Annotated in this window: 101 protein-coding genes, 2 tRNA genes, 1 pseudogene and 1 riboswitch (2 of these 105 running past the window's edge); of the genes and pseudogenes, 69 read left to right on the top strand and 35 right to left on the bottom strand. The window is 73.0% G+C overall.

Going from position 1 to position 115,343, the window contains the following annotated elements; genetic code table 11:
- Positions 1-785, top strand: partial view of a carbohydrate ABC transporter permease gene (locus tag ACN261_RS02075; RefSeq protein ID WP_421483721.1) — the 3' portion only. 46 nt of this gene lie to the left of the window's left edge; only the last 785 of its 831 coding nucleotides appear in the window; its start codon lies off the left edge, out of view; it ends in the stop codon at positions 783-785.
- 42 nt (positions 786-827) lie between these two features.
- The gene (locus ACN261_RS02070) at positions 828-1,469 is read left to right on the top strand and encodes an MOSC domain-containing protein (protein ID WP_421483720.1); all 642 of its coding nucleotides are present in this window, start codon (positions 828-830) and stop codon (positions 1,467-1,469) included.
- Positions 1,470-1,487: 18 nt separating this feature from the next.
- On the opposite strand, the gene ACN261_RS02065 is transcribed toward ACN261_RS02070, so the two are convergent.
- A complete protein-coding gene (locus ACN261_RS02065) occupies positions 1,488-2,351 on the bottom strand; it encodes a hypothetical protein (RefSeq protein ID WP_421486898.1) in 864 nt (287 codons plus the stop codon).
- Between the two features lie 108 nt (positions 2,352-2,459).
- Positions 2,460-3,269 carry an enoyl-CoA hydratase-related protein gene (locus ACN261_RS02060; RefSeq protein WP_425848117.1) on the bottom strand — a complete coding sequence of 270 codons (810 nt, stop codon included), beginning with the start codon at positions 3,267-3,269 and terminating at the stop codon, positions 2,460-2,462.
- Positions 3,270-3,288: 19 nt separating this feature from the next.
- Between ACN261_RS02060 and hemW the strand changes: the two genes are divergently transcribed.
- The gene (gene hemW / locus ACN261_RS02055; protein WP_421483718.1) at positions 3,289-4,512 is read left to right on the top strand and encodes a radical SAM family heme chaperone HemW; all 1,224 of its coding nucleotides are present in this window, start codon (positions 3,289-3,291) and stop codon (positions 4,510-4,512) included.
- A 91-nt stretch (positions 4,513-4,603) separates the two neighbouring features.
- Here hemW and ACN261_RS02050 read toward each other — a convergent pair whose 3' ends face one another.
- Positions 4,604-5,206, bottom strand: coding sequence for a DUF4870 domain-containing protein (locus ACN261_RS02050; protein WP_421483717.1), 603 nt, complete (start codon positions 5,204-5,206; stop codon positions 4,604-4,606).
- A 213-nt stretch (positions 5,207-5,419) separates the two neighbouring features.
- On the opposite strand from ACN261_RS02050, the gene hrcA reads away from it, so the two are divergent.
- The 11 genes from hrcA (at position 5,420) to ACN261_RS01995 (ending at position 16,423) form a co-directional block, all read left to right on the top strand.
- On the top strand, positions 5,420-6,442 hold the full coding sequence (hrcA, locus tag ACN261_RS02045; protein ID WP_204926294.1) for a heat-inducible transcriptional repressor HrcA: 1,023 nt from the start codon (positions 5,420-5,422) through the stop codon (positions 6,440-6,442).
- 74 nt (positions 6,443-6,516) lie between these two features.
- Entirely contained in the window at positions 6,517-7,662 is a 1,146-nt protein-coding gene (dnaJ, locus tag ACN261_RS02040; RefSeq protein ID WP_425853550.1) for a molecular chaperone DnaJ, read from the top strand.
- Between the two features lie 252 nt (positions 7,663-7,914).
- Positions 7,915-8,649, top strand: coding sequence for a 16S rRNA (uracil(1498)-N(3))-methyltransferase (locus ACN261_RS02035; protein ID WP_421483716.1), 735 nt, complete (start codon positions 7,915-7,917; stop codon positions 8,647-8,649).
- 361 nt (positions 8,650-9,010) lie between these two features.
- On the top strand, positions 9,011-9,370 hold the full coding sequence (locus ACN261_RS02030) for a histidine triad nucleotide-binding protein (protein ID WP_088644388.1): 360 nt from the start codon (positions 9,011-9,013) through the stop codon (positions 9,368-9,370).
- A 68-nt stretch (positions 9,371-9,438) separates the two neighbouring features.
- Positions 9,439-10,779, top strand: a complete 1,341-nt coding sequence (locus ACN261_RS02025) for a serine hydrolase domain-containing protein (RefSeq protein WP_421486896.1) — start codon at positions 9,439-9,441, stop codon at positions 10,777-10,779.
- 255 nt (positions 10,780-11,034) lie between these two features.
- Positions 11,035-12,090 carry a PhoH family protein gene (locus tag ACN261_RS02020; RefSeq protein ID WP_421483715.1) on the top strand — a complete coding sequence of 352 codons (1,056 nt, stop codon included), beginning with the start codon at positions 11,035-11,037 and terminating at the stop codon, positions 12,088-12,090.
- A gap of 18 nt (positions 12,091-12,108) precedes the next feature.
- Complete coding sequence (ybeY, locus tag ACN261_RS02015; protein WP_088644390.1) at positions 12,109-12,582, top strand: rRNA maturation RNase YbeY; 474 nt, start codon at positions 12,109-12,111, stop codon at positions 12,580-12,582.
- Positions 12,558-13,937, top strand: coding sequence for a hemolysin family protein (locus ACN261_RS02010; protein WP_204926477.1), 1,380 nt, complete (start codon positions 12,558-12,560; stop codon positions 13,935-13,937). Before ybeY ends, ACN261_RS02010 begins: the two co-directional genes overlap by 25 nt.
- Entirely contained in the window at positions 13,930-14,316 is a 387-nt protein-coding gene (locus ACN261_RS02005; RefSeq protein WP_204926297.1) for a cytidine deaminase, read from the top strand. Before ACN261_RS02010 ends, ACN261_RS02005 begins: the two co-directional genes overlap by 8 nt.
- Positions 14,313-15,209 (top strand): GTPase Era, encoded by an 897-nt coding sequence (era, locus tag ACN261_RS02000; protein ID WP_421483714.1) that lies wholly within the window; start codon positions 14,313-14,315, stop codon positions 15,207-15,209. Before ACN261_RS02005 ends, era begins: the two co-directional genes overlap by 4 nt.
- A 131-nt stretch (positions 15,210-15,340) precedes the next feature.
- Positions 15,341-16,423: an acyltransferase family protein gene (locus ACN261_RS01995; RefSeq protein ID WP_421483713.1), complete on the top strand. Its 1,083-nt coding sequence runs from the start codon at positions 15,341-15,343 to the stop codon at positions 16,421-16,423.
- 16 nt (positions 16,424-16,439) lie between these two features.
- On the opposite strand, the gene ACN261_RS01990 is transcribed toward ACN261_RS01995, so the two are convergent.
- Positions 16,440-17,216, bottom strand: a complete 777-nt coding sequence (locus ACN261_RS01990) for a DUF4097 family beta strand repeat-containing protein (RefSeq protein ID WP_421483712.1) — start codon at positions 17,214-17,216, stop codon at positions 16,440-16,442.
- A 102-nt stretch (positions 17,217-17,318) separates the two neighbouring features.
- On the opposite strand from ACN261_RS01990, the gene recO reads away from it, so the two are divergent.
- The 3 genes from recO (at position 17,319) to ACN261_RS01975 (ending at position 19,310) form a co-directional block, all read left to right on the top strand.
- Positions 17,319-18,245 carry a DNA repair protein RecO gene (gene recO, locus ACN261_RS01985; protein WP_425848108.1) on the top strand — a complete coding sequence of 309 codons (927 nt, stop codon included), beginning with the start codon at positions 17,319-17,321 and terminating at the stop codon, positions 18,243-18,245.
- A 32-nt stretch (positions 18,246-18,277) separates the two neighbouring features.
- The gene (locus ACN261_RS01980; protein WP_421486895.1) at positions 18,278-19,054 is read left to right on the top strand and encodes an isoprenyl transferase; all 777 of its coding nucleotides are present in this window, start codon (positions 18,278-18,280) and stop codon (positions 19,052-19,054) included.
- 70 nt (positions 19,055-19,124) lie between these two features.
- The gene (locus ACN261_RS01975; protein WP_357024099.1) at positions 19,125-19,310 is read left to right on the top strand and encodes a hypothetical protein; all 186 of its coding nucleotides are present in this window, start codon (positions 19,125-19,127) and stop codon (positions 19,308-19,310) included.
- A gap of 243 nt (positions 19,311-19,553) precedes the next feature.
- On the opposite strand, the gene gndA is transcribed toward ACN261_RS01975, so the two are convergent.
- On the bottom strand, positions 19,554-20,999 hold the full coding sequence (gndA, locus tag ACN261_RS01970) for an NADP-dependent phosphogluconate dehydrogenase (RefSeq protein ID WP_204926303.1): 1,446 nt from the start codon (positions 20,997-20,999) through the stop codon (positions 19,554-19,556).
- Between the two features lie 449 nt (positions 21,000-21,448).
- Between gndA and ACN261_RS01965 the strand changes: the two genes are divergently transcribed.
- Positions 21,449-21,700, top strand: a complete 252-nt coding sequence (locus ACN261_RS01965) for a hypothetical protein (RefSeq protein WP_425848106.1) — start codon at positions 21,449-21,451, stop codon at positions 21,698-21,700.
- A gap of 203 nt (positions 21,701-21,903) precedes the next feature.
- Here the strand turns inward: ACN261_RS01965 and ACN261_RS01960 are convergent, their stop codons facing one another.
- The 3 genes from ACN261_RS01960 to ACN261_RS01950 form a co-directional block, all read right to left on the bottom strand.
- Complete coding sequence (locus ACN261_RS01960) at positions 21,904-22,704, bottom strand: energy-coupling factor transporter transmembrane component T family protein (protein ID WP_421483710.1); 801 nt, start codon at positions 22,702-22,704, stop codon at positions 21,904-21,906.
- A gap of 169 nt (positions 22,705-22,873) precedes the next feature.
- The gene (locus ACN261_RS01955; RefSeq protein WP_421483709.1) at positions 22,874-24,301 is read right to left on the bottom strand and encodes an ABC transporter ATP-binding protein; all 1,428 of its coding nucleotides are present in this window, start codon (positions 24,299-24,301) and stop codon (positions 22,874-22,876) included.
- A gap of 33 nt (positions 24,302-24,334) precedes the next feature.
- The gene (locus tag ACN261_RS01950) at positions 24,335-24,925 is read right to left on the bottom strand and encodes an ECF transporter S component (RefSeq protein ID WP_421483708.1); all 591 of its coding nucleotides are present in this window, start codon (positions 24,923-24,925) and stop codon (positions 24,335-24,337) included.
- Positions 24,926-25,000: 75 nt separating this feature from the next.
- Positions 25,001-25,106: riboswitch (TPP riboswitch) on the bottom strand.
- A gap of 111 nt (positions 25,107-25,217) precedes the next feature.
- Here ACN261_RS01950 and ACN261_RS01945 point away from each other — a divergent pair.
- Together ACN261_RS01945 and ACN261_RS01940 are read left to right on the top strand one after the other, a co-directional pair.
- Positions 25,218-26,048: an alpha/beta fold hydrolase gene (locus ACN261_RS01945; RefSeq protein WP_421483707.1), complete on the top strand. Its 831-nt coding sequence runs from the start codon at positions 25,218-25,220 to the stop codon at positions 26,046-26,048.
- A 125-nt stretch (positions 26,049-26,173) separates the two neighbouring features.
- Positions 26,174-26,677, top strand: coding sequence for a DUF6328 family protein (locus ACN261_RS01940; protein ID WP_421483706.1), 504 nt, complete (start codon positions 26,174-26,176; stop codon positions 26,675-26,677).
- A gap of 98 nt (positions 26,678-26,775) precedes the next feature.
- Here the strand turns inward: ACN261_RS01940 and ACN261_RS01935 are convergent, their stop codons facing one another.
- The gene (locus tag ACN261_RS01935) at positions 26,776-26,943 is read right to left on the bottom strand and encodes a hypothetical protein (RefSeq protein WP_204926308.1); all 168 of its coding nucleotides are present in this window, start codon (positions 26,941-26,943) and stop codon (positions 26,776-26,778) included.
- A gap of 250 nt (positions 26,944-27,193) precedes the next feature.
- Here ACN261_RS01935 and ACN261_RS01930 point away from each other — a divergent pair, with 250 nt between their 5' ends.
- A complete protein-coding gene (locus ACN261_RS01930; RefSeq protein ID WP_425848101.1) occupies positions 27,194-28,456 on the top strand; it encodes a cellulose binding domain-containing protein in 1,263 nt (420 codons plus the stop codon).
- A gap of 45 nt (positions 28,457-28,501) precedes the next feature.
- On the opposite strand, the gene ACN261_RS01925 is transcribed toward ACN261_RS01930, so the two are convergent.
- From ACN261_RS01925 to ACN261_RS01895, 7 genes and pseudogenes are all read right to left on the bottom strand, one after another.
- Complete coding sequence (locus tag ACN261_RS01925) at positions 28,502-30,031, bottom strand: cellulose binding domain-containing protein (RefSeq protein ID WP_425848099.1); 1,530 nt, start codon at positions 30,029-30,031, stop codon at positions 28,502-28,504.
- Positions 30,032-30,145: 114 nt separating this feature from the next.
- Positions 30,146-30,751: a hypothetical protein gene (locus tag ACN261_RS01920; protein ID WP_421483703.1), complete on the bottom strand. Its 606-nt coding sequence runs from the start codon at positions 30,749-30,751 to the stop codon at positions 30,146-30,148.
- A 79-nt stretch (positions 30,752-30,830) separates the two neighbouring features.
- Positions 30,831-31,121: pseudogene (locus ACN261_RS01915) on the bottom strand (ArsR/SmtB family transcription factor); the annotation flags it as partial.
- A 43-nt stretch (positions 31,122-31,164) separates the two neighbouring features.
- Positions 31,165-32,031 (bottom strand): metal ABC transporter permease, encoded by an 867-nt coding sequence (locus tag ACN261_RS01910; RefSeq protein ID WP_421483702.1) that lies wholly within the window; start codon positions 32,029-32,031, stop codon positions 31,165-31,167.
- Positions 32,032-32,034: 3 nt separating this feature from the next.
- Positions 32,035-32,796: a metal ABC transporter ATP-binding protein gene (locus tag ACN261_RS01905; protein ID WP_421483701.1), complete on the bottom strand. Its 762-nt coding sequence runs from the start codon at positions 32,794-32,796 to the stop codon at positions 32,035-32,037.
- Entirely contained in the window at positions 32,793-33,734 is a 942-nt protein-coding gene (locus ACN261_RS01900) for a metal ABC transporter substrate-binding protein (protein WP_425848094.1), read from the bottom strand. The genes ACN261_RS01905 and ACN261_RS01900 overlap by 4 nt, the downstream gene beginning before the upstream one ends.
- A 54-nt stretch (positions 33,735-33,788) precedes the next feature.
- On the bottom strand, positions 33,789-34,046 hold the full coding sequence (locus tag ACN261_RS01895) for a DUF6703 family protein (protein ID WP_204926314.1): 258 nt from the start codon (positions 34,044-34,046) through the stop codon (positions 33,789-33,791).
- A 27-nt stretch (positions 34,047-34,073) separates the two neighbouring features.
- On the opposite strand from ACN261_RS01895, the gene ACN261_RS01890 reads away from it, so the two are divergent.
- The 6 genes from ACN261_RS01890 to dusB all read left to right on the top strand — a co-directional run bounded on the left by ACN261_RS01890 (position 34,074) and on the right by dusB (position 40,531).
- On the top strand, positions 34,074-34,415 hold the full coding sequence (locus tag ACN261_RS01890) for an antibiotic biosynthesis monooxygenase family protein (RefSeq protein ID WP_421483698.1): 342 nt from the start codon (positions 34,074-34,076) through the stop codon (positions 34,413-34,415).
- 234 nt (positions 34,416-34,649) lie between these two features.
- Positions 34,650-35,123, top strand: coding sequence for a hypothetical protein (locus tag ACN261_RS01885; RefSeq protein WP_421486894.1), 474 nt, complete (start codon positions 34,650-34,652; stop codon positions 35,121-35,123).
- Between the two features lie 116 nt (positions 35,124-35,239).
- A complete protein-coding gene (locus tag ACN261_RS01880; protein WP_421483697.1) occupies positions 35,240-36,619 on the top strand; it encodes a glycine--tRNA ligase in 1,380 nt (459 codons plus the stop codon).
- Positions 36,620-36,771: 152 nt separating this feature from the next.
- Complete coding sequence (locus ACN261_RS01875) at positions 36,772-38,496, top strand: hypothetical protein (protein ID WP_425848092.1); 1,725 nt, start codon at positions 36,772-36,774, stop codon at positions 38,494-38,496.
- 22 nt (positions 38,497-38,518) lie between these two features.
- On the top strand, positions 38,519-39,307 hold the full coding sequence (locus ACN261_RS01870; protein ID WP_425848089.1) for a hypothetical protein: 789 nt from the start codon (positions 38,519-38,521) through the stop codon (positions 39,305-39,307).
- A gap of 54 nt (positions 39,308-39,361) precedes the next feature.
- Positions 39,362-40,531: a tRNA dihydrouridine synthase DusB gene (gene dusB / locus ACN261_RS01865; RefSeq protein WP_421483694.1), complete on the top strand. Its 1,170-nt coding sequence runs from the start codon at positions 39,362-39,364 to the stop codon at positions 40,529-40,531.
- Positions 40,532-40,646: 115 nt separating this feature from the next.
- Here dusB and ACN261_RS01860 read toward each other — a convergent pair whose 3' ends face one another.
- Both ACN261_RS01860 and ACN261_RS01855 read right to left on the bottom strand, forming a co-directional pair.
- Positions 40,647-41,303, bottom strand: a complete 657-nt coding sequence (locus tag ACN261_RS01860; RefSeq protein WP_421483693.1) for a C39 family peptidase — start codon at positions 41,301-41,303, stop codon at positions 40,647-40,649.
- 795 nt (positions 41,304-42,098) lie between these two features.
- The gene (locus tag ACN261_RS01855) at positions 42,099-43,865 is read right to left on the bottom strand and encodes a beta-N-acetylhexosaminidase (RefSeq protein ID WP_425848086.1); all 1,767 of its coding nucleotides are present in this window, start codon (positions 43,863-43,865) and stop codon (positions 42,099-42,101) included.
- Positions 43,866-44,176: 311 nt separating this feature from the next.
- Between ACN261_RS01855 and ppdK the strand changes: the two genes are divergently transcribed.
- From ppdK to ACN261_RS01825, 6 genes are all read left to right on the top strand, one after another.
- Positions 44,177-46,882 carry a pyruvate, phosphate dikinase gene (gene ppdK, locus ACN261_RS01850; RefSeq protein WP_425853549.1) on the top strand — a complete coding sequence of 902 codons (2,706 nt, stop codon included), beginning with the start codon at positions 44,177-44,179 and terminating at the stop codon, positions 46,880-46,882.
- A gap of 154 nt (positions 46,883-47,036) precedes the next feature.
- Complete coding sequence (locus ACN261_RS01845) at positions 47,037-48,359, top strand: deoxyguanosinetriphosphate triphosphohydrolase family protein (protein ID WP_425848083.1); 1,323 nt, start codon at positions 47,037-47,039, stop codon at positions 48,357-48,359.
- 338 nt (positions 48,360-48,697) lie between these two features.
- Positions 48,698-49,531, top strand: a complete 834-nt coding sequence (locus ACN261_RS01840) for a siderophore-interacting protein (RefSeq protein WP_421483690.1) — start codon at positions 48,698-48,700, stop codon at positions 49,529-49,531.
- A 117-nt stretch (positions 49,532-49,648) separates the two neighbouring features.
- The gene (locus ACN261_RS01835; protein WP_421483689.1) at positions 49,649-51,292 is read left to right on the top strand and encodes a BCCT family transporter; all 1,644 of its coding nucleotides are present in this window, start codon (positions 49,649-49,651) and stop codon (positions 51,290-51,292) included.
- An 85-nt stretch (positions 51,293-51,377) separates the two neighbouring features.
- On the top strand, positions 51,378-53,252 hold the full coding sequence (gene dnaG, locus ACN261_RS01830) for a DNA primase (protein WP_421483688.1): 1,875 nt from the start codon (positions 51,378-51,380) through the stop codon (positions 53,250-53,252).
- A complete protein-coding gene (locus ACN261_RS01825; protein ID WP_425848080.1) occupies positions 53,252-53,866 on the top strand; it encodes a hypothetical protein in 615 nt (204 codons plus the stop codon). The genes dnaG and ACN261_RS01825 overlap by 1 nt, the downstream gene beginning before the upstream one ends.
- 255 nt (positions 53,867-54,121) lie before the next feature.
- On the opposite strand, the gene ACN261_RS01820 is transcribed toward ACN261_RS01825, so the two are convergent.
- A complete protein-coding gene (locus tag ACN261_RS01820) occupies positions 54,122-54,346 on the bottom strand; it encodes a flavin reductase (protein WP_425848077.1) in 225 nt (74 codons plus the stop codon).
- 439 nt (positions 54,347-54,785) lie between these two features.
- On the opposite strand from ACN261_RS01820, the gene ACN261_RS01815 reads away from it, so the two are divergent.
- From ACN261_RS01815 to ACN261_RS01725, 19 genes are all read left to right on the top strand, one after another.
- Positions 54,786-55,589, top strand: a complete 804-nt coding sequence (locus ACN261_RS01815) for a helix-turn-helix domain-containing protein (protein WP_421483685.1) — start codon at positions 54,786-54,788, stop codon at positions 55,587-55,589.
- On the top strand, positions 55,580-55,771 hold the full coding sequence (locus ACN261_RS01810; protein WP_421483684.1) for a DUF397 domain-containing protein: 192 nt from the start codon (positions 55,580-55,582) through the stop codon (positions 55,769-55,771). The genes ACN261_RS01815 and ACN261_RS01810 overlap by 10 nt, the downstream gene beginning before the upstream one ends.
- A gap of 160 nt (positions 55,772-55,931) precedes the next feature.
- The gene (locus tag ACN261_RS01805) at positions 55,932-57,071 is read left to right on the top strand and encodes a YihY/virulence factor BrkB family protein (protein ID WP_421483683.1); all 1,140 of its coding nucleotides are present in this window, start codon (positions 55,932-55,934) and stop codon (positions 57,069-57,071) included.
- A 349-nt stretch (positions 57,072-57,420) separates the two neighbouring features.
- A complete protein-coding gene (locus tag ACN261_RS01800) occupies positions 57,421-58,599 on the top strand; it encodes an ROK family transcriptional regulator (RefSeq protein WP_204926331.1) in 1,179 nt (392 codons plus the stop codon).
- Positions 58,596-60,185 (top strand): sugar ABC transporter ATP-binding protein, encoded by a 1,590-nt coding sequence (locus ACN261_RS01795; protein WP_421483682.1) that lies wholly within the window; start codon positions 58,596-58,598, stop codon positions 60,183-60,185. Before ACN261_RS01800 ends, ACN261_RS01795 begins: the two co-directional genes overlap by 4 nt.
- Before the next feature lie 31 nt (positions 60,186-60,216).
- On the top strand, positions 60,217-61,338 hold the full coding sequence (locus tag ACN261_RS01790) for an ABC transporter permease (RefSeq protein WP_421483681.1): 1,122 nt from the start codon (positions 60,217-60,219) through the stop codon (positions 61,336-61,338).
- 128 nt (positions 61,339-61,466) lie between these two features.
- A complete protein-coding gene (locus tag ACN261_RS01785; protein ID WP_421483680.1) occupies positions 61,467-62,522 on the top strand; it encodes a substrate-binding domain-containing protein in 1,056 nt (351 codons plus the stop codon).
- A gap of 20 nt (positions 62,523-62,542) precedes the next feature.
- A complete protein-coding gene (locus tag ACN261_RS01780; protein ID WP_421483679.1) occupies positions 62,543-63,751 on the top strand; it encodes a Gfo/Idh/MocA family protein in 1,209 nt (402 codons plus the stop codon).
- A gap of 458 nt (positions 63,752-64,209) precedes the next feature.
- Positions 64,210-65,358 carry an inositol-3-phosphate synthase gene (locus ACN261_RS01775; protein ID WP_425848071.1) on the top strand — a complete coding sequence of 383 codons (1,149 nt, stop codon included), beginning with the start codon at positions 64,210-64,212 and terminating at the stop codon, positions 65,356-65,358.
- Entirely contained in the window at positions 65,355-66,296 is a 942-nt protein-coding gene (locus ACN261_RS01770) for an SCO3242 family prenyltransferase (RefSeq protein WP_425848068.1), read from the top strand. The genes ACN261_RS01775 and ACN261_RS01770 overlap by 4 nt, the downstream gene beginning before the upstream one ends.
- Positions 66,293-67,225 (top strand): sugar phosphate isomerase/epimerase family protein, encoded by a 933-nt coding sequence (locus ACN261_RS01765; protein WP_425848065.1) that lies wholly within the window; start codon positions 66,293-66,295, stop codon positions 67,223-67,225. Before ACN261_RS01770 ends, ACN261_RS01765 begins: the two co-directional genes overlap by 4 nt.
- A 37-nt stretch (positions 67,226-67,262) precedes the next feature.
- Positions 67,263-67,865: an EboA domain-containing protein gene (locus tag ACN261_RS01760; RefSeq protein WP_421483675.1), complete on the top strand. Its 603-nt coding sequence runs from the start codon at positions 67,263-67,265 to the stop codon at positions 67,863-67,865.
- Entirely contained in the window at positions 67,866-68,720 is an 855-nt protein-coding gene (locus ACN261_RS01755; protein ID WP_204926338.1) for a TatD family hydrolase, read from the top strand.
- Positions 68,720-69,928, top strand: coding sequence for a metabolite traffic protein EboE (gene eboE, locus ACN261_RS01750; protein ID WP_425848061.1), 1,209 nt, complete (start codon positions 68,720-68,722; stop codon positions 69,926-69,928). Before ACN261_RS01755 ends, eboE begins: the two co-directional genes overlap by 1 nt.
- 64 nt (positions 69,929-69,992) lie before the next feature.
- Positions 69,993-71,435: an alkaline phosphatase family protein gene (locus ACN261_RS01745; protein ID WP_425848059.1), complete on the top strand. Its 1,443-nt coding sequence runs from the start codon at positions 69,993-69,995 to the stop codon at positions 71,433-71,435.
- Positions 71,432-72,499, top strand: a complete 1,068-nt coding sequence (locus ACN261_RS01740; RefSeq protein WP_421483672.1) for a polyprenyl synthetase family protein — start codon at positions 71,432-71,434, stop codon at positions 72,497-72,499. The genes ACN261_RS01745 and ACN261_RS01740 overlap by 4 nt, the downstream gene beginning before the upstream one ends.
- A gap of 433 nt (positions 72,500-72,932) precedes the next feature.
- Positions 72,933-75,797 (top strand): carbohydrate-binding protein, encoded by a 2,865-nt coding sequence (locus ACN261_RS01735; protein WP_421483671.1) that lies wholly within the window; start codon positions 72,933-72,935, stop codon positions 75,795-75,797.
- A 60-nt stretch (positions 75,798-75,857) separates the two neighbouring features.
- A complete protein-coding gene (locus tag ACN261_RS01730; protein WP_425848055.1) occupies positions 75,858-77,570 on the top strand; it encodes a ThuA domain-containing protein in 1,713 nt (570 codons plus the stop codon).
- A gap of 368 nt (positions 77,571-77,938) precedes the next feature.
- Positions 77,939-78,949, top strand: coding sequence for a sugar phosphate isomerase/epimerase family protein (locus ACN261_RS01725; protein WP_421483669.1), 1,011 nt, complete (start codon positions 77,939-77,941; stop codon positions 78,947-78,949).
- A 54-nt stretch (positions 78,950-79,003) separates the two neighbouring features.
- On the opposite strand, the gene ACN261_RS01720 is transcribed toward ACN261_RS01725, so the two are convergent.
- On the bottom strand, positions 79,004-79,387 hold the full coding sequence (locus ACN261_RS01720; RefSeq protein WP_204926344.1) for a hypothetical protein: 384 nt from the start codon (positions 79,385-79,387) through the stop codon (positions 79,004-79,006).
- A gap of 293 nt (positions 79,388-79,680) precedes the next feature.
- On the opposite strand from ACN261_RS01720, the gene ACN261_RS01715 reads away from it, so the two are divergent.
- From ACN261_RS01715 to ACN261_RS01700, 4 genes are all read left to right on the top strand, one after another.
- Positions 79,681-79,753: transfer RNA gene (locus ACN261_RS01715), tRNA-Asn, on the top strand.
- 219 nt (positions 79,754-79,972) lie between these two features.
- Positions 79,973-82,099, top strand: a complete 2,127-nt coding sequence (locus ACN261_RS01710) for an MMPL family transporter (protein ID WP_425848051.1) — start codon at positions 79,973-79,975, stop codon at positions 82,097-82,099.
- Positions 82,089-83,330 (top strand): NAD(P)/FAD-dependent oxidoreductase, encoded by a 1,242-nt coding sequence (locus ACN261_RS01705; protein WP_421483667.1) that lies wholly within the window; start codon positions 82,089-82,091, stop codon positions 83,328-83,330. The genes ACN261_RS01710 and ACN261_RS01705 overlap by 11 nt, the downstream gene beginning before the upstream one ends.
- A gap of 131 nt (positions 83,331-83,461) precedes the next feature.
- A tRNA-Ile gene (locus tag ACN261_RS01700) sits at positions 83,462-83,538 on the top strand.
- A gap of 78 nt (positions 83,539-83,616) precedes the next feature.
- Here the strand turns inward: ACN261_RS01700 and ACN261_RS01695 are convergent.
- Positions 83,617-84,930, bottom strand: a complete 1,314-nt coding sequence (locus ACN261_RS01695; protein ID WP_425848047.1) for an FAD-dependent oxidoreductase — start codon at positions 84,928-84,930, stop codon at positions 83,617-83,619.
- A gap of 74 nt (positions 84,931-85,004) precedes the next feature.
- On the opposite strand from ACN261_RS01695, the gene ACN261_RS01690 reads away from it, so the two are divergent.
- Together ACN261_RS01690 and rox are read left to right on the top strand one after the other, a co-directional pair.
- A complete protein-coding gene (locus ACN261_RS01690; protein ID WP_425848045.1) occupies positions 85,005-85,448 on the top strand; it encodes a MarR family winged helix-turn-helix transcriptional regulator in 444 nt (147 codons plus the stop codon).
- A gap of 344 nt (positions 85,449-85,792) precedes the next feature.
- Positions 85,793-87,262, top strand: coding sequence for a rifampin monooxygenase (rox, locus tag ACN261_RS01685; protein WP_425848042.1), 1,470 nt, complete (start codon positions 85,793-85,795; stop codon positions 87,260-87,262).
- 8 nt (positions 87,263-87,270) lie between these two features.
- Here the strand turns inward: rox and ACN261_RS01680 are convergent, their stop codons facing one another.
- Both ACN261_RS01680 and ACN261_RS01675 read right to left on the bottom strand, forming a co-directional pair.
- The gene (locus ACN261_RS01680) at positions 87,271-88,107 is read right to left on the bottom strand and encodes an ArsR/SmtB family transcription factor (protein WP_421483663.1); all 837 of its coding nucleotides are present in this window, start codon (positions 88,105-88,107) and stop codon (positions 87,271-87,273) included.
- A gap of 209 nt (positions 88,108-88,316) precedes the next feature.
- Positions 88,317-89,705 (bottom strand): extracellular catalytic domain type 1 short-chain-length polyhydroxyalkanoate depolymerase, encoded by a 1,389-nt coding sequence (locus ACN261_RS01675; RefSeq protein ID WP_421483662.1) that lies wholly within the window; start codon positions 89,703-89,705, stop codon positions 88,317-88,319.
- Positions 89,706-90,003: 298 nt separating this feature from the next.
- Between ACN261_RS01675 and ACN261_RS01670 the strand changes: the two genes are divergently transcribed.
- Entirely contained in the window at positions 90,004-91,029 is a 1,026-nt protein-coding gene (locus tag ACN261_RS01670) for a PaaX family transcriptional regulator C-terminal domain-containing protein (RefSeq protein ID WP_421483661.1), read from the top strand.
- A 28-nt stretch (positions 91,030-91,057) separates the two neighbouring features.
- Here ACN261_RS01670 and ACN261_RS01665 read toward each other — a convergent pair whose 3' ends face one another.
- From ACN261_RS01665 to ACN261_RS01630, 8 genes are all read right to left on the bottom strand, one after another.
- Positions 91,058-91,657 carry a hypothetical protein gene (locus ACN261_RS01665; protein WP_421483660.1) on the bottom strand — a complete coding sequence of 200 codons (600 nt, stop codon included), beginning with the start codon at positions 91,655-91,657 and terminating at the stop codon, positions 91,058-91,060.
- A gap of 83 nt (positions 91,658-91,740) precedes the next feature.
- Complete coding sequence (locus ACN261_RS01660) at positions 91,741-94,935, bottom strand: ATP-binding protein (RefSeq protein WP_425848037.1); 3,195 nt, start codon at positions 94,933-94,935, stop codon at positions 91,741-91,743.
- 50 nt (positions 94,936-94,985) lie between these two features.
- On the bottom strand, positions 94,986-95,636 hold the full coding sequence (locus tag ACN261_RS01655) for a hypothetical protein (RefSeq protein ID WP_425848034.1): 651 nt from the start codon (positions 95,634-95,636) through the stop codon (positions 94,986-94,988).
- Positions 95,623-96,648, bottom strand: a complete 1,026-nt coding sequence (locus tag ACN261_RS01650; RefSeq protein ID WP_425848032.1) for an endonuclease domain-containing protein — start codon at positions 96,646-96,648, stop codon at positions 95,623-95,625. Before ACN261_RS01650 ends, ACN261_RS01655 begins: the two co-directional genes overlap by 14 nt.
- Positions 96,645-98,660 (bottom strand): hypothetical protein, encoded by a 2,016-nt coding sequence (locus tag ACN261_RS01645; protein ID WP_425848030.1) that lies wholly within the window; start codon positions 98,658-98,660, stop codon positions 96,645-96,647. Before ACN261_RS01645 ends, ACN261_RS01650 begins: the two co-directional genes overlap by 4 nt.
- Before the next feature lie 546 nt (positions 98,661-99,206).
- Complete coding sequence (locus ACN261_RS01640) at positions 99,207-100,178, bottom strand: hypothetical protein (RefSeq protein ID WP_425848027.1); 972 nt, start codon at positions 100,176-100,178, stop codon at positions 99,207-99,209.
- On the bottom strand, positions 100,175-101,533 hold the full coding sequence (locus tag ACN261_RS01635) for a hypothetical protein (protein ID WP_421483655.1): 1,359 nt from the start codon (positions 101,531-101,533) through the stop codon (positions 100,175-100,177). The genes ACN261_RS01640 and ACN261_RS01635 overlap by 4 nt, the downstream gene beginning before the upstream one ends.
- Positions 101,530-101,835, bottom strand: coding sequence for a DUF6403 family protein (locus ACN261_RS01630; RefSeq protein WP_425848025.1), 306 nt, complete (start codon positions 101,833-101,835; stop codon positions 101,530-101,532). The genes ACN261_RS01635 and ACN261_RS01630 overlap by 4 nt, the downstream gene beginning before the upstream one ends.
- Positions 101,836-102,028: 193 nt before the next feature.
- Here ACN261_RS01630 and ACN261_RS01625 point away from each other — a divergent pair, with 193 nt between their 5' ends.
- Positions 102,029-102,430 (top strand): hypothetical protein, encoded by a 402-nt coding sequence (locus tag ACN261_RS01625; RefSeq protein WP_421483654.1) that lies wholly within the window; start codon positions 102,029-102,031, stop codon positions 102,428-102,430.
- 60 nt (positions 102,431-102,490) lie between these two features.
- On the opposite strand, the gene ACN261_RS01620 is transcribed toward ACN261_RS01625, so the two are convergent.
- Complete coding sequence (locus tag ACN261_RS01620) at positions 102,491-103,069, bottom strand: TetR family transcriptional regulator (protein WP_425848023.1); 579 nt, start codon at positions 103,067-103,069, stop codon at positions 102,491-102,493.
- A gap of 71 nt (positions 103,070-103,140) precedes the next feature.
- On the opposite strand from ACN261_RS01620, the gene ACN261_RS01615 reads away from it, so the two are divergent.
- Both ACN261_RS01615 and ACN261_RS01610 read left to right on the top strand, forming a co-directional pair.
- Complete coding sequence (locus ACN261_RS01615; protein ID WP_425848021.1) at positions 103,141-104,349, top strand: FAD-dependent monooxygenase; 1,209 nt, start codon at positions 103,141-103,143, stop codon at positions 104,347-104,349.
- 33 nt (positions 104,350-104,382) lie between these two features.
- The gene (locus tag ACN261_RS01610) at positions 104,383-105,312 is read left to right on the top strand and encodes an LLM class F420-dependent oxidoreductase (protein ID WP_421483651.1); all 930 of its coding nucleotides are present in this window, start codon (positions 104,383-104,385) and stop codon (positions 105,310-105,312) included.
- A 35-nt stretch (positions 105,313-105,347) separates the two neighbouring features.
- Here ACN261_RS01610 and ACN261_RS01605 read toward each other — a convergent pair whose 3' ends face one another.
- Complete coding sequence (locus ACN261_RS01605; protein WP_421483650.1) at positions 105,348-105,704, bottom strand: thrombospondin type 3 repeat-containing protein; 357 nt, start codon at positions 105,702-105,704, stop codon at positions 105,348-105,350.
- 42 nt (positions 105,705-105,746) lie between these two features.
- Here ACN261_RS01605 and ACN261_RS01600 point away from each other — a divergent pair, with 42 nt between their 5' ends.
- The 3 genes from ACN261_RS01600 (at position 105,747) to ACN261_RS01590 (ending at position 108,202) form a co-directional block, all read left to right on the top strand.
- Entirely contained in the window at positions 105,747-106,004 is a 258-nt protein-coding gene (locus ACN261_RS01600; RefSeq protein WP_425848017.1) for a DivIVA domain-containing protein, read from the top strand.
- Between the two features lie 5 nt (positions 106,005-106,009).
- Positions 106,010-107,248, top strand: coding sequence for an FAD-binding protein (locus tag ACN261_RS01595; RefSeq protein ID WP_421486892.1), 1,239 nt, complete (start codon positions 106,010-106,012; stop codon positions 107,246-107,248).
- 84 nt (positions 107,249-107,332) lie between these two features.
- Positions 107,333-108,202 (top strand): AraC family transcriptional regulator, encoded by an 870-nt coding sequence (locus ACN261_RS01590; protein ID WP_425848014.1) that lies wholly within the window; start codon positions 107,333-107,335, stop codon positions 108,200-108,202.
- 106 nt (positions 108,203-108,308) lie between these two features.
- Here ACN261_RS01590 and ACN261_RS01585 read toward each other — a convergent pair whose 3' ends face one another.
- On the bottom strand, positions 108,309-109,442 hold the full coding sequence (locus tag ACN261_RS01585) for a site-2 protease family protein (RefSeq protein ID WP_421483647.1): 1,134 nt from the start codon (positions 109,440-109,442) through the stop codon (positions 108,309-108,311).
- A 119-nt stretch (positions 109,443-109,561) separates the two neighbouring features.
- On the opposite strand from ACN261_RS01585, the gene ACN261_RS01580 reads away from it, so the two are divergent.
- Positions 109,562-111,610 (top strand): prolyl oligopeptidase family serine peptidase, encoded by a 2,049-nt coding sequence (locus tag ACN261_RS01580; RefSeq protein WP_425848012.1) that lies wholly within the window; start codon positions 109,562-109,564, stop codon positions 111,608-111,610.
- Between the two features lie 71 nt (positions 111,611-111,681).
- Here ACN261_RS01580 and ACN261_RS01575 read toward each other — a convergent pair whose 3' ends face one another.
- Positions 111,682-112,527, bottom strand: a complete 846-nt coding sequence (locus ACN261_RS01575; RefSeq protein WP_421483645.1) for an alpha/beta hydrolase — start codon at positions 112,525-112,527, stop codon at positions 111,682-111,684.
- A gap of 286 nt (positions 112,528-112,813) precedes the next feature.
- Between ACN261_RS01575 and ACN261_RS01570 the strand changes: the two genes are divergently transcribed.
- The 3 genes in view from ACN261_RS01570 to ACN261_RS01560 are tightly spaced (at most 58 nt apart) and all read left to right on the top strand, a layout consistent with a single transcriptional unit that may run on beyond the window.
- Positions 112,814-113,761: an ABC transporter ATP-binding protein gene (locus tag ACN261_RS01570; RefSeq protein WP_425848009.1), complete on the top strand. Its 948-nt coding sequence runs from the start codon at positions 112,814-112,816 to the stop codon at positions 113,759-113,761.
- 1 nt (position 113,762) lies between these two features.
- On the top strand, positions 113,763-114,554 hold the full coding sequence (locus tag ACN261_RS01565) for an ABC transporter permease (RefSeq protein ID WP_421483643.1): 792 nt from the start codon (positions 113,763-113,765) through the stop codon (positions 114,552-114,554).
- Between the two features lie 58 nt (positions 114,555-114,612).
- Positions 114,613-115,343, top strand: the 5' portion of a protein-coding gene (locus tag ACN261_RS01560) for a sensor histidine kinase (protein WP_425848006.1). Its footprint extends 424 nt past the window's final position; the window shows 731 of its 1,155 coding nt (coding positions 1-731); it begins with the start codon at positions 114,613-114,615; its stop codon lies beyond the right edge, outside the window.

Below are 115,343 nucleotides of genomic sequence, written 5' to 3'. Positions count from 1 at the left end.
TCGCCGCCTTCCCGGTCTACTGGATGATCGCCACCTCGCTGAAACCGAACCGGGAGATCTTTTCGACCACGCCCCGGCCGGTCCCGGCCCACCCCACCCTGGAGCACTACCGGGAGATCCTCACCGGCAACCTGATCCCGGGCGTGACCTTCGGCGACTTCCTGCTCAACAGCGTGCTGGTGGCCGTCAGCACGGTCGTGCTCAGCGGGCTGGTGGCGCTGCTGGCCGCGACGGCGGTCGCCCGGTTCCGGTTCCGGCTGCGGACCACCTTCCTGATCATGCTGCTGGTGGTGCAGATGATCCCGCTGGAGGCGCTGGTCATCCCGCTGTTCCTGATGATCCAGCGGCTCGGCCTCTACAACACCCTGCCCAGCCTGATCCTCACCTACCTGGGCTTCTCGCTGCCGTTCGCGGTGTGGATGTTGCGCGGCTTCGTGGCAGCCGTGCCGAAGGAACTGGAGGAGGCCGCCGCCATCGACGGCGCCAGCCGCGTCCAGACCTTCCGCAAGGTCCTCTTTCCGCTGGTCGCGCCCGGCCTGGTGGCCACCAGCATCTTCTCCTTCATCACCGCCTGGAACGAGCTGATCTTCGCGTTGACCTTCGTCAACGACCAGAGCCGCTACACCCTGCCGGTGGCGATGACCTTCTTCTTCGGCCGCGACGACACCGCCTGGGGGTCGGTGATGGCCGCGTCCACCCTGTTCACCCTCCCCGTGATCGTCTTCTTCCTGCTGGTGCAGCGTCGGATGGTCTCCGGTCTGGTGGCGGGCGCCGTCAAGGGCTGAGCCGGGACGGTGACCACCCGCGCCCGGCCGTACCCTGGGGCCATGACGGGCAGGGTGGCGGCGGTGAACCTCGGCGTGGTGACGCAGGCGCAGTGGGCGGGTGACGCGAGCGGGCGCAGCGGCATCGACAAGCGGCCGGTCGACGGCCCGGTACTGCTGCGCGCCGACGGGGTGGCCGGCGACTTCATCGGCGAACGGCCCCAACACGGCGGCCCCGAGCAGGCGGTCTACGCCTACGCGCAGGAGGACGCCGGCTGGTGGTCGGCCGAACTGGGCCGCGACATCCGCCCCGGCGGCTTCGGCGAGAACCTCACCACCTGCGCGGTGGACGTGACCGGCGCGGTGATCGGCGAACGCTGGGCGGTCGGGTCGGCGCTGCTCCAGGTCACCAAACCGCGTACCCCGTGCACGACCTTCGCCGGTTTCTGGGGGGTGCCCGACCTGATCAAACGGTTCACCGTCCGGGCCGCCCCCGGGGCCTACCTGCGGGTGCTGCGCGACGGCGAGGTGAGCGCGGGCGACCCGGTGACGGTGGTGGACCGGCCGGCGCACGGCGTCACCATCGGCGAGGTGTTCCGGGCCACCAGCCTGGAGCCGGAGCTGCTGCCCCGGCTGCTCGACGTACCCGAACTGCCCGCCTCCACCAGGGAGAAGGTCCGCCGCCGGTTGAACGTCGCCGGCTGACCGCACCGGCCCGGCCCGTCAGGCGGGGTCGGCGAAGACCTCGGCCAGCACCCGGGACCCGGTCGCCCGGCCGTCGGCGACCTTCGCCCACCGGCCGTTGTCGGCGCTCCACTCCAGCCCGTCGAAGCGCACCCGCTTCACCCCGTGGTCGGGGGCGTGCGAGACCAGCCAGTGCGCGTACCGCCAGCCGTCCCGGGCGTCCGAGGCGGGCACCGTCACGTCGGTCAGCTCGGCCACCGCACCGGCGTCGGGCAACCCCCAGTCGAGGGTCAGGCCACGGGTCAGTTCGGCCGCTGCGGCCTGCCCGCGCATCACCGGGGTACGCCCCACCGTGCAGGCCACCGCACCGGTCGCCTCGCCGAGCAGGGCCCGCGCCAGCACCTGCGACTCGTCGGCCCACTTCTGGTACGCCTCCGGGTACGCCGAACGCTGCACCGCCTGGGCCGCGTCGGTGACCTCCATCCGCTCCCAGCCGCGTACCTTCTTCAGCGCCTTGTAGAACCGGTTCGCCGCGTACCGCTGGTCGCGGATCTGCTCCGGGGTGCCCCACCCCTGGCTGGGGCGCTGCTGGAACAGGCCGAGCGAGTCGCGGTCACCGTGGGCGAGGTTGCGCAGCCCCGACTCCTGGTACGCGGTGGCCAGGGCGACCACCACGGCCTGTTCGGGCATCTGCCGCTGCATGCCGATCGCGGCGATGGTGGCCGCGTTGGCCATCTGGTCGGCGTCGAGCTTCACGGTGCCGTCGGCCTGCACGGTGCAGCTACGGCCGGCGACGGGAAGCCGGAACTCCCCGTCGAGTTGACGGACTCCCCAGCCCCCGACGATGGCGAACAACGCCACCACGACCCCGGCTGCCACGAATGTCCGCGTCCGCACCCGCACCTCCCGTTTCAACGTTCGCCAAGCGTACGTCGCCAACCGGCGGCCCCGGGTCGGTCGACCGGTTCACGTTCCCGCAGGGCCGTCCGGAAAACCCCACACCCCTCGCACTCACCCCGCACCCTCACCGTGCCCACCCTCCACCGCCACCACCCATCGGGCTGGTCGCTTCTCCCGGAACGCCGCCACGCCCTCGCGGCCCTCGTCGGAAAGGAAGTAGCCGGTGGACCGGGCGGACAGGTCGGCGATCTCCGCGCGCAGGTCGGTGGCGGCCGGGCGGCGCAGCAGCTCCTTCGTCCCGGCCAGCGCCCCGGGAGCGCCCCGGACCAGCGACGCGCAGTACCGGGCCACCGCCGCGTCCAGCTCGGCGGCCGGCACGGCGGCGGTCACCAGCCCCACCTCGGCGGCCCGCCGGCCGTCGAAGGTGTCGCCGGTCAGGTACAGCTCGGCGGCGGCCCGGGGATGCAGCCGGGGCAGCACGGTCGCCGAGATCACCGCCGGGATCACCCCGATCCGCACCTCGGTGAAGGCGAACGTCGCCTCCTGCGCGCAGACCGCCAGGTCGGCCGCCGCGATCAGGCCCAACCCGCCGGCCCGCGCCGGCCCGGCCACCCGCGCCAGCACCGGCTTCGGGCACTGGCGCACCGCCACCAGCACGTCACCGAGCATCCCGGCCGGCACCGACCCGCTGGCGTACGCCGCCGCCGTCTCCTTGAGGTCGGCCCCCGAGCAGAAGACCGGGCCGGTGTGGTCCAGCACGACCACCCGGACCGCGTCGTCGGCGACCGCCCCGGCGATCCCGGCCAGCAGCTCGGTCATCAACGGGGTGGACAGCGCGTTGCGGTTGTGCGGGCTGTCCAGGGTGAGGGTGGTCACCCCACGGGCCGTGGCGACCCGCACGAGTCGGTCGGGAGAGGTCATGCCGGGCACACTAGTGGCCATGCCCGGCGTCCTTCCAGATGGCGAGACCGTTCCCGTCGACGGCGCGCTGCCCGGCACCGCCCTGCGCGGGGTCGGCGCGCGCGGGTTCGGTGTCTACCTGCACGTGCCGTTCTGCGCCAGCCGGTGCGGCTACTGCGACTTCAACACCTACACCGCCGCCGAGCTGGGCGGAGGCGTCGGCCGGGAGTCGTACGCCGACACCGTGCTGGCCGAGTTGGCGCTCGCCGCCCGGGTGCTCGCCGACGCCCCACCGCCCCGGGTCGACACGGTCTTCGTCGGCGGCGGCACCCCCACCCTGCTGCCCGCCGACGACCTGGCCCGGCTGCTCGACGGCATCGACCGCACCTGGGGGCTGGCCGCCGACGCCGAGGTCACCACCGAGGCCAACCCCGAGTCGGTCACCCCGGAGTCGCTGAAGACCCTGCGCGCCGCCGGCTACACCCGGATCTCGCTGGGCATGCAGTCCGCCGCCGCCGGGGTGCTGGCCGTCCTCGACCGCACCCACCGCCCGGGACGGGCCGTCGAGGCCGCCCGGGAGGCCCGCGACGCCGGGTTCGACCACGTCAACCTCGACCTGATCTACGGCACACCGGGGGAGCGTCCGGAGGACTTCGCCGCCTCGCTGGAGCAGGTGGTCGCCGCCGGGGTCGACCACGTCAGCGCGTACGCCCTGATCGTGGAGGACGGCACCCGGCTGGCCGCCCGGATGCGGCGCGGCGAGCTGCCGTACCCCTCCGACGACGTGGCGGCGGACCGCTACCTGGCCGCCGAGGACGCCCTCGACGCGGCCGGTTTCTCCTGGTACGAGGTCTCCAACTGGGCCCGCGGCGGGGCGGCCCGGTGCCGGCACAACCTGCTCTACTGGACCGGCGGCGACTGGTGGGGCCTCGGCCCGGGGGCGCACAGCCACGTCGGCGGGGTGCGCTGGTGGAACGTCAAACATCCCACGACGTACGCGCAGCGACTCGCCGCCGGGCACTCACCCGGCCTGGCCCGGGAGATCCTCACCCCGGCCGAGACGCACACGGAGGACGTGATGCTGCGCCTGCGGCTCGCCTCCGGCCTGCCGCTGGAGGTGCTGGACGACGCGGGCCGGGCCGCCGCCGCCCGCGCGCTCGCCGACGGGCTGCTGGACCCGGTGGCCTATCCGCAGGGACGGGCGGTGCTCACCCTGCGGGGCCGGCTGCTGGCCGACGCGGTGGTCCGCGACCTGCTGCCCTGAGCGTGGCCGCGCCGGCCCGCCGCGCACCCTGCCGGGGCGCGCCGGGGCCGGCGGTGGTGCCCGACCGGCCGGGGGAGCGGCCGGTCGGGACTCACTTGATGAAGCTGGTGGACATCGGGTAGCGGTAGGCCTGACCCTCGTTGGCCTTCATGCCGGCGATGATCCCGAACAGGATCTGGATCACCACGACCGCGATGCTGGGCAGGAAGAGCAGGCACCAGCTCACGAAGAGCAGCACGAACGCGATGATCGACCAGAGGATCTGGAAGTTCAGCGCGGCCAGGGCCTGCGCCCGGACGGCCGGCGACTGCTGCCCGCGTACCAGGTAGGCGATCAGCGGGGCGACGAAGCCGAGCGGGCCGAAGCTGATCAGCGCGCCGGCGGCACCGCCGAAGTGCGCGACCAGCGCCCAGGTCTTGTCCTCGCTGTTGGCGTAGCCGCCGCTCGGCGCGCCGTAGGTGCCGCCGGTCGGATATCCGCCACCGGGCGGGGGGTAGCCACCCGGCGGGGGGTAACCGCCCGCGGGCGGCTGGTCGCCGGTGGGCGGCGGATACCCGCCGGGCGGGGGATACCCGCCAGCGCCCGGCGCGCCGGACAGTGGTGCGGTGGGCGGTTCGTATGGCGAGCCCTGGGGCGCGGTCGGGTCCTGCGGGAACCCGTCGCCCGCGCCGGGAGGGCGAGGTGGTTCAGTCATGCCCGCCACGGTAGGGGCTGCCGGCAAGGGTGCACCAGAGCGACACTGGTGAGGTTGGCCTCGAACGTGCGTCAGCGCCCCCGCCGTCATGGTCCGTCTTGATCATATCGGTGGCGGTACTGCCGACGTAGACTGGCACTCGCTACAGTCGAGTGCCAGAGTGCTCGCCCGGGTGTGACAGCGCCCGCAACGACGTGCGTCAGGAGGTGGGAGATGGGTCTCGACGACCGCAAACTCGCCGTGCTGCGGGCGATCGTCGAGGACTACGTCGCCACGCAGGAGCCCGTCGGCAGCAAGACGCTCGTCGAGCGGCACCAGCTCGGGGTCTCCCCGGCGACCGTCCGCAACGACATGGCGGTGCTGGAGGAGGAGGGCTACATCCGGCAGCCGCACACCAGCGCCGGCCGGGTCCCCACCGACCGGGGCTACCGCCTCTTCGTCGACCGGCTCTCCCGGGTCAAACCGCTCAGCCCGGCCGAACGCCGAGCCATCGAGCGCTTCCTGGTCGGCGCGGTCGACCTCGACGACGTGGTGCACCGCACCGTACGCCTGTTGGCGCAGCTCACCCGGCAGGTCGCCGTGGTGCAGTACCCGTCGCTGGCCCGCTCGTCGGTGCGCCACCTGGAACTGGTCCCGATCTCCACCACCCGGCTGATGCTGGTCATGATCGCCGACACCGGGCGGGTCGAACAGCGGCTGGTCGAGCTGGCCGCGCCGGTCCCCGCCGACGACGTCCTCGACCTGCGCCGGCTGGTCAACGAGAAACTGGTCGGGAGTCGGTTGTCCGACACTCCGCCGCTGGTGCAGGCGCTGGTCGACGAGAGTGCTCCACACCTGCGCGGCGCGATGACCACCCTGTCCACCGTGCTGTTGGAGACCCTGGTCGAGCGCACCGAGGAGCGGCTCGCGCTGGCCGGCACCGCCAACCTCACCCGGGGTGGCCTGCTCGACTTCCAGGGCTCGCTGCGACCCATCCTGGAGGCGCTCGAAGAGGAGGTCGTGCTGCTCAAGCTGATCGGCGAGGCGGAGCCGAGCACCACCCGGGTGCTGATCGGCGACGAGAACGAGGTCGACAATCTCCGTGCCGCCTCGGTGGTCAGCACCGGGTACGGCCCGGGCAGCACCATCGTCGGCGGGCTGGGCGTGCTCGGCCCGACCCGGATGGACTACCCCGGCACCATCGCCACGGTGCGGGCCGTGGCACGCTACGTGGGCGAGCTGCTGGCCCAGAACTGACCAGTCAGGGCCGGCGGCCGGCTCCGGCCGCCGACCGGCGCAAACGCGAGACGAACATGAGGACACGGAACGCAGTGGCCAGGGACTACTACGGCATTCTCGGCGTGAGCCGGGAAGCCTCCGACGACGAGATCAAGCGCGCCTACCGCAAGCTGGCGCGGCAGTTCCACCCGGACGTCAATCCGGACCCGGAGGCACAGGAGAAGTTCAAGGACATCAACGCCGCGTACGAGGTCCTCTCGGACGACCGGAAGCGGCAGATCGTCGACCTGGGCGGCGACCCGCTCGCCCCGGGCGGCGGGGGCGCCGGCGGCCCGGGTGGTCCCGGCGGGGCCGGCCCGTTCGTCGGCTTCCAGGACATCATGGACGCCTTCTTCGGTGGCGCGGCCGGTGGCGCCCGTGGCCCACGGCCACGGACCCGGCCCGGGGCCGACGCGATCCTGCGGCTGGAACTGGACCTGCACGAGACCGCGTTCGGCGTCGAGGCCCCGATCACGGTCGACACCGCCGTGCTCTGTACCACCTGCTCCGGGGCGGGCACCGCAGCCGGCACCCACCTGGCGACCTGCGAGGCGTGCGGTGGCCGGGGCGAGGTGCAGTCGGTGCAGCGCACCTTCCTCGGTCAGGTCGTCTCGGCCCGGCCGTGCACCGTCTGCCAGGGCTACGGCACCACCATCCCGCACCCCTGCCCGACCTGCGCCGGCGACGGCCGGGTGCGGACCCGCCGCTCGCTGACCGTCAAGATCCCGGCCGGCGTGGAGGACGGCATGCGCATCCGGCTCGCCCAGCAGGGCGAGGTCGGCCCGGGTGGCGGCACCGCCGGTGACCTCTACGTCGAGATCCACGAGCGGCCGCACGACGTCTACTCCCGCAAGGGCGACGACCTGCACTGCCGGGTCACCGTGCCGATGACCGCCGCCGCGCTGGGCACCCGGCTCACCATCAAGACGCTGGACAGCGACGAGAACCTCGACGTGAAGGCCGGCACCCAGCCGGGCAGCACGTTGCGGCTGCGTGCCCGGGGCGTACCGCACCTGCGCGGCACCGGGCGGGGCGACCTCTACGTCCACCTCGACGTGCGTACCCCCACCAAGCTCGACGCCGACCAGGAGAAGATGCTGCGGGACTTCGCCAAGACCCGGGGCGAGGAGGTCGCCGAGCTGAGCAAGCAGGGCGGCTTCTTCTCCCGGATGCGCGACGCCTTCAACGGCCACGCCTGACCGGTCGGGCCGTTCCGACCGGTCTCATCCTGGTCGGCTTGTTCCGGTCGGTCGTGTTGCGGCCGGTTTCGTGCCGGGTGATCTCGTCCCGGTCGAGCCGTGCTCGACGGTCTCGGGTCGGTCGACTCGTCCTGGTCGGGCCGTGCCGTGCCGTGTGTCGGGCCGGTCGGGGGCGTGCCGGCCTGTCTCGTGCCGGTGGGGTCGGCGTCCCGGGTGGCTTCCCGGCCGGCCCGGCCGGTTAGCCTGATCGGCGTGTCCGCACCGCTGTTCCTGGTCGAGTCGCTGCCCCCTGCCGACCAGTTCACCCTGGACGGCCCCGAGGGGCACCATGCCGCCACCGTGCAACGGCTGCGCGTCGGCGAGGAACTGCTGCTCGCCGACGGGCGGGGCGGCACCGCCACCGCCGTGGTCACCGCCGTCGGCCGGGGCGCCCTCGACCTCACCGTCACCTCCCGGGGGTACGTCGACGCGGACGTCCCCCGGCTGGTCGTGGTGCAGGGCATCGCCAAGGGCGACCGGGGTGAGCTGGCCGTACAGGCGATGACCGAGGTCGGGGTGGACGAGATCGTGCCCTGGGCGGCGTCCCGCTCGGTGGCGCAGTGGCGCGGCGACCGGGGCGTACGGGCCCGGGAGAAGTGGGTGACGACGGCCCGGGAGGCGGCCAAACAGGCCCGCCGGGCCTGGCTGCCGGTGGTGGCCGGCGCCCCGGACGAGTCCACCGCCGCGGTGGCCCGCCGGATCGCCGGGGCGGGCGCGGCGTTCGTCCTGCACGAGGAGGCCGACGACCGGCTCACCACCGTCGACCTGCCGGGCACCGGCGAGATCGTCCTGGTCGTCGGGCCCGAGGGCGGCGTCGCCCCGACCGAGTTGACCACCTTCACCGACGCGGGCGCCCGCGCGGTACGCCTGGGCCCCTCGGTCCTGCGCACCTCCACCGCCGGCCCCGCCGCCCTGGCCGTCCTCGCCACCCGCCTCTCCCGCTGGTGACCCCCTCTCCCTGCCCTCCCACCCCCCGCCTTACCCGCCCCCGCCCGCCCGTCCTCCCCACCCGCCCCACCCTCCCCACCTGCCCCGTCCGCTCCCGCCCTGCCCCCGGTGATCAAGAGCTTCGCGTCATCCCCCAGCCCGATTCCCGCCGCAAACCTCTTGATCACCGCCCCTCAACGCCGTCTCCTAGCACCGTCCCCGGCGGTGTGGCCGGTGATCAAGAGGTTTGCGTCATCGGCGGGCCGGGATTGACGCAAACCTCTTGATCACCGGGGCAGGGCAGGGCAGGGGCGGAAGGGCGAGGCGGAGACGAGGGGGAGGGAGGGGCGGGTGGGGGAGGGGTGGTCTTTAGAGTGGGGGGATGGGAGCCGACTGTCTGTTCTGCCGCATCGTCGCCGGGGAGATTCCGGCCACCATCGTCAAGGAGACCGCCACCACCCTGGCCTTCCGTGACATCGGGCCGAAGGCGCCGGTGCACGTGCTGATCATCCCCAAGGAGCACTACGCCGACGTGGCGACGCTCGGTCAGGGTGACCCGGGGCTGGCCGGCGAGGTGCTGGCCACGGCGGCGGCGGTGGCCGAGGACGAGGGGCTGACCGGTGACGGCTTCCGGCTGATGTTCAACACCGGCCCGTACGGCGGCCAGGAGGTCTTCCACGTGCACGCCCACCTGCTCGGCGGCGCGCCCCTGGGCCCGATGCTGGCCCGGGACCTGGTGTGACGTCGACGGTCGACCCGGAACCCGACCCGGACGGCCAGGGAGCATCCACCCGGCGTCGGCTGGAACGGATGGTCCGTGGCACCCAGGCCCAGGCCCGGGTGCCCGCCCTGGCGGTGGCGCTGCACCGGGCCGACAGTCCGCTCTGGAGCTTCCAGGTCGGCGGCACCGGCAACGACACCGTGCTCGGCCCGGCGAGCCGGTTCCGGATCGGATCGGTCACCAAGACCTTCACCGCCGTGCTGGTGTTGCAGTGCCGCGACGACGGGCTGCTCGACCTGGACGACCCGCTGGGCCGGCACCTCGACCTGCCCGCGCACGGCGACCTGACCGTACGCCGGCTGCTCTCGCACACCGCCGGGCTGCAACGCGAGCCGTACGGCGACGTCTGGGACACGCTGCGTGCGCCGCAGGTGGACGAGTTGGTCGCCGACCTGGTCCGGGCCGAGCGGGTGCTGCCCACCGGCCGCCGTTACCACTACTCGAACCTGGGCATGGCGCTGCTCGGCCGGCTGGTCGGCGCGTTGCGCGGCGGCACCTGGGCCGAGGTGCTCGCCGACCGGGTGCTCACCCCGCTGGCGCTCGCTGACACCTCGGTCGACCCGGGGCCGCAGGCGGTGACCGGTTTCCTGGTCGACGCGTACTCCGACGAGGCGCACCCGGAGCCGCCGACCGACTTCGGGGCGGTCGGGCCGGCCGGCCAGCTGTGGAGCACCGCGACGGACATGGCCCGGTGGGCGGCGTTCCTGGCCGATCCGGCCGCGCTGGACCCGACCGGGGCGGTGCTCGCCGCGACGACGCTGGACGAGATGCGCTGGCCGGTGACCACCACCGACGAGACGGCCTGGAGGGCCGGCTTCGGGCTCGGGCTGATCATGGTCCCGTTCCCGGACCGGGTGGTGCACGTGGGGCACGACGGCGCGATGCCTGGGTTCCTGGCCGGCGTCTACGGCCGGCGCGGCGGGGACGGCACCCCCGGCGCGATGGGCTGCGCGGTGCTCGCCTCCTCCGGCACCGCCGCCGAGGTGCTGGAACTGCCGCACCGGCTGCTCGCCGCCTCGGCGGAGCACGACCCGGCGGAGATCGTGCCGTGGCGGCCGGGCCCGGGGGCGCCCGGCCCGTTGCGCGGGGTGCTGGGTCGCTGGTGGGGCGAGGGGTTCGAGTACGTCTTCTCCTGGCACGACGGGGCGCTGCGAGCCCGGGGCGCGGACGATCCGGCGGGGCGGCCCCCGGCGGTGTTCGCGCCGACGTCGCCGTCGCCGGACGTGTTCCGGACGGTCTCCGGGCGGGAGGTCGGGGAGCTGCTGCGGCTCACCCGCGACGCCGACGGGACGGTGGTCGCGATGCACTGGGCCACCTACCGCTTCACCCGCCGCCAGGAGACCTTCGACCGGTACGACTTCCGGGCCTGACCGGGCTGACTGCGGCCCGACGCCGGCCGCCGGCCCGATCCGGCTCCCGTGCCCGACCCGCCGGCTCCCGGCCCGACGCCGGCCGCCGACACGGGGCCGGGAGACGGGTACGACCGCCCTGTCCCGCCAGGCGGGAAAAACTGACGCGGTGCCGCCGGGGCCGAGCGGATACGATGGGAGTATCGTCCGCACGCCGCGCCAGCAGGGCACGGCGCGAGATGGAAGCAGGTGGCGCAGGGCCCCACGGCCCGACCTATGACCGGCACCCCACCTCCCGGCCCGCCCCGGGTGCAGACCAGGATCACGGTTCCCGACGCCAAGATCATGGTCAACCTGCTCGGCGCGGGCGACGAGATCCTGCGACTCGTCGAACGTTCGGTCACCAGCGACGTGCACGTTCGCGGCAACGAGATCACCATCACCGGCGCGCCCGCGGACAATGCTCTCGCCGAGCGCCTCTTCAGCGAGCTGCTCGAATTGATCGAGAAAGGCGAGACCCTGACCACTGACGCTGTCCGGCGTACCGTCGGCATGCTCGAACAGGGCGGCACCGAGCGGCCCGCCGAGGTGCTCACCCTCAACATCCTCTCCCGGCGCGGGCGCACCATCCGCCCCAAGACGCTGGGGCAGAAGACGTACGTCGACTCGATCGACGCCAACACGATCGTGTTCGGCATCGGCCCGGCCGGCACCGGCAAGACCTACCTGGCGATGGCGAAGGCCGTCCAGGCGCTCCAGGCCAAGCAGGTCAGCCGGATCATCCTGACCCGTCCGGCGGTCGAGGCGGGCGAGCGGCTGGGCTTCCTGCCGGGCACCCTGAACGAGAAGATCGACCCGTACCTGCGCCCGCTCTACGACGCGCTGCACGACATGCTCGACCCGGAGTCCATCCCGAAGCTGATGGCCGCCGGCACCATCGAGGTGGCACCGCTGGCGTACATGCGGGGTAGGACGTTGAATGACGCGTTCATCATCCTGGACGAGGCGCAGAACACCACGCCCGAGCAGATGAAGATGTTCCTCACCCGGTTGGGCTTCGGTTCCAAGATCGTGGTGACCGGTGACGTCACCCAGGTGGACCTTCCCGGCGGGACGGCCAGCGGGCTGCGGGTCGTCCGGGAGATCCTGGGCCATGTCGAGGACGTGCACTTCGCGCAGCTCTCCAGCGCGGATGTGGTCCGGCACCGGCTGGTCGGTGAGATCGTCGACGCGTACGCCCGCTGGGACGAGCGGGAGAACCAGCAGGCGCAGGCCGTGCACGCCGTGCCGGGGCGGACCGCCCAGGGCGGCCGGGCCGGCCGACGCCGCTAACCAATCAGAGGAAGACAGTTGTCCATCGAGATCGCCAACGAGTCCGGTGCCGAGGTCGACACCGACGCGGTGCTCGCCGTGGCCCGGCACGCCCTCGACGAGATGGGGGTCAACCCGCTCGCCGAGCTGTCCGTGCTGCTTGTCGACATCGGCTACATGACCGAGCTGAACCATCGCTGGATGGGCGGCGACGGCCCCACCGACGTGCTCGCCTTCCCCATGGACGAGGGCAGCGTCGACCACGGCCCGGGGGAGAGCGCCCCGGCCGGCGGTGAACCGGCGCTGCTCGGCGACATCGTGCTCTGCCCGGAGGTGGCGGCCAAGCAGGCGGCCACCGCCGGGCACAGCGCCGCCGACGAGCTGCACCTGCTCACCGTGCACGGGGTGCTGCACCTGCTCGGCTACGACCACGCCGAGCCGGAGGAGGAGCGGGAGATGTTCGCCCTCCAGGCCCGGCTGCTGGCCAGCTGGCGGTCGACCCGGTCCCGGTGATGGACATAGTCGCGGCCGGTCCGACCGCCGGCCTTCCCGATCTTCAGCTGATCTTCTTCGCGGCCGGCCTGGTGGTGCTCGCCGGCCTGATCGCGATGACCGAGGCCGCGCTGGCCGCGGTCTCCCCGGCCCGCGCCGCGGAGCTGGCCCGCGACGGGGCGCGCGGCGCGCGTACCCTCCAGGCCGTCGCCGGTGACGTGGTCCGCCACCTCAACCTGTTGCTGCTGTTGCGGCTGCTCGCCGAGCTGACCGCCACCACCCTGGTCGCCCTGGTCGCGGTGGACAGCTTCGGCGCGGGCTGGCGGGCGGCGCTGGTGACCGCCGGGGCGATGACCGTGGTCAGCTTCGTGGTGGTGGGGGTTGCCCCGCGCACCCTGGGCCGGCAGCACGCGTACGCGGTGGGCCGGGCGGTGGCGCCGCTGGTGCGCTGGCTGGGTCGGGCGCTGAACCCGCTGGCCTCGCTGCTGATCCTGATCGGCAACGCGGTCACCCCGGGGCGCGGCTTCCGGGAGGGGCCGTTCGCCACCCAGGTCGAGCTGCGGGAGCTGGTCGACCTGGCCGAGCAGCGGGGGGTGGTGGAGCACGGCGAACGCCAGATGATCCACTCGGTCTTCGCGCTCGGCGACACCATCGCCCGGGAGGTGATGGTGCCGCGTACCGAGATGGTGTGGATCGAGGAGGGCAAGACCCTCTCCCAGGCGCTGGCGCTGTTCCTGCGCTCCGGCTTCTCCCGCATCCCGGTGATCGGCGAGAGCGTCGACGACGTGCTCGGTGTGCTCTACCTCAAGGACCTCATCCGGCGTACCCGGGGCGGCGACCTGCGGGCCCACCAGACGCCGGTGGCCGAGCTGATGCGGCCGGCGACGTTCGTGCCGGAGTCCAAGCCGGTCGACGACCTGCTGTCGGAGATGCAGGCCGCCCGCAACCACCTGGTCATCGTCGTCGACGAGTACGGCGGCACCGGCGGCCTGGTCACCATCGAGGACATCCTGGAGGAGATCGTCGGCGAGATCACCGACGAGTACGATGTCGAGCGCCCGCCGGTGGAACACCTGGCCGACGGCGCGGTGCGGGTCACCGCCCGGCTGCCGGTGGAGAACCTGGGCGAGTTGTTCGACACCGAGCTGCCCACCGACGAGGTGGAGACGGTCGGTGGCCTGTTGGCGCAGGCCCTGGGGCGGGTGCCGATCCCGGGTGCCGACGCCGAGGTGGCCGGCCTCAAACTGGTCGCCGAGGGCACCACCGGCCGACGTAACCGGATAGACAGCGTGCTGGTCAGCCGGGTGCCGTCGGACGGACCCGATTCCCCTGACAGTCAGCACAGCACCGAGGAGAGGCAACCCGCCGATGCCTGAGACACCCGTCGAGCCGGCCGCCCGGCCCACCCCGTCCGATCCGGCCGAGTTGAGCGCCGAGGACGGCAAGCTGGTCGTGCTGGCCCGTGGTGCCCGTGCCCGGGTGGCCGCGGTGGAGGGCGCGGCGGTCCGCGACCAGGACGGCCGGACGTACGCGGCGGCGAGCGTCGCGCTGCCCTCGTTGACGGTCACGGCGTTGCAGCTCGCGGTGGCGTCGGCGGTGGCGGCCGGGGCGAGCCGGCTGGAGGCGGCGGTGGTGGTGACCGAGGCGTCGACGTTGGACGGGGCGGGGCACGCCGCGGTACGGGACCTGTCCGCCGACGCGCCGATCCACGTGGCCGCGCCGGACGGCACGGTGCTCGGCACGGTGATCGAGTGACAGGCGTGGAGCAGCGCCCGTACCGTGCGGGTTTCGGGTGTTTCGTCGGGCGGCCGAACGCCGGCAAGTCGACCCTGACCAACGCGATCGTCGGCACCAAGATCGCGATCACCTCCAACAAGCCGCAGACCACCCGGCACGTCATCCGGGCCGTGTTGCACCGGCCGGATTCGCAGCTGGTCCTGGTGGACACCCCGGGCCTGCACCGGCCGCGCACCCTGCTCGGCGAGCGCCTCAACGACCTGGTGCGCACCACCTGGACGGAGGTCGACGTGATCGGCCTCTGCATTCCGGCCGACGAGCCGGTGGGCCGGGGTGACCGGTTCATCAGCGGCGAGCTGAGCGCGTTGAAGGCCACCGTCCTCGCCGTGGTCACCAAGACCGACCTGGTGGACAAGCGGCGGCTGGCCGAGCAGTTGCTCGCGGTCAGCGAGTTGGCTGACTTCGCCGCCGTGGTGCCGGTCAGCGCGGTCTCCGGACACCAGGTGGACACCCTGGTCGACGTGATGACGGGCCACCTGCCGCCGTCGCCGCAGCTCTACCCGGACGACATGCTCACCGACGAGCCGGAGCAGGTGCTGGTCGCCGAGCTGATCCGGGAGGCGGCGTTGGAGGGGGTCCGCGACGAGCTGCCGCACTCGATCGCCGTGGTGGTGGAGGAGATGATCCCCGAGGGTCAGCTCATGAAGATCTACGCCGACGTCTACGTCGAGCGGCCCAGCCAGAAGGCGATCGTGCTCGGCCACCGGGCCAGTCGGCTCAAGGAGGTCGGCACCACCGCCCGTAAGCAGATCGAGGAGCTGCTCGGCACCCGGGTCTACCTGGACCTGCACGTCCGGGTCGCCAAGGAGTGGCAGCGCGATCCGAAGCAGTTGCGCAAGCTGGGTTTCTGATCCCGTGCGCCTGGTGGAATTCCGACCCTGATATGGGAAGTTTCACGTCAGGCACCGATTAGCAGCTGTTTCACAGGTCGGGTGCGCAGGGTAGGGGACGTTCATCCCGCCCCCCACATAGATGCAGCCTGATGCGTAACCGATATCTGGATCTGCTCCGGTTCCTGGCCATCGTCCGGGTCGTGGTCTACCACGTCACCGGGCTGGCCTCGCTGACGCTGGTCTTCCCGGCCATGTCGGTCATGTTCGCCCTGGCCGGGTCGCTGATGGCGGCGTCGCTGGACCGCTCCGGCGTGCCCGCCGTCGGGCGTCGGCTGCGCCGGCTGCTGCCCTCGCTGTGGGTGGTGGCGGCGGTCTTCGTCCCGGCGATGCTGCTGACCGGGCTGGTGTTCACCCCCCGGGTGGTGCTGTGGCTGTTTCCCATCACCGACCCGCCGGCCAACTACTGGGGTGGGCTCGCGCTCAGCCCGATCTGGTACCTGCGGGACTACCTGTGGTTCGTGCTCGCCTCCCCGGTGGCACTGTGGTTGTTCCGCCGGGCCCCGCTGCCCACCCTGGCCGCCCCCTACCTGCTGTTGATCGCGATCGAGGCGGGCCTGCTGACCACCACCTCGGCGGTGCCGCACCACTTCGGCCTGTACTTCGGTGCCTGGCTGCTCGGCTTCGCCCACCACGACGGGTTGCTGCGCCGGCTGGCCGGCCGGGTGCTGGTGCCGGCGGCGCTGCTGCTGGCCGGGGCCGGCGCCGGCTGGATCCTCACCCACCCCGGGCCACGCGGCTACGACCTCAACGACATCCCGCTGGGCAACGCCCTGTGGTCGGCGGCGTTCATCCTGGTCGTCATCGGCCGGGCCCCGACCGCTGCCGCCTGGGTGGACCGTAACCGGATCGTCGGCCGGCTGGTGACGATCGCGAACCGACGCGCGTTGACCATCTACCTGTGGCACATGCCCTTCGTGGTGGCGCTCACCCCGCTGGTCGGGCTGGTCGGCTGGTCCCCCCGCGACCCGTGGGGGCTGGCGATCCGGGTGGTGCTGGTCTTCCTCCTGGTCGGTGTGGTGACCCTGCTGGTCGGCTGGGTCGAGGACGTGGCGGCCCGCCGCCGTCCCGAGCTGGTCCCCGGCCGGCGGCCGCCCCGACAGGTGCCGGCGACGCCCGTCGTCCCGGCCCCCCGGGCGGCCGGGGCCGACGCCGCCGGGGCCAGGGCCCGGTGAGGTACGCCGGGACGCCTCAGCGTTGTACGACCGTCACGTTCCCGCTGCCGGTCTCGAGGTCGAGCACCAGCGACGCCGCCGGATCGTTGGTGACCCCGATCTCGGCTTCCCCCGAGCCGACGTTCGACTTCACCCGGTAGCGGCCCGCCGGCACCGTCAGCTCGACGTCCCCGCTGCCGGCGTGGGCCCGTGCCGAGGCCGCGGCGCTCAGCAGGAGCGTGATGTTGCCGGAGTCGGTCTCGGCGAAGACGTCGCCACCGAGCCGGGTGCCGGTGACGTCGCCGGAGGACGCCCGCAGGTCGACCGGGCCGGTGACGTTGAGCACCTCGATGTTGCCCGAGCCGGTCTCGGCCCGCACCGGGCCGCTGGCGTCGGCGATCCGCAGGTTGCCCGAGCCCAGGGAGAAGTCGACCGACCCGATCCTGGCCAGCTCGACGTCACCGGAGCCGGTCTCGCCCTGCACCCGCACCCCGGGCGGGGCGGTCACCTCGTACGACACCGAGCAGCGGGGGCCGCAGCCGGTGTCCAGCACCAGTTCGTCGCCGGTGACCTGGTACGTGGTGTCGGGCTGGTCACCCTGGTAGCGGAGCACCCGCTTGACGCGTACCCCGGTGGCGGGGCCGGTGGCCCGCACCACGACGTCCCCGGAACCGGGCCGGACGGTGATCCGGGCGATCGTCGCCGCCTCGGTGGTGTCGAAGTCCAGCCGCCGGAACGCCAGTGTGTCGCACCCGGTGACGAGGATGAGGGCGGCGGTCGCGCCCAGGGCGACCACGCTGCGGGGAAGTGCCATGACCAGCAACCTACGACCGCCGCACCCCGGCGCACATCCGGGGCGCAGCGCCCACCCACCCCGATCCGACCCTGATTTCCCACCCCGAGAGAGAATGACCCGATGGCCGGGTACCGCCGACAGCTCTACCGCGACGACGCGGTGGTGCTGCGTGTGCAGAAGCTGGGCGAGTCCGACCGGATCATCACGCTGCTGACCCGCCGGCACGGCCGGCTACGCGCGGTGGCCCGGGGGGTACGCCGTACCACCAGCAAGTTCGGTGCCCGGCTGGAACCGTTCGGGCACGTCGACCTCCAGCTCGCCGGTGACCCGAAGGGCAACACCGGCAGTTCGCTGCACAGCGTCAGCCAGGTCGAGGGCATCGACCTGTACGGCAGGCGCTTCCTCGGGGACTACCCCCGGTACACGGCGGCGAGCGCGATCGCGGAGACGGCCGAACGCCTCACCCCCGTGGAGCGGGAACCGTCGCTGCGGCTGTTCCAGCTCACCCTCGGCGCGCTCAAGGCGCTGTCCCTGGGGGAGCACGCCACCACGCTGGTGCTCGACGCCTACCTGCTGCGCGGGATGAGCCTCGCCGGGTGGGCGCCGGCACTGACCGCCTGTGCGGTCTGCGGCACCCCGGGACGGCACCGGGCGTTCTCCGTACCGGCGGGCGGCGCGGTCTGCCCGGACTGCCGGCCGCCCGGCGCGGCCCACCCCGCGCCGGCCACCATCGACCTGATGTCCGCCCTCACCAGCGGCGACTGGCAGGTCGCCGACGCCACCGCCACCGGGGTACGCCGGGAGTGCAGCGGCCTGGTCGCGGCGCACCTGCAGTGGCACCTGGAGCGCGCGCTACGCTCGCTGCCGCTGGTCGACCGGGGTGGCCCGCCGACCGGTGCGCCGGACACCGGCCCGGTGGCCGGTGTAGCGGTGGGCGGTGCAGCGGTGGGCGGTGGTCCGACCGATGACGACGGCGGTGCGCCGGGTGGCCGGGTGCTGCCGCCCCGGGTCGGTGTGGAGGGTGTGGACAGGGAGATGACCGAGTGATCCGATCGTTGAGGTCCGGCCGGCGGGAGCCGGTGCCGCCGACCCCGCACCCGTCGGGGGCACGTCCACCGGCGTTGCCCGCCGAGGCGCTGCCGAAGCACGTCGCGGTGGTGATGGACGGCAACGGCCGCTGGGCCAAGGAGCGCGGCCTGCCCCGCACCAAGGGCCACGAGCAGGGCGAGTTCAGCCTCTTCGACACCGTGGAGGGGGCGATCGAGCTGGGCGTGCCCTACCTGTCGGCGTACGCCTTCTCCACCGAGAACTGGCGGCGTTCGCCGGACGAGGTCCGGTTCCTGATGGGCTTCAACCGGGACGTCATCCGCCGCCGCCGCGACCAGCTCGTCGACCTGGGCGTCCGGGTGGTCTGGTCGGGGCGGGCGGGCCGGCTGTGGAAGAGCGTCATCGCCGAGTTGCAGACCGCCGAGGAGATGTCCCGGGGCAACTCGACGCTGACCCTGCAGTTCTGCGTCAACTACGGCGGCCAGGCCGAGATCGCCGACGCCGCCGCCGCGATCGCCCGGGAGGTGGCCGCCGGTCGGCTCGACCCGGACAGGATCACCGAGAAGACCGTGGCGAAGTACCTCTACCACCCGGAGGTCCCCGAGGTCGACCTCTTCCTGCGCCCCTCCGGCGAGGAACGGATCTCCAACTTCATGCTCTGGCAGTCGGCGTACGCGGAGCTGGTGTTCCTGGACACCCTCTGGCCGGACTTCGACCGCCGCCACCTGTGGTACGCGTGCGAGCTGTACGCCCAGCGGGACCGCCGGTTCGGCGGTGCGCTGCCCAACCCGGTCGCCCCGCCGCGCTGACCGGCCACGGTTGGTGATCTCCCCGTCGGGGTATCCCCTGGTGAGCAGCCAATCGCGGAGGTGAGCACTCATGATTCAGAAGCGGATCGCACAGTGGGCGGTCATGGCGGTCGCCGTGCCGCTGGCCGCGGCGGGCGCCCGCCGGCTGAGCCACACCCTGGAGGCCCGTCGCGGCCCCAGCGGGGTGAGCCGGATGCTGAGCCGGGGCGCCGACGTGCTGCGCCCGCAGAAGGCCCGCCGTCGCCGGTTCTGGTGACGGTCGGCCGGTCGCGCGCCCGCCGCTGAGCCCCGGCGACGGGCCCGGCGGAAACGCCGAACCCGCCGCTCACCGGTCGGCCCGGAGCATCGTGGACCCGCGCCGGCCCCGGTCGTGAGAAGCGCCCCGCCGTTCCGGTCTGCACCGGAACGGCGGGGCGCTCGTCATGCCTTTACGGCCCCGGGCGGACCGGCCGCCCGGGTGCGGTGCGGTGTGGACACCGCACCGGCATCGACAGGCCGGTCAGCCGGCCACTTCGGAGCGGTCGGCGGTAGCCCACAGGGTGTGGAACGCGCCCTCCCGGTCGATCCGGTGGTAGGTGTGCGCGCCGAAGTTGTCCCGCAGGCCCTGGATCAGGGCCGCCGGCAGCCGCTCCGCGCGCAGCGCGTCGAAGTAGGCGAGCGACGAGGAGAAGGCCGGGGTGGGCACGCCGGCCCGTGCCGAGTCCGCCACCACCCGACGCCAGCTCGGCACGCCGTCGCTCACCGCGTCGGCGAAGTACGGCGCGACCAGCAGCGTCGGCAGCTCCGGCTGCGAGTCGTACGCCTCCCGGATGCGGTCCAGGAAGCGCGCCCGGATGATGCAGCCGCCCCGCCAGATGGTGGCGGTGCCGCCCAGGTCGATGTCCCAGTGGTACTCGCGGCTGCCGGCCCGGATCTGGTCGAAGCCCTGCGCGTACGCGACGATCTTGCTGGCCAGCAGTGCCCGGCGGACGTCCTCGACGAACGCGTCCCGGTCCTCGACCTGCCACTTCTCGCCCGCGTCGCCGAAGGTGCGGCGGGCCGCCTCGCGCTGGCCGGCGTGCCCGGACAGCGACCGGGCGAAGGTCGCCTCGGCGATGCCGGTGATCGGGATGCCCAGGTCGAGGGCGATCTGCACCGTCCAGCGGCCGGTGCCCTTCTGCTCGGCCTGGTCGAGCACCACGTCGACGAACGCCTTGCCGGTGGCGGCGTCGGTGTGCGCCAGCACGTCGGCGGTGATCTCGATGAGGAACGACTCCAGCTCGCCGGTGTTCCACTCCCGGAAGATCTCCGCGATCTCCGCCGGGGTCGCCCCCAGCCCGGCCCGCAGCAGGTCGTACGCCTCGGCGATGAGCTGCATGTCGGCGTACTCGATGCCGTTGTGGACCATCTTGACGAAGTGGCCGGCACCGTCGGGGCCGACGTGCTGGCAGCAGGGGACACCGTCCACCTGCGCGGCGATCTTCTCGAACATCGGCCCGAGCTTCTGGTAGGACTCCGCCGAGCCGCCGGGCATGATGCTCGGCCCGAGCAGCGCGCCCTCCTCGCCACCGGAGACGCCGGTGCCGACGAAGTGCAGCCCGTGCTCGCGCAGCGTCTCCTCCCGGCGGCGGGTGTCGGCGAAGTGGGCGTTGCCGGCGTCGACGACGATGTCGCCCTCCTCCAGCAGCGGCACCAGTTCGTCGATGACGGCGTCGGTGGGGGCGCCCGCCTTGACCATGACGATCACCGCGCGGGGCCGCTCCAGCGAACCGACGAAGTCGGCCAGGGACTCCGACGGCACGAAGGTGCCCTCGTCGCCGTGCTCGGCGACCAGGCTGCGGGTGCGCTCCGGGGAGCGGTTGTGCACCGCCACGGTGAACCCGTTCCGGGCCAGGTTGCGGGCCAGGTTGCGACCCATCACCGCCAGCCCGGTCACGCCGATCTGCGCCGTCGCCTGTTGCGTCATCTCGTACCCGCCACCTCTCACGTCACCTGTGTGCTGCGACCGTATCGCGCGCCCGCGAGGGCCGGCAGGCCGCCGTCCACCCAGTGTCACAGGGTGGTCGCGGCCGTCCGACGGGGGCCGCCGTAGTCGGGCGCGACAGGGACTGCCGCGACGGTTTCGGCCGCGATGGGGCCCGGCCGCGATGGGTTCGGCCGCGATGGGGTCGGAAAAACCGGGTGCGCCGGGTGTGGGGGTGGGTTAGCGTGACGGCATGCGCATCTGACGCCTTCTCTCCAGAGCCGACCCGCCGCCGTGGCCGCGGGTCCGCGTGCTCGGGCGTCCGCGTATCCCACTCCTCCCCGCAGCGGGATGACCCGTGGCCGGCCGTCCGGAGCCGATCCCGTCCGTCGACCGCCCGCCCGCCGTCCGCGCGGCAGGGCGGCCCTCCGCACCTCGTCAGGAGGCAGCGTATGCCCGCCAAGCGCAGTCCGAAGAAGTCCCGTCGTCCCGTACCGTCCCCGGTGGAGGTGGACCCGACGGCGCTCGCGGCACTCACCGTGACGCCCGCGCACCCGGTTCCCCTCGCCGTCGCGTCGTCCCACCCGGCCGACGCCGCCCGGCCGACGCCGCCCCCACCGCCGTCGCGGTCGGGCCGGTCGGTCCGGGCCGGCTCCACCACCGCCCAGGGCCAGAACCGGCGGTACGCCTTCCGCCGCAGCTGATCCGCCTCGGCCGGGGTCCCGCCTCGGCCGGGGTCCCGCCTCGGCCGGGGTCCCGCCTCGGCCGGGGTCCCGTTACGCCAGATTGCCGAAACAGCGGTATCCGAGCCCTCGGATACCGCTGTTTCGGCTCAATTGCACCGGCGGCCTGCCGCTCCGGCGGGCCGGGTGGGCGGTCGGGTGGGGCGGGAATCCGGGTGGGTGGGTCAGCCGATCAGGGGGCGGAAGGTGCCGAGGGCGACGCTGACCGCGAGGGCGCTGCCGGCCAGGGCGGCCGCTCCGGCGACGAGCAGCCAGTCGGCCGGGCGGAACACCTGGCGGCGGGCCACCGTACGCGGGGTGCCGGCGTCGAAGCCCCGGGCGTCCATCGCCACCGCCAGCCGGCTGCCGCGCCGGATAGCCCCCACCAGCAGGGCGAACGCCGTGGCGGCGAAGAGCCGCAGCCGGGCCAGCGGGTTACGGCCGGCGTCCACCCCCCGGGCCCGGCGCGCCATGGTCAACATCTGCCACTCCTGACCGAGCAGCGGCACCAGCCGGAACGCGGCCAGCGCGCCGATGGCGAAGCGGGCCGGGGCCTTCGCGTTCTGCACCAGCGCGTCGGCCAGGTCGGTCGGGTCGGTGGTGGCGAAGACGATCACCCCGGGCAGGGCGACCGCGAGCATCCGCAACACCAGTCCCAACGCGGTGACCAGCACCCCCGAGGTGACCAGCAGCGGTCCGGCCTCCCAGAGCACCCGGCCGGAACGGTCGGCGGCGAACAGCACCAGGGTGACCAGGATGCCGACGGCACCGGTCAGCAGCGGCCACGCCCGCCGGGCCAGCACCCGGTAGCGGATGCCGAACAGCGGCAGCAGCGCCAGTTCCATGGCGATCGCCACTGCGGGCGCGACCGGGTCGAGGCTGGCCACCAGCAGGAACGAGAAGACCAGCCCGGCCGCGAGCTTCGCCACCGGGTTGCGCCGGGCCAGTGGCGCACCGGGCGTCGCGACGGGTTCCAGCCCGATCATGCCCGCCTCCGCCGCCCGGCGTGCGGCACCGGCCCACCCACGGTCGCTCCGCGTGGGATGGCCGCAGTGGGATGGCCCACCGTCGTCCCGAGCGGGATTCGGCCGACCCCGTCGGGTGCGGCCGGGTGGCCCACGGCCGCCGCCGGCGCGGTGCGGGGGAGCGGGGCGGTCACGGCTGCTCCCGGGCGGGGCGCAGGGTGACCGTCCGGTCGGCGAGCGCGGCGACGAAGTCCCCGTCGTGGGTGACGGTGACCACGCCGTGTCCGGCGTCGCGCAGGTCGGCGAAGAGGTCGACCAGCTCACCCCAGGTGCGGCGGTCCTGGCCGAAGGTGGGTTCGTCGCAGATCAGCAGCCGGGGCGCGGTGGCCAGGGCGGTCGCCACGCTGAGCCGCCGGGCCTCCCCACCCGAGAGGGTGTACGGGTTGGCCCCGGCGAGCCGGGTCAGCCGCAGCCGCTCCAGCAGCTCGTCCACGGTGGCCCGGACGGCCGGTTCGGGGCGACCCGTCCGGCGCGGGCCGAGGGCCAGTTCGTCGTGGACGGTACGGGTGACGAACTGGTGCTCCGGGTCCTGGAAGACCGAACCGATCCGGCCGGCCAGGGCGGGGGCCCGCCACCGGTGCGGGGGCGTACGGGTGTCCCCGTCGGCCAGGGCGGCGGTGGCGGTCAGCCGGCCGGCCCCGGGGCGGAGCAGGCCGCCGAGCAGCAGCGCGAGGGTGGACTTGCCGGCCCCGTTCGGGCCGAGGACGGCGAGCGCCTCGCCGGCGCGTACGGCCAGGTCGGTGGGGGCCAGTCGGGGCGGCAGGCCGAGCCGGTCGGCGGTGAGCAACTCCGCGTCGGGCGGCCCGGCGGCCCGCCGGGTCACCGTGGGGTGGCCGGGCACCCACACCCCTTCGGCGGCGAGCGTGGCCCCGTGCGCGGCGAATACCGCCTCCGGGGTCCCGTCGGCCCGGACCCCACCACCGGGGGTGAGCACCACCACCCGGTCGACCAGGGGGAGGGCGTCGGCGACCCGGTGTTCGACCAGGACCAGGGTGGTGTCGGGGTCCAACGCGCCGGCCACCGCCGTGCGGACCAGGTCCGCGCCGGCCGGGTCGAGGTTGGCGGTGGGCTCGTCGAGCAGCAGCAGCCCCGGCCGCAGCGCCAGCACGCCGGCCAGGGCGAGCCGCTGCTGCTCGCCGCCGGACAGCGCCGCGGTGGGCCGGTCCCGGTGGTACGGGAAACCGACCCGACGCAGCGCCTCGTCCACCCGGGGCCAGATCTCGTCGCCGGGTACCCCCCGGTTCTCCAGGCCGAACGCGACGTCGTCGCCGCAGCGGGCCATCACGAGCTGGGACTGCGGGTCCTGGAAGACGGTGCCGACCCGCTCACGGGCCTTGGTCGGGTCGAGGCCGTCGATCTCGACGGTGCCCTCCTGCTCGCCGGAGTCCGCCGGCAGCAGCCCGGCCAGCGCGGCGAGCAGGGTGCTCTTGCCGGCCCCGGACGGCCCCAGCAGCAGCACCCGTTCCCCGTGGTCGATGCGCAGGTCGACCCCGCGTACCGCCCAGGCCCGCCGCCCGGCGTGCCGCCAGCCGAAGCCGACCAGCCTCACCCCGGCCACGCCACCGACCCCTCCCCGCTCGCCACCGCGGGGTCAGACGAGCTTGCGGTCGCGGGCGGCGGGGAACCGGTCGAGCACCCCGGTCTCGGCGAGCGCCCGGGTCAGGTACCAGCCGCCGACCCCGGCGACGACGGCGGCGCTGAGCACGGTCAGTGCCGCGTACGGCAGGCGGTAGCTGACCAGGGCGTACTCGGCGTTCCAGACGAAGAAGTCGAACAGGGCGGCGCTCAGCCCGGTCATCGCCCCGGCGAGCACCGCCACCGGCAGCCGGTACGTCCGGTAGCGGAACGCGGCGAAGGCCAGTTCCGCGCCGAGGCCCTGGATCAGGCCCTGGACGATGGTGACGCCACCCCACTCCGCACCGAGCAGCGCGGAGACGGTGGCGGCGACGGCCTCGCAGAACAGGGCCGCCCCCGGCTTGCGGATCACCAGGCCGCCGAGCACGGCCGGGACGAGCCACACCCCGTACATCACGGCCTGGCTGGCCGGTGCGGCGGCGAATACCGGGTCGACGGCCTTCCAGACCAGGCCCCAGGCCCAGAAGATGACCCCGAAGGCCACGGCGATCACGGCGGCGACCACGATGTCGATCGTGCGCCACCGGTTGGTGGTGGTGTGCTGCATGTCGGTGCTCCCAGTCCAGCGATCGAACCAGGAGAAGACGCACGCCGCGCCCGGCGGCAGCCGGACGGCGGCGCGGCTGGAGGTCGACCGAACTCCCTGCGCTGGCATTACCCAGATCAGGTTCGAGGGTCTGCGGGCGGTGCCCGCACTCTCAGCGCTGTGCGCTCCCCTGTCGGATGTGAAGTTGTCTCGGCAGACGCTAGCACCGACCTGCGGCAACGGCCCAGCAGGTCATGGTTCCCGGCATTCGACGCCCGGGCGGGGGTCCGGGTCGCTGGGTAGGCTGACGATCATGCGGGTGGCGGCGCGGGGACTGACGTTCGACGTACGGGCCGGTGGCCCGGAGGGCGGCAACGTGGTGCTGCTGCTGCACGGCTTCCCCCAGCACGGTGGGGAGTGGGACGCGGTGGTGCCCGCCCTGCACGCCGCCGGGCTGCGCACGTACGCACCCGACCAGCGGGGTTACTCGCCCGGTGCCCGCCCGACGGAGGTGGCCGACTACCGGCTGCCGGAACTGGTCGCCGACGCGGTGGCGGTGCTGGACGCGCTGGACGTCGAGGCCGCGCACGTGGTGGGGCACGACTGGGGCGCGGTCGTCGCCTGGGCGTTGGCCGCAGGGCACCCGGAGCGGGTGCGTACCCTCACCGCGGTCTCGGTGCCGCATCCGGCCGCCTTCGGGTACGCGCTGGCCACCGACCGCCGGCAGCGGGCGCGCTCGGCGTACATGGCGTTGTTCCGCCGGGCGGGCCTGGCGGAGAAGGTGCTGCTGGCCGGGCGGGGGGTGGTGCTGCGCCGGCTGCTGTCCGGCGTCGGCGACCCGGCCCGGGTGGCCGGGTACGCCGGGCCGCTGCGGACCCCCGGCGCGTTGACCGGGGCCCTGAACTGGTACCGGGCGATGTCGGGGCGGGACATGAAGGCGGTCGGTCCGGTGGGCGTGCCGACCAGCTACGTGTGGAGTGACCGGGACGTGGCGATCGGGCGGGCCGCCGCGCAGGCGTGCGTCCGGCACGTGTCGGGGGAGTACCGGTTCGTGGTGCTTCCCGGGGTGACCCACTGGATTCCCGACGAGGCGCCGGGCCCGTTGGCCGAGGCGATTCTGGCCCGGGTGCGCGGGTCGGCCTGACGCTGTCGGCGGAGCGGCCCGATCGGGGTTCGTGAATCGGTTTCGGGCGGTTGCGGATCGGGCACAGGCGTTGCTGCCGACGGGGGTGCCCCCGTCGGTCGTACCGTCTGAACCGGAGGTAACGCGTGTCGAAGGAATCCGAGAAGCAGCGATGGCAACGCAACTTCGCCGATCTGCTCCAGGAACTGCGGGTCGCCCAGACCGGCGTGCAGATCCTCTTCGCCTTCCTGCTGACCCTGCCGTTCAGTAACGGGTTCACCCGGACCAGCGAGTTCCAGCGGGACGTCTACATCCTGGCCCTGCTGTCCGCCGCCGCGGCCACCGCGATGATCATCTCGCCGGTCGCCTTCCACCGGGCGCTGTTCCGCCAGGGCCGCAAGCCGGAACTGGTCCGCTTCGCCCACCGGATGGCCTCCGGTGGGTTGGCCTTCATGCTGGTCGCGATGGTGAGCGCGGTCCTGCTGATCGCCGACTTCGTGCTCGACACCGGCATCGCCGTGGTGCTCACCGTGATCACCGGCCTGTGGTTCCTGACCTTCTGGGTGATCCTGCCGTTCGCCCGGCGCAACTGGGGCGAGGACGACATCGACGACGACGATGACGACCCGGTGGTGCTGAGCGGCGACTGATCCCGTTCGTCGGGTGGTGCGACGAGTGCGGTGGGCCGGGGGTCCACCCGGGCCGACGGCGGCCGGGGTGGACCCCCGGCCCCGCTGCCGCCGGCGGGTCAGCGGGCGATGGCCCAGGCCAGCACGGCCGCCAGGATGAGCCCGTTGAGCAGCGCCAGCACCAGGTACGCCTGCGGCGGGATCTTGCGGCCGCGCCGGACGAAGCTGACCAGCACGGCGGCGTACGCCAGCAGCAGCACGGCGATCACGATCAGGAAGTAGAGCACCGCACCACCCTAGACGAGCCGGTCGTGGTGCCCGACGACCGAGCACGGCCGGCTACGGCCGGGTGCGGCTGGGCGCGGCCCCACCCGGTGTGCCGGTCCGGCCGGGCGGAGGTGGGAGAGCAGTTTGATATCGAGTAACATCGATTTTTGCCTCCTCTCGTCCCGGGTGCGGCCATCGTCGCGGGGCTCGGGCGGCCGTCCAGATGGGGGCGGGCGACGCCGGCCCGGCACCGGCGACTAGGAGCAGATCATGAGAGCAGCGCGGCGACGGATCGCCGGACTCGGCGCGATCACACTGGCGGTCCTCGCGGGCGGCGTGGCGGTCGCGGCGGGCAACGCCACCGCGGCGGCCACCGGCTGCCGGGTCGACTACAAGGTCACCAGCGAGTGGCAGGGCGGCTTCGGCGCGGACGTCACCATCACCAACCTCGGTGACCCGCTCACCGGCTGGACGCTCACCTGGGCATTCGCCAGCGGGCAGCGGGTCAGCCAGGCGTGGAACGCCACCGTCACCCAGAGTGGGACGGCGGTCAGCGCCACGGACGTCGGCTACAACGCCACCATCGGGAACGGTGCCGGCGTCAGCTTCGGCTTCAACGGCGCGTGGACCACCGCCAACCCGGTGCCCACCGCGTTCGCGCTCAACGGGGTCTCCTGCACCGGCGCGACCCCGACCGTCACCCCCTGCCCGCCGCCGTCCACCCCGCCCACCCCGACGCCCACCCCCACCCCCACCCTCACCCCGTCCCCGACCCGGACGCCGACCCCCACCCCGACGCCCACGACGCAGCCGCGGGTCACCGTGTGGCTGGCGGGGGACTCCACGGTCGCCAACCCGTCGTCCAGCGGGGCCTGCCCGGTGGGCTGGGGCAACCAGTTCGGCCAGTACCTCAACGGCAACGCCACCGTGGTCAACAGTGCGGTCGGCGGGCGCAGCATCCAGACCTGGCTGTACGACCCCAACGTCACCACCACGATGAACGCGGCCGGCGAGTGCGTGGTCAACCCGCAGACTTACTCGACCCGCTGGCAGGCGATGCTCAACGCCAACGGTGGGATGAAGGCCGGCGACTACCTGTTCATCCAGTTCGGCATCAACGACGGCAGCACCACCTGCAACCGGCACGTCGGCTCGGCCCGCTACAAGGAACTGCTCGGCGTGATGGCCCGCGCGGCCCAGCAGCGCGGCGCGTACCCGATCTTCCTCACCCCGGCCGCCGCGATCACCTGCTCGGGTAGCACCGCCGTGGGCAACCGGGGCTTCCTCACCGAGACCTTCGACGCGGGTCGGGCCAACAACGTCCCCGTCATCGACCTGCACAAGCTGAGCTACACGCTCTACAACACGCTGAAGCTGTGCCCGAACAACGGTGACTACAACTCGGGCGCGGTGGGCGCGTTCTTCTGCGCCGACCACACCCACTTCGAGACGGCCGGGGCCCGGCAGATCGCCGGCGTGGTCGCCACCGCCCTGCGTAACCAGCAGCTCGGCCTCGCGGCCTACCTGCGCTGACGGCGTACGGTCGGGCGACCCCGGGCCGGGGCCGCCCGACCGGGGTCAGGACGGCGTGCAGGCGGTGCCGTTGAGGGTGAAGCCGGCGGGCCGGTTGTTCGCACCGGTGGCGTCGGCGAGGAAACCGAAGCTCGTCGTCGCGCCGGCCGCGATCGTGCCGTTCCAGCTGACGTTGGTCGCGCGGACGGTGCCGCCGCTCTGCGTGTAGCCCGCGTTCCAGGCCTGGCTGATCCGCTGGCCGTCGGCGAAGCTCCACTGCAGCGTCCAGCCGTCGACCGGGGCCGTGCCGGTGTTGCGGATCGTCACCTCACCCTGGAACCCGCCCTGCCACTGCCCGGTGACCGCGTACCCGACGGCGCATCCGGTCCCGCCGGCCGGCGGCGTGGTCACCGGCGGCGCGGTGGTGGGCGGCGGCGTGGTGGTCGGGGGTGCGGTGGTGGCCGGCGGCGTGGTCGTCGGGGGTGCGGTGGTCGGGGGTGCGGTGGTGGCCGGCGGCGTGGTCGTCGGGGGTGCGGTGGTGGGGGTGGGCGTCGGCGTGGTGGACAGCTTCGCCGCGACGACCGGGGCGAGCCGGGCCGCGATCGCCCGGTGCCCGGCGTCGTTCGGGTGCACCGAGTCGCTCAGCCCGTCGGCCGGCAGCCAACCGGTGGTGTCCACGTAGAACACGTTGCGGTCGCCGCCGCCGGTGACCGTGCTGACGGCGGCGGCGGTCTCCGCGGCGTACCGGCCGCTGAAGGTGCGCAGCGCGAAGATCGCCGCGCGCGGGTACTTGCCCCGCACGGTACGGATGAACGTGGCGTACTGGTTCTGGAAGTCCGCACCGCCCACCCCGTGACTGCGGTCGTTGGTGCCCAGGTTGATCACCACGGCGTCGGCCTGGTAGCGGCTGAAGTCCCAGGCGGGGCTGCTTGCCGCATACCCGGTGCGGAGGAACTGGCTGGCGACGCTGACGCAGCCGTCGGCGGTGGCGACCAGGCAGCCCCCGCCGTAGCCGAGCTGGGTGTGCTCGGTGCCGAGCTGCTCCCCGGTCAGCCAGCCGTACGCGGTGAGCGCGGTGCGGGACGAGGTGGTGCCGAGGGTGATGGAGTCGCCGACGAACTCGATCAGCCGGGGCCGGACCGCCGCCGGCAGGGTACGCGCGCCCGAGTCGAGGGTGAGCCCCTGGAACACCGCGTCCCCGGTGTACGAGCCGGCGACCACCCGGTACGACACCACCAGCGTGTGGTTGCCGGCGCGCAGCGGGGTCGGGGTCAGGTTGACCGTGCCGCTGACGTTGGTCAGGTAGCGGAAGTCGGCCCCGTCGATGCTGTAGTAGAGGTCGATGGTGCGGCGTTGCCGCAGCTTGACAGTGGTGCCGGTGAACCCGGTCTTCAGGTAGGCGCCGGCCCAGTTCGGCACGTACGCGCTGCTGTTGCTGCGGTCCCAGCGGCCGACGAAGGCGATGTTCGCGTCGGTGGGGGAGCCGTCACCGGTGGCGGCGCTGGCCGGGGGCAGGCCGATGAGGGTGGCGGCCAGCACCGCCACCACCCCGGCGGCTCCCGCCGCGAGGATCGACCGACTGCGGGACACGGGCATGGGGACGCTCCCTCTCCGGGCCGTCCGTGCCGACGCACGCCGACGGCCTGCAGGCGTAAGACATTCACCATCATCTAAGCCTGCGGGCCGGCGGGACACAACAGGCGACGGTGCCTACCGGCCGCCGCGCAGGCCGAGTCGGCGCAGCTCCAGGGCGGCGAGCGCGTCGACGGTGGCGTCGTCGCCCCGCCGCCACGCCTGTGCCACGTCGGGGTCGATCCGGGTCAGCCGGCGCAGCGGCTGACTGGTCAGCGCGCGCAGCGCCAGCAGGTCCCGGCCGGCCGGCCCGGCGGCGAGGGCCTTCGCCGACGCGGCCCGGCGCATCCACCGCAGCCGCAGGGGCAACCAGCCGAACAGCACCAGCCCGAGCGGGAAGACCAGCACCGCGATGGCCAACGCCCACGCGAGCTGACCGACCAGGTCCTGCTGGTCGCGGCCGGCCTCGGCCACCGCGCGGGCGGCGTCGGCGGCCTTGCTGAACGGGCCGGTCAGCTCGTCGCCGACCAGCGGCACCCGGCCCACCTTGCCGCCGGCCTCGGCCAGGTTGTCGGCGAGGCCGCCGCCGGCCCCCTCCAGCTTGCGCCCCGGTACGGCCAGCTTCTCCACCAGGTCGTACAGCCACATCGCGAAGCGGATCGCCGCGTAGACCCAGGCGACGACGAGGAGATCGGTGAGGAGCTGACGGAGGGCGACCGGAAAACGGTCAGCGTAGATCTTCACGGCCGACAGCGTGCCACGACGCGGGCCGCCCGGCACCCCCCGCGCGCCCGGTGGCCGGTGCCCCGGCGGGCGACGGCCCCTCCCCGGCGTGGCTGACCGCGTCGGCGACGATGTGCGCGACGTGCTCGTCGACCAGGGCGTAGGCGATCTCCCGGCCGCGCCGGGAACCCCGCACCACCCCCGCGCCGCGCAGCACCCGCAGGTGCTGGGAGACCAGCGGCTGCGGTGCGCCGAGCTGCTCGACCAGCTCGTGCACGCACCGCTCGCCCTGGGCCAGCTCGCTCACGATCGCCAGCCGGATCGGCGCGGACAGCGCCCGGAGCAGCTCGCCCGCGCCCTCGAAGGCGTCGTAGCCGTGGGTGCCGGTCACCCCGTAACGGTAACCAATACCAGTGACGGTACGCCGGCCGGCGTCACCGCAGCACCACCTCGTGCGGCTCCGGCACGCTGACCACGGCCGGGGTGCCCCGGCGGCGCAGCACCCGCCGGGCGGCGGCGGCCAGCGCCACCACGAGGAACGACGCGATCGCCAGCAGCACCACCGAGGCGCCGGGGGCGGTGTCGGCGGTGGCCGCCACCCACACCCCCGCCCCGGCGGCGAACAGGCCGAGCGCCATGGCCGCCGTCATGGTGCTGCGGAAACCCCGGGTGACCTGCTGCGCGGTGGCCACCGGTACCACCATCAGCGCGCTGATCAGCAGGACCCCGACGGCCCGCATGGCGATGGTGACGGTGACCGCGGTGGCGACCGCCAGCAGCATGTTCAACGCCCGCACGGGCAGCCCGGCGACCCGGGCGTACTCCTCGTCGTGGCAGACCGCGAACAGCGCCGGGCGCAACGCCAGCATGAGCACCGCGATGCTCGCGCCGAGCACCGCGATGGTGGTCAGGTCGGCGGGGGAGGTGGTGGTGAGCGAACCGAACAGGTAGGCGTTGAGGTTGGCGCTGCTGGCGTCGGAGAGGCCGACCAGCATCACCCCACCGGCGATGCCGCCGTAGAACAGCAGGGCCAGCGCCAGGTCGCCGGAGGTGCGGCCCCGGGCCCGGACCAGCTCGATGGTGACCGCCCCGAGGATCGCGGCGACCACCGCCACCAGCACCGGGGACCGGTTGAGCAGCAGGCCCGCCCCGACGCCGGTGAGCGCGACGTGGCCGATGCCGTCACCGATCAGGGCCAGCCGCCGCTGCACCAGGTAGATGCCGAGGGCGGGGGCGGCCAGCCCGATCACCAGGGCGCCGACCAGCGCCCGCTGCATGAAGTCGTACTGGAAGAGGTCCATCGTTCAGCTGCTCCACAGCCCGGCGGGCTCCTCGGGACCGTGCGGGTGCACGTGGTCGTGGTCGGGCTCGGCGTGGTGGCCGGCCGGTTCGGGCACCGGGCCGTCGTGGCAGACGCCGCCCTGGTGCACCACCACCGCCCGGCTGATCAGCGGGCGCAGCGGCCCCAGCTCGTGGGCGACCAGCAGCACGGTGCCCCCGGTGCCGAGGAAGTCGTGCAGCGCCCCGGCGAACGCCTCCTGGCTGGCCGCGTCGACCCCGGCGGTCGGCTCGTCGAGCACCAGCAGCTCCGGCCCGCCGGCCAGGGCGCGGGCGATCAGGGTGCGCTGCTGCTGGCCGCCGGAGAGGGTGGCCACCGGGTCCCGGGCCCGGTCGGCGAGCCCCACCGCGCGCAGCGCCGCGTCCACCGCGGCCCGGTCGGCCCGGCCCGGCGGGCGCAGCACACCCCGGCGGGCCAGCCGTCCCGAGGCCACCACCTCACCGACGGTCGCCGGCACGCCGCTGCCGGCCCCGAGGCGCTGCGGGACGTACCCGATCCGGTGCCACTGCCGGAACCGGCGCTGCGGGACGCCGAACAGCTCGACGGTGCCGGTGCCCAGCGGGACCAGCCCGAGCACCGCCCGGATCAGGGTGGACTTGCCGGAGCCGTTGGCGCCGAGCACCGCCACCACCTCGCCGGCGGTGACGGTCAGCGAGACGTCCCGCAGCACCGGCCGGCCGTCGTAACCGGCGGTGGCGTGCGCGACCTGGATGACGGGAGCGGTCACGAGCACCCCAGGGCGGTACGGAGCGTGGTCAGGTTGGTGCGCATCACCGAAAGGTAGTCCCCACCCCCGTCAGCGGAGAGCCCTTCGATCGGGTCGAGCACCGCGGTCTTCGCGCCGACCTCGGCGGCGATCGTCTCGGCGACCTTCGGGCTGACCAGCGTCTCGAAGAAGATCGTGGTGGCGCGGTGCTCGCGGGCCTCGCGGGCGACCTCGGCCAGCCGCTGCGGGGCGGGCTCGGTGTCCGGGGTGAGCCCGGTGAGGCCGATCTGCTCCAGTTGGTAACGCTCGGCGAGGTAGCCGAAGGCGGCGTGGCTGACCACGATCTCCCGGCGCTGGCAGGTCTTCAGGCCGGCGGCGTACTCGGTGTCGAGTTTCTCCAGCTCGCCGCGCAGCGTCCGGGCCCGGGTCGTGTAGTCGGCGGCCCGGTCCGGGTCGACGCTGGCGAGCCGTTCGGCGAGCCTGTCGGCGACGGTGGCCAGCCGGGTCGGATCGAGCCAGAGGTGCGGGTCCTTGCCGCCGCTCTCCTCGGCGTGACCGTCCTCACCCTCGTGCTCGTGCCCGTCGGCTGTCGCGTCGCGCAGCGGCGCGACGGTCGTCACGTCGAAGGCCCGGTCGGCGGCGTTCTGCGCGACGGCCTCGTCCACCGCCGGTTGGAAGCCCTTGAGGTAGAAGACCAGCTCGGCCTCGCTGACCTGGCCGACCTGGCGCGGGTTGAGTTCCAGGTCGTGCGGCTCGGCACCCGGCTTGGCCAGGTTGGTGACGGTGACCGCGTCCCCGCCGACCCGTTCGGCGACGAACTGGAGGGGGTAGAAGGCGGCGACCACGTCCACCCGGTCCGGGTCGGCCCCGGCCCCCTCGGTCGAGCAGGCGGTGAGCCCGCTCAGGGCGAGCAGGGCGGTGGCGGCGGTCAGGGCGCGCAAGCGGGTGCGGGTGGTCATGTCGGCAACTGTCCGTGAAAACGAGAATGATTGTCAAAAACGCATGGGTGCATGTCAGAAGAGCTTGACCAGGGCCACCGCCACCAGCAGCGTCAGCATCACCAGCCGGATCAGCCGGGTCTGCGGCGCCTGCACCGGCCAGGTGACCGTCAGCAGGTAGGCCAGCCCGGCGGCCAGCGCCAGCAGCAGCAGCCCACCCACCGGGCCGGGCGCGAAGAGGGCCACCAGCACCAGCGCCAGGGTGGCGAGGAACACCGACGTCGGGTTCGCCCGGGCCAACCGGGCCAGCAGAGGGCGCTGCGTAGGCTGCATCCCACAGACTCTACGAGGAGGAACCCGGTGCTGGTCACCAACCGGTTCGTGGTCGCCGTCGAGGCGGCGGACGACTTCACCGCCCGGGCGCACGCCGCGCTGGCCGCGCTCGCCGCCCGTCCCGGTTACCTGCGCGGTGAACTGCTGCGGGCCCTCGACGACCCCCGGCACTGGTGCCTGCTCACCGAGTGGGAGTCGGTCGGGACGTACCGGCGGGCGCTGGGCGGGTTCGACGTCAAGATCACCGCCGTGCCGCTGCTCGCCGAGTCGGTCGACGAACCCTCGGCGTACGAGACGCTGGCCGGCGCGGCCCCCGACGGCGAGGTGGTGGCGGTCGACAGCGACCGGGCCGCGCGCCCGCACCGCTGACCCGCATCCGGCCGCGTGTCCGGTAGCAGCGGGCCCGATCGGGCCGCGCGTCCGCACTGCTGAGCCGGGGGGCACTACCCTGCTCCTATGACCGCTCCCGGCCCGGCAGCCCCACCGCCGTACCCCGCGACATCCGGCCCGGACGGCGCACCGCCGCCCGCCGCCCCGGGTGGCCCGGGAACCCCCACCCCGCCGGGTGCCCCGGGCGTGCCCACCCCGCCGCCGGACCCGGGGGTGCCCCCGCCGCCCCCGGGGCCCGGGGTCGCCCCGCCGTTCGCCGCCCCGCCCACCGAGGGCAGCCGCAAGCGACTCTGGCTGGGCCTCGGCGTCGGCGCACTGGCCCTGCTGATCTGCTGCGGCGGCGGAGGCGCGGCAGCCGTCGGGCTGGTGGTCAGCAACGTGCAGGCCATCGAGGAGCAGGGCCAGGCGGTCACCGAGGACTACTACCGCGCCCTGGTCGCCAAGGAGTACGGCAAGGCCTACGACACACTCTGCGAGGATGCACGGCGGCGGGAGTCGCGGGGCGAGTTCACCCGCCGGGTCGCCGAGGAGCCGGCGGTCGCCAGCTACCGGGTGGGCGACGTCGACCCGCAGACCCTGACCGTGCCGGTCGACGTCACCTTCAGCGGCGGCGGGCAGGACACCCAGCAGGTCACCCTCGCCGCCGACCAGCAGAGCGGCGGCATGGAGGTCTGCGGGGTCAACTGAGCCGACCCCGGTATTCTGCAGGGCCCGGGGCGCTGCTGGTCGTACCGTTGTCCCGGACCGTCCGGTCCCACCCGTCTTCATGGCCACGCCGACCGCCAGCCGGCGTAGGAGGAAACATGCCAGCCGACCGTATCGACGCCGTCGTCAGCCTCGCCAAGCGCCGAGGCTTCGTCTTCCCCTCCAGCGAGATCTACGGAGGCACCCGCTCGGCGTGGGACTACGGTCCGCTCGGCGTGGAGCTGAAGGAGAACGTCCGCCGGCAGTGGTGGAAGGCGATGGTCCAGCAGCGCGACGACGTCGTCGGCCTCGACTCGGCGGTCATCCTCGCCCGCAAGGTCTGGGAGGCCAGCGGCCACCTCGCCGAGTTCGTCGACCCGCTCACCGAGTGCCAGTCCTGCCACAAGCGGTTCCGCGCCGACCACCTGGAGGAGGCGTACGCCGAGAAGCACGGCAAGCCGCTGACCTCGTTGCAGGAGCTGAACTGCCCCAACTGCGGCAACAAGGGCACCTTCACCGAGCCCAAGATGTTCAACGGCCTGATGAAGACCTACCTCGGCCCGGTGGAGAGCGACGAGGGCCTGCACTACCTGCGCCCGGAGACCGCCCAGGGCATCTTCGTCAACTACAACAACGTGGCGACCGCCGCCCGCAAGAAGCCGCCGTTCGGCATCGCGCAGACCGGCAAGTCGTTCCGCAACGAGATCACCCCGGGCAACTTCATCTTCCGCACCCGCGAGTTCGAGCAGATGGAGATGGAGTTCTTCGTCGAGCCCGGCTCCGACGAGCAGTGGCACGAGTACTGGTTGCAGGAGCGCTGGAACTGGTACCTCGACCTCGGACTGTCCGAGGAGAACCTGCGCTTCTACGAGCACCCCAAGGAGAAGCTCTCCCACTACTCCAAGCGCACCGTCGACATCGAGTACCGGTTCCGGTTCGGCGGCACCGAGTTCGCGGAGCTGGAGGGGGTCGCCAACCGCACCGACTTCGACCTGGCCACGCACAGCAGGCACTCCGGCGTGGACCTGTCGTACTTCGACCAGACCCGCAACGAGCGCTGGGTGCCGTACGTCATCGAGCCGGCCGCCGGCCTCACCCGCGCGGTGCTGGCGTTCCTGCTGGAGGCGTACGACGAGGACGAGGCCCCGAACACCAAGGGCGGCGTCGACAAGCGCACCGTGATGCGCTTCGACCCCCGGCTGGCCCCGGTGAAGGTGGCGGTGCTGCCGCTGTCGCGCAACGAGGCGCTGTCGCCGAAGGCCAAGGGGCTCGCCGCCCAGCTCCGCAAGCGCTGGGTGGTCGAGTTCGACGACTCGCAGGCGATCGGCCGCCGCTACCGCCGGCAGGACGAGATCGGCACCCCGTTCTGCGTCACCGTCGACTTCGACACCCTCGACGACGACGCGGTGACCGTGCGGAACCGGGACACCATGGCCCAGGAGCGGGTCGCCCTGGACCAGGTCGAGCGCTACCTGATCGAGCGCCTGCCCGGCTGCTGACCACGACCGCCGTCGTACCGGCCCCGCCCCCGACCGGGGGCGGGGCCGGTCCGTTCTCCGGCATCGGTGCGGAGCCCTGTCCGTCCGCTCCTTGAGCCGGTGGGTGGGACGTGCCAGCATTCCCCGTGCTGAATGTCGACACGGGGGTGGGAATGACGCACGAGCCGCAACCCGACCATGATCATGTTCCGGAGCGTCGCCGCCTGCTGCGCCGGGCCGCCGCGGTCGCCGCGACCACGGCCGGCGCGGGTGTCGCCGCCGCCGTCGGCCTGCCCGGCACCGCCCGCGCCGCCCCGGGCGACCACCTCACCATGGGTACGACCAACGACGCCGGGCCGGCGACCACCACGCTCAGCCTCGGCTACGCCGGGCTCACCCTGAGGAACACCGCGGGTGCGCCGCTGCGGCTGGTGCCCGGCGAGCAGGTCTACCCGCAGGTGCTGGACTCCCCGGTCGGCACCGTCGCGGTGGACCCGCTCGGCGACCTGTTCGTCCAGGCGGGTCGGCCCGGCGACGAGGTCAACAGTTGGCTGTGGACGAGCGAGTGGGCGACCACCTCGGTCCCGGTGCGGCCGACCCGGGTGCTGGACAGCCGGGACCCGGACCTGCGCCGCACCATCGTCGCGGGCGCCTCGACGCTCGACCCGACGGGACGGCTCACCCCCGGTAACCCCATCGTGCTGAGCCTGGACCACCTGGTCCGCGACGGCTACGCCCTCAAGGGCAACGTGACAGTGGTCGGCATGACCGGTCCGGGCTTCCTGACGGCCTGGGGCAGTGGCACCAGGCCGACCGTGTCGACGGTGAACTGGTCGGCCGCCGGTCAGATCCTGTCGAACTTCCTCTTCGCCGAGCTGGGCACCCTCGGCGGGTACCGCAGCGTGCTGACGGTGCAGGTCTCCGCGCCGACCCACGTGATCGTCGACCTGACCAGCCTGCTGGTCGGCCACCCGAGCCAGGTCGTCGCGGTCGGCGGTGGTGCCGCCCCGGCGAGCGCCGTCGATCCGGCCGCGCCCCCGGCGAGCGCCGCCGAGGCCGCGCCCCCGGTGGAGCCCGCCCCGGCGGCAGCCGCCCCCGGTGAGCCGGTCGTCCTCGGCCAGCGGAACAGCCCCGGCGTCACCACCGTGACCAGCGCCGCCCCGGACGGTGCCGCCACCCTGGCGCTGCGGAACCCGAACGGGGCGACGCTGGAGCTGACTCACAGCGACCTGCACGTGGCAAGTGATCTCGCCGTGGGCACCCTCGGAGTCGGCGTGTACGGGCTGGAGATCGGCAACGGCACTTCCGTGGGGCGAATCTCGGACGCGGCGTTCAGCACGTCGAACGCGACCATGCTGGTGCCGGTCCCGCCGACCCGGCTCCTCGACACCCGCAGCGCCGCCGGCCGGGCCCGGCTGCTGGAGGGCGTCGGCCGGATCGACGCCCGGGGGCGGGTGCTGGCCGAGACACTGCTGATCGTGCACCTGCGCGACATCGTCGAGTACGGCGACGGGATGTTGGGCAACATCACCGTGGCCGACACCACCCAGGGCGGCTTCGCCACGGTGTGGGGGACCGGCAGCCTGCCCACCGCCTCCACCATCAACTGGTGGACCGCCGGCCAACTGCTCTCCAACGGGGTGATCACGCAGCTCGGCGGTTACGAGACGGTCGGCGGCGACTACTACCCGGACGTGGTCGCCATCTACCTGCGCAAGAGCGCGGCGGCGGTGATCCTCGACGCGACCGGCCTGCTGGTGCGCCACCCGGATTCCGCGGTCGTCAATGCCTCGACGTCGACCCGTACCGCCGCCGGCTCCGCCGGCCGTCGGGCCCGGGCGCGGGCGATCAGGCGGGCCGCCGAGCGCGGCGACCGGGCGGTGCGGGCCGATGCGTGACCACGGAACCGGGAAGCGGGACATGAGCGCCGACGAGACCCCGTCCCCCACCCGCCGTACGGTCATCCGGGCCGGGGTGGCCGTCGGCGTCGGTGTCGGCGCGACGGCGCTGGTCGGCACGCCGGCCGACGCCGCGCCCGGTGCACCGGTGATCGGCGGGCAGCTCAACGACGCGGGTGAGGCCGGGACGGTGCTGGTCGGTGGATCGTCGGTGAACCCGACGCTGGCGCTGGCCGGCACCGACCCGATGCTGCGGCTGTTCCCGACGCCGGACGACGCCATCCCGGCGGAGCTGCCGACCGGTTCGCTCGCCGTCACCCCCACCGCCGAGCTGGTGGTCGGCGGTCGGGACGGTCGTCGGGCGTACGTCAACACGTCGCGCTGGGCCAACCGCATCGTCGCCGTCCCGCCGGTGCGGCTGCTGGACACCCGGGCGCTGGCCAGCTATTCCGCCAACGTCCTCGCCGGTGCCGACGGGGTGGTGTCGGGCCGGTTGCAGGCGGGCCGGACGCTGTACCTCACCGTGGGCCAGGTCGTGCCGGCGTCCCGCTACGGGCCGGTCGGTGCCTACCTCAACATCACGGTGGCGGACACGGTCTCCGGTGGAGTGCTCACCGCTTTTGCGGCCGGGGCCGCCAGGCCGGACACCTCCTCGGTGAACTGGTGGGGGCCGAACCAGATCCTCTCCAACCTGGTGGAGGTGCCGCTGGGTGCCCACGAGCGTGGTGGGGCCGCGTTCGCCCTGCACGTCCGCGCGGCGGCCACGGTGGTGGTGGACGTCTCGGCCCTGATCCTGAGCCTGCCGGGTTAGGGCTGCCGCCCACCGCGGTGGGCGGGCCGCCGCCGGCATGGGATTCTGGGGTACGTGACCAGTCCCGCTCCGGTTCTGCGCCCGCTCACCATCGGCCCCCACCAGGTGTGGCCGCCGGTGGTGCTCGCCCCGATGGCCGGCATCACCAACGTCGGCTTCCGGCAGCTCTGCCGGGAGCAGGGCGGTGGCATCTACGTCTGCGAGATGATCACCACGGTCGCGCTGGTGCAGCGGAACCCGAAGACCCTGCGCATGATCGCCTTCGGTGCCGACGAACGGCCACGCAGCCTCCAGCTCTACGGCACCGACCCGGAGACCACCGCCCAGGCGGTGCGGATCGTGGTGGAACGCGACCTGGCCGACCACATCGACCTGAACTTCGGCTGCCCGGTGCCCAAGGTGACCCGCCGGGGCGGCGGGTCGGCCCTGCCGTGGCGGCGGCGGCTGTTCGCCAGGCTGGTGCGGGCCGCGGTGGACGCCGCGTCACCCGCGGGTGTGCCGGTCACCGTCAAGATGCGCAAGGGCATCGACGACGACCACCTGACGTACGTCGAGGCGGGGCTGGCCGCCCAGGACGCCGGGGTGGCGGCGGTGGCCCTGCACGGGCGGACGGCCGCGCAGCGGTACTCCGGCACCGCCGACTGGGACGCCATCGCCACCCTCAAGCAGGCGCTCGACGTGCCGGTGCTCGGCAACGGCGACATCTGGGAGGCCGACGACGCGCTGCGGATGGTGGCCCACACCGGGGTGGACGGGGTGGTCGTCGGCCGGGGCTGCCTGGGGCGGCCGTGGCTCTTCGCCGACCTGCAGGCCGCGTTCGAGGGCCAGCCGGAGCGTCGGCTGCCGACCCTCGGCGAGGTGGCGGTGACCATGCGGCGGCACGCCGAACTGCTGGTCGACCAGTTCACCGCCGGCTCGCGTACCCCGGCCCGGGGCGAGCGGGACGGCTGCACCGACTTCCGCAAGCACGTCGCCTGGTATCTGAAGGGCTTCCCGGTCGGCAGCGAGCTGCGCCGGGACCTCGCCATGATCGAGAGCCTGGCCCAGCTCGACGACCTGCTCGGCAAGCTCGACGCGGCCGAACCGTTCCCGGTGGCCGCCCTCGGTCAGCCGCGCGGCCGGACGAACTCTCCCGGCAAGGTCTTCCTGCCGGAGGGCTGGCTGGACAGCCGGGACGACGACACCGTCCCCGAGGGCGCCGAGCTGGACGACTCCGGCGGCTGAGGCACCGACCGCGCCCGTCGCCGTCTGCCGGTCGGGGCGTCCGCCGCCCGGCGGTGCCGACGGCGCAGGGCCGACCCCCGAGGGGGCCAGCCCTGCGCGTGACCGACGGGACGGGTCAGGAGGCGTAGCCGCGGCTGGCGATCCAGTGGGCCAGCTCACCGACGTCGATCCGGTAGGAGGCGGTGTCCGGGTTGGCGGAGTCCGCGATCGTCACGACCCGCCCGCCGTCGCGGTAGCCGACGACGCTGATGTAGTGCCCGCCCTCGAAGGAGTGGGTGTTGCCGTCGGTGTCGGTGGCGGTACCGGCGATGTTGGCGACCACGGCGCGGCCGTCGTCCACCGCCCGGACGATGTCCGCGCGCAGCTTGTCGATCCGCCTGCCGTCGACCTTGCCGGCCGGGATCTCGGTGCTGCGGTACGCGTCCTTGCGGCCGATCTCCTTGTTCAGGATCGGGGTGATGTCGTTGATGCTGTCGGTGCCGTTCTCGGTGGTGCCCATCTCCTTGGCCATCGCGTCCACGTCGATGTTCTTGCCCTGCACGCTCAGCGCGTTGCGGGCGGCGGCCGGGCCGCAGTAGTAGAAGTTGGGCTGCGCGGCGTAGTCGACCTTCAGCTCACGCTCACCGGCGGGCTTGCGGTCGGTCTGCACGACGGCGGCGGGCCGGGTGGTCTCGGCGGCCTGAGCGGCCAGCGCGGGGCCGGCGATGCCACCGGCGGTGACGGCCAGGCCGGCGGCGGTCAGCACGGTCCTACGCAGGATGTCGGTACGCATGATGGGGTGCTCCTCTGCATCTCGGGGGTGCCACGGCGCGTCCCGCAGGGGGTGCGGCGACGTGGTAGTGCCACTTCGGCAGGTGAAGAGGAAGATCGGACCGGCGATCGCGGGACGCCGGTCGGGGAGGCACAACCGGTTCGCCGGTTCAGGCATTCCACGGTCGTCGACCGGGTGGTGGGGGTGACGTGCGTCGCGGGTCACGTCCGGGAGCCGCGCGGGCCTGGGCGGGCCGTGCCGGACCGGGTGGCTCGGCTCTGCCGGCCGGGTGCCGGATGGCGCAACGCCGCCCCGCTGGTCCGGACCGGACCGGGCCGGCGACCGGCCGGGGCGATCGCGGATACCAGGTGTAACGACCCCGGCCGGCCCACGATTCCGCCCCACGGGTGGCCCCCGTCACCCGCCGGTGGGCCGATCCGTCATCGCAACTCCGCTACCGACGACACCCGTCGGCAACCCACCGCCCGGTCACTCAAAGTCACAATCCACCCTCCATGCCATGTACCCCTCCACACGCTTTGCTCTGCTGCCCTCTCCGCGACAGTCACTCCGTGTGCCCGGTGCGTATGGAGCAGCAGAGCAAAGCGTGCGAGGGAGGTATGTGGTGGTTGCCGGGGGGTGGCGAGAATGGGCAGCTCAGGGCTGGTTGGGGTGGGTGGGGTGCAGGTGGTCTCTGATCATGGTCCGAAGATGGTTACTCTGTGTGATGTCTGTGGCTGTTCGGGTCGGGAGTTACTGACGGTGATCGGAGGTGGGGCGGCGGAGGGTCGGCCGGCGCTCCTCCGGCAGGTCGGGTCAACGCGTGGCGGGTGTGGTGGTGTCCCGGCCCGGTGCGGGCTGGTCGGGGGCGGGATTCCGGTGCGTACCTGCGGCGTCGGGGAGATGCGGCCCGGCCGGCGCGGTGGGCCAGGGGATCTCCGGGGACGGGTGGAAGGTGATGCCGGCGGCGTGCCAGCGCGGGCCGTGCCCGGCCAGCCGCTCCCGGAAGCCGGTCCAGCTCCGGGTGGACGGCGCGGACCAGGCCACCTCGGCGAGGGCGGGCAGGCGCGGGAAGACCATGAACTCGATCTCGGCCAGCGAGGTCACCGACTCGGTCCAGAGCGGGGCTTCCACGCCCAGCACCGCCTCGGCGGGGACACCGGTCAGATGGGTCGCCGGGTCCCAGTGGTACGCCCGGTGCACGTCGATCAGGCCGGCCCAGTCGTGCCCGATGGGGGTGTCCGGGGCGTACTTCATGTCCAGGTAGGCGTGGTTGCCGGGGGAGAGGATCACCCGGGCGCCCCGGCGTACCGCCTCGGCCACCGTGGGGTCGTCGCCGTCGGTGCCCCACCACTGCAACACCCGGCCGTCGACCTGCCCGGCGGGGGCGATCTGGTGCCAGCCGATCACGGTCCGGCCGAGCCCGGCGACGATCCGCTGCGCCCGCTCCACGAAACCGGTGTACGCCGTCCCCTTGACCTTGTACGCCTCGTCCCCGCCGATGTGCAGCCACGGCCCCGGGGTCAGCGCGGCCACCTCGCCGAGCACGTCGGCGACGAAGTCGTACGTGCGCTCGTCGGTGGGGTCGACGTAGCTGAAGCCCACCTCGGTGCCGGTGTACGGCGGTGGCGCGACCCTGTCCGGGGCCAGCTCGGGGTAGGCGACCAGGGCCGCGTTGGTGTGGCCGGGCAGGTCCACCTCGGGAACCACGGTGACGTGCCGCCGGGCGGCGTGGCCGACGATGCGCCGGTAGTCGGCGGCGGTGTACCAGCCGCCGGGGCCGCCGCCCACCGCGGTGCTCCCGCCGACCGTGGCCAGCCGGGGCCAGGAGTCGACGGCGATCCGCCAGCCCTGGTCGTCGGTGAGGTGCAGATGCAGGTGGTTGAGCTTGTACCGGGCCAGGTGGTCGATCACCCGGCAGACGTCCTCGACGCTGAAGAAGTGCCGGGCCACGTCGAGCATCACCCCCCGGTATGCCAAGCGGGGCCGGTCGACGATCGTGCCGCCCGGCACCACCCAGTGCTGCGCCACCGGGGTCCGGCTCTCCACCGCCGCCGGCAGCAGTTGTCGCAGCGTCTGCACGCCGTGGAACAGGCCGGTGGCGGTGCCGGCGGTGATCCGTACCGCGTCGGGGTCGACGTCGAGCCGGTAGCCCTCGGCGTCGTCGGACACCGTCGCCGCCGGGCCGCGCGGCGCGGCAGCGGCGAGGGTGAGCTGGAGCGGGCCCGGGGTGGGCGGCAGGTCGGCGACCGGGAGCGGGTAGCCGGTGGCGGGGCGGAGCAGTTCGGCGAGGTGCCCGGCGACCTCCCGGGCGGCCGGATCGGCGCTGACCCGTACCGCCGCGTCGGCGGGGAGGACGAAGTCGGCGGCCGGCCGCGGCCGGACCGACGCGGGCGCCGGCACCACGTCACCCAGGCCGACGGTGGGGCGGGTGAGCAGTCGCCCGGCGGCCTGCGCGGCGCTGCGCGCCAGCGTGCCCGCGGTAGGCGCGACCGTGGGCGGGGCGGCCGGGGTGGGACCGGCGTCGGGGCGCGACGGCTGCTCGGGGACGGGGGCGACGCCGGTACGTGGGGTGCGTGACACGGGGCGGCTCCGGAGGGTGTATTCGCGAGGGATATGGCAAAGGTCAGGTTTGGCGCAACGGGTGACGTCAAGAGTACGAGGAGGAACCGGAATTGCGTGATCGTGCTCGTGGAAGCGTTCCCAGAAACCGGCGTGAACGCGGATAGTCGTGACGGCTGTGCCTATTGTCACCGAACGGTCCCAGCCCGCCCGATGTTCGCTTAACCTTCGCCCACCGAACGCTGACCTGGCCGGATGGCCGGTGGTCGGCCCCGGGGTAAGTCAGAACTGAACCTTCGTTAAGTGTCAATTCCGGCGCGCGTGGGAGGCTTCTGGTGACAACGCACGAGACGGACAAGTACGTCTACGACTTCGCCGAGGGCAACAAGGATCTCAAGGACCTGCTCGGTGGAAAGGGTGCCAATCTCGCCGAGATGACCAATCTCGGCCTGCCGGTGCCACCGGGCTTCACCATCACCACCGGGGCGTGCCAGGCGTACCTGGCGACCGGGCGGGAGCCGGACGGGCTGGCCGGGCAGATCGAGGCCCACCTGGCGGCGCTGGAACGCGCGATGGGCCGCCGCCTCGGCGATCCGCAGGACCCGCTGCTGGTCTCGGTACGCTCCGGCGCCCGGTTCTCGATGCCCGGCATGATGGAGACCGTCCTCAACGTCGGGCTCAACGACCGCAGCGTCGTAGGACTGAGCGACCAGGCAGGGCAGAACGACCGGTTCGCCTGGGACTCCTACCGCCGGCTGATCCAGATGTTCGGCAAGACCGTCTGCGAGGTGCCGGGCGAGGAGTTCGAACACGCCCTCGACGAGGCCAAGCGCGCCAAGGGCACCCACGACGACCTCGACCTCGACGCCGACGACCTGCGCGGGCTGGTGGAGACGTACAAGAAGATCTTCGCCAAGCACACCGGGCGGGAGTTCCCGCAGGAGCCGCGCGAACAGCTCGACCTGGCCATCTGGGCGGTCTTCGCGTCGTGGAACGCCGAGCGGGCGATCCTCTACCGCCGTCAGGAGCGCATCCCCGCCGACCTGGGCACCGCCGTCAACGTGGTGGCGATGGTCTTCGGCAACCTCGGCCCCGACTCGGGCACCGGCGTCGCCTTCACCCGCGACCCGGGCAGCGGCGCGCAGGGCATCTACGGCGACTACCTGGCCAACGCCCAGGGCGAGGACGTCGTCGCCGGCATCCGCAACACCGTGCCGTTGCAGGAGTTGGAACGGCTCGACAAGACCTCCTACGACCAGCTGCTCGACATCATGGCCCGACTGGAGGGGCACTACCAGGACCTCTGCGACATCGAGTTCACCATCGAGCGCGGCAAACTCTGGATGCTCCAGACCCGGGTGGGCAAGCGCACCGCCGCCGCCGCGTTCGTGATCGCCGGCCAGCTCGTCGACGAGGGCCTGATCGACCTCGACGAGGCGCTGCACCGGGTCAACGGCGCGCAGCTCGCCCAGCTCATGTTCCCCCGCTTCCAGCTCGACCACGAGTTCGAGGCGGTCGCCCAGGGCATCGGGGCCTCCCCGGGGGCCGCCTCCGGCGCGGTGGTCTTCACCTCCGCCCGCGCGGTCGAGCTGGCCGCCGAGGGGAAGTCGGTGATCCTGGTCCGCCGGGAGACCAACCCCGACGACCTCAACGGCATGATCGCCGCCCAGGGCATCCTCACCTCGCGCGGCGGCAAGACCAGCCACGCCGCCGTGGTGGCCCGGGGCATGGGCAAGACCTGCGTCTCCGGGGCCGACGGGATCGAGGTCAACGTGCCGGCCAAGCGGTTCACCGTCGGCGGGCGCACCGTCTGCGAGGGCGACGTCGTCTCCATCGACGGCACCACCGGCAAGGTCTACCTGGGCGAGGTGCCGGTCACGCCGTCGGAGGTGGTGCAGTACTTCGAGGGCACCCTCGACCCGGAGCGGACCGACGACGCGCTCGTCCGGGCCGTACACCGGATCATGACGCACGCCGACGCGCGGCGGCGGCTGGCCGTGCGGACGAACGCCGACACCGGGGCGGACGCGGCCCGCGCCCGGCGCTTCGGCGCCGAGGGCATCGGCCTGTGCCGCACCGAGCACATGTTCCTCGGTGACCGGCGGGAACTGGTCGAACGCCTGATCCTCGCCGCCACCGACGCCGAGCGCACCGACGCGCTCGCCGCTCTGCTGCCCCTGCAACGCCAGGACTTCGTGGAGATCTTCCGCGAGATGGCCGGGCTGCCCGTCACCGTCCGGTTGATCGACCCGCCGCTGCACGAGTTCCTGCCCCCGCTGGAGCAGCTCGCGGTCAACGTCGCCGTCGCCCAGGAACGCGGCGAGGACGTCGCCAAGGAGGAGGCGCTGCTCGCCGCCGTCCGGCGGATGCACGAGGAGAACCCGATGCTCGGCCTGCGCGGCGTGCGCCTCGGCCTGGTCATCCCCGGCCTGTTCGCGATGCAGGTCCGCGCCATCGCCGAGGCCGCGGTCGCGGTCACCCGCGACGGGGGCACGGCCTGCCCGGAGATCATGGTGCCGCTGGTCGGCGCGGTCCAGGAGTTGGAGACGGTACGTGCCGAAGCCGAGAAGATCATCGCCGAGGTGGTCGGGGACAGCGGGGTCGAGGTGCTGATCGGCACCATGATCGAGGTACCCCGGGCGGCGCTGACCGCCGGGCAGATCGCCGAGGCGGCGCAGTTCTTCTCCTTCGGCACCAACGACCTCACCCAGATGGGCTGGGGCTTCTCCCGCGACGACGTCGAGGGCGCGTTCTTCTGGCGCTACCTGGAACTGGGCATCTTCGGCATCTCCCCGTTCGAGTCGATCGACCGCGACGGCGTCGGCCGGCTGATCCGGATCGCCGCCGAGGAGGGTCGGGCCGCCCGCCCCGGGCTGAAGCTCGGCGTCTGCGGCGAACACGGCGGCGACCCCGACTCGGTGCACTTCTTCCACGAGGTGGGGCTGGACTACGTCTCCTGCTCGCCGTTCCGGGTGCCGGTCGCCCGGCTGGAGGCCGGCCGGGCCGCCATCGAGACGGCCGGCTCCGACAGCCGCTGACCGCCCGCGACGCCCACCGGCCCGCCGCCGGTGGGCGTCGCGCGGCGTCGGTGCCCGGCCGGGTCGCGGGGTTCCCGGTGCGCGCGCCCTCCGGCGCGGCGCGGCGTAACCTGGGCTCCCCGACCCTGGGGGACGACCGTGAAGGGGAGGCCGGATGGTGGCATCGCCCGCCCGACCACCCGGCGTCGACGGGGACCCGGCCGACGCGCGACGGTGGGTCGAGGAGACGCCCAAGGACACCGGCCACGGCCGGTCCCCGTACGAGCGGGACCGGGCCCGGGTGCTGCACTCGGCGGCGTTCCGCCGGCTCGCCGCGAAGACCCAGGTGCACGTCGCCGGGACCGACGACTTCCTGCGTACCCGGCTCACCCACTCGCTGGAGGTGGCGCAGATCGCCCGGGAGATGGGTGCCCGGCTCGGCTGCGACCCCGACCTGGTGGACACCGCCGGGCTGGCCCACGACCTCGGGCATCCGCCGTTCGGGCACAACGGCGAGGACACCCTCGACGGGCTCGCCGCGTCCTGCGGCGGCTTCGAGGGCAACGCGCAGACGCTGCGGGTGCTCACCCGGCTGGAGGCGAAGGTGCTCGCCCCGGACGGCAGTCCGGCCGGGCTCAACCTCACCCGGGCCGCGCTCGACGCGGTCAGCAAGTACCCGTGGCCCCGCCGCCCCGGGCTGCGCAAGTTCGGCGTGTACGGCGACGACCGCCCGGTCTTCGACTGGCTGCGCGCCGGCAGCCCCGCCCCGACCGCCGTCCCCGTCGACCCCGATCCGTCCGGTGGGGCCGTCGACCCCGATCCGTCCGGTGGGGCCCGCCGCTGCCTGGAGGCGCAGGTGATGGACTGGGCCGACGACGTGGCGTACTCGGTGCACGACGTCGAGGACGGCATCCACGGCGGGTACGTCTCGTTGCGCCCGCTCCTGAACGACCCCGACGAACGCGCCGCGCTCTGCGTCGACGTGGCCGCCGTCTACTCCGGGGAGTCCCCGGACGACCTCGGCGGGGTGCTCGTCGAGCTGCTCGCCGACCCGGTGCTCACCCCGCTGGCCGGGTACGACGGCAGCCACCGGGCGCAGGTCGCCCTCAAGGCCACCACCAGCGTGCTCACCGGCCGGTTCGTGGCGACCGTGGTCGGGGCGACCCGGGACCGCTTCGGTCCCGGCCCGCACCGCCGCTACGCCGCCGACCTGGTCGTGCCGCGCCGGATCAGGGCGCAGTGTGCCCTGCTGAAGGGCATCGCCTGGCGGTACGTGATGTGCCGTCCGGACGCCCGCACCCGCTACGACCGTCAGCGGGAGGTGCTCACCGAACTGGTCACCGTGCTCGCCGACCGCGCCCCGGACGCCCTCGACCCGGTCTTCGCCCCGCTGTGGCGGCAGGCCGGAGACGACCCCGCCCGGCTGCGCGTCGTCATCGACCAGGTCGCCTCCCTCACCGACCCCGCCGCCCTGACCTGGCACACCCACCTCACCTGAAAACCGGCCCTGCCGCTCTCCGCTACCTCCCGGCCGTCCTTGTCCGACCGCCCCGTCCCGCCGGGCTGCTCGCCCCTGCCACGCCGCTCGCCCCGCTCCCGCCCCTCTGCTCCGCTGCGCTCCGCTCCGGGTGACGCTCCGGGTGATCAAGAGGTTTGCGTCAGTTGATCAAGAGGTTTGCGTCAAAGTTGATCGCTGAATTGACGCAAGCCTCTTGATCGCCGGGGAGGTTGACGCGAACCTCTTGATCACCGGAGCCGAGCGGAGCCGAGGGGCGGGGCGGGAGCGGGGGCGAGGGGGAGGGGGAGGGGTTGGGGAGTTAGGGTAGCCTTAGTTCTATGGCGGAGCGCTCCAAGATGGTTACTGCGGCGCGGGTGGTACGTACCGAACGGCCCACCCCGCACCTGGTCCGACTCGTTCTCGGTGGAGAGGAGCTGACCGGGCTGCCGGTGGGGGAGTTCACCGACCACTACGTCAAGCTGGTCTTCCCGCCCGACGGGGTGGAGCTGCCGAGGCCGCTGGACCTGACGGCGGTCAAGCGGGAGCTGCCCCGGGAGCAGTGGCCCCGGCTGCGCGCGTACACGGTGCGGGCCTGGGACGCGGCGGCCGGGGAGATGACCATCGACGTGGTGCACCACGGCGACGAGGGGTTGGCCGGTCCGTGGGCGGCCCGGCTGCGCCCCGGCGACGAGGTGCTGTTCGTCGGCCCCGGCGGGGCGTACGCGCCGGACCCGACGGCCGACTGGCACCTGCTGGTGGGCGACGAGAGCGCCCTGCCGGCGATCGGCGCGGCGCTGGAGCGGCTGCCCGAGGGCGCCCCGGCGGTCGTCCTCGTCGAGATCGCCGACCCGGCCGACGAGCAGTCGTTGCCCAGCCCCGGCGCGGTGGCGTTGACCTGGCTGCACCGGGGCGGCCGACCGGTCGGCGAGGCGCTGGTCGTGGCCGTACGGGAGCTGGAGTTCCCGCCCGGCCGGGTGCACGCCTTCGTGCACGGGGAGGCCACCTTCGTCAAGGAGCTGCGCCGGCTGCTGCGGGTCGAGCGGTCGGTGCCCCGGGAGGCGCTGTCGATCTCCGGCTACTGGCGGCAGGGCATGGACGACGAGGGCTGGCGCTCCACCAAGCCCGACTGGAACCGCCAGGTGGAGGCCGAGGAGGCAGCCGCCGTCGGCTGAGCGGGGTGACCCGGATCGGTCGTCGCCGCGTGCGGCCCACGACCTCGGCCGTCCACGGGGCGTGGAAATGGGCGGAAAGCGCCCGCTGCCGCGCCCGCCGGCCGGGACGATGTGGCCATGGCTGAGCGGGCGCGGGACGTGGACACGCGAACGGGTGGCAGGCCCGACCCGGTGGTGCTCGCCCTGGGCGTCGGCGGGGTGCTGGCGGTCGTGCTCTGGGGGGTGTCCGCGCGCGGTTCGCTTGCCGACTTCGGCGAGTCCGGGCTGGCCTGGGTGACCGGCACCTTCGGCTGGTTCTTCGTCGTCGCGGCGGACGCCTTCCTGGTGCTCGCGGTGGTCGTCGCGACGTCCCGCTACGGCCGGATCCGGCTGGGCGCCGACGACGACCAGCCGGAGTTCAGCACGCTGGCCTGGGTCGCCATGATGTTCAGCGCGGGCATGGGCATCGGTCTGGTCTTCTTCGCGGTGGCCGAGCCGATCCAGCACTACGCCACCCCGCCGCCGGCCACCGGCGTCGCGGCACAGACCCCGGCCGCCGGGGCGGCGGCCATGCAGTACACGCTCTTCCACTGGACGCTGCACCCGTGGGCGATCTACGCCGTCACCGCGCTGGCGCTGGCGTACTCGACGTTCCGACGGGGGCGGGACAACCGGATCTCGGCCGCGTTCCGCCCGCTGCTCGGCGCGCGGGCCGACGGCCTGGCCGGTCGGGCCGTCGACCTGCTCGCCGTCTTCGCCACGGTCTTCGGTTCGGCCACCAGCCTCGGCCTCGGCGCGCTCCAGGTGGCCGCCGGTCTGGACCTGGTGGCCGGGGTGCCGGACACCCGGTCGGTGGAACTGACCGTGATCGGCGCGCTCACCCTGGCCTTCGTCGTCTCGGCCTTCTCCGGCCTGCACCGGGGGGTCAAGTGGCTGTCCACCGCCAACGTCCTGCTGGCCGTGCTGCTGATGGTCTTCGTGTTCGTGGTGGGGCCGACGATCTACACGCTGGAGGTGCTGCCCGCGTCGGTCGGTGACTACCTCAGCCGCCTGGTGTTCATGTCCACCCGTACCGGCGCGTTCTCCGACCCGGCGTGGCTCGGGTCCTGGACGATCTTCTACTGGGCCTGGTGGATCTCCTGGGCACCGTTCGTCGGCACCTTCATCGCGCGGATCTCGCGCGGGCGGACCGTGCGTCAGTTCCTGGTCGGGGTACTGCTGGTGCCCAGCGGGGCCAGCGCGATCTGGTTCGCGATCATGGGTGGCAGCGCCCTGCGTACCCAGGCCAGCGGCACCCGCGATCTGGTGGCGGACGTCGGGGCGGGCAGCGAGCAGGCGCTGTTCGGGCTGCTGGACGCGCTCCCGCTGGGGACCGTCACCACCGTGCTGGCTATGGTGCTCGTCGCGCTCTACTTCGTGACCAGCGCCGACTCGGCGTCGCTGGTGCTGGGGGCGCTCACCTCGGGCGGCGCACTGCGCCCGCACCGCGTACTCGTGGTGCTCTGGGGTGTGCTGATCGGGGCGGTCGCCGCCGCGCTGCTGCTCGCCGGGGGCCTGGCCGCCCTGCAACAGGCGACCATCATGGTGGCGCTGCCGTTCGTGGTGGTGATGCTCGGACTCGCCGTGGCGCTGCTGCGCGACATGGCCCGGGACCCGGCGGTCGCCCCGCACCCGGGCCGGGGACGCCGGTCCGGCCTGTCCGCCGCCGTGCGGGCCGCCCGGTCGTACGACGAGGAGGACCCGCCCCCGGTCACCCGCTGGCTGCACCGTCCTCCCCGCTGAGCCGGGCGTTGCCCACCCGCCATCCCCCGCCCGACGGATCGTCGGTCCGGCAGGGCAGGATGGAGGGCCGAGGGGGTGGCACCGCATGGCTGGGCGGATCAGGGACGAGGACATCGCGTTGGTCCGCGAGCGCACCTCCATCGCCGAGGTGATCTCGGACACGGTGACCCTCAAGTCGGCCGGCGGCGGCAACCTCAAGGGCCTGTGCCCGTTCCACGACGAGAAGAGCCCGTCGTTCAACGTCTCACCGGCCCGCAACGTCTTCTACTGCTTCGGCTGCGGCGTCGGCGGCGACGCGATCAAGTTCCTGATGGACGCCGAGCATCTGACCTTCGTCGAGTCCGTCGAGCGGCTCGCCGACCGCGCCGGCATCCAGCTGCGGTACGTCGAGGGCGACCAGTCGGCCCCCCGGGCCCGTCCGCAGCAGGGGCAGAAGCAGCGGCTGGTCGCCGCGCACGCCGCCGCCGTGGAGTTCTACCAGGCGCAGCTCACCACGGCCGGCGCGCGTCCGGCGCGGGAGTTCCTGGCCCGGCGCGGTTTCGACCGGGCCGCCGCGCAGCGGTACGGCTGCGGCTTCGCCCCGGACGCCTGGGACCTGCTCACCAAGCACCTGCGCCAGCAGGGGTTCAGCCACGACGAGCTGGTCACCGGTGGGCTGTCCCGGCCGTCGCGCTCGGGCACCCTGATCGACCGGTTCCGCCGCCGGCTGATGTGGCCGATCCGGGACATCGCCGGTGACGTGATCGGCTTCGGCGCACGAAAGCTCTTCGACGACGACGACGGCCCGAAGTACCTGAACACCCCCGAGACGCCGATCTACAAGAAGTCGCACGTCCTCTACGGCATCGACCAGGCCAAACGGGAGATCGCCAAGCAGGGCCGGGTGGTCGTGGTCGAGGGCTACACCGACGTGATGGCCTGCCACCTGGCCGGGGTGCCGACCGCCGTGGCGACCTGCGGCACCGCCTTCGGTGCCGACCACATCGGCGTGCTGCGCCGGCTGCTGCTCGACACCGACGCGGTGGCCGGTGAGGTGATCTTCACGTTCGACGGGGACGCCGCCGGGCAGAAGGCCGCGCTGCGCGCCTTCGAGGACGACCAGCGTTTCGTCGGGCGTACCTTCATCGCGGTCAGCCCGGACAACATGGACCCGTGCGACCTGCGGTTGGCAAAGGGCGACCTGGCGATCCGTGATCTGGTGGCCCGCCGGGAGCCGCTCGTCGACTTCGCCCTGCGGCACGTGATCAACCGGTACGACCTGGACACGGTCGACGGTCGGGTGGAGGCGATGCGCCGGGCCGCCCCGCTGGTCGCCAAGATCAAGGACTTGGAGAAGCGTCCCGAGTACGTCCGCAAGCTCGCCGGTGACCTCGGCATGGAGATCGAGCCGGTGCAGCGGGCGGTGCTGGCCGCCGCCAACTCCCCAGGCGAGCGGGAGGCCGCCGCCCCGCCCCGGGGTCGCACCCGTACCGCCGTGCCCGCCGTGGACAGTCCGGAGTCGATGGTCGAGCGGGAGGCGTTGAAGCTCGCCCTCCAGGAACCGGTCCTCGCCGGCCCGATGTTCGACGCCGTCGAGGCCGCCGAGTACCGGCACCCGGTGCACGTCGCGGTGCGTACCGCGATCGCGGCGGTGGGCGGGGTCGCCGTCGCGGCCGGCGGCGCGGTATGGATCGAGGCGGTCCGGGACGCCTGCGCCGACCTGGCCGCCCAGGCGCTGGTCGGCGAGCTGGCCGTGGAGCCGCTGCGGCTCGACGGCGAGCCCGACCCGAGGTACGTCTCGATCACCATGGCCCGGTTGCAGTGGGGCTCGGTGACCGCCCGGATCAGGGACCTCAAGTCCAAGATCCAGCGGATCAACCCGGTCACCCAGAAGGACGAGTACTTCGCCCTGTTCGGGGAACTGCTCTCGCTGGAACAGCACGCGCGGGCCCTGCGCGAGCAGGCCGCAGGAGGACTCTGATGGGACTGTTCGGCCGCAAGCGCAAGGTGCCGTCCGCCGTCCGCCCGCCCCTGGCCGCCGGTGAACGCGTCCTGGCCTGGGCCGCCACGGGTAACGGCGCGCCGCCCGCTGACCGGATGGCCGCCGTCGACGAGGCGTCGCCCGCCGAGGGCGCGTCGGCCGGTGCCGGTGCGGCAGTCGATGGCGGGGTGCTGGTGGCCACGAATCTCGGGCTCTGGCTGCCGGGCCGCAGGGAGCGGTTGGGCTGGCACGACATCCTCAAGGCCGTCTGGTCCGGGCGGGAACTGACGGTCACCCCGGCGGCGACGGCCGCCGAGCGGGACGGCTACCTGGTGGTCGCCGACGGTGCAGTGGAGACGTACCTGCTGCTCGATCCGGGTGACCTGCCGCACCAGGTGCGGGCCCGGGTGACCCGCTCGGTGGCGTACACCCAGCAGCACCCGGTGCCCGGTGGCTCGGGGCGGATCGCGGCCCGGCGGGTGGCCGGGGCGGACGGTCTGACCTGGACGGTCCGCTACGACCCCGGTACCCCGGTCGACGCCGACGAGGTGCGCGCCGAAACCGACCAGATCGTCGCCGCCGCCCGCGCCGCCACCGCCCCCGCCGACCTCTGACCTCTCGGCGTGGTCGTGGGGCGGCCGATCGCCCGTACCGCCCTCGGCCTGGTCGCGGGGTGGAGATCGCGCTCAGTCGGCGACATAGCGGTATCGCCGCGACCTGATGCCGCTGTATCGGCCCCACTGAGTCGATCATGACCCGACGCGACGGGATCTTGGAAAATTCCGGCCCCCGGGAGGGTCGGAATTTTCCAAGATTCCCGCGAACCGTGCGTCACCGGTCGGCCGGCGAGGTGTGCCGGGGTGGTCGGGTCACCGGGACCGTGCCCAGGTGACGATGCGGTCGGTGAGGTCGGGTGGTGCGACGCCGTCGTGCAGGGCGGCGAGGTCGTCCATGGCTTCGCCCAGCAGGAGGCCCAGGTAGACGAGCAGGGCGGTGCGATCCTCGCGGTACTCGCCGAGCAGCGCCAGCCGGGCCGGCGAGCACGGCCAGGCCGCCCCGCACACCCGGCAACGCCAGGAGGGGCGGGCGGCCACGTGGGGGCGGTACCGGGGCATCAGCGCCGACCCGGTCGCACGTTCGCACCCGGCCCGGCCCCGACCCGGTCGCAGTGGCCGCCGCCCGACCTGCCCCGGCCGGGATCACCGCAGGTCGGGCGACTGCGCCCCGGCCCGTCGTGGCCCGGCTCGGGCCGATCCGGTCGACCCGCACGGGGGTCGGGGTGCCCCGGAGATCCGCAGCGCGATCCGAGAGCCTGTCGCATGGTCGAGCCTCCGTCGATGCTGGAGGGGAGCGCCCGCCGACGACACCGACGGACGCTCCCGGCCTGGTTCCGCCCACCGTCCGATCCCGGGAGCGGTCCCGCTGGGTGACAGTCTGTTGATGATCCGACTACGGTGGGAGGTCCGCCGTGCCGACGACGCAGGCGTGGACCGGTCGACCCCGAGCGGTCCGACAATGTACGGAGGCTGTCTGGTGGAGCGCTCGTCCATGCTGGACCACTTCGCGGAGGAACTGCGGCTCACCCGGGCCGCCCACGGCATGTCCCAGGCGGCGCTGGCCGAGGCGCTGAGCTATTCGGGCGCACTCGTCGCCAAGGTGGAAACCTGCGAACGCCGGCCGAGCCTCGACTTCGCCCGCCGCTGCGACACGGTGTTCACCACCGACGGCCGCTTCGAACGAATCCAACGCCGAATCAGCCGGGAAACCGTGGTGCCCTGGGCGCGGGACTGGACGGCAGTGGAAGCTGAGGCGCGGGCGTTCCGTTGGTTCGAGCCGCTCTATGTTCCCGGCCTGCTTCAGACCGAAGAATATGCCCGAGCCATCCTGGTCGGTGCCGGGCTGTTCGGCGTCGACGAAATCGAACAACAGGTGGCCACGCGAATCGAGCGCCAGGTAGTGCTCACCCGGGAGCGGCCGCCGCTGCTCACTGCTGTCATCGACGAGTACGTGTTGCGCCGCAATGTCGGTCAGCCGGAGGTCATGTGTCAGCAGTTGCAGCACCTGGTGAAGCTCGGCACGACGTTGCCGCGAGTCCGTATCCAGGTGGTGCCACTGTCCGCCGGTGCCTATCCCGGCCTTGACGGCCCTTTCGTCATTGCCACCTCGCCCACTGGTGAGGACGTCGTCTACCTGGAAGGACAGCGCCACGGGCAGGTGGTCGACCGCACCGATTACCTGCGCGAGGTGGTTGAGGTATGGGAGTCGATCCGTGGTGAGACACTTTCCCAGCAGCAGTCCATCGAGTTGATAGGGGAGGTGGCGGAAACATGGACCTGAACGGTGTCCGGTGGCGCAAGAGCACCCGTAGCAATGGCGGTGGCGGGGCCTGCGTCGAGGTGGCGGACGAGCTTTCCGGCGTGGTGCTGGTGCGTGATTCCAAGGACCCGGGTGGGCCGGTGCTGGCCTTCGACCCGTACGCCTGGCGGGCCTTCGTCGCCGCGACGATCAGGAAGGCTTAGCGGACCCGCAGGGAACGGCGGCCCGGATCGCGAGGCGATGCCGGCACGCCCCGGCGGCGGGGGAGTGCCCGTCGTCACCTCTGCCGCTGCTCGGTGGTTAGGCGGCGGCTGTGTCGGGGCATGTCGGAGGGTGACATCCGCAGATCCCCGAGGAGGGGCGATGGCCTCCGACGAGACCCACGCCGACCGCGACGACGCGGCCACCGTCACCGCAGCCCGGCACGACCGGGACCGGTCGGGTGACCGGCGGTCCGGTGACGGCCCGTCGGGTGAGCCCGGGTCCCGTGACCGGCGGCGGGGCGACCGGCGGGAGGCCGACGCGCGTACCCGGCCGGTGGGTCCCGACGACGGCCCGGACAGCCCCACGGACCTGCACCGGGCGGACTGGAAGGCGGCGCTCAAGCGCACCGGGCGGGAGTTCCAGGAGGACAGCCTGACCGACTGGGCCGCCGCGCTGACCTACTACGGGGTGCTGTCGATCTTCCCCGGGATGCTGGTGCTGATCTCGATCCTCGGCCTGCTCGGCGAGCGGGCCACCAGCGGGGTCCGGGACACGGTCGGGCAGGTGGTGCCGGAGGAGAACATCCGCACCATCATCGAGACCGCGATCGACCAGGCCGGCCAGTCGGGTGGGTTGGCCAGCATCGCCGCGATCATCGGTCTGGTCGCCGCGTTCTGGTCGGCCTCCGGCTACGTGGGCGCGTTCATGCGGGCCTCGAACAGCATCTACGACGTGCCGGAGGGGCGGCCGGTGTGGAAGACCCTGCCCATCCGGCTCGGGGTGACCGCCCTGGTGGGGGTGCTGCTGCTCGCCGCCGCGGTGATCGTGGTCTTCACCGGCGGTCTCGCCGAGCAGGCCGGCAACGCGATCGGGCTCGGTTCCACGGCGCTGACGGTGTGGAACATCGCCAAGTGGCCGGTGCTGCTGGTGCTGGTCAGCCTGATGTTCGCGATCCTCTACTGGGCGTCGCCGAACGCCCGGCACGGCGGGTTCCGCTGGGTCAGCCCGGGTGGCGTGCTGGCGGTGCTGCTGTGGCTGCTGGTCTCGGGCCTCTTCGCCCTGTACGTCAGCAACTTCGGGTCCTACAACAAGACCTACGGTGCGCTGGCCGGCGTGATCATCTTCCTGGTCTGGCTCTGGCTGAGCAACATCGCGATCCTGCTCGGTGCCGAGTTCGACGCCGAGTTGGAGCGGGGCCGGGCCATCTCCGCCGGCCACGACCCGGACGAGGAGCCGTACGTCGAGCTGCGCGACGACCGCAAGCTGCGCAAGAAGCGCAACGCCGCCCCCGGCCGCTGACCCGGTCTCCGGGAGGCCCACCGGACCCACCGACCCCGCCCCGCCCCGCCCCGCCGCGTCGATCGTGGCGGGGCGGGGTCTTGTCATGTCCGGGGGCGATCAGGTAATGCTTCCTCCGCCCGATCCGGGCCCGCCGGGCGGTGTTCACCCGGCCTCGGTAGCAGGTCGTTGTGGAGATTTCTCGGTCTGTCAACCTTTTCTTGATCCACTAGTAGCTTTTGTTCGTTCGGACAAAAGTTGTCGGAGGAACGACCGAAGCTATGGACACGTGCCACGGAAGTCTCCTACTGTGTCGACCACAACACAACGGCGTGACGTCAATGTGAACCCTGAGGCGGAGGTGAGTCCCGTGCGGACGGCAGATCCCCTGCACGTGCAGCTGTTACGGCTGCTCCGTGACGAGGGGCCAGCGTCCCGGGCCGAGCTGGGTGACCGGTTGCAGATGCCCCGGCCCCGGCTCCTCGCCGAGTTGGAACGACTGGTCGGCCTGGGCCTGGTGGCCGAGGCCGGACTGGCCGCCTCCCGGGGTGGCCGCCGGTCGACCCTGGTCGAGCTGAACCCCCACCTGCGGTTCGCCGGCATCGACATGGGCGCCAGTTCGATCGACGTCGAGGTGGTCAACGGGCGACTCGAACCGGTCGCCGCGTACGCCGAGCCGGCCGACATCCGCTCCGGCCCGAAGGCCATCCTGCACCGGGTCAACGACCTGCTGCACAAGGCCCGGGTGGACGGGGCGTACGAGCGGCTCAACGGCGTCGGCATCGGCCTGCCCGGCCCGGTCAGCTTCCGCGACGGGGTGCCGGTCTCGCCGCCGATCATGCCCGGCTGGGACCGCTACCCGGTACGCGAGCTGATCAGCCGCGAGCACGGATGCCCGGCGGTGGTCGACAACGACGTGAACATCATGGCGATCGGCGAGCGGCACGGCGGGGTGGCCCACTCGGTCGACGACTTCCTCTTCGTCAAGATCGGCACCGGAATAGGGTGCGGGATCTACCTCAGCGGCGAGGTCTACCGGGGCACCGACGGCTGCGCCGGCGACATCGGGCACATCCAGGCCGAAGCCGGCGGACCGGCCTGCACCTGCGGAAACGCCGGTTGCCTGGAGGCCGTTTTCAGCGGGGCGGCGCTGGCCCGGGAAGCCTCCATCGCGGCGCGCACCGGCACCTCGCCGGCGCTGGCCGAGCGGCTCGCCGCCCGGGGTGCGGTCTCCGCCCGCGACGTCGCCGAGGCGGCGGTCGAGGGCGACGTCACCTGCATCCAGCTCATCCGCGACGGGGGCCGCCGGGTCGGGCAGGTGCTCGCCGGCCTGGTCAGCTTCACCAACCCGTCGATGATCGTCATCGGTGGCGGGCTGGCACACCTCGGGCACATCCTGCTCGCCGAGATCCGCAGCGTGGTCTACCGCCGTTCGCTGCCGCTGGCCACCGGCAACCTGCCGGTCGTCCTGTCCGAGCTGGGACCGCGCGCCGGAGTGGCCGGCGCGGCCGTCCTCGCCAGCGACGTCGCCTTCGGGGAGGCATCATGAGCACCGAGTCGCATTCCGCCGCCGGGGACAAGGCCCCGCTGGTCGAGGCGCCCGCCGACACCGTCGCCGGTGAGGTGGTGCTCCGGCTGACCGACGTGGTCAAGACCTTCCCCGGCGTCCGCGCCCTCGACGGCGTGCAGCTCGAGGTGCGGGCCGGCGAGGTGCACTGCCTGCTCGGCCAGAACGGCGCCGGCAAGTCCACCCTGATCAAGGTGCTCGCCGGGGTGCACCGCCCCGACTCCGGCCAGGTGGAATGGCGCGGCCAACCGGCGCACTTCGCCAACCCGCAGGCCGCCATGCGTGCCGGCATCGCCACCATCTACCAGGAACTCGACCTGGTCGAGGACCTGTCGGTCGCCGAGAACGCCTTCCTCGGGCACGAGCCGAAGGTCGCCGGTTTCGTCAGGCGCGGGCTGATGGCCCGGCGTACCCGGGAGATCCTGAGCCGGCTCGGCCACGGCGAGATCCCGCCCGGCCGGATGGTGCGGGCGCTGCCGGCGGCCGGCAAGCAGGTGGTCAGCATGGCCCGCGCACTGTCCCACGAGGCCCGACTGATCATCATGGACGAGCCGAGCGCGGTGCTGGCGCACGACGAGGTGGACAACCTCTTCCGGATCATCCGGGAACTCACCGCCCAGGGCATCGCGGTCATCTACATCTCGCACCGGATGGAAGAGATCCGCGAGATCGGCGACCGGGTCACCGTACTCAAGGACGGCCGGACCACCGCGGCGAACCTGCCGGCCCGCGACACCCCGACCCGCGACCTGGTCGCCCGGATGACCGGGCGGACCATCGAGTACGTCTTCCCGGACCGCCCGACCGCGCCCGCCACCGGCGACGACCTGCTGCGGGTCGAGCGGCTGAGCCGGACCGGCGAGTTCGCCGACGTCTCGCTCAGCGTCCGTCCCGGCGAGATCGTCGGCATCGCCGGGCTGGTCGGCTCCGGCCGCTCGGAACTGCTGGAGACGATCTACGGTGCCCGCCGCGCCGAGTCCGGCACCATCCGAATGGGCGGGCGGACCCTGCGGCCGGGCAGCGTCGGCGCGGCCGTGCGGGCCGGCATGGGCATGGCACCCGAGGAACGCAAGAGTCAGGCGTTGCTGCTCGGCGAGCCGATCCACCGCAACGTCACCCTGGCGACCTTCACCCGGTACGCCCGCCTCGGCTTCACCAACGCCGGGCGGGAGCGGGCCGAGGCGGAACGGATCGCCGACGACCTCCAGCTCCGGCCCAACGACGTGCGCCGGGCGGTACGCACCCTCTCCGGCGGCAACCAGCAGAAGGTGGTGGTCGGGCGCTGGCTGCTCGGCGACACCCGGTTGCTGCTGCTCGACGAGCCGACCCGGGGGGTGGACGTGGGGGCCCGTGCCGAGCTGTACCGGGTGATCCGCGGCCTGGCCGCCCAGGGGGTCGGCGTGCTGCTGGTCTCCAGCGAGGTGCCCGAGGTGCTCGGCCTGGCCGATCGGGTGCTGGTGATGCGGGAGGGCCGGATGGTGCGCGAGGCGCCCGCCGGCGAACTGGACGAGAACACCGTGCTCGACCTCGTCATGGCGGGGTCTCTGATGGAAGGCGCGCCGGCATGAGCGAGCGCAGTGGACATAACGAGGTGACGGCATGAGTGAGTCGACCGGGACCGCGACGCCGGACCGGCCGGCGGACCTGCCGGCGCAGTCCCCGCCGGTAGATCCGGCCGTGACGGCGTCGCTCAAGGAGAAGCCGAGGACTGGCGGGTTGTCCTTCTGGAGCGGCGACGGCGGCGAGGGCGCGAAGCGTAACCTCGGCCTGATCGGCGTGCTGGTGGTGCTGGTCGTGATCGGTGCCGCGACCCGCTGGGACCTCTACTCCAACCCGGACTGGGTGTGGGGCAACACGCTGACCATCCTCAAGCTCGCCTCGGTGGTCGGGGTGGTCACCGTCGGGATGACCTTCGTGATTATCGGCGGCGGCATCGACCTGTCGGTCGGCGCGATCGTCGCCCTCGCCGGGGTGTGGGCGACCACGGTCGCCACCCAGAGCTACGGCGCGGGCGGCATGATCTTCACGGCGATCGTGGTCGGTGTCGCGGTCGGCCTGGTCAACGGGATTCTCATCTCCTACGGCCGGCTGGTGGCGTTCATCGCCACGCTGGCCATGATGGTCGCCGCCCGGGGTCTGGCCGCCCAGATCTCCGGCAAGCAGACCCAGGTGTCGAACAACTCCTTCATCAACGGCATCGCCAGCACCGACCTGCTCGGCATCCCGCTGCTGGTCTACATCCTCGCCGCCGTGGTCGCCGCCGGTTGGGTGCTGCTCAACCGCACCACCTTCGGCCGGCGTACGGTCGCCGTCGGCGGCAACCCGGAGGCGGCCCGGCTCGCCGGGATCAACGTCCGGCGGCACACCCTGCTGCTCTACGCGCTCTCCGGGCTCTGCTGCGGCATCGCCGCGATCATGCTGACCGCGCAGGCCAACTCCGCCCAGGCGGCCATGGCCAACCTGTACGAGCTGGACGCGATCGCCGCGGCCATCATCGGCGGCACGTTGCTCAGCGGCGGCCGGGGCACCATCGTCGGCTCCCTGCTCGGGGTGCTGATCTTCTCCACCATCACGAACCTCTTCGCCATCAACGGCCTGTCCACCGAGGCCCAGAACATGGTCAAGGGCGGCATCATCGTCGGCGCCGTCCTGATCCAGCAGGTGCAGTTCCGCAGCGTCACCCAGTTCCTCAGCCGCAACAAGCTGACCACCCCCGCCTGACCTGGTCGCGTCGCCCCACCGGGCGCGTCCCGCCCCTCCGCATCACCGCATTCCGGCGGCCACCGACGGTGGCCGGGATCAGCACAGCCTTTTTCACCCCCACCATCCGTCATTTCCTGGAGGTCGTCATGACCCAGCCCCGTGACCTGTCCCGTCGCCGGTTGCTCTTCGGCGGCGCGGCGGTCGGCGCCGGTGTGCTCCTCGCCGGTTGCACCAGCAACGAATCCGCACCGACCGCGGCGCAGACCAAGGCGGCCGACAACGCCGACGGCGGCAACGCCGCCCCCGGCAAGAAGGTCACCGTCGGCTTCTCCGCCCCCGCCGCCGACCACGGCTGGATCGCCGCCATCACCAACAACGCCAAGGCGCAGGCCGGCGCGTACTCGGACGTGGACTTCAAGACCGTCGAGGCCGGCGCGGACGCGGCGGCCCAGCGGGCGGCGCTGTCCACCCTGGTCGCCCAGAAGCCGGACGTCATCGTGGTGCTGCCGCACGACGGCAAGGAGCTCAACGCGTTCGGTCTGGAGGCGATGAAGGCCGGCATCCCGGTGGTCAACCTGGACCGGGCGTTCCCCGACGCGCTTGCCTACCGGCTGCAGATCATGGGCGACAACTACGGCATGGGCGTGGCCGCCGCGAACTTCATCGTGGCGCAGCTCAAGGCCAAGGGCGTCAGCAACCCGATCATCGGTGAGATCCCCGGCATCGACTCGCTGGAGCTGACCCAGCAGCGGTCCAAGGGCTTCGCCGACACCCTGGCCACGGCCGGGTTCAAGGTGGCCAACCGGCGGCCGGCGGAGTTCACCGCCGACTCCGGCCAGCAGGCGGCCACCGGCCTGTTCCAGGCCCTGCCGAAGATCGACGCGGTCTGGAACCACGACGACGACCAGGGCATCGGTGTCCTGGCCGCGGTCAACCAGGCCAACCGCAAGGAGTTCTTCATGGTCGGCGGCGCCGGCTCGAAGAAGGCCATGGAGGACATCCAGGCCGACAACACGGTGCTCAAGGCGACCGTGACCTACAGCCCATCGATGGCCTCCTCGGCCATCTCCCTGGCCCGCCTCATCGCCCAGGGCAAGGGCATGTCCGACCTGGTGGAACTCCAGGTGCCCAAGGAGATCGTGCTCGCCTCGGAGACGATCACCAAGGAGAACGCGAGCAACTACCTCAAGCTCGGGTTCTGATACACGGGGGGAGACCCACCTTGTCCACTCACGACAGCGAACTCCGGATCGGCATGATCGGGTACTCGTTCATGGGCGCCGCGCACTCACAGGCGTGGCGCACCGTGAACCGGGTGTACGACCTGCCCGCCCGGGTTCGGATGGCGAAGATCTGCGGCCGGGACGCCGCGAAGGTCGCCGAGGCAGCCGACCGGCTGGGCTGGGACGCGCACACCACCGACTGGCGTGCCCTGGTCACCTCGGACGACATCGACGTGGTCGACATCTGCACACCAGGTGACAGCCACGCCGAGATCGCCCTCGCCGCGCTCGCCGCCGGCAAGCACGTGATCTGCGAGAAACCGCTGGCCAACACGGTGGACGAGGCGCGGGCGATGACCGCCGCCGCGGCCACCGCGGCAGCCGCCGGGGTCCGGTCCATGTGCGGGTTCAACTACCGCCGGGTGCCCGCCGTCGCCCTGATGCGACAGCTCGTCGCCGAAGGACGGCTGGGGACGATCCGGCACGTCCGGGCGACGTACCTGCAGGACTGGATCGTCGATCCGCAGTTCCCCCTGGTCTGGAGGCTGGAGAAGGACAAGGCGGGCTCCGGTGCCCTCGGTGACATCGGCGCGCACATCATCGACCTGACCCAGTACGTGACCGGGCAGCGGATCACCGGGGTCAGCGCCGTGACCGAGACGTTCGTCAAGGAGCGTCCGCTGCCGGGCGCGTCCAGCGGCCTGGCCGCCGAGGTCGACGGTACCGCGACGGCGACCGGCACGGTCACCGTCGACGACGCCGCGATCTTCGTGGCCCGGCTGGACGACGGGGCACTGGCCACGTACGAGGCGACCCGGTTCGCCACCGGCCGCAAGAACGCCCTCCGGGTGGAGATCAACGGTTCGCTCGGTTCGGTGGTGTTCGACCTGGAACGCCTCAACGAACTGGAGTTCTACGACGCCACCCGGCCGACGGCCGAGCAGGGGTTCGCCCGCATCCTGGTCACCGAGGCCGAGCACCCGTACATGGCGGCCTGGTGGCCGCCGGGCCACATCATCGGCTACGAGCACTCCTTCACGCACGAGATGCGCGACTTCGTCGAGGCGGTCGCCAACGGCGTCGACCCGACCCCGTCGTTCGCCGACGCGTTGCAGGTCCAGCTCGTGCTGGATGCGGTGACCCGCTCGGCGGAACTCGGTTCCCAGTGGACCGACGTCGAGCCGGCCCTGGCCGCGCTCGCCGTCTGACCAGCCACCTCCGCCGCCGACCGGCGAGGGACCGGCCGCGGTTGCGCCCCGCGGCCGGGCCGGGGTCGGTGTCGGAGGGCGTGCGCCGGGCCGTCGGCCCGGGGCACGCGCACGTCGGCCGTCCGGTGCGGCCGGACCGGGATTCCCCGGTCGCACCGGAGGGCCGCCTGTTAGAACATAGATGAACGTGATTCGATAAATCGGATCACCGACCACAGTCGTCCGGCCGGAGGCGCGCCGCCGCCATCGGCCGGATGCGGGGAGGCAGGGCCGAGACGCCGAACCGGCCCTGCCTGCCAGCCCCGTCCGCACGCCGTACGGGAACCGGATGCGGTGACGATGCCGCCGACGTCGTCGCCGTGCCCGGTGCCATCCCGAACGACGGGCGGGCGGGGCCACCCCGCGCCCCACCCTACGACTCGACCGACGCGACGTTTCCACCCGACGGAAGGAGCACCATGAGAACGGGTGTCTGGCTGGTGGGAGCGCGCGGTTCCGTCGCGACCACCGCCATCGTCGGGGGCCTCGCCCTGCGGGCCGGTCTCACCGGCCCCACCGGCTGCGTCACCGAACTTCCCGACCTGCGCGGGCCCGCCCTACCCCCCTTCGCCGACCTGGTCTTCGGCGGTCACGACGTGGCCACCACGCCGCTGACCAAGCGGGCCGAGGCGCTCGCCGCCGCCGGGGTGCTGCCCGGCCGGCTGGCCACCGCGCTCGCCGCCGACCTGGCCGCCGTCGAGGAGGACCTGCGGCCCGCGCCCACCGGCGGCAGCCAGGCCGACCGGGCCGCCGCCATCGCCGCCGAGCTGACCGCGTTCCGCGACCGGCACCGGCTGGACCGGGTCGTGGTGGTCAACGTCTCCGCCACCGAACCCGCCCCCGGCACCCACCCCGGCCACGCCGACCCGGACGGCCTGCGGGCCGCCCTCGCCGGCACCGACGAGGTGCTGCCACCCAGTTCGCTCTACGCGTACGCGGCCGTCGAGGCGGGCTGCCCGTACGTCGACTTCACCCCCTCCACCGGGCTGCGCCTGCCGGCGCTCGCGGCGCTGGCCGCCCAGCGCGGCCTGCCGTACGCCGGGCACGACGGCAAGACCGGGGAGACCCTGGTCAAGTCGGTGCTCGCCCCGATGTTCGCGATGCGTCACCTCGCGGTGCGCTCCTGGTCCGGGGTCAACCTGCTCGGCGGCGGCGACGGGGCGACCCTGGCCGAGCCGGGCGCCAACGCCGCCAAGGTGGACAGCAAGCAGCGGGTCCTCGGCGAGACCCTCGGCTACGTGCCGCAGGGCGGCACCCGGATCGACTACGTCGAGGACCTCGGCGACTTCAAGACCGCCTGGGATCTGATCACCTTCGCCGGGTTCCTCGGTACCGGGATGCGGATGGAGTTCACCTGGCACGGCTGCGACTCCGCGCTGGCCGCCCCGCTGGTGCTCGACCTGGCCCGGCTCACCGCCGCCGCGCACGCCGCCGGCCGGGTCGGCCCCCTGCCCGAGCTGGCGTTCTTCTTCAAGGACCCGATCGACTCGCCCACCCACTCGCTCAGCGCGCAGTGGCAGCGGCTCGTCGACTTCGCCCGGGAGCTGCACGCCGGCGGTGCCGGGTGACCAGCCTGGCCGACCTGGCCGAGCTGGTCCGGGCGCCGGCCGCGCTGTCCGTGCCGGGGGACCTGGTGGCCGGGGCGGCGGCGGCCGGGGTGCTCGGCCCGCGTACCGCCGGGCTGGCCGGCGCGTCGGTGCTGCTCTACTGGGCCGGGATGGCCGCCAACGACTGGGCCGACCGGGGGCTGGACGCCGAGGAACGCCCGGAACGGCCCATCCCGAGCGGTCGGATCACCCCGGCCGCCGCCGCCGGGGTCGCCGCCGGGCTCACCGCCGCCGGCCTGGGCCTGGCCGCCGCCGTGGGCGGTCGCCGCGCCGCCGCCGTCGCGCTCCCGCTCGCCGCCACCATCTGGGGGTACGACCTCGCGGCGAAGAACACCGCCGCCGGTCCCGCCGTGATGGCCGCCTGCCGGGGGCTGGACGTGCTGCTCGGCGCGTCACCCGGGCGGCCGGTCCGGGCGTTGCCGGCGGCGCTCACCGTCGCCGCGCACACCTGGACGGTCACCGCCCTGTCCCGGCGTGAGGTCAGCGGCGCCGACGCGGCGCTGCCCCGGCGCACCCTCGCCGGCACCGCCCTGGTCGCGCTGGCCGCCACCACCCTGCCCCGCCGCACCGCCGCGTCCCCGCGCCCCGGGGCCGCCACCGCGTCCCCGCGTCCGCTGGCCGCTGAACCGGCCCCGCGCCCCCGGGCCGGGATGGTCGCCGCCGCGCTGCCGGTCGGCCTGGCCGGCTGGTACGTCGCCCGGTACGGCGGCGCGCAGGCCCGGGTCGCCGCCGAGCCCACCGCCGGCCGGGTCCGGGCCGCCGTCGGGGCCGGCATCACCGGGCTGCCCTCGTTGCAGGGTGCGCTCACCGCGCGGGCCGGCGCCGGGCTGGTCGGCGCGCTGGTCGCGCTCGCCGCGCCGCTGGGCGGCCGGTTGGCCCGGAAGCTCTCCCCGACATGACCACCCCACCGCCCACCACCCCCGCCGACCGGCCGGCCCCGCAGCGGCTGCGGTTCGGCTACGGCACCAACGGGTTCGCCAACCACCGGCTCGACGACGCCCTGACGGTGCTGGCGGACCTCGGCTACGAGGGGGTCGCGCTCACCCTCGACCACGACCACCTCGACCCGTACGCGCCGGGACTGGCCCGTCGGGTCGACGCGGTGGCGCACCGGCTGGCCGCGCTGGGCCTCGGCGTGGTGATCGAGACCGGTGCCCGCTACCTGCTCGACCCGTGGCGCAAGCACGCCCCGACGCTGCTGCACGACGACCCGGCCGGCCGGATCGACTTCCTGCAACGGGCGGTGCGGGTCGGTGCGGACCTCGGCGCGGAGGCGGTCTCGTTCTGGGCCGGGGTGCGACCCGGCCACGTCCCGGTGGAGGTGGCCCGGGACCGGCTGGTCGCCGGCTGCGCCACGGTGGCCGCCGCCGCCGACCGGGCCGGGGTGACCCTGGGCTTCGAGCCGGAGCCGGGGATGCTGGTCGAGGACATCGCCGGCTGGCGGTGGCTGCACCGGGCCCTCGGCGAACCGGCGTGCTTCGGCATCACCCTCGACATCGGACACTGCCGCTGCCTGGAGTCGGCGACGGTGCCGGACTGCGTCCGCCAGGTGGCCGACCACCTGGTCAACGTGCAGATCGACGACATGCGCCGGGGCGTGCACGAACACCTGGAGTTCGGCACCGGCGAGATCGACTTCCCGCCGGTGCTGCGGGCCCTGGCCGACGGCGGCTACCGGGGACTCGTCGCCGTGGAGCTGCCCCGACACTCGCACGCCGCACCCACCGTGGCGGCCCGGTCGCTGGACTTCCTGCGTACCGCCGCCCGGGACGCCGGTCTCGCGGCGGGCGCACCACCCGTGCCCGCCGGCACCACCGGGGCGGACTGACCACCGCCGACCGTACTCACCTGGGGAGGGAAGACGGATGACTCCGGATCGACTGCGGGCCGCGCTGGAGGGCGCACCCGGTCCCGACTGGCTGGACACCGCGCTGCGGCACGTCGCGGCCGAGCCCGACGCGGTCGCGCGGTACTTCCCGGCCGCCGCCCGCCGGTGCGGCCGGCACGAGCTGCCCGGCGCACCCGGCTGGAGCGCCGACGAGGCGGCCCGCGCGCTGCTGCTGGCCGCCCTGCCCGCCGACCGGGCCGCCGGGCAGGTCGAGCAGGTCTACCGGTACGGCGACGCCGCCGAGAAGCGGGCCGTGCTCAAGGCCCTGCCGCTGCTGCCGATCGGCGACGCCGGGGTGCCACTGCTGCACGACGCGATCCGCACCAACGACACCCGGCTGGTCGCCGCCGCCCTCGGCCCGTACGCCAGGCACCTGACCGCCGACGCCTGGCGGCAGGCGGTGCTCAAGTGCGTCTTCATCGGGGTGCCGCTGGCCGTCGTCGACGATCTGGACGGCCGGGCCGACGGGGAACTGGCCACCATGCTCGCCGCGCTCGCCGCGGAACGGCACGCCGCCGGTCGGCAGCTCCCCACCGACGCCACCGCACTGCTCGACCGGCTCACCATCAGGGAGGCGTGAATGCGCATCTTCGACCCCCACATCCATATGACGTCGCGGACCACCGACGACTACGAGCGGATGGCCGCCGCCGGGGTCCGCGCCGTGGTCGAGCCGGCCTTCTGGCTGGGGCAGCCGCGCACCAGCGCCGCCTCCTTCGCCGACTACTTCGACTCGCTGATCGGCTGGGAACCGTTCCGGGCCGGCCAGTTCGGCGTCCGGCACCACGCCACCGTGGCGCTGAACCCGAAGGAGGCCAACGACCCCCGCTGCCGGCCGGTGCTCGACCTGCTGCCCCGCTACCTGGAGAAGGACGCCGTGGTCGCGGTCGGCGAGATCGGCTACGACGACATGACCCCGGCCGAGGACGAGGCGTTCGCCACCCAGCTCGCGCTGGCCGTCGACCACGACCTGCCGGCCCTGGTGCACACCCCGCACCGGGACAAGGCGCGCGGCGTCGAACGCAGCCTCGCGGTGGTCGCCGAGAGCGGCATCGCACCGGGCCGGGTGGCGCTGGACCACCTCAACGAGGTGACCGTGAAGCTGGCCCGGGACAGCGGGTGCTGGCTGGGCTTCTCCATCTACCCGGACACCAAGATGTCGCCGCCGCGGATGGTGGAGCTGCTGCGCACGTACGGCACCGAGCGGATGCTGGTCAACTCGGCCGCCGACTGGGGCCGGTCCGACCCGCTGCTCACCCGGGCCACCGGCGAGGCGATGCTGGCCGCCGGGTTCACCGACGACGACGTCGACCTGGTGCTCTGGCGCAACCCGGTGGAGTTCTACGGGCAGTCCGGCCGGCTCGACCTGACCGACCTGGACACCCCGACCAGCGGCACCTTCGAGGGCAACTCGATCCTGCGCGGCGGCGACTGATGCGGCTGCGGCACGCCGACGGCAGCACCGTCCACCTCGGCTACTGCACCAACGTGCACCCCGCCGAGGACACCGCCGGCATCCTCGCCCAACTCGACACGTACGCCCTGCCGGTGCGGGAGGCGCTCGGCGCGGACCTGCTCGGCCTGGGGCTGTGGCTGGCCGCCCCGGTCGCCGCCGAGCTGGCCGCCGACCCGGCCGCCCGTCGCCGGTTGCGCGCCGAGCTGACCCACCGGGGGCTGGAGGTGGTCACCCTCAACGGTTTCCCGTACGCGGCCTTCCAGGCCCCGGTGGTCAAGGGCGCGGTGTACCACCCGGACTGGACCACCGGGCAACGGCTGCGCTACACCCTCGACCTGGCCCGGGTGCTCGCCGACCTGCTCCCCGACGACGCCGCCCGGGGCTCGGTCTCCACCCTGCCGCTGGCCTGGCGGCACCCCTGGGACAGCGCGCACGCCGAAGCGTCCCGACGCCGGCTCGACGCGCTCGCCGCCGGCCTGGCCGAGGTGGAACGCGACACCGGCCGCCCGGTGCGGGTCGGCTTCGAACCCGAACCGGGGTGCGTGGTGGAGAGCAGCGGGCAGGCCGCCACGCTGCTGGCCGGCCTCGACCCGGACCGGCTCGGGATCTGTCTCGACCTGGCCCACCTCGCCTGCGCCTGGGAGGAGCCCGTCGCGGCGCTGGCCCGGCTGCGCGCCGTCGGGCTACCGGTGGTCAAGGTGCAGGTGTCCGCCGCGCTGGAGTCGGCCGACCCGGTCGCCGACGCCGAGGCGCTGGGCCGCTGGGTGGAGCCGAGGTTCCTGCACCAGACCCGGACCGCCGGCTGCGCCCATGCCGCCGACCCGGCCGATCCGGCGTACGCGGCCGACGACCTGGACGCGGCGCTGACCGCGCGGCTGCCCGGGGCGTGGCGGGTGCACTACCACGTGCCGCTGCACGCCCCGCCCGAGCCGCCGCTGACCTCCACCGTGCCGGTGCTGCGCGCCGCGTTGGCCGCGCTGCTCGCCGGCCCCACCGCCGGCTGCGACCACCTGGACGTCGAGACGTACACGTGGGGGGTGCTGCCGGCGGCGCGGCGGCCGCGCACCGACGCGGAGCTGGCCGTGGGCATCGCCGCCGAGCTGGCCTTCGCCCGCGACGAACTGGTCACCCTCGGCCTCACCCCGGCCGAGCGAGCCGTCCCGACGACCCTGGGAGTACGACGATGAGCGAGCGTCACCGACCCGGTACGACGAGGTGCCACCGCCGCGCCGGACGCAGCGGGGTGTCGGCATGAGCCGCCGGCTGGTGGTGCTGGACGTGGTCGGCCTGACCCCCCGGCTGCTGGCCCACATGCCCCGGCTGCGCGCCGTCGCCGAGCAGGGGTTCTCCGCCGGACTGGGCACCGTGCTGCCGGCGGTGACCTGCTCGGCGCAGGCCACCCTGCTCACCGGTGAAAAGCCGTCCGGGCACGGCATCGTCGGCAACGGCTGGTACTTCCGCGACCTCGGCGAGGTGCTGCTGTGGCGGCAGCACCACGCGCTGGTCGGCGGGGAGAAGGTGTGGCAGGCGGCCCGCCGGGTCGAGCCCGGCTACACGGTGGCCAACGTCTGCTGGTGGTACGCGATGGGCGCGGACGTCGACTGGACCGTCACGCCCCGTCCCATCTACTACGCCGACGGGCGCAAGGAACCGGACTGCTGGACCGACCCGCCGGAGCTGCACGACACTCTCACCGACGCGCTGGGCACCTTCCCGCTGTTCACCTACTGGGGGCCGGGCGCCGGGCTGCCGTCGTCCCGGTGGATCTGCCGGGCGGCCGAGCGCATCCTCGCCGACCACGCCCCCGACCTGACCCTGGTCTACGTCCCGCACCTCGACTACGACCTGCAGCGCTTCGGGCCGTCCTCGCCCCGGGCCGCCGCCGCGGCGGCGGAGCTGGACGCGGTGCTCGCCCCGCTGCTGGACGCCGCCCGGGCCGCCGACGCCACGGTGGTGGCGCTGTCCGAGTACGGCATCACCGACGTCTCCCGTCCGGTGGACGTCAACCGGCTGCTGCGCGCCGAGGGACTGCTGCGGGTCTACACCCAGGACGGCATGGAGTACCTGGACCCGTGGACGTCGCGGGCGTTCGCCGTCGCCGACCACCAGGTCGCCCACGTCTACGTGAAGGACCCGGCGGACGTGGCGGCGGTGGCGAAGCTGTGCGCCGGGCCGCCCGGGGTGGCCGAGGTGCTCGACGCCGAGGGCAAGGCGGCGGCCGGGCTGGACCACGAGCGGGCCGGTGAACTGGTGCTGGTGGCCGAGTCGGACTCCTGGTTCACCTACTACTACTGGCTCGACGACGCCCGCGCGCCTGACTTCGCCCGGAACGTGGAGATCCACCGCAAGCCCGGGTACGACCCGGCGGAGCTGTTCTTCGACCCGGCCGCGCCGGGTGCGGCGAAGCGGCGGGCGGGGGTGGCGCTGGCCCGTAAGAAGCTCGGCATGCGCTACCTGATGAGCGTGGTGGGTCTGGACGCGGGGGCGCGGGCGGTGCGCGGTTCGCACGGCCGGTTGCCGGCCGACCCGGCGGACGGTCCGGTGCTGCTCTGCTCCGACCCGTCGCCGGCCCGGGACACCTTCGCCGCGACCGAGGTCAAGGCGCTGCTGCTGGAGCTGGCCGGGCTGGGAGCCGGTGCCGACGGGGCGTCGGCGGCCCCGACCGGCCCGCCGGGCGCGGGGGAGCGGCGGTGACGCTCACCGCCGCCCCGACCGACGCCAGTGAGCTGCGCACCCGTTTCGACGCCGAGTTGGTGGCGTTCCTCGACCGGCAGGGCCCGGACTGGCCGGACGGTGCCCCGCGCGGCATCTTCTCGGCCCTGCACCGGTTCGTGCTGGCCGGCGGGAAGCGGCTGCGGCCGCTGTTCTGCTACTGGGGTTGGCGGGGGGCCGGGGGCGTGGACGACCGCCCGATCGTGGTGGCGGCGGCGGCGTTGGAGCTGTTCCACGCGTTCGCGCTGATCCACGACGACATCCTGGACGGCAGCGACCACCGCCGGGGCGCGCCGTCGGTGCACCGGGTCTTCGCCGAGCTGCACACCCGTTCGGCGTGGCGGGGCGACCCGGAGACGTACGGCCGCAACACCGCGTTGCTCTGCGGGGATCTCTGCGCGGCCTGGTCGGACCAGATGTTCCACGAGTGCGGGATGACCTCCGCGCAGATCTGGCAGGGGTACCGGGTCTTCGCCCGGATGCGGACCGAGGTGATCGCGGGGGAGTACCTGGACCTGGTGTCCGGGGTCGGGGACGGCTCGGTGGCCAGCGCGCTGACCGTGATCCGGATGAAGGCGGCCCGGTACACGGTGACCAGGCCGTTGCAGATCGGTGCGGCGCTGGCCGGGGCTCCGGCCGAGCTGATCGCCGCGCTCGTCGACTTCGGTGACCCGCTGGGTGACGCGTTCCAGCTCCGCGACGACGTGCTGGGGGTCTTCGGTGATCCGGCGGTGACCGGCAAGTCGATCCTGGACGACCTGCGGGAGGGCAAGCCGACGGTGATGATGGCGATGGCCCGCGACGCCGCCGACCGGGCCCAGGCCGCCCGGCTGCGGGACCTGTTCGGCAATCCCGAGCTGGATGCGGCGGGCGCCGCCGAGCTGCGGACGATCATCGAGGCGACCGGGGCGCGGGAGAAGATCGAGCGGTTGATCCGGGTCCGGGCCGACGCCGCCCGGGTGGCGCTCGCCCAGGTGCCGCTGGCGGAGCCGGCCCGCACCGCGCTGGCCGCGCTGGCCGACCAGGCCGTGCACCGGCGGCACTGAGCCGTCGTCGCCCCGGCCCGGGCAGCGGTGCGGGGTGTGCATCCGGCGCGGCGGGACCGGCGCGGCGGCCGGTCTTTCATCAGATGTATGTGGGTTCCCGCGCGGGTTTCGGGTGGCCGGGGTGGGGGCTTCATCTGATGAAAACCCACAACGGTGGGCAGAGGGTATGGACATTGATATAGGTCACCATTAATGTTTGTGGCATCACGGGCATGTTTCGTCAAGGTGAACCGGCGGCGCGGTAACCCCTCGGCGAGAGACCTTCCGCCGGGCGTTCCGCGCCCCGGCCGAGGTGCTGACCGGCCGACCGGGACACCCCGGCCGTCCGGCCTGCCCTGCCACACCCCACCACTCCACCCCACCACCCCGGCATCCGGCGCGGCGGCACGCGTCCCGCCCTGGCCGTGATCCGTCAGGAAGGGACAGCCCTCCAATGTCCATAAAGGACTCCACCGGTCACCGTTCCCGACGGTGGCTACCCTCCGCCGCCGCGTTGCTGCTGGCCGTCACCGCCGGCACGGTCGCCGCCACCACCGGCCCGACCGCCCCGGCCGCGGCCCACACCATCAACGCCAGCGACTTCCAGCAGGTCGAGCTGGCCCGGGGCGTCAACGAGATGGGCGAGCCCATGTCGCTGGCCGTGCTGCCGGACCGGTCCGTGCTGCACACCGCCCGCAACGGCACGGTGCGACGCACCGACGCCGCCGGCACCACCCGGACCATCGGCACGATCCCCGTCTACACCCACGACGAGGACGGGATGCAGAGCCTCGGGGTCGACCCGAACTTCGCCACCAACCGGTTCATCTACCTCTACTACGCGCCGCCGCTGTCCACCCCCGGTGGCGACGCGCCCGCCACCGGCAGCAACTGGTCGGCCTGGCAGGGCGTGAACCGGCTGTCCCGGTTCACCCTGAACGCCGACTTCACCATCAACATGTCCAGCAAGGTCGACATCCTCGACATCGGCACCGACCGGGGCATCTGCTGCCACGTCGGCAGCGACATGGACTTCGACGCCGCCGGCAACCTCTACCTGTCCACCGGCGACGACAGCAACCCGTTCGACTCCGCCGGCTACTCGCCGCTGGACGAGCGCACCAACCGCAACCCGGCGTACGACTCCCAGCGCAGCGCCGGCAACACCAACGACCTGCGGGGCAAGCTCCTGCGGATCAAGGTGAACGCCGACGGGACGTACTCGATCCCGAGCGGGAACCTGTTCCCCCCGGGCACCGCGAAGACCCGCCCCGAGATCTACGCGATGGGCTTCCGCAACCCGTTCCGGATCAGCGTCGACAAGGCCACCGGCGTCGTCTACGTCGGCGACTACGGGCCGGACGCCGGCAGCACCAACGCCAACCGGGGCCCCTCCGGCCAGGTCGAGTTCAACCGGGTCACCGGCCCCGGCAACTACGGCTGGCCGTACTGCACCGGCACCAACACCACGTCCGAGACGTACAACGAGTGGAACTTCGCCACCAACTCGACAGGCCCGAAGTTCAACTGCACCGGCGGGCCGACCAACAACTCGTTCCGCAACACCGGTCTGACCACCCTCCCGCCGGCCAAGCCCTCCTGGATCAAGTACGGCGGCGACTCCGGCAGCCCGGCCGCGTTCGGCAGCGGCTCCGAGTCGCCGGCCGCCGGCCCGGTCTACCGGTACGACCCGAACAACCCCTCGGCGACGAAGTTCCCGCAGAGCTTCGACGGGCTGTTCTTCGCCACCGAGTTCGGCCGGGGCTGGGTCAAGCCGATCCACGTCAACGCCGACGGGTCGCCCGGCACCATCGACAGCTTCCCCTGGGTGGGCAAGCAGGTGATGGACTCCGCGTTCGGTCCCGACGGGGCGTACTACCTGCTCGACTACGGCACCGGCTACTACAACGGTGACGCCAACTCGGCCCTGTACCGCTTCGACTACGTCGGCGTCGGCAACCGGGCGCCGGCCGCCCGGGCGAGCGCCGACCGGACCTCAGGACCCGCGCCGCTGACCGTGAACTTCTCCTCGGCCGGCTCCGCCGACCCCGAGGGCGGGGCGCTGACCTACTCGTGGGCGTTCGGCGACGGCACCACCTCCACGGCGGCCAACCCGACGAAGACCTACACCACGGACGGCTCGTACACCGCGACGCTCACCGTGCGGGACCCGCAGGGGGCGACCGGCACGAACAGCGTGACGGTCAACGTCGGCAACACCGCCCCGACGGTCACCATTACCGGCCCGGTCGACGGCTCGCTGTTCTCCTTCGGGGACACGGTGCCGTTCAGCATCACCGTCACCGACCCCGAGGACGGCACGGTCGACTGCACCAAGGTCAGGATGACCTACGTGCTCGGCCACGACCAGCACGGTCACCAGATCTCCTCGGTCAACGGCTGCTCCGGCACGATCACCATCCCGGTCGACGGCGAGCACGACGACGCGGCGAACATCTTCGCCATCTTCGACGCCGAGTACACCGACGCCGGTGGGCTCACCACGCACACCCAGCACACCCTCCAGCCCCGGCACCGGCAGGCCGAGCACTTCAAGACCTCGTCCGGCGTGACCCTCTACGACAAGACCCCCGCCGAGGGCGGCAAGACCGTCGGCAACATCGAGAACGGGGAGTGGATCGGGTTCTCCCCGTACCAGATCGGCAACGTCACCTCGTTCACCGCCCGGGTTTCCTCGGCCGGTGCCGGCGGCACCCTCCAGATCCGCGCCGGCTCGCCCACCGGCACCGTGCTCGGGCAGGCCAGCGTGCCGGTCACCGGCGGCTGGGAGACCTTCACCACCGTCACCGGCACGGTGTCCGGCGCACCCACCGGCACCACCACGCTCTATCTGACCTTCGCCGGTGGCAGCGGGCTGCTCTACGACCTGGACGCGTTCACCCTGAACACCGGCACCGTCCCGCCGCCGACCAACGGCACCGGGCCGATCAAGGGGCTGGGCGGCAAGTGCCTGGACGTGCGTAACGCGGCCACCGCCGACGGCACCCAGGTGCAGATCCTCACCTGCAACGGTGGGGCCGGGCAGACCTGGACGGTCACCCCGAACGGCCCGATCAAGGCGCTGGGCAAGTGCCTGGACGTCAACGGCGGCGGCACCGCCAACGGCACCAAGATCCAGCTCTGGAGCTGCACCGGTGGCAGCCCGCAGGTCTGGTCGGCGCAGTCCGACGGGACGCTGCGCAACCCCGCCTCGGGCAAGTGCCTGGACGTCTCCGGCAACAACTCGGCCGACGGAACCGTGGTCCTCCTGTGGACCTGCAGCTCGTCCGCGGCCAACCAGAAGTGGACCCTGCCCTGACCTGACGGGCGCGGGACCGGCGGTGTCCGGTCCCGCGCCCCCGGCGTACTGGAGCACGACATGAAACTCCTCCGACCGATTCTCGGCGCGGCCACCGCCGTCCTCGCCGCCCTCGCCTGCACCGCCCCGGCCACCTCGGCGTCCGCCGCCGACGCCGCCTACGACGTGCTCGTCTTCTCCAAGACCGCCGGTTTCCGGCACGACTCCATCGCGGTCGGCACCCAGGCCATCCGCGACCTCGGGGCGGCGAACAACTTCACCGTCACCGCCACCGAGGACGGCGGCCAGTTCACCACCGCCAACCTCTCCCGGTTCGAGGCGGTGATCTTCCTCAACACCACGGGTGACGTGCTCAACGCCAGCCAGCAGAGCGCCTTCGAGTCGTACATCGCCGCCGGTGGCGGGTACGTCGGGGTGCACTCCGCCGCCGACACCGAGTACGACTGGCCGTTCTACGGCAACCTGGTCGGGGCGTGGTTCGCCTCGCACCCGGCGATCCAGCAGGCCACCGTACGGGTGGAGGACCGCGCGCACGCGGCCACCGCCCACCTCGGCCCGACCTGGCAGCGCACCGACGAGTGGTACAACTTCCGCACCAACGCCCGCTCCACCGCGCACGTGCTGGCCAACCTCGACGAGTCGTCGTACTCGGGGGGTGGGATGGGGGCCGACCACCCGCACGTGTGGTGCAAGACGTACAACGGTGGCCGGTCGTTCTACACCGGCGCCGGGCACAACCAGTCGGCGTACTCCGAGCCGGCCTTCCGCGCCCACCTGCTCGGCGGCATCCGGTACGCGGCCGGCCGGACGAAGGCCGACTGCCGGCCCGAGACCGGCTACACCGCGCTCTACAACGGTTCCACCAACGGCTGGTCGCAGGCCGGGCCGGGCAGCTTCACCAACTCCAACGCCACCCTCAGCTCCGTCGGCGGGCTGGGCATGCTCTGGTACAGCGCGAAGCAGTTCACCAACTACTCGCTCAAGCTGGACTGGAAGGTCGACGGGGACGACAACTCCGGCGTCCTGATCGGCTTCCCGCCGTCGAGCGACCCGAACTCGGCGATGGACAACGGCTACGAGGTGCAGATCGACGCCACCGACACCGCCGACCGGACCACCGGCTCGGTCTACTCGTTCCAGGCCGCCGACCAGGCCGCCCGGGACGCGGCGCTGAACCCGCCGGGGGAGTGGAACACCTACGAGCTGCTGGTCGAGGGGGAACGGCTCCAGGTCTTCCTCAACGGGACGAGGATCAACGACTTCACCAACACCAACCCGGTGCGCTCGCTCGCCGGCCACATCGGCATCCAGAACCACGGCACCGGCGACGACGCCTCGTTCCGCAACATCCGGATCAAGGAGCTGGGCGGCACCACGCCGACCAACGGCACCGGCCCGATCAAGGGTCTGGCCGGCAAGTGCCTGGACGTCCGCAACGGTGCCACCGCCGACGGCACCCAGATCCAGATCTTCACCTGCAACGGCAGCGCCCGCCAGACCTGGACGGTCACCCCGAACGGCCCGATCAAGGCGCTGGGCAAGTGCCTGGACGTCTCGGGCGGCGGCACCGCCAACGGCACAAAGATCCAGCTCTGGACCTGCACCGGTGGCAGCCCGCAGGTCTGGTCGTCGCAGTCCGACGGCACCCTGCGCAACCCGGCGTCGGGCAAGTGCCTGGACGTCTCCGGCAACAACTCGGCCGACAACACCGTGGTCCTGCTCTGGACGTGCAGCTCCTCCGCCCCCAACCAGAAGTGGACCCTCCCCCAGTAACCCCACCCGGCCCCGTCCCACCCGACCGCCGGCCCGCCTGCCGCCGACAGGCGGGCCGGCGGCCGGACTGAGCATCGGTGATCAAGAGGTTTGCGTCACACGGATCGCCCCGTCGTGACGCAAACCTCTTGATCGTCGTGGGCGGGTGGGTGGGTGGGGGAGAGGGGTTTCGTGGGGGGTGGGGTGGGCTTAGAGTGGTGGGCGGCGACCTGTGGGTGGCCGGTGACCCGACGGGAGGCGCAACCCGTTGGGCCCAGGTGCGTGTGCACCCACCGGTGACCCGGCACGGCCGTCGACGCACCGGCCCGGCCCGGTCACCCTCGCCCCGGTCAGCTCAGGAATCCCCACCACAACAGGGGAGACAGACGATGGCGCGACCGATCACGCTCTTCACCGGCCAGTGGGCCGACCTGCCGTTCGACGAGGTCTGTCGACTCGCCTCCGAATGGGGCTACGACGGGCTGGAGATCGCCTGCTGGGGCGACCACTTCGAGGTCGACAAGGCGCTCGCCGACGACTCGTACGTCGAGCGCAAGCGGGAGACGCTGGCCAAGCACAACCTGAAGGTCTTCACGATCTCCAACCACCTGGTGGGCCAGGCCGTCTGCGACCACCCGATCGACGAGCGGCACCAGGACATCCTGCCCGCCCGGATCTGGGGCGACGGCGAACCCGAGGGGGTACGCCGGCGGGCCGCCGAGGAGATCAAGGACACCGCCCGTGCGGCGGCGAAGCTCGGCGTGGACACGGTGGTCGGCTTCACCGGGTCGTCGATCTGGCACACGCTGGCGATGTTCCCGCCGGTGCCGCCGGCGATGATCGAGCGCGGCTACCAGGACTTCGCCGACCGGTGGAACCCGATCCTCGACGTCTTCGACGAGGTGGGGGTGCGGTTCGCCCACGAGGTGCACCCCAGCGAGATCGCGTACGACTACTACACCACCAAGCGGACGCTGGAGGCGATCGACCACCGGCCCGCGTTCGGGCTCAACTGGGACCCGTCGCACTTCGTGTGGCAGGAGCTGGACCCGGTGAACTTCATCTTCGACTTCGCCGACCGGATCTACCACGTCGACTGCAAGGACGCGAAGGTGCGCACCGGGGACGGTCGGCGTGGCCGGCTCGCCTCCCACCTGCCCTGGGCCGACCTGCGGCGCGGCTGGGACTTCGTCTCCACCGGCCACGGTGACGTGCCCTGGGAGGACTGCTTCCGGGCGTTGAACGCCATCGGGTACACCGGGCCGATCTCGGTGGAGTGGGAGGACGCCGGGATGGACCGGCTGGTCGGCGCGCCGGAGGCGCTGGAGTTCGTCCGCCGGCTGGCGTTCGACGCCCCGACGGCGGCGTTCGACGCGGCGTTCAGCAGCGGCAAGGACTGAGACACCCGTCGGGCCGGTCGCCACGCGGCGACCGGCCCGACGACGTACGGACGATCAGAGGGTGCTGCCGTTGGTGCCGGTGCCCGGCGCCTTCGGCTTCGGGGTGGTGGTGGTCGAGCTGGTCGGGCTGACGCCCGACTTGGCGCCGACGGTGGCCGGGGTGCCGGCGAAGGCGTCGTCGGCCGGGGTCAGCTCCGGCTTGCCGCCGTTGCCGGTGTGCAGCTTCTCGCCGAGCTTCGACTGGCCGAGCTTGTCCTTGCCCTCGCTGTACAGGCGGGTGGCCTGGGCCTGGGCGACCCCGGCTGCCTCCTGGACGGTCGGGTGGTCGAGCACCTTGCGGCCCCGCACGACCAGCTCCTCGTACTTCTCCCGGCCGGCACGGGCGCCCAGGACGAAGCCCGCAGCCAGCCCGCCAAGAAACATGATCTTTCCGCGCATGGCGGCTCCTTCCGTACCTGACGCTCCCGTCGCTCCCGCCGGTGGTGCCCGGTCGGGACCGACCATCGTCGCGCCCCACGTTTTCCTCGGTCGACAGCTAACTACCCATCCTGCTCCGCAGTCATACCTGGTTGTGCCGGGATGACGAATTGTCCGCATTGTGAGCGTAGATCGTTCCGGGCGGTAGCGCGGTGGTCGAATGCGGTAACCCCCTGGACCGAACCCCCCCGAAGTCCTGTACTCTTGTGCCGTCGCCGAGCGCCGGAGAGATCCGGAACGACGCGGCGCAGCAGTCCCCCGTAGCTCAATTGGCAGAGCAGCCGGCTGTTAACCGGCAGGTTTTTGGTTCGAGTCCAAACGGGGGAGCCCAGCCTTCCACTCCCGCCCGTCGGCCCCGCCGACGGGCGTTTCCGCGTATCCCGGCCCCCGCCACCGACGGCCCCAGCTGCTGACGAACCGTGCCGCCGCGACCGGGCCGGATGGGCGGTTTCCGCCCCGGAGAGCGTATCCGGACGGCAGGATGACGGATGTCGACCCGGGCTCCCGCCGCGTCGACCGCCGCGTCGACTAAAGGGGTGGACCGGGATGGCCGGTGGACGGGGCCGGGGCGCGGCCACGCTGACCGCCGTGGCGGTCGTCCTGGCCTGGCTGGTCGTCGGCGGCATCGCCGGACCGTACGCCGGCAGGCTGAGCGACGTCGCCACCAACGACAACGCCGCCTTCCTGCCCGCCGACGCCGAGGCGACCCGGGCCCAGGACCTCGCCGCCGGCTTCGTCGCCCGACCCACCACCCCGGCCCTGGTGGTGTACGCGCGCAGCACCGGCATCACCGGTGCCGACAAGGAACGGGCGGTCGCCGACAGCACCCGGTTCGCCCAGGTCAACGGGGTGGCAGGGCCGCTGCCCCCACCGATCCCCAGCCAGGACGGGCAGGCCCTGCAGGTGGTGGTGCCGATCGACGACGCCGAGGGCGAACAGATCGGCCGGGTGGTCGACGAGTTACGGGGCATCGCCGGCGGCGACCGGGACGGGCTCACCGTGGACGTCGCCGGCCCGGCCGGCCTGCTCGCCGACCTGATCGAGGTCTTCTCGGCCATCGACGGGCCACTGCTGCTGGTCACCCTGGTCGTGGTCCTGATCATCCTGCTGGTCGTCTACCGCAGCCCGGTGCTGTGGGTCTTCCCGCTGCTGGCGGCGGGGATGTCGTACGCGCTGGCGGCGGTCTTCGTCTACCAGTTGGCCGAGCACGACGTGATCAAGCTGAACGGGCAGGCGCAGGGCATCCTCACCGTGCTCGTCTTCGGCGCCGGCACCGACTACGCGCTGCTGCTGATCGCCCGCTACCGGGAGGAACTGCACCGGCACGAGCGGCCCTGGGACGCGATGCGTACCGCCTGGCGGGGTGCCGCCCCGGCCATCGCCGCCTCCGGGGCCACCGTCATCGTGAGCCTGCTCTGCCTGCTGCTGTCCAGCCTCAACTCCAACCGGGCGCTCGGCCCGGTGGCCGCCATCGGCATCGCCGCCACCCTGCTGGTGATGCTGACGTTCCTGCCCGCGCTGCTGGTGCTCGGCGGCAGGTGGGCGTTCTGGCCGCGTACCCCCGGGGTGGACCGGGCGGACCCGCAGGCCGAACACGGGGTGTGGGCCCGCATCGCCAGGTTCGTCGCCCGCCGGGCCCGGGTGGTGTGGCTGACCACCGCCGTGGTGCTGGCGTTGCTCACCCTCGGCCTCACCCAGCTCGGGGCCACCACCCTCGGCCAGTCCGAACTGTTCGCCGACCGCACCGACTCCGTAGCCGGGCAGGAGGTGATCGCCAGGCACTACCCGGGCGGCACCGGCAGCCCGGCGACCGTCTTCACCCGGCAGCAGACCGCCGGACAGGTCGCCCAGGTCGCGCAGGGCGTGCCCGGGGTGGCCGCCGTACGCCCGGTGACCCGGCGGGACCAAACCGGCCCGCCCGACCCGGACGCCCCGCCGCTGGTGGTCGACGGACGGGTGCAACTGGAGGCGACCCTGACCGACCCACCGGACAGCGACGCCGCCGCCCGGACCATCCGCAACCTGCGCGAGGCGGTGCACCGGGTGCCGGACGCCGACGCCGTGGTCGGCGGGTTCACCGCCATCGACGTGGACACCTCCGACGCCTCCACCCGGGACCGCAACGTCATCATCCCGGTCGTCCTCGTGGTGATCACCGTGATCCTGGCGCTGCTGCTGCGGGCGCTGGTCGCGCCGGTGCTGCTGATCGCGACGGTGGTGCTGTCCTTCCTGGCCACCCTCGGGCTCTGCGCGCTGGTCTTCACCCACCTGCTGGACTTCCCCGGGGTCGACGCGTCGTTCCCGCTGTTCGCCTTCGTCTTCCTGGTCGCGCTGGGCATCGACTACAACATCTTCCTGATGAGCCGGGTCCGTGAGGAGTCCGCCCGGCGGGGCACCCGGGCCGGGGTGCTGGCCGGGCTCACCGTCACCGGCGGGGTGATCACCTCGGCCGGTATCGTGCTCGCCGCCACCTTCTCGGCGCTCGCCGTGCTCCCGCTGGTGGTGCTCGTCGAGTTGGGTGTGGCGGTCGCCGTCGGGGTACTGCTGGACACCATCGTGGTCCGCTCGCTGCTGGTGCCCGCCCTGTCGTACGACATCGGGCCCATGGTGTGGTGGCCGAGCCGACTGTCCCGGTCGGCGCGCGACGACACGGAGGTGGCACATGGTCGCTGAGACGGACGTGGTGATCGTCGGCGGTGGTCTCGCCGGGCTGGCGGTCGCCCGCCGGCTGCACCGGGCCGGGGTGCCCTGGCGGCTGCTGGAGGCCGGCGACCGGATCGGCGGCCGGGTCGCCACCGACGCGGTCGACGGCTACCTGCTCGACCGGGGCTTCCAGGTGCTCAACACCGCCTACCCGAGACTCGGCACCCTGCTCGACCCGGGCACCCTCGATTTGGGCTGGTTCACCTCCGGGGTGCTGGTCCGCCGCGGCGACCGGCTCGACCGGCTGGTCCACCCGGTACGCGAACCCGGCGGCACACCCGCCACCGTGCTCGCCGGCGTCGGCTCACTGGCCGACCGGCTGCGCTTCGCGGCCCTCGCCACCGGCTGCGCCACCCTGCCGGCACACCGGCTGCTCGGCGCGCCGGAGACCACCAGCGAGACCGCCCTGCGCCGGGCCGGGCTGTCCGACACCATCATCGAGGAGCTGATCCGGCCGTTCCTGTCCGGCGTGCTGATCGACCGGGAACTGGAGACCTCCAGCCACGTGCTGGCGATGATCCTGCGGTCCTTCGTCCGGGGCCGGATCGGCCTGCCCGCCCGGGGGATGGCCGCGCTGCCGCAGGCCGTGGCCGCGCCGCTGCCCGCCGACCTGGTCACCTGCGACACCCCGGTCACCTCGGTCGCCCCCGGCCGGGTCCGCACCCCGGCCGGTGAGATCACCTGCCGCGCCGTCGTGGTCGCCGCCGACCCGACGGCGGCGACCACGCTGCTGCCCACCCTGCCCCGGGTACGCACCCACAGCTACACCACCTACTACCACAGCGCCCCCGAGTCGCCACTCGACGAACCGATCCTGCTCGTCGACGGCGACCGGCGGGAACTCGTCGCCAACACGGTGGTGGTCAGCCGGGCCGCGCCGTCGTACGCCCCGCCCGGCCGGCACCTCGTGGCGACCTCCGTGGTCGGTCCCACCGCCCCGCCCGAGCCGACGATCCGGGCCGAACTCGACCGGCTCTACGGACGCTCCACAGCGGACTGGGAACACCTGACGACGGTGTCGGTCCCCGAGGCGCTGCCCGCCGCGCCACCCCCACAGGGACGGCTGCGCAAGCCGGTGGCGCTCGGCGGAGGGATCTTCGTGGCCGGTGACCACCGGGACAGCCCGTCCATCCAGGGGGCTCTGGCCAGCGGCTGGCGTACGGCCGGTTCGGTGCTCGCGGAACTGCGCGCGGCGGGCTGATTCGGGTGCCACCGCAGCCGCTGCTGACTGTTATCCTCGCGTAGCCCATCGTGCCGAACGGTGCCGACGGGTGGCACCGCTTCGGCGGTGGCCGGTGGTCCGTCGGGCGGGTTACGATCCGGCGCGGTACGGGGGCGGTAGCTCAGCCGGTTAGAGCAGGGGACTCATAATCCCTCGGTCGCGGGTTCGAACCCCGCCCGCCCCACCAGCGAACGGATGTCCGGGCCGGCGGGGCGTAGGGGTGCGGAAGCGCAGGCCGCGACCGGTGTGTCCGTGCCCGGTACTGTCAGTCCTGGCCGCCGCGGTACTCGTACAGGCCGTCGATCATCCTGCGTTTGAGCGCCGGCACCCGGTCGACCACGCGCAGGTAGCCGCGCATGCCGGCCAGCGCGACGCGACCCAGCACCGGCTTGTGGACCAGGGCGTCGGCGGTCATCTGCTCCCGCGAGTCGCGGACGGCCTGGAAGCCGTACTCGATCATCCGGGTCTCGTAGTCGTGGACGGCCTCGACCAGCCCCTTGCGCCCGTCGCGGACGAGCGTCAGCTCGTCGGTCAGGCGCTGCGCGTCGCGCAGCGCGGTGTTGGCGCCGACCCCCCGACCCGGTGTCATGGTGTGGATGGCGTCGCCGAGCAGGGTGACGTTCGTGCTGGGCCAGGCCGGGATCGGCACCGAGGTGCGGATGGTGATGGCGAACGCGGTGCTCGGGTCGCCGAGGGTGAACAGCTGGCGCAGCCGGGGGCTCCACGTCGGGGTCATCCGCAGGGCGGCACGGATGAGGTCGTCGCCGCCGTAGGTCGTGATGTCGGCCGGGAACTTGTCGGCCGCCGCCGCGATGCCCCAGTTGAGGTAGTCACGGGTGTTGTCGAACAGCAGGCCGGGCCAGCGCGCCAGCAGTTCGTCGTCGTTCCTCGGCCGGCCCTGCTGGTCCCAGGGGAATTCCATCCAGTGCAGGATGCAGGACTTGCCGCCGGGCGCGAGGACCATGCCGATGCCGGGGAAGAACCGCGTCGGCAGCAGCGCCGTGGTCCGGGGCGTCATCGGCACCTTGGCGGCGATCGCGATGATGCCGGTGTCCTCGGTGCGGGCGTGGGGGAGGTACTGGCGGCGTACCGCCGAGTTGACGCCGTCCGCCGCCACCAGCAGGTCGCCGGTCGCGGTGGTCCCGTCGGCGAAGTGCGCGATGACGCGACCGTCGGCCTGGTGCTGGTAGCGGACGAAGGTCTTGTCGAAGTGGATGACGTCCTGCATGCCGGTGAAGAGCACCTGGCGCAGGGTCATCCGGCTCACCGACCTCTCGACGTCGACGTCGTCGGTGGCCGGGCGCAGGGGCAGCGCGAGCGTCGGCCGGAGCCGCTCGTCGAAGAACACGAAGTGTTCCGGCGCGCGGGCGCAGGTCGCCACGAACGTGCGGTAGAGCTGGTCGGGCAGGCACGCCTTGAGGGCCCGGCTGCCGTGCGGGTCGATGCCGACCCGGTAGCCGTGCAGGCCGTCGCCGCGGGTGCGGTCCCGCTCGTAGACGGCGACGTTGATGCCGGCTTGCCGCAGGCCGTGTGCCAGGCACATGCCGCCGGTCCCGGCGCCGATCACGAGTACGTCCATGTCCCCGCTCCTCTAGAAACTCTGATTACTAGATAATCTAGATACTGTACGACGGTTGGCTAGAATTTCCCACCATGGGTCTGGCGGAGCAGCTCGGCGAGGCGATGCAGGCGTACCAGCGCGCGGTCGACGTGCTCGATCAGCGCGCCGCCGACCTGCTCGGCCTGAACCGCACGGACATGCGCTGCCTCGAGCTGCTGTTCGCGCCGGAGCCGCCGAGCCCCGGCGAGCTGGCCGCCGCGGCCGGGATGACGACCGGGGGCGTCACGACCGCGATCGACCGGCTGGAACGCGCCGGGTACGCGACCCGGGAACGCGACAGCGCCGACCGTCGTCGGGTGACCGTCCGGCCCACCGAGGCGGCCAACCGGAAGGTCGGCGCGATCTACGGGCCGATCGTGACCGACGGGCAGAGGTTCCTGCGGCGGTACGACGACGAGACGCTGGCGCACATCCTCGAATTCATCACGCACGCCACGCAGAGCTGTCACGAGCACGCCGAGCGGCTGGGCCGGTAGCGGGTCCTCGTGGGTGGTTCACGGCATCGCTGAAGGGCCTTCAGGGGCCGCCTGGCGGCCCCGGCGGCGTGGCGCGGGGCGAGGCGGCGGAGCCTGGTCGGAAGGCTGCCCGGGTGGACGGGCGCGGCGTTCCCGGCGGGCGACGGCGGCGGGGAAACAGCAAAGGCAGGGAGTCAGACTCTCCCTGCCACTTCTAACATATATCGCACCCCGGGCCTTGTGGCAAGACCCCGGTGGCGGTGCAGAATCTCCAGTCGACGCCAGAACCTGGCGAAATCCGAGATTCGCGAAGCATGCGTTGGTTTCGACGTATCAGGCGACGCGAGCAGTCGAACGGGGAATCCATGATCGACGTGACCATCGTGGGCGGTGGGCCGACCGGCCTGATGCTGGCCACCGAGCTGCGGCTGCACGACGTACGGGTGGTGGTGCTGGAGCGCGACGCCGAGCCGACCAGCGTGGTGCGCTCGCTCGGCATGCACGTGCGCAGCATCGAGCTGCTGGACCAGCGGGGCCTGCTGGAGCGGTTCCTCGCGCACGGCAAGCAGTTCCGGATCGGCGGCTACTTCGCCGGGATCGCCAAGGACTGGCCGTCGGGAATGGACACCGCGCACGACTACATCCTCGGCATCCCGCAGCCGGTCACCGAGCGGCTGCTCGCCGAGCACGCCACCGCGGTCGGCGTCGAGATCCGGCGGGGCACGGAACTGGTCGGGCTGAGCCAGGACGAGGACGCGGTGACCGCCGAGCTGGCCGACGGCACCCGGCTGCGTACCCGCTATCTCGTCGGCTGCGACGGCGGCCGCAGCACGGTGCGCAAGCTGCTGGGTGTCGGATTTCCCGGTGAGCCCACCAGGAACGAGACGCTGCTGGGCGTGATGGAGCTGACCGCGCCACCCGACGAGGTCGTCGCGGTGATGACCCGGGTGCGCAGGACGCAGCTACGGTTCGGGGTCGGCCCGGTCGGGGACGGCGAGGGGTTGTACCGCGTCGTCGTACCGGCGGCCGGGGTGAGTGAGGACCGGGCGGTCCCACCGACCATCGAGGACTTCCGGCAGCAGTTGCGGGCGACCGCCGGCACGGACTTCGGGGTGCACTCGCCCCGCTGGCTGTCCCGCTTCGGCGACGCCACCCGGCTGGCCGAGCAGTACCGGGTCGACCGGGTGCTGCTGGCCGGCGACGCGGCACACGTGCACCCGCCGTTGGGCGGGCAGGGGCTCAACCTCGGTCTCCAGGACGCGTTCAACCTGGGCTGGAAGCTGGCCGCGCAGGTCGCCGGGTGGGCACCGGCGGACCTGCTGGACACCTACCAGGCGGAGCGCCGGCCGGTGGCGGCGGACGTGCTCGACAACACCCGCGCGCAGACGGAGCTGATGTCGCTGGCGGCGGGTCCGCAGGCGGTGCGTCGGCTGCTGACCGAGCTGATGGACTTCGAGCAGGTGAACCGGTACCTGATCGAGAAGATCACCGCGATCTCGGTCCGCTACGACCTCGGTGCGGACCACGACCTGGTCGGCCGGCGGCTGCGGGACGTGGAACTGAAGCGGGGACGCCTCTACGGGCTGATGCACCGGGGCCGGGGGCTGTTGCTGGACCAGACCGGGGAACTCTCGGTGGAGGGCTGGACCGACCGGGTCGACCGCGTCGTCGACGTCAGCGGCGAACTGGAGGTGCCCGCGCTGCTGCTGCGGCCCGACGGGCACGTGGCGTGGGCGGGTGACGACCGGCGGGAGCTGCGCGACCGGCTGTGCCGGTGGTTCGGCGTCGCCACCGCGGCCCAGGACCTGTCCGGGCCCGGCCGTTCCGGCCGGTAGGGCCGGCGTCAGGGTGCGTCGGGCCGGGTCGTGCCGTCGCCGCCGTTGCGCTGGGCGGCCCGCAGTGCGGCGTGCATCTCCCAGGGTGCCTGGGGCAGCGCGCGGCCGGTTTCGAGCAGGGACTTCAGGTTGGCCATGACCGCGGGCCAGCCGGCGGAGACCGCGTCGAAGTCCTCGTCGGACGGCAGGTTCACGTGCGTGACGGTCAGCCGGACGATGTCCCGGTGCGGTTCGATGAGGAAGGTGACCGTGGAGGCGTCCGGCCCGGCCTCGGCGTCGACGTCGCCGAAGGTCATGACCAGCCGGGTCGGCGGGGTCGCGTCGAGGACCGTGCCGCCGCCGTCGGCGATGCCCGAGCCGTCGGTGCGTCGGTGTTCCCACCGGGAGCCGGGTCGCCAGTCGGAGACGTTGTGGTGACCCCAGTACGTGCCGGTCAGGTCGGCGTCGGTCAACGCCTCCCAGACCCGCTCCGGGGTGGCGTGGATGTAGGTCACGTACACGAAGGTGGGCTTGGTGACGGTCATCTGCGGCTCCTCGGCCTGTCGGCGGATCGCGTCGAGCACCCGTAGCCGGGGTTCCTCGAACGCGGCGATCCATCGCTGCGGCAACTCGTGGATGGGGACCGGGTTGAGGTAGTGCCACCTCTCCCGGCCGCGTCGGACGGCGTTGACCAGGTTGGCCTCCTGCAACACGCCGAGGTGTTGCGTCACCGACTGCCGGGTGATGGCGAGTTGGGCACAGAGTTGGCCGAGGGTCTGACCGTCCTGGCGGCGGAGGCTGTCGAGCAACCGGCGACGTGTCGGGTCGGCGAGCGCCTTGAACACCTTGTCCATGTCGCCGGCCATGACCAGCATTATGCAGGCATCTGCCTGCCTAATGTCAAGCGAGGTGCCGTCGGCGGCGGGCAGGGTGGGCGGCCCGCGCACCGGATCCGGGAGCCGGGCGCGGAAAGCTCCCCCGCCCGGTGACCGGGCGGGGGAGCGGATCATCCGGTACGGGCCACGTGGCCCGTACCGGATGACAGGGTCGCACCTGGAGAGGTGGACCGGGTCGGTCAGGCGACCGTGCAGGCCGCGCCGTTGAGGGTGAACGAGGAGGGCTTGGCGGTGTTGCCGGTGTGGTTGGCCTGGAAGCCGATGTCGATCGAGCCGCCGGCCGGGATGGTGCCGTTGTAGCTGGCGTTACGGGCCGTCACCTGCCCCGACGAGGGGGAGTAGGTGGCGTTCCAGCCGGAGGTGATGCTCTGCCCGCCGGGCAGCGTGAACACCAGGGACCAGCCGGTCACGGCGCTGGAGCCGGTGTTGGTGATGGTCAGGTTCTCGGTCAGGCCGCTGTTCCAGGCGTTGACGCTGGCGGTGACCCGGCAGGCCCCGGAGCTGGGCGGCGGGGTGGTGGTTGGCGGGGGCGTGGTGGGCGGCGGGGTGGTGGGCGGCGGGGTGGTCGGCGGGGGCGTGGTCGGCGGCGGGGTGGTGGGCGGCGGCGTGGTCGGGGTCGGGTTGGTCAGGCCGAAGAACTGGAGGGCGACGGCGGCCATCCCACCGGAGGGCAGGCTGTGCCCCGCCCCCTGGACGCTGTACGCCTCGACGAGCACGTTGCCGCTGGCGTCGGCGTAGCGGCGGCGGTTCCAGTTGGCCTGGGGGGTGTCGGTGGAGGTGGGCGTCTGGCTGAGCCCGAACACGTTCGTCCACTGCTCGATGGTCTCCTGGAGCAGCGAGTACGGCACCAGGGTGTCGGCGGTGCCGTGCCACAGCTGCACCTTCGGCCGGGGGCCGGTGTAGCCGGGGTACGCCTGCTGACGGACCGCGTCGCCCCACTGCTGCGGGGTACGGTTCATGTTCCCGCCGGTGCACTGGCTGGCGCCGGGCGGGTAGTCGGCCGCGTTGGCGAAGCAGTTGTAGGGCACCCCCATGAAGGCGGCCCCGGCGGCGAACACGTCCGGGTAGACCGCCAGCATGTGGTTGGTCATCATGCCGCCGGACGAGCTGCCGGTGGCGAACACCCGGCGGGGGTCGCCGCCGTACTGCCGCTCGGTGTAGTTGATCATCGAAACGATCGACACGGGGTCGCTGCCGCCGCCCCGGCGCTTCGCGGCGTCCGACCAGGTGTCGAAGCAGTTGCCGAAACCGGCCTGCTGGGTCGCCGACGGGTAGATCACGATGTAGCCGTACCGGTCGGCGAGCGAGGCGAACTCGCTGCTGGAGTAGAAGCCGGGACCGGTGCCGCCGCAGCCGTGCATGGCCACCACGATCGCCGGGTTGGTCGGGCGGGTGTTCGGCACGTAGATGTGCATCCGCATCCGACCGGGGTTGTCGCCGAAGTTTGTCACCTCGACCAGCGACGCGGCGTACGCCGGCTGGAGCGTCGGTACCACCAGGGCGGCTGCCGCCACGGTGGCGACCAGCGGCGCCGCCAGGGCGAGCAGCAGTCTCCGTCTGATTCTCATGGGCGTGACTCCCTCACAGGTTGAGATCGGCCGCGCGACCGTGCGGCACGGGTACGCCCGGATGCCCGTGTCGTCCGCGCCGGCCCACTACGTCCGGCATGCCCTGCCCCGGCCCTAGGGCATTGCATGGCACTTAGTGTTCTCCTCGGTCCCACAAGTGTCAATCGAATGGCCTCGATACACTTGACGGTCACCGGTTCCGCGCCCGGGTCCACCCCGGACCGCGTTTGGTAGGCGGGCACCGGTGCGCCGTCTACAGTCGGTGCCACCGTCGCCCAGCCGAGCCCGGAGCGTCCCAGTGCCACACCCGTTCGACATCGAGGAGATCTTCCCCGACGACGGGGACCACCCGGTGCGGCTGCCCCGCCGGCAGGCCGGCAACTCGCCCCAGGGCGTCGCGGTGACCCTGCTGGCCGACTACACGCTGCGGACCCGGGCGTGGCTGCCGTCCGCCGCCATCGTCGCGCTGCTCGCCGAGTCCGACGTCAGCCTCGCCGGCGCGCGGACCGTGATCAGCCGGCTGGCCCGCCGGGGCGTACTGGAGGGCAGCCGGCAGGGGCGGCGCAGCTCGTACCGGCTCAGCCGGTCCGCCGCGGTCAGCCTCTCCGTCGGCGGCAGCTGGGTGATGGCCGCGACCACCACCACCCAACCGTGGGACGAGTGCTGGACCCTCGTCGCGTTCTCCCTGCCCCAGGAGCGCAGCGCGCAACGACGTGCCCTGCGCGGCCAGCTCCGGTGGCTGGGCTACGCGCCGCTGTACGACGGACTGTGGATCTCGCCGCACGAGCTGACCCCGAAGGCACGGGCCCAGCTCACCCAGCTCCACCTCGGCGCGGTCACCGTGTTCCGGGGCCGCCGGGTCGACCTCGACGCGGTCGCCGGCCGCGATCCGCTCGACGCCTGGGACGTCGCGGCGGTCGCCGAACAGTACGAGAGCTTCCTGCGACGCTGGCGGCCCCTGCTGCCACGGATCGCCGCCGGCCGGGTCGACGGCGCCGAGGCGGTCCGGGCCCGCACCGAGGTGATGGACACCTTCCGGCGGTTCCCCACCCTCGATCCGCAGCTACCGCTGCGGCTGCTGCCCGCCGGCTGGCTGCGCGGCCCCGCCCGGGAGACCTTCGCCGCCGTCTACGACGGGCTCGCCGACACCGCCGAGCGGCACGTCCGGGCCGTCGTCGCCCGGTTCGCCGACGGCACGTACGCCGCCGACGTGCGGGCGCACAGCACCGCCGACCTCCTCGCCGGGGTGTGCGCCACCGAAGCCCGCACTCCCGCCCCACCCGCAGTCGCCACCGACCTGGCGGAGTCGTCCCCGGCGCACTGACCCGGCCACTGCCGGCCCCACGGCCCGCTCAGAGTTTCAGCCCCTCGACGGTGCCCAGGTCGTACCAGGTGAGGGAGAAGGGGCTGTCGCCGGACGGCACGACCGGGAACACGCCCCAGCTCTCCAGGACCGCGCCGGGCCGCAGGGTGAAATCCGTGCCGGGCCGCTGCGACGCGCAGTACGTGTCGACCGGGAAGACCTGCCGCCCGTCGTCCATGGTCAGATGCGACGACCGGAGATCCGCCGTCCGGGCCGGGCAGCTGAGCACCCAGCCGCCGGGGGACCGGGTCGTATAGCGCAGCTGCACCCGCAGCGTACCCGCCGTCACCTCCAGACCCGTGACGGTCGCCGTGTTCTGCCCGTCGTCGTAGAGGAGGCGACTCATCTGCCGTGGGCTGGCCTCCGGCGACGCCGAAGCGACCGCGCCGGGCGCGGCGGTCGACGGGGCGGGGCTGCCGGACGCCGGCTGCGTGGGCCCGGAGGCGGTTGCCCCGGCCGGTGCCGCCGCGTCCCGACCCGGCCCGGTCGGCTCCGGCTTGTTGAGCGTGATCCAGACCACGGCGGCGGCCCCCAGCACCACGATGACGACGATGCCGACGATCAACCCGACCAGATGCTTGCGCAACATCGATGATCCTTACTGCCGGTGAACAGGCTCCTTCCACGCTAGATCCCGGTGGCAAGATCCGCAGGTCGGCGGGGTCGTCGAGCTCACCGGCGGCGGGCCCGTTCCAGCACCTCCTCGACGGTGAGCGGGCTGCGCGGATGGTGACTGAGCGACAGCGGGGTGCGGATCTTCACCGGTGCGGCGCCCTCGGCGGCGAGATAGAACTCGCCGGTGCCGAGCCGGGCGACGTCGAGGATGTCGCCTCCCTTCGCCTTGGCCATCTCCCGGGCGGCCTCGATCTGGATCGGGCTGTTCAGCCGGCCGTAGAGCTGGGTCGCCGCGTTGCCCGGGATGCGGTTGTGCAGCCCCTTGGGCGCCTGGGTGGCGAAGACCAGGCCCAGGCCGTACTTGCGGGCCTGGGCCGCCAGCGCCAGCGTGCTCTGGGTGCACGGTGTCATCGCGCCGGACGGGGCGAACGTCTGCGCCTCGTCCATCACCAGCAGCCCGAGCAGCGGGCGGTCGTTCGCCGGGTGTTTCCTGATCCAGGCGAACAGCGCCATCTGCAACTGGTTGACGAAGCCCTGCCGGGCCTCGTCGGACTGCAGCCCGACGAGGCTGACGACGGAGATCCGGGCCCGCGCGCCGGGGGCGGGGGTGAGCAGCAGGCCCGGGTCCATCGGGCTGCCCTCGCCACCGAACAGCGGATCGTTGACCATCGCCGCCGCCAGCGACTGCGCGATCCCCACGCCGATCTTGTCGGCCCCGTCGATGTCCAGCAGCCCGTCCGGCAGGTCGGCGAGGGTGTCGATCAGGCCCTGCACCCGGCTGCCGCCGCGCCGGCCGTAGTGCTCGACGGCCTTACGCAGCACGGCGAGCCCCAGGTGGACCTTGTTGGTGCGACCGGTCAGCTGGGCGCGGGGCGCGAGCGACGCGACAGCCGCCTCCACGGCCTCGTGGAACTCGTCGGGGTCGTCGCGCACGCCACGGAAGTCCGGCAGCGGCTGGAAGCTCAGCGGGCGACCCGACGACCGGCGTGGCGTCCACACCAGCACGTCGGTCCCGGCGAGGTAGTCCCGGGCCTTCCCGGCGTCCCCGGCGCGCCACTGCGGCGGCGGCTCCGGCCACCCGTCGCCGAGGCGGGCCAGGTCGTTGTTGGGATCGAGGACGATGGCGGAGACCCCGGCGAGGGCACACTCCTCCAGGACGCGCCGGATCAGCACGGTCTTGCCGGACCCGGAGCCGGCGAAGATGGTGGTGTGCTTGCGCAGGGCCTCGAGCGGGAGGGACACGGGCCGGTCGGTGCGGTGGTCGTACCCCACGGTCAGCCGCGGACCGGACTCATCGCTGCCGGCCGGTGGAGGATCAACCTCGCCCGAGTCGGACCTCCCGCCGGCCGTCCCCGCGTCGACCGATTCCACCTCGGTCGGTGTCGTCTCGGTCGCTCCTGCGGTGACCGGTCCGGTGTGGTTCGGTCGTACCGCTGAACCGGCTTTGTGGTCACCGGGAGCATCGGGGAGCCAGTCGTCGGCGGAGGCGAGGGCCTGCTGCAATACGGAGAGGTCCCGTGTCGGTTGACGGGTGGTCAACCAACCCTGGATGTCGACGGGGGACTCCGCGAGCATGACCCGGAGGGCTCCAAGGATGCGGAGATCCTCGTGGTCCAGCGGCAGGATCGTCCCGCCGGCCTGAGTGAACGCAGTGATAGCCTGCCGGGTCTTGGCCCCGCTCGACCAGGCCCCGTTGCGGAGCAGGAAGAGCTTACGGCGGGCCACCCGCGCGTCGAGCCCCGCCACTGTGCACGCCTTGCGGAGCCGGGCCAGCGCGGCGATGGCGTGGTGCTCCTCGCTGATCGCCCGGAAACACCAATGGACCTGGTCCTCGGTGGTTTCGTCGAGGGTGAGCCGGAGCCGGGCGTGCAGCGGTGGCTGGGCGCTCGGGGCTGGATCTACGCTGAACGATCCGCTCTGTTCGCCGCGCGTCATCACCCAGGCGGTCAGCCCCGCCGCGAGCAGCGCGGGGACCGTGCTGTCCTCGCTGTCGCGTGCCAGCGGGCCGGAAACGTCTACCTCGCTCTTGAGCTGGGCGAATCTCGCGTCGAAGCGGTCGAGATCCTCGACGGCGGGCAGGCTCGGGCCATGAGGTTGCGGCGCTGCCGCAGCACCGAGCCGGGTCAGCTCCCGCACCTCACCGGCGGCGACGCAGGCCCGGATGTGCCGGTCGATGTCGATCAGCAACTGCCGGGGCGTCATTTGCTCGGCCTGCGCGAAGGCTTCCGGCCGCACCGGCCACGACGGATACGGCGGTACGAAGCCGCGTTCGGTGAACCGGGCGGCGAACCGTCGCTCGACGATCTTGCAGGCAAGTGTGGCGTCGTGGATGGTGGTGAGCCGGGGTGCCATCCGGAACCGGTCGCTCACCGTCCCAACCGTTCTGCTCCTGATGATCGTCCACGAGGTCGGCAGGCAGGCCACCAGGGTGAGCGTTCGGCGGGTGAGCTGGCGCAGCGACATCAGGCCGTCGGCGATCCGGGCGTGCACGGCGGCCTGCTCCGGGTCGTCCCGCACGTCGGGCCGGGCGTGCAGGGCATCACCGGCAGCCACGGACTGCGCGATCAGGGTGTCGATCTGGTCGACGGCGATCACGGACGGGCCGGTGAGGGCCAGCAGCCAGGAGAGTTCCTGGACGATCTGCTGCGCGCTGCGGGGTGCCCGCCGCATGCCCCAGGCACTGCGTTCGCCTGGCTCCCCCTCTTCCCCGGAGGTGAAGTAGTTCTCCGCGATGTCCCGATGGCTCACGTCTTCCGAGGCGCTCAACGCAAGGGCGCGGGCCGTTTCCCGGCAGGCGCGGGCCACGTGAGGCGCGTACCCGACGAGCCCTTCGACGAACGCGTCAAGGGCCGTCCGGGTCAGCTCGGTGTCACCCATCACGGCCCGGCGGACCGACCGGGGTGCCCCGACCATCGAGGAGAGCCGGCGCAGCAGCAACCGGAGCTGGCTCTCGCTGCCGGGCACCGGCCGGGACAGCCCGTCGAGCATGGCGGCGAGCACGCTGTCCCAAAAGCCGTGCGCATCCAGCAGCCCGACCAGGAAGAAGTAGCCACCCTGCTGCTGGACCTGCTGGCGGATCCAGCCCAGCAGGTGGGTTTTGCCAGAGCCGCGCTGCCCCTGCAGCACCAACCCGATCGGGCTGCTGTCGGCGCTGTCCCGGGCGTCGGCCACCCCGTCGAGGACGTCACGGACCACGGCGGCGTGCAGGCCGTCCACGTGGAACGGTGAGGGCCGCCAGACGTCGTCGGGCACCGGCGCCCAATCGAACCTGAGCGCCGCCAGTGCCGCATGCTCCGCCCTGGTCATCCCACCCCGATCGCCAGCAGGTGCTTGTCCTGGCCGCCCAGCCGCAGGGCCGCCGCGACGTCCGCCGAGGTCAGCAGCTTCTGGTTCTCTTCCGGGACGATGTCCACGTCCGGCTCGCGCTCCAGATCCCGCAGCGCCTCGTCAAGGTCGGCGGCGCTCACGTCACCAAAGAAGGGCCGCAGCCGAGTCAGGCTGACCCAGGCCCCAGGCTCGGCGGCCAGCGCCGCGTACGCGTGCCGGACGCGAAGACCGAGGGCGAGCCGCTGATCCGGCTGCGGCGTGCCGGCCCGCACGTCGGTCAGCGCGAACATCTCACCGAACGTGCGGTAGTCGCTGCGAGCCATCACCCTGTCCCGCAGGTTCACCTGCAAGGCCGTCAGCGCCCCACCGAGAATCCGGCCAACCGACGACTGGAAGTTCAGGTCTTCCTGTACCCGTACCCAGCCTTCGTCAGCGAGCTGGTGTTGAAAGGTGCGGCCCTTGGGGCGACTGTCGATGTAGCCGAGTCGATTGAGCTTGTCCCGATACTCCTTGCGAACGTCGACGCCGTAGCGCTCCTTCAACTCGGTGTTGAGTACCTCCCGTGCCTCCGCCATCAGGACGAACAGGATCGCGGCCTCGGAGGGGGTGAGGTCATCGCCGGGCATGGGGTCTTCCTTCCGTTATGTCACGTCGTCGGGCCCGGACCAGGGTGCCGATCTGGTGCACCACCGCGCCGACATCGTGGTTGATTCGGGCATTGGTGAAGCGCAGGACGGCGTAACCGTCCAACTGCAACTGCACATCGCGCTGCCGGTCCGCCTCGAACCGGTCCGGCCGGCAGTGCTCCGGGCCGTCGATCTCGACGACACACCGTTCGTCGGGCCAGAGCAGATCCAGGCAGACCGGAGATGAGAGCGGATGTGGCTGGTGGTATCGGTTCCAGCACCGCCCCACCGCCCAGCTCTCGGCGGCCAACGCGGCCTCCAGAGCAGCTTCGACCGTGCTGCCTGGGTGAGGTCGTCCCCGCACGTCAGCCGGCAGTGGTAGGGGTGGCCGAGGTCGATCGTTCTCCGCTCGGTCGAGCATGGCGCAGACCACTCGGTCCTCGTGCCGGAGCACTGCGCCGACCAACCACACGCTTACCCGGCCGTGGTGACACAGCCATTCCGCACCCGCCACGAGGGCCCGTTCGCCCATCGCGTCGAGGTCGTCGGGTACCTCGATCAGCAGACTCACCCGGGTGCGCCCGAAGCCCTCCGCCACCACACGGGTCAGGCCCAGACACCGGATCTCCAGGGGAAACGGGTCGACCGGCGGTCGCCGGCCGGAGAGCGCCACGGTGGCCAGGTGCGCCAGGAACGGCGCGAAGTGCGCGGAGTCCCGTGCCCGGCGGACTGCGGCGGCCCGGACGGCGGTCAGGCCGTACGGGTCGGCGCGGGGGACATCCGCAGCCTCGGGAAGCCACCCGGGCAGTAGCGCCACCGCGACGCCTTCCAACTCCTCCAGGGCGGCACGGACGAAGGAATTGGGAGTAGTGGTCGCGCCCGGACGCAGCACGATCGTGGCCAGGTCGAGCAGTTCCCCGGTGGCGGTCGCCGCGACGGTGTCGGTCCGCGCTCCCCGGAGTTCGATGACGCGGTCCATCGGCAGCTCGGCGAGCTGGCGGACGAGGCTCATGGGAGGTCACCGGTGTAGGTCGGGGAGCCGTCCGGGCGGAGTCCGAACGCGCGTAGCCGGTGCAGGTCGGCCTTACGGACGTGCTCGGTGTTGAGCAGGGCCAGCAGCCGGTCAGCGGCGTGCGGAGTGCCGGCATCGACTTCGGTGCGCAGTTCGTGTTCCCGACGGAATTCGAACAGCAACCCGGTCAGTTGGTCGGCGGCCTCAGACTCGCCTGCATCCACTGCTGCGCGTAACGTGGCGAGCCGGGCGTGGAAGATACTCTCATCCTCCCGGCCGGCCACGCCGTCGGAGATCCCGGCGAGCCGGCGAGCCGCCGCCTCGTCGCCCGCCTCGGCGCGCCGACCCAGCTCGTCGACCCGCGCCTGGGCGGCGAGTAACTCGACGAACAGGTCGGCTGCCAGCCGGTGCCCAGCGTCGGCACGCTCCCGCAACTGCTGGAGGCAACCCTGCTCCGCCAGCAGCTCGGCGAGGTCGTCGGCGGCGACCGAGTCACCGGCCTCGGCCCGCACCCGCAGGTCGGCGGTCCGCCCGCCGTCGTGCAACAGCTCCCAGAGCTGGTCTTGGGCGCTTGGATCGCTCCGGAGCTCGGCGGCCCGGTCTCGCAACACGACGGTCGTGGCAAGCTCGGTGGCGGCGGTCTCGTCACCGGGAGCTGTCCGGACCCGTTCCGCCAGCAGCGCGACGGCTTCGGTCAGCCGATCCTGTCGGGTCAGCAGCCGGGCCAGTTCCAGGAAAGCCGCGCCGTCCTGGAGTGCGCAGAGCCGGCGCAGCGCACGTTCCGCGTACTGGTGACGCATCCGAACCGAGGCGCTGCCCCATAGCCGGCGGAGGTCGTCGAGGCTGTCCACACCGTCTATCAGGGCCTCCCAGAGGCTGTCCGGCGGGCACCTGTCCCGCTGGACGCGCTTTACATGCTGCGCGAGATAGTCGGCGGCGACATAGCCGGCGAGGATGCCGGGATGCCGTCCGGCCATTGGCGAGAGGGCGGCGATCGTGCCGTGCAAGGGAGCCTCCGCGTACGGGATGGCGGCGGCCAACCAAGAATCCGGCGGGCTGACCCGCTCCACCGGCCGCAGATACCCGGACATCGCCCGACGGAGCAACTCCGGCGGCAGTGGGGCGTGTACGCCGAGGCGACGGGCGTCGGCCGCGACGGTGATGACCGCCTTCGCGTACGACGGTGCCTGCTCCCACCGGTGTACCAGGTCCGGCCCGGCGGCGAGAACCTGGGTCAATCCCGCGTCGCTGCTGTCCAGGGCGATCCGGATCCGTTCGTCGTCCTCGGCGATCTCCCGGGCCCGGGTCCGTTCCGCACTCACCAGCCCGGCTGGCACGCTGATGACCTGAGCGAACTCGAGAAGCGCCCGATCGTCCGCATGCTTGTCGGAGGAGCCGGTACGCCGAAGCCCCTTCCGGATGGTGTATTCCTCGGACCAGAGCGTGCCCACCACGATCATCCGGCTTCTGACCAGGATCCTGACCATGTCCCGGGTCAGCGGGGGAGTTGCGCCCAGGAAACGGTGCATCTCGTCGAGCCACAGGATCGTGCCGTCGGTCGGCTCGTCCAACAGGCTAAGGATCTCGTCGGTGCCACTGGGCTGGACCAGCCACCAGTTCGGTACGACGTTGTGGATGGCCTCGTACAGCGAGCGGGTCTTACCCGTGGACGAACCACCCACCAGGGTGACGAAGCAACCCCGGTCGGCACCCATCGCAAGCGCCTCCTCCAGCGCGTCGTCGAACTCGCGACGTACATAGCTGGGGAGTTCGTCGTGCGCTCCGGAGGACCCGATCGCCGCGTGAATGCCCAACTCGCGGGGGGACGCCTCGTCGAATCGGCCCGCGCGTAGCGGCCCTTGCCGGGACTGCTGGGCCAGACGGTGCCAGGTTTCCCAGATCTGCTCCCGGCCGGAGTCAGGCAGTGGCCACACGGCCAGCAGGCTCTCCAGCATCGGCTTCTGCACCCTGCGCTTGCCGTTCAGGACGTCGCTGACGGTGCTGCGCTTCAACTCCCTGCCCCCGTGGGCGGACCGGCCGCGGGCCGCCTGCTCAAGATCGCTGTAGGACAGGCCGGAATCGGTGTGGATCCGATTGAGGCACTTCGCGAACTCGGGCCAGGTCCGGGCGCGTGGGAGATCGGATAAGGCGGCGGACTTCAGCGTTCTCCACCCTCCCGTGCAGCCGTCGGACGAACCCGAACACCCTACGAAGCGGGTCGCCGCCAGCGCCATAGCAAGGCGTCTCGCACTAAGCGACCGTCCGGCTGGCTCCCACTTCCTCCGGCCTTCTCCGGAATGCTCGACCATCGTCGTTCGTGCTGCTGACATGGCATTCGTTCGCCGGGAACCGGTGGAACCGAGGGGAGCTGGGGAGGGTTCGTGCAGCATTGGACAGTCGTGCTTCAGACACTTGGTGAGTTGTTCTCGACCGCTGGGGCATTCGTGACACTGATCATTCTGGTGAGGCGAGCGAGGAATACCGACGACGATGATCGGGAATGAGCGTGGCGTTCGGTCGTCGAGTCACCCGCCGGTGGCCCGACGGATTCGGACAGGCTATGCGCTCCTGCCGGGTCTTCCGTCGGCGAGCGACTGCGCCCGGCGGCTCAGCGACTCGACGTGGGTGGTCAGCTCCCGTACCGCCTGCTCGTCGGCGTCGTCCAGGGTCGACAGCCGGTCGAGCAGGGCGGCGTGGTCGGCGGTCAACTGCCGGTAGCGTCGGACGAAGCCGCTGTCCTCGCCGTCGGGGCGGCCGCTCAGCAGGGCGTACGTCGGGTCGAGGTCGATGATCTGCTGGGCCAGGCCGGCGGTGGCGGCGCTGAGCGCGCTGCGGCTGTCGGTGCGTTCGTCGCGACGGACCCGCCGGGCCGCCGCCAGCCGCCCGGCCCGCCGGCCGCCGAGGTAGAGCACCGACGCTCCGGCGACGACCCCGGTAACCGCCGCGGCGGCGAGCAGGAACCGGGGCAGCGACGGGCTGATCGTCCGCGCGCCGTCGGGCACGGTGCCGGCCTTGACCAGCCGGTCGTAGTTGACGGCGATGACCTTCACGGCCTCCAGTGGACGGTCGACGAACGTGTCGATGCCCCGACCGATGATCATTTCTGCGGCGGCGGCCTTGCCCAGGTTCTTCTTCTCGTATCCGGGCACCAGGGCGCAGCCGTAGGTGTCGTAGTCGTCGCCGTCGCGGCTGAGCACCAGCACGACGGTCCCGTCGGCGGCCCGGTGCACCTGCTTGCAGGTGTCCCGCAGGTCGGCCCCGGGGGAGCGCAGGATCACCACCAGCCGGCGGTTGCCGATGACCCGTTCCGCCGCCGCCCGGTCCACGTCGAGCCCGGGGTCGGCGTAGAACGACGTGGTACGGACGTGCCTGGCGATCGGGCCGTCCAGGGCCCCGCCGCTCCACACCGCCCAGCCGGCCAGCACCAGGCAGGCCAGCACGGCCAGGCCGAACGGGGTGCCGAGCAGGCCGGCGACGCGTGCCCGCCCCGGGCGGGCGGTGGCGGTCCGCGGGGATGGGGAACGTGTCATGACAGCCTGCCCCGCAGGTAGTTGTCCGGTCGGTAACTGGCGATGCCGACCTGACGCGCGGTGTCGTCCAGCTCGGCCGCCGCCTCGTCGAGCAGGGTGCGGACGTGCCGGGCGGGCAGTTTCTCCTCCCACGCCGACCGGGCGGCCTGGAGTGTGACGATGCCCCGGGTCAGCGCCGGGTTGCTGCGGGCGTCGGTCAGCAGGGACACCTCGACGGCCAACGCGGTCAACCCGGCAAGCCGGGTCGGCGCGGTATCCCGCCGGCTGCCCGGCCCGCGGTCGGGCCGGCGCAGCGACCGGGCCGACAGCACCATGAACGCCGCCACGCAGCCCGCGAAGAGCCACGGCAACGCCGGTAACGCCACCCGCAGCGGGTCGGCCGGCCGGTACGGCAGGGGCCGCTCGAACAGGCCCGCGTAGCGGATGTCGGTGACCCGGTTGAGATAGACGCCCAGCACGTTGCGCTGCGGGTAGTCGGTGCGGCTGAGCAGGTTGGCGAACTGGCCGTAGAAGCTCGCCCCGGCCAACTCCGCGAAGTCCGCCGCGCCGGGCCCGTGGTATTCGATCCAGAGCCCGTACATCACCACGATCGGCCGGTCGGGGAACCGGGCGTTCAGGGCGGGACCGTACCGGGGCAGGGGTTCGCCGTAGCGCTGCACGGGCAGCGCGACGTACCAGGCCCCGTCGGGGAAGGCGTTGCGGGCGGCGGTCTCGGGCACGTCGGTGAGGGTCGCGCCGGGCGCGATGTGCCGCCCGGTCGCCCGCAGGTCGGTCAGGACGGTGGTCAGCTCCGGCCCGCTCGGCTCGCGCCAGCGCAACTCGTCTCGGTCGGCCGGGGTGGACTCCTTGCGCAGCGTGGTGATCAGGGCGATCAGCAGATCGGTCACGTCCCCGGTGGCGAACTGCGCCCGCCAGGCGGGCAGCCGGTCGGAGCTGGCCTGGTAGAAGCCGCCGCTGACCTCGGTGCCGATCACCCGGATCGTGGCGTTCTCCACGTCCCGGACCCGCTCCCGTTCATCTTTGTCCAGGCCGGGCGGGGCGACCAGGATCCGGGTGTCGCCGGCCACCTCCCGCACCCGCTGCTCGTTCCAGTACGCCACCGAGCCCGGCAGGCGGACCACCGGCGCGGCGGCCACCAGCGCGGTCATCTCGTCCACCGACGGCACGGTGGCCCGGTCGGAGGTGCCGGCGCCGTCCGTGTCGACCCCGGCCGTCGACGTCGGCGACCTGCCGTAGCTGACGTCGATGCCCTGCTGCCGCTGGGCGAGCAGGAAGACCACCAGGACGAGCACGGCGATCCCGAGCAGCGTCCAGCGCAGCGGCTCGGCCAGCCGGCGGTATCCGCGGGCGGTCACCGGTGCTCCCGCCACAGCCGGTCGGCCTGCCGGGCGTGCTCGGCCGCCGCCCGCGCCGCGTCGACCCCGCCGCCTCGACCCGCGAGCGACTCGGCGCGGGTCAACAGCCGTTCCGCCTCGGGCACCCGGCCCGGGGTCGCGTCCCGGCTGACGGCCGCGCTGTCGATCGCCGCGCGCGCGGCCGACCAGGCGGTCCGCCGCTGCTCCGCGTGGGCCCGCCGGTGGGGCAGCAGGGTGGTCGCCACGCCCGCGGCCACCAGCAGCACCGCACCGGCCAGCCAGAACAGGGAGGGGTCTGCCATGGGCTCCAACCGTTCGCCGGGTCCGGGGGACGGCCCCCGGGGGTGGTCCGACCGAGTCTCGCCGATCGGGTCAACCCGCGCCACACGGCCCCCGACCAGGGCGGTTGTCGCTGCGAAGGGTGGCGTGCCGGTGATCGTGAGTACGGGTGCTCATCCGGTGGCCGGCCCCGCCGACGATGATCGGGGCGTGCAGATGACGCGTACCCGAACCCTCCTCGGCGGTGTGCTGCTCGCGGCCGCGACGATCGGCACCTGGGCGGCCTGGCTGGGGTGGGAGAGCGGCTACTCGACCGACCCCCGCACCGGCGCGACCTCCGGCCCGTACGCGGTCTGGCAGGTGGTCGGCGCGGTGCTCACCCTGGTCGTGGTCGCCGCCGTCGCCGGCTGGCTGCTCGGCCCGGTGCTGGTGGCGCCGGTGATGACGGTGGCGTTCACGGCCGCCTGGTCGGGGCACGCGGCGGCCACCGACGACTCCGGGCTGTGGGTGGTGGGGGCGGTGCTGGTGCTGTTCGGCACCGGCGTCGGCAGCACCCTGGTCAGCCTCGGCAGCCGGCTCGTCCGCCGCCGCGTCGCCGACCGTCGCCCGCGTACCTGAGCCCGGCTCCCGCCTGCGGGTTCGTGCCGCAGTGGCGGGCATCCGCCGTTCGGCAGGCGGTCAGGCGGTGAATTCGTCGGTGATCCGGACGAGGATGCAGGTCAGGTCGGCTGCGGTCGGGGTGCTCTGCGGGTCGACCAGCGACTGGGCGGCCAGGCCGCCGAGCAGGGTCTGGTAGAACGCGCCGAGGGCCAGCGCCTCGGCCTCGTCGGCCTCGGGGTCGAGCTGGTGGAAGATCGCGGCCAGCCCGAGCCGGGCGCGGTGGTTGGCGGCGCGGAGTGCCTCCCGCAGCTCGGGGGCACGGTCGAGCTGGGAGATCAGCTCGAACTGGACGGCCCAGAGGGGGCGTAGCCGGTCGAAGGACTCGATCACCCGGGTCCAGGCCGCCTCGAACCGTTGCCGTGGGGTGGCGTCCGGGCCGGCGTCGACCGTGAATGCCCGTTCCAGTTCCTGGCCCCACTCCTCCATCGCCTCGAAGAGCGCCTGGTCCAGCAGGGCCCGGGTGGTGCGGAAGTGGTAGCCGATAGCGGCCAGGCTGGTGCCGGCCGCGGCGGCCACGTCCCGCGCGGTGGTGGCGGTGTAGCCCTTCTCCACCAGGCAGCGTTTCGCGCCGGCGAGCAGGTCGTCCCGATTGCCCATGGGCACAGCGTAGCGGGTCCCTCGCACAAGGGTCTTGCACAACCGTCTGACACGTTCGTACTATTGCCTGCATGACGAACGTCCTGATCTCCGGTGGTGGCGTCGCCGGCCTCACCCTCGCCTGGTGGCTGCGCCGGCACGGGTTCCGGCCGACCGTCGTCGAGCGGGCCCCCGCGCTGCGCGCAGGCGGCTACAAGGTCGACATCCGCGGTGTGGCCCTGGAGGTGGTCGACCGGATGGGGCTGGGCGGCCAGGTCCGACGGCGCGACACCGGCATGCTCCGGACCCGGTTCGTCGACTCCCGGGGCGACACCCTCGCCGCCATGGACGCCAGCCTCTTCGGCGGGCGGGAGGGCGACGACGTCGAGATCATGCGCGGCGACCTGGTCGACATCCTGGCCGGAGCCACCACCGACGTCCCCCTCCTGCTCGGCGACTCGATCACCACCCTCACCCCGACCGCCGACGCGGTGCGGGTGGTCTTCGCCAGCGGCCACCGGCAGACGTTCGACCTGGTGATCGGGGCGGACGGGCTGCACTCGCAGGTGCGCCGGCTGGCCTTCGGCAACGACCCGGACCCGGTACGCCCGCTCGGCCACCACATCGCCGTGTGCACCGTGCCGGCCGGGTTCGGCCTCGACCGCACCGAACTGATGCACGTCGCCCCGGGCCGCAGCGTCGGCGTCTACCGCACCGCGGGCGCCCCCGACGCCCGCGCCCTGTTCCTCTTCCGGTCCCCGGCCGAGGTCCCCGCCCCCGGCGACGCCGCCGGGCGTCACGCGCTGCTGGCCCGGGAGTTCGCCGGTCTCGGCTGGCAGGTGCCCCGGCTGCTCGCCGCAGCCGCCGACGCCGACGACCTCTATCTCGACGCCATCAGCCAGGTGCGGATGGACCACTGGTCCACCGGCCGGATCGCGCTGGTCGGGGACGCCGCGTACGGACCGTCACCCGCCTCCGGCCAGGGCACCAGCCTCGGCCTGGTCGGGGCGTACACGCTGGCGGCGGCGTTGGCCCGGGCCGGCGGGGACCCGGGCGCCGGATTCGCCGACCACGAACGGCAACTGCGTCCCTTCGTCCGGGCCAATCAGGAGTTGGCCGAGCGCAACCTGCGTGGGATGGTGCTCGGTTCGACCGCCCAGATCCGCGTCCAGCTGACGATGCTGCGGCTGCTGCCCCGGCTGCCCGGCCGGGAACGGATGATCCGCCGGGTGACCGAGCCGATCCGCCGGGCGGCGACCGCGATCACCCTGTCCGACCCGGGCGTGCCCGGCGGAGCCTGAGCGGCCGACCGCCCGGCTCCCTATGCTCGGGGCATGGAACTGCGGATCTTCACCGAGCCCCAGCAGGGCGCCACCTACGACCAACTGCTCACGGTGGCCCGCGCCGCCGAGGACGCCGGCTACGGTGCGTTCTTCCGCTCCGACCACTACGTGGCGATGGGGTCGTCCACCGGCGAACCCGGCCCCACCGACGCCTGGACCACCCTGGCCGGGCTGGCCCGGGACACCACCCGGATCCGGCTCGGCACACTGGTCACGGCGGCCACCTTCCGGCTGCCCGGTCCGCTGGCGATCACCGTCGCCCAGGTCGACCAGATGAGCGGCGGCCGGGTCGAGCTGGGCATCGGCGCCGGCTGGTTCGCCGAGGAGCACACCGCCTACGGCATCCCGTTCCCGCCGGTGGGGGAGCGCTTCGACCGGCTGGAGGAGCAACTCGCCGTCATCACCGGGCTGTGGGCGACCCCGGCCGGTGAGCGGTTCGACCACGCCGGGAAGCACTACCCGGTCAGCAACTCCCCGGCACTGCCCAAGCCGGTGCAGCAGCCCCGCCCGCCGATCCTGCTCGGCGGCAAGGGACCCAGGCGCACCCCGCGCCTGGCCGCCCGCTACGCCGACGAGTTCAACCTGCCCTTCGTCTCGGTCGAGGAGACGGTGGCCCAGTTCGGCCGGGTCCGCGCGGCCTGCGCCGAGGCGGGCCGCGACCCGGGCAGCCTGCGCTGGTCCAACGCGCTGGTGCTCTGCTGCGGCCGGGACGACGCCGAGGTGGCCCGCCGGGCCGCCGTGATCGGTCGGGAACCGGCCGAGCTGCGGCAGAACGGCGTCGCCGGCACCCCCGCCGAGGTGGTCGACACGATCGGCCGGTACGCCGAGGCGGGCAGCGAGCGGATCTACCTGCAGGTGCTCGACCTGGCCGACCTGGACCAGCTGGAACTGGTCGCCGCCGAGGTGATGCCCCAGCTGTGACCCGGCCGGCCACCCATGGCGGCCGGCCGGGACGGTCAGTGGCGGCGGGCGCCCGGCTCGCGCAGCACCGTGTCCAACCGGCCGTCCCGGTCGCTGTCCAGGTAGGTGATGTCCGGTACGCCGTCGCCGTCCAGGTCGAACTGGACCACGTCGGCGATCCCGTCCCCGTCCAGGTCGGTCACCACCTGCGTCGAGCCGTCCAGGTGGTGGGTGACGATCGAGTGCGCCCCGCCCGGTGCCACCCGGGGTGCCGGTGCCGTCGTTGGTCCCGTCCGGTCCGGGTACGCCGACGGCGGGGCGCTCGCCGGCTCCAGGCCGACCCCGGTCGGGTCGATCTCCTCCTCGGACGGGTAGACGTCGCCGTGCAGGATCGGGTCGCGGTAGCTGCTCATCGCGCCATGGTTCCCCGTGGACGCCGTCGACAACCGTGCCGGATGGTGCACCGGACCGCGCTCACCGAGTTCGGCGTCGGACTGCGCGGGTACAGTTCCGACGTGGTCGACACACTGGTGGGACACGCCCGCGCGGCACTGGACTCGGACGACCCGGCGCGAGGCCGGCCGACCCGCGACGAGCTGGCCGCCGCCAGGGCGCAGGGCCTGCCGGTCAGCCCGCGCGGCTACGACGTCGGGCAGGTCGACGCGGCGCTGGACGACCTGCACGCGGCGCTGACCGAGGGCGACGACGCGTGAGCGGGGTGCCCCGGCACAACTGGGCCGGCAACGTGCACTACGCCGCCCGTGCCTTCCACCGGCCGACCACCCTCGACGAGCTGCGCCGGCTGGTCGCCGGCAGTGACCGGGTGCGGGCGGTCGGCAGCGGCCACTCGTTCAACCGGATCGGCGACACCACCGGCGACCTGGTCTCGCTGGCCGGGTTGCCGCCCACCGTCGAGGTCGACCGGGAACGCGGCACCGTCACCGTCGCCGCCGGGCTGCGCTACGGGGACGTGGCGACCCGGCTGCACGAGCAGGGGCTGGCCCTGGCCAACCTCGCCTCGCTGCCGCACATCTCGGTGGCCGGGGCGGTCGCCACCGGCACCCACGGCTCCGGCGACGGCAACCGCAACCTGGCCGCCGCCGTGGCCGGTCTCGAACTGGTCACCGCCGACGGGGACGTGCTCACCGTCGACCGGTCCGCCGGTGACCGGTTCGCCGGCATGGTCGTGTCGCTGGGCGCACTGGGCGTGGTCACCCGGGTCACCCTGGACGTGCTGCCCACCTTCACCGTCCGCCAGTACGTCCGCGAGGACCTGCCCGTCGGCGCGCTGGACACTGCGCTCGCCTCGGCGTACAGCGTCAGCGGGTTCACCACCTGGCGCTCGACGGACATCGACCAGGTCTGGCGCAAGCAGCTCGCCGACGCCCCGCCGCCGGAGCCGGACTGGCTCGGCACCACCCCGGCCGACCGGCCGGCGCACCCGGTGCCCGGAATGGACCCGGTGAGCTGCACCCCGCAGTTCGGCGAGCCCGGCCCGTGGCACGAGCGGTTGCCGCACTTCCGGCTCGGCTTCCTGCCCAGCAGCGGCGACGAACTCCAGTCCGAGTACCACCTGCCCCGCTCGGCCGGGGTCGGGGCGCTCGCCGCGCTGGCCGGGATGCGGGAGCGGATCGCGCCGGTGTTGCAGATCTGCGAGCTGCGCACCGTCGCCGCCGACGAGCTGTGGCTCAGCCCCAACCAGGGGCGCGACACGCTTGCCGTGCACTTCACCTGGGTCGACGACGCGGCGGCGGTGCAGCCGGTGCTGGCCGAGATCGAGTCCCGGCTCGCCCCGTTCGACCCCCGGCCGCACTGGGGCAAGGTCTTCACCCTCGACCCGGCCGTCGTCGCCGCCACCTTCCCCCGGTACGCCGACTTCGCCGCCCTGCTCACCGAGCTGGACCCGGCCGGGGTGTTCCGCACCGACCTGCTCGACCACTACTTCCCCCGCGCCTGACCACCCGACCGCAGCGGGCACCGGAAGTCGGGTCCGGCAGTTCCCGGTTGCCTAGCGTGGGTCAGGCACGCGGAAGGAGATCAGGTGCTGGAGCGGCTGAACGAGGCCCTGGCGTACGTGGAACGGCACCTCGACGCACCGGTCGAGGTGGCCGATCTGGCGCGGATCACCCTCACCTCGGAGTACCACTTCCGGCGGATGTTCTCGGCGTTGGCCGGGATGCCCCTGTCGGAGTACGTCCGCAGGCGGCGGCTCACCGTCGCGGCGGCCGAGGTGCTTGCGGGTGAGCGGACGTTGCTCGACGTAGCGGTCCGCCACGGGTACGGCTCGACCGAGGCGTTCACCCGCGCGTTCCGGGCGATGCACGGCATCGGGCCGGGTGAGGCGCGGCGTACGGGGGCCGTGTTGCACTCCCAGCAGCGGTTGTCCTTCCGGCTCGTCGTCGAGGGGAGTGGCAGCATGCGGTACCGGGTGGTGGAGAAGCCGGCGTTCCGACTGGTGGGTCGGCGGGCCCGGGTGCCCCTGGTGCACGAGGGGATGAACCCGGCGATCGTGGCGTTCGTCAGGGGCATCCCGGCGGAGACGACGGCCCGCATCGAGGCCCTGTCCGACCAGGAGCCGGCGGGCATCGTCAACGTCAGCGACCTGCTCGGTGAGGACCGGTCCGAGGGTGTCGAGCTGGACTACTGGTACGGCGCGGTGACCGGTGCGGACGTGCCGGACGACCTGGAGGCGCTCGACGTGCCGGCGGGGACCTGGGCGGTCTTCGCGGCCTCCGGGGAGTTCCCGGCGGCCGTGCAGCACCTGTGGCGGGACGTGTTCACCCAGTGGTTCCCGTCGAACCCGTACCGGAGCCGGCCGGGCCCGGAGATCTCCAGTGTCCGCATCGCGGCCGGTGGCACTCACGCCGACGCCGAGCTGTGGATCCCGGTGGAGCGGGCCGGCACTCCCTGATCGACACCATTGTCGGCGATGTTGCGTGGTCTGCATGCTGCGGATGCCGCAACATCGGCCCAGTTGCGGACCGCCCGGCGGGCGGCCGGGCGCGGCGGCCCGGCGGTCACCCGGTGGGGTGGGGGTGCAGGGTGCTGCGTTGGACGGCGCGGCTGATGTCGCTGGGGGAGACGATGCCGACGAGTTGGTCGCCGGTCACCACCAGGGCGCGGCCGTCGGAGCACTCGCTGAGGCGGGGGAGCAGGTCGTTGAGCTGCTCCTCCGGCCGGGCCAACACCAGGTCGTCGGCCCGGCAGGCGACCTCGGCCAGCGTGGTGGCGGCCCGCCGGTCGGGCGGCACGCCGCGTACCCGGTCCAGGGTGACCAGGCCGACCGGTCGGCCGTCCTCGGTCAACGGCAGCGCCGTGTGCCGGTAGGCGAACAGGTAGTGGTCGACGAAGTCGGCGACGGTCATCTCCGCCGACGCGGTCTGCGGCTGCGGGGTCATCACCTCACCGACCCGCACGCCGGTCAGCGCGCTGCCCAGCCGGGCCTGGCGCTCCTCCATCCCGGCCGCGCCGATCAGGAACCAGCCGATCAGCGCCAGCCACAGCCCGCCCACCCCGTAGCCGGCCAGGAACTGCCAGATGCCCAGGCCGATCAGCAGCACGCCGAGCACCCAGCCGGCGCGGGCGGCCACCACCGACGCCCTGACCCGGTCGCCGGTGGCCTTCCACACGGCGGCGCGTAGCAACCGGCCCCCGTCGAGCGGGGCGGCCGGCAGGATGTTGAACACCGCCAGCAGCACGTTGATCCCGGCCAGCCAGGACACCGAGCCGAGCAGCAGCCCCTCCTGCCCGGCCAGCGCCAGCAGCACCGCGATCGCCCCGAAGAACACCCCGAGAAGCAGGCTGACCAGCGGGCCGACCCCGGAGATACGCAGCTCCGCGCCCGGGTCGGCGGGCTCGCCGCGCAGTTCCGCGACGCCGCCGAACAGCCACAGCGTGATCCCCTCCACCTGGAGGCCGTTGCGTTTCGCCACCACCGCGTGCGACACCTCGTGGGCCAGCAGGCCGACGAAGAAGACCACCGCCGCCGCGAGCCCGGCCAGCAGGTACGCCCAGCCGGGCCGGTCGGGGTACGAGCGGGGGAACTGGTTGGCCGACAGCACCCACGCGATCAGCACGAAGATGACCAGGACGCTCCAGTTGACCCCGACGGGTACCCCCGCGATCCGGCCAAGCCGGAAGCTCGCCCTCATGCCCCGCTCATACCCGGCGCTGCCGCGCCCATGCCAGGCCGGCGCGACGGGTCCCCGCGTCCGGGCCCGGTCAGGGCCAGGGTCGAGGGCGGGTTGACCGGTCGGGAATACTGGACGGGGTGACGCTGATCGATGAGGGCGACGACCCGTACCGCTGGTTGGAGGAGCTGGACGCGGAGCCGGCCGCCGCCTGGGTCCGTGAGCGAAACGCGGCGACAGTCGCGGCGCTGACCGGCGACGACGCGTTCGTCGCGATGCAGGCCGAGATCCGGCAGGTGCTCGACGCCGACGACCGCATCCCGTACCCGGGCTGGCGTGGTGACGGGTTCTACTACGACTACTGGCGGGACGCGGCGCACCCCCGGGGGCTGTGGCGGCGTACCACGCTCGCGGAGTACCGGCGGCCCGAGCCGGCCTGGGACGTGCTGCTCGACCTGGACGCGCTGGCCGCCGCCGAGGACGAGAACTGGGTCTGGGACGGGGTGACGGTGCTGCGGCCCGGCCACCGCCGCTGCCTGGTCAGCCTGTCCCGGGGCGGCAAGGACGCGGTGGTGGTCCGCGAGTACGACCTCGACACCCGCGCCTTCGTGCCCGACGGGTTCACCCTCGCCGAGGCCAAGAGCGACGTCACCTGGATCGACGCCGACCAGATCTACGTCGGCACCGACCTCGGCCCCGGCTCGCTGACCGTCTCCGGCTACCCGAGGGTGATCCGCCGGTGGCGGCGGGGCACCCCGGTGAGCGAGGCCGAGATCGTCTACGAGGGGCAGGCCGACGACGTCTCCGCGTACGCCTCGCACGACCCGACACCCGGGTACGAACGGGACTTCGTCGGCCGCAGCCTGGACTTCTACCGGACCCGCAGCTTCCTGCTGACCCCCGACGGCGGGCAGGTCCCGGTGCCGGTGCCCGAGGACGCCCAGTGGGACGTGCACCGGGAGTGGCTGCTGGTCCGGCTGCGTACCCCGTGGGAGGTCGCCGGGGTCACCCACCCGGCCGGGGCGCTGCTGGCGACCCGGTTCGACGACTTCGTCGCCGGGGGCCGCGACCTCACCGTGCTGTTCGAGCCCGACGAGCGGACCGCGTTGGGCTACCACGTCTGGACCCGGCACCACCTGATCCTGGCCACCCTGGTCGACGTACACCGGCGGTTGGAGTTGCTGACCCCCGACGGCGCGTCGGGCTGGCGGCGGACGCCGCTGGCCGGGGTGCCGGAGGGCGACGAGCCCTGGATCGTGGACACCGACCCGGACCTCGGCGACGACTACCTGATCGCCTCCACCGGCTACCTGCGGCCGGCGTCCCTGCGGCTGGGCCGCGTCGGCGGACCGGTCGAGACCCTCAAGCGGGAGCCGGCGTTCTTCGACGCCACCGGCCTGACCGTGCGCCAGTTCTTCGCCACCTCCGCCGACGGCACCCGGGTGCCGTACTCCGTGGTCGGCGACCCGACGGCCGCCGCCGGGCCGACCCTGCTCACCGGGTACGGCGGGTTCGAGGTCTCGCTGACGCCGCACTACGACGGGGTGCTCGGCCGGGGCTGGTTGGCCCGGGGCGGCACCTACGTGGTGGCGAACATCCGGGGCGGCGGGGAGTACGGCCCGCGCTGGCACCGGGCGGCGCTACGCGAGAACCGCCCCCGGGCGTACGAGGACTTCGCCGCCGTCGCCACCGACCTGGTGGCTCGGGGGATCACCACCGCGCCGCAGCTCGGAATCGAGGGCGGCAGCAACGGCGGGCTGCTGATGGGGGCGGTGCTGACCCGCTACCCCACGCTGGTCGGCGCGGTGGTGGCGAACGTGCCGCTGCTGGACATGCGCCGCTACCACCTGCTGCTCGCCGGCGCCTCCTGGACGGCCGAGTACGGCGACCCGGACGACCCGGCCGACTGGGCGTTCCTGCGGGGGTACTCGCCGTACCACAACGTGCGGCCGGGGGTGACGTACCCGCCGGTCCTGTTCGTCACCTCGACCCGCGACGACCGGGTGCACCCGGGGCACGCCCGGAAGATGGCCGCCCTGCTGAGCGCGCACGGCCAGGACGTGTCGTACTACGAGAACGTCGAGGGCGGGCACGGCGCGGCGAGCAACAACGAGCAGCGGGCGTTCCTGTCGGCGTTGACGCTGCGCTTCCTGTGGCAGCGACTGAGCGGCGGTGACGGCGGGTCGTGACGGCGACGGGACCGAAGAGCCGGGGGTGTGCGACCGGGATCCGGACGACCGTGGCCGGGGTTCGTCTGAGGTCAGCGGCGGGACGGGCCGCCCGCCGTCGCCGGGGCCTGCGCCATCCGGGTCGCCCAGTCCAGGGCGTAGTCGGCGACCGCCTCCCAGCCCGGCTCGCCCACCGTGAAGTGGGAGCGGCCGGGGAACTCGTGGTACGCGGTGACCGCCCGCGACTTCTGGTAGAGCCCGGCGTTCGCCTTGACCAGCGACGGCGGGGCGACATGGTCCTCGCCACCGGCGATCAGCAGCAGCGGCGGCCGGTCGTCGCGGCCGGTGTCGACGGTCGCGGCGGAGTGCGGATCGAGGTTGGCGAACGCCCCCTCGAACAGCACGTGCCCGGCGGCGGGGACGGCGTAGCGCCGCCAGGCCCGGTCGGAGTCGTCCGGCTGGAGGGTGTTGCCGAAGGCGTACCGGAACTCGTCCGGGCTGATCTGCACCCCCCGGTGCCGGTTGACCGGGCTGCGCAGCACCGGGTACGACGCCCGCAGCGTGCTGATCGGTAGCCGGAGCACCCCCTTGACCGGTGCGGACGCGACCGCCACGACGGCCGCACCGAGCCCCCGGTCGGCCAGCACCTGGGCGACCAGGCCACCGAACGAGTGGCCGATCACGATCGGTGCGCCGGGCAGCTCGCGGATCACCGCCGCGTAGTGGTCGATGATCTGCCGCAGGGTGGTGCCGGCGATCGTGCCGGGGTCGGCGCGCAGCGCGGTCACCTCCCGGTCGAAGCCGGGCCAGGCGGGGGCGAGCACCCGGAACCCGCGTGCCTCGTACCGCTCGACCCACCCCTCCCAACTGCGTGGTGTCATCCACAGCCCGTGCACGAGCACCACCGTGTCGACCTGTTCGTTCGACGCGTTCCCCATGCGGTCCTCCCCGACCTCGCCGCGACTGCGGCGGCATACCCACCTTCCACCGCCCGATGCCCCACGCCGGGACCCGCCTGTCCGCCCGGGATGAGGGGCGAACGGTGCCGGGTGCGGGACGCCGGATGGTGGGAGACCGACATTCCTGTCAGGCATAAAAATGCCCAGCAGGCATACGACTCCGGCGCGGAACGGACACCGGGTGCGACACCGCTGACATTTGTCACGGGTGGAAGGTGACGGGCGGGCCGGGAAGGAGCCGGCCGGCGGGCGCACGCTCGGTGGCATGAGAAGTGAGTGTCCGGCCGTCGAGTTGAGCGGCCTGCGGAAGAGCTTCGGGCCGGTGACCGCCGTCGACGGGCTCGACCTGACCATCCACCCGGGCGAGGTGGTGGCCTTTCTCGGCCCCAACGGCGCCGGCAAGACCACCACGATCGACATGCTGCTCGGCCTGGCCCGTCCCGACGCCGGGGAGGTCCGGCTGCTCGGCGGCACCCCCGCCGAGGCCGTCCGCCACGGCCGGGTCGCCGCCGTCATGCAGAGCGGCGGCCTGCTCAAGGATCTCACCGTCGCCGAGACGGTACGGATGACCGCGTCCTTCTTCGGCCGGACCCGGCCGGTCACCGAGGTGCTGACCCGGGCCGGGATCGCCGACCTGGCCGACCGGCTCGTCGGGAAGTGTTCCGGGGGCCAGCAGCAGCGGCTGCGGTTCGCGTTGGCCCTGCTCTCCGATCCGGACGTGATGGTCCTCGACGAGCCGACCACCGGCATGGACGTCGAGGGACGACGCGACTTCTGGCAGGCGATCCGGGCCGACGCCCGGTCCGGCCGGACGATCATCTTCGCCACCCACTACCTCGACGAGGCCGACGCGTACGCCGACCGGATCGTGCTGGTCCGGCAGGGCCGGGTGGTCGCCGACGGCACCACCGCCGAGATCAAGAACCTGGCCGCCGGCCGGATCGTCCGGGCCACCCTGCCCGACGCCGACCAGTCCGGCCTGGCCGCGCTGCCCGGCGTGGAGGCCGTCGAGGTACGCGGCGACGCCGTGCTGATCCGTACCGGCGACTCGGACGCCGTCGCCCGGCACCTGCTCACCCGCACCGCCGCCCGGGACCTGGAGATCACCTCCCGCAACCTGGAGGACGCCTTCCTGGCCCTGACCGCCACCGACGCCACCCCGCCCGACGCCAACCCCGCCGAAGCCGCCCCCACCGCGACCGTTGGAGCCTGAGATGACCACCTCCGCCCTGACCACCCCCACCGCGGACCGCCGGCCGCCGGCCCTCGGCGGGTTCTCCCCGACGGTGCTGCTGATCGAGATGCGCCGGGTGCTGCGCAACCGGCGGACCCTGCTGTTCACGATGGTCATGCCGGCGGTGTTCTTCCTGCTGTTCGGGCTGCCGCAGCGCGGCGAGACACTGCCCAACGGCCGGCAGGTGCTCGCCTGGATCATGGTCAGCCTCGCCGTCTACGGGGCGATGGTGGCCACCACCAGCGCGGGCGCGGCGGTCGCCACGGAACGGGCCCTGGGCTGGAGCCGTCAGCTCCGGCTCACCCCGCTGCACCCGGCCGCGTACGTCGCCACGAAGGTCGCCACGGCGATGGTGCTCGGGCTGGTCGCGGTCGTGATCGAGTTCGCGGTCGGGGCCGCCGCCGGGGTCCGGCTGCCGGTGTCCGTCTGGCTGCTGGCCGGGTCGGCGGCCTGGCTCGGCTCGCTGGTCTTCGCCGCGCTGGGCCTGCTCATCGGCTACCTCGGCCCGGCCGAGAACGTCATGCAGTTCATGGGGCCGGTGCTCGCCCTGCTCGCCATGTTCGGCGGCCTGTTCCTGCCGGTGGAGATGCTGCCCGACGTGATGCAGCGGATCGCCCAGTTCACCCCCGTGTGGGGGGTGGGTCAACTGGCCCGCGCGCCGCTGACCGGTGACCCGGTGAGCGTCGGGGTGCTCGTCAACCTGCTCGGCTGGACGGCGGGCTTCGCCCTCGGCGCGGCCCGGCTGTTCCGCCGCGACACCCGGCGGGTCTGAGCGGTGGCCCGGCACCGGTGGGCCTGGACACTGGCCGGCGGGGACTAGCGTGGACCCGATGGACCTCCCGTTCGACAGGCCGTCGCCGGTGACCCGCCGCTGGCGGGTCACCGGCTGGCTGCTCGCCGGGGTGTGGCTGTTCTTCCTCAACATTCCGCTGTTCACCGCCGTACACCAGGCGCAACCCTGGCGGCGGGCGGTGGGGGTGGGCACCCTGGTCGTCTTCGGCGTGCTCTACGTGCTGATCTTCCAGTGGGCGCGCGGCCTGCGTCAGGCGCACCGGCCGATCCCGGTCGGTCGGGCGCGGGCGTCGGTGGGGCTGCTGCTCGCGTTCGGCCTGGCCGGCATCCCCGGCACCGCGGGGGACTGGCTGACCACCCTGGTCTTCGTCGCGGCGGCGGCGGTGTTCCTGCTGCCCCCGGTGGACGCCCTGGTGGTGGTCGTGCTGTGCGCGCTGACCCCACCTGTCGCCGCCGCGCTGGTGCCCGGCTGGCAGGCGGAGAGCACCGTCGTCTTCGCGGTGCTGCTCGCCTCGTTCGCCATGTTCGGGGTGAGCCGGCTGGCGCAGCGCAACGGCGAACTGCGGGCCGCCCAGGCCGAGATCCGCCGGCTCGCGGTCGCCGAGGAACGCGCCCGCACCGCCCGCGACCTGCACGACATCCTCGGGCACTCGCTGACCGTGGTGGCGGTCAAGGCGGAGCTGGCCGGGCGGCTGCTGGAGCTGGACCCGGCCCGCGCCGGCACCGAGATCGCCGACGTCGAGCGGCTGGCCCGGCAGGCGCTGGCCGA

It is taken from the genome of Micromonospora sp. WMMD723, from assembly GCF_049863385.1.
GTDB lineage: Bacteria > Actinomycetota > Actinomycetes > Mycobacteriales > Micromonosporaceae > Micromonospora > Micromonospora wenchangensis.
Note: the sequence above shows the minus strand (reverse complement) of the source record. Positions and strands in the feature narration are given on the sequence as shown.

Bases quoted from the DNA above. Each gene is read 5' to 3' on its own strand.
- ACN261_RS01910 (WP_421483702.1), bottom strand. From the start codon at position 32,031: ATGGACCTCTTCCAGTACGACTTCATGCAGCGGGCGCTGGTCGGCGCC.
- ACN261_RS01875 (WP_425848092.1), top strand. From the start codon at position 36,772: ATGACGCACGAGCCGCAACCCGACCATGATCATGTTCCGGAGCGTCGC.
- ACN261_RS01805 (WP_421483683.1), top strand. From the start codon at position 55,932: ATGGCCTCCGACGAGACCCACGCCGACCGCGACGACGCGGCCACCGTC.
- ACN261_RS01975 (WP_357024099.1), top strand. From the start codon at position 19,125: ATGATTCAGAAGCGGATCGCACAGTGGGCGGTCATGGCGGTCGCCGTG.
- ACN261_RS01625 (WP_421483654.1), top strand. From the start codon at position 102,029: ATGACGCGTACCCGAACCCTCCTCGGCGGTGTGCTGCTCGCGGCCGCG.
- ACN261_RS01720 (WP_204926344.1), bottom strand. From the start codon at position 79,387: ATGCGCGGAAAGATCATGTTTCTTGGCGGGCTGGCTGCGGGCTTCGTC.
- ACN261_RS01690 (WP_425848045.1), top strand. From the start codon at position 85,005: ATGGGTCTGGCGGAGCAGCTCGGCGAGGCGATGCAGGCGTACCAGCGC.
- ACN261_RS01880 (WP_421483697.1), top strand. From the start codon at position 35,240: ATGCCAGCCGACCGTATCGACGCCGTCGTCAGCCTCGCCAAGCGCCGA.
- ACN261_RS01950 (WP_421483708.1), bottom strand. From the start codon at position 24,925: ATGCAGCACACCACCACCAACCGGTGGCGCACGATCGACATCGTGGTC.
- ACN261_RS01600 (WP_425848017.1), top strand. From the start codon at position 105,747: ATGGTGCACCGGACCGCGCTCACCGAGTTCGGCGTCGGACTGCGCGGG.
- ACN261_RS01965 (WP_425848106.1), top strand. From the start codon at position 21,449: ATGCCCGCCAAGCGCAGTCCGAAGAAGTCCCGTCGTCCCGTACCGTCC.
- ACN261_RS01845 (WP_425848083.1), top strand. From the start codon at position 47,037: ATGGTGGCATCGCCCGCCCGACCACCCGGCGTCGACGGGGACCCGGCC.
- ACN261_RS01630 (WP_425848025.1), bottom strand. From the start codon at position 101,835: ATGGCAGACCCCTCCCTGTTCTGGCTGGCCGGTGCGGTGCTGCTGGTG.
- ACN261_RS02020 (WP_421483715.1), top strand. From the start codon at position 11,035: ATGACCGGCACCCCACCTCCCGGCCCGCCCCGGGTGCAGACCAGGATC.
- ACN261_RS01610 (WP_421483651.1), top strand. From the start codon at position 104,383: ATGGAACTGCGGATCTTCACCGAGCCCCAGCAGGGCGCCACCTACGAC.
- ACN261_RS01840 (WP_421483690.1), top strand. From the start codon at position 48,698: ATGGCGGAGCGCTCCAAGATGGTTACTGCGGCGCGGGTGGTACGTACC.
- ACN261_RS01695 (WP_425848047.1), bottom strand. From the start codon at position 84,930: ATGGACGTACTCGTGATCGGCGCCGGGACCGGCGGCATGTGCCTGGCA.
- ACN261_RS01650 (WP_425848032.1), bottom strand. From the start codon at position 96,648: ATGAGCCTCGTCCGCCAGCTCGCCGAGCTGCCGATGGACCGCGTCATC.
- hemW (WP_421483718.1), top strand. From the start codon at position 3,289: ATGCCCGGCGTCCTTCCAGATGGCGAGACCGTTCCCGTCGACGGCGCG.
- ACN261_RS01680 (WP_421483663.1), bottom strand. From the start codon at position 88,107: ATGGCCGGCGACATGGACAAGGTGTTCAAGGCGCTCGCCGACCCGACA.
- ACN261_RS01605 (WP_421483650.1), bottom strand. From the start codon at position 105,704: ATGAGCAGCTACCGCGACCCGATCCTGCACGGCGACGTCTACCCGTCC.
- recO (WP_425848108.1), top strand. From the start codon at position 17,319: ATGGCCGGGTACCGCCGACAGCTCTACCGCGACGACGCGGTGGTGCTG.
- hrcA (WP_204926294.1), top strand. From the start codon at position 5,420: ATGGGTCTCGACGACCGCAAACTCGCCGTGCTGCGGGCGATCGTCGAG.
- ACN261_RS01825 (WP_425848080.1), top strand. From the start codon at position 53,252: ATGGGACTGTTCGGCCGCAAGCGCAAGGTGCCGTCCGCCGTCCGCCCG.
- ACN261_RS02050 (WP_421483717.1), bottom strand. From the start codon at position 5,206: ATGACTGAACCACCTCGCCCTCCCGGCGCGGGCGACGGGTTCCCGCAG.
- ACN261_RS01705 (WP_421483667.1), top strand. From the start codon at position 82,089: ATGGTCGCTGAGACGGACGTGGTGATCGTCGGCGGTGGTCTCGCCGGG.
- ACN261_RS01810 (WP_421483684.1), top strand. From the start codon at position 55,580: ATGGACCTGAACGGTGTCCGGTGGCGCAAGAGCACCCGTAGCAATGGC.
- ACN261_RS02005 (WP_204926297.1), top strand. From the start codon at position 13,930: ATGCCTGAGACACCCGTCGAGCCGGCCGCCCGGCCCACCCCGTCCGAT.
- ACN261_RS01960 (WP_421483710.1), bottom strand. From the start codon at position 22,704: ATGATCGGGCTGGAACCCGTCGCGACGCCCGGTGCGCCACTGGCCCGG.
- ACN261_RS01725 (WP_421483669.1), top strand. From the start codon at position 77,939: ATGGCGCGACCGATCACGCTCTTCACCGGCCAGTGGGCCGACCTGCCG.
- dnaG (WP_421483688.1), top strand. From the start codon at position 51,378: ATGGCTGGGCGGATCAGGGACGAGGACATCGCGTTGGTCCGCGAGCGC.
- ACN261_RS02025 (WP_421486896.1), top strand. From the start codon at position 9,439: ATGGTCCGTGGCACCCAGGCCCAGGCCCGGGTGCCCGCCCTGGCGGTG.
- ACN261_RS01930 (WP_425848101.1), top strand. From the start codon at position 27,194: ATGAGAGCAGCGCGGCGACGGATCGCCGGACTCGGCGCGATCACACTG.
- ACN261_RS01945 (WP_421483707.1), top strand. From the start codon at position 25,218: ATGCGGGTGGCGGCGCGGGGACTGACGTTCGACGTACGGGCCGGTGGC.
- ACN261_RS01755 (WP_204926338.1), top strand. From the start codon at position 67,866: ATGCGCATCTTCGACCCCCACATCCATATGACGTCGCGGACCACCGAC.
- ACN261_RS01710 (WP_425848051.1), top strand. From the start codon at position 79,973: ATGGCCGGTGGACGGGGCCGGGGCGCGGCCACGCTGACCGCCGTGGCG.
- ACN261_RS01655 (WP_425848034.1), bottom strand. From the start codon at position 95,636: ATGCCCGGCGATGACCTCACCCCCTCCGAGGCCGCGATCCTGTTCGTC.
- ACN261_RS01620 (WP_425848023.1), bottom strand. From the start codon at position 103,069: ATGGGCAATCGGGACGACCTGCTCGCCGGCGCGAAACGCTGCCTGGTG.
- ACN261_RS01785 (WP_421483680.1), top strand. From the start codon at position 61,467: ATGACCCAGCCCCGTGACCTGTCCCGTCGCCGGTTGCTCTTCGGCGGC.
- ACN261_RS01675 (WP_421483662.1), bottom strand. From the start codon at position 89,705: ATGAGAATCAGACGGAGACTGCTGCTCGCCCTGGCGGCGCCGCTGGTC.
- ACN261_RS01760 (WP_421483675.1), top strand. From the start codon at position 67,263: ATGACTCCGGATCGACTGCGGGCCGCGCTGGAGGGCGCACCCGGTCCC.
- ACN261_RS01730 (WP_425848055.1), top strand. From the start codon at position 75,858: ATGAAACTCCTCCGACCGATTCTCGGCGCGGCCACCGCCGTCCTCGCC.
- ACN261_RS01870 (WP_425848089.1), top strand. From the start codon at position 38,519: ATGAGCGCCGACGAGACCCCGTCCCCCACCCGCCGTACGGTCATCCGG.
- ACN261_RS01860 (WP_421483693.1), bottom strand. From the start codon at position 41,303: ATGCGTACCGACATCCTGCGTAGGACCGTGCTGACCGCCGCCGGCCTG.
- ACN261_RS01640 (WP_425848027.1), bottom strand. From the start codon at position 100,178: ATGACACGTTCCCCATCCCCGCGGACCGCCACCGCCCGCCCGGGGCGG.
- ACN261_RS01925 (WP_425848099.1), bottom strand. From the start codon at position 30,031: ATGCCCGTGTCCCGCAGTCGGTCGATCCTCGCGGCGGGAGCCGCCGGG.
- ACN261_RS01615 (WP_425848021.1), top strand. From the start codon at position 103,141: ATGACGAACGTCCTGATCTCCGGTGGTGGCGTCGCCGGCCTCACCCTC.
- ACN261_RS01575 (WP_421483645.1), bottom strand. From the start codon at position 112,527: ATGGGGAACGCGTCGAACGAACAGGTCGACACGGTGGTGCTCGTGCAC.
- ACN261_RS01790 (WP_421483681.1), top strand. From the start codon at position 60,217: ATGAGTGAGTCGACCGGGACCGCGACGCCGGACCGGCCGGCGGACCTG.
- ACN261_RS01665 (WP_421483660.1), bottom strand. From the start codon at position 91,657: ATGTTGCGCAAGCATCTGGTCGGGTTGATCGTCGGCATCGTCGTCATC.
- ACN261_RS01775 (WP_425848071.1), top strand. From the start codon at position 64,210: ATGAGAACGGGTGTCTGGCTGGTGGGAGCGCGCGGTTCCGTCGCGACC.
- ACN261_RS01795 (WP_421483682.1), top strand. From the start codon at position 58,596: ATGAGCACCGAGTCGCATTCCGCCGCCGGGGACAAGGCCCCGCTGGTC.
- ACN261_RS01895 (WP_204926314.1), bottom strand. From the start codon at position 34,046: ATGCAGCCTACGCAGCGCCCTCTGCTGGCCCGGTTGGCCCGGGCGAAC.
- ACN261_RS01565 (WP_421483643.1), top strand. From the start codon at position 113,763: ATGACCACCTCCGCCCTGACCACCCCCACCGCGGACCGCCGGCCGCCG.
- ACN261_RS01835 (WP_421483689.1), top strand. From the start codon at position 49,649: ATGGCTGAGCGGGCGCGGGACGTGGACACGCGAACGGGTGGCAGGCCC.
- ACN261_RS01765 (WP_425848065.1), top strand. From the start codon at position 66,293: ATGACCACCCCACCGCCCACCACCCCCGCCGACCGGCCGGCCCCGCAG.
- ACN261_RS01995 (WP_421483713.1), top strand. From the start codon at position 15,341: ATGCGTAACCGATATCTGGATCTGCTCCGGTTCCTGGCCATCGTCCGG.
- ACN261_RS01570 (WP_425848009.1), top strand. From the start codon at position 112,814: ATGAGAAGTGAGTGTCCGGCCGTCGAGTTGAGCGGCCTGCGGAAGAGC.
- ACN261_RS01900 (WP_425848094.1), bottom strand. From the start codon at position 33,734: ATGACCACCCGCACCCGCTTGCGCGCCCTGACCGCCGCCACCGCCCTG.
- ACN261_RS01585 (WP_421483647.1), bottom strand. From the start codon at position 109,442: ATGAGGGCGAGCTTCCGGCTTGGCCGGATCGCGGGGGTACCCGTCGGG.
- ACN261_RS01745 (WP_425848059.1), top strand. From the start codon at position 69,993: ATGAGCCGCCGGCTGGTGGTGCTGGACGTGGTCGGCCTGACCCCCCGG.
- ACN261_RS02030 (WP_088644388.1), top strand. From the start codon at position 9,011: ATGGGAGCCGACTGTCTGTTCTGCCGCATCGTCGCCGGGGAGATTCCG.
- rox (WP_425848042.1), top strand. From the start codon at position 85,793: ATGATCGACGTGACCATCGTGGGCGGTGGGCCGACCGGCCTGATGCTG.
- gndA (WP_204926303.1), bottom strand. From the start codon at position 20,999: ATGACGCAACAGGCGACGGCGCAGATCGGCGTGACCGGGCTGGCGGTG.
- ACN261_RS02070 (WP_421483720.1), top strand. From the start codon at position 828: ATGACGGGCAGGGTGGCGGCGGTGAACCTCGGCGTGGTGACGCAGGCG.
- eboE (WP_425848061.1), top strand. From the start codon at position 68,720: ATGCGGCTGCGGCACGCCGACGGCAGCACCGTCCACCTCGGCTACTGC.
- ACN261_RS02060 (WP_425848117.1), bottom strand. From the start codon at position 3,269: ATGACCTCTCCCGACCGACTCGTGCGGGTCGCCACGGCCCGTGGGGTG.
- ACN261_RS01990 (WP_421483712.1), bottom strand. From the start codon at position 17,216: ATGGCACTTCCCCGCAGCGTGGTCGCCCTGGGCGCGACCGCCGCCCTC.
- ACN261_RS01735 (WP_421483671.1), top strand. From the start codon at position 72,933: ATGTCCATAAAGGACTCCACCGGTCACCGTTCCCGACGGTGGCTACCC.